The sequence below is a fragment of the Spirosoma endbachense genome (assembly GCF_010233585.1).
Lineage (GTDB): Bacteria > Bacteroidota > Bacteroidia > Cytophagales > Spirosomataceae > Spirosoma > Spirosoma endbachense.
The window spans coordinates 9,279,457-9,394,799 of record NZ_CP045997.1 but is presented as its reverse complement, the minus strand read 5'-3'; the positions used below and the strand labels follow the sequence as shown (position 1 = coordinate 9,394,799).

The 115,343-nt window shown below is 48.8% G+C and carries 90 protein-coding genes and 1 pseudogene (2 of these 91 only partly in view); 33 read left to right on the top strand and 58 right to left on the bottom strand.

The genetic code is table 11. The features are described 5' to 3' along the window. From GJR95_RS37785 to GJR95_RS37755, 7 genes are all read left to right on the top strand, one after another. Positions 1–223, top strand: the 3' portion of a protein-coding gene (locus GJR95_RS37785) for a hypothetical protein (protein ID WP_162390792.1). 47 nt of this gene lie to the left of the window's left edge; the window shows 223 of its 270 coding nt (coding positions 48–270); the start codon falls outside the window, past its left edge; the stop codon is at positions 221–223. A 217-nt stretch (positions 224–440) separates the two neighbouring features. After that, on the top strand, positions 441–926 hold the full coding sequence (locus tag GJR95_RS37780; protein WP_162390791.1) for an RNA polymerase sigma factor: 486 nt from the start codon (positions 441–443) through the stop codon (positions 924–926). Positions 927–929: 3 nt separating this feature from the next. After that, on the top strand, positions 930–1,562 hold the full coding sequence (locus GJR95_RS37775; RefSeq protein WP_162390790.1) for a hypothetical protein: 633 nt from the start codon (positions 930–932) through the stop codon (positions 1,560–1,562). A 50-nt stretch (positions 1,563–1,612) separates the two neighbouring features. Beyond that, positions 1,613–2,548, top strand: a complete 936-nt coding sequence (locus GJR95_RS37770) for a helix-turn-helix domain-containing protein (RefSeq protein WP_162390789.1) — start codon at positions 1,613–1,615, stop codon at positions 2,546–2,548. Between the two features lie 96 nt (positions 2,549–2,644). Beyond that, a complete protein-coding gene (locus GJR95_RS37765; protein ID WP_162390788.1) occupies positions 2,645–3,184 on the top strand; it encodes a tryptophan-rich sensory protein in 540 nt (179 codons plus the stop codon). Between the two features lie 106 nt (positions 3,185–3,290). After that, on the top strand, positions 3,291–3,890 hold the full coding sequence (locus GJR95_RS37760; protein ID WP_162390787.1) for a Crp/Fnr family transcriptional regulator: 600 nt from the start codon (positions 3,291–3,293) through the stop codon (positions 3,888–3,890). 86 nt (positions 3,891–3,976) lie between these two features. Then, positions 3,977–4,546, top strand: coding sequence for an SRPBCC family protein (locus tag GJR95_RS37755; RefSeq protein WP_162390786.1), 570 nt, complete (start codon positions 3,977–3,979; stop codon positions 4,544–4,546). Positions 4,547–4,740: 194 nt separating this feature from the next. Here the strand turns inward: GJR95_RS37755 and GJR95_RS37750 are convergent, their stop codons facing one another. Then, positions 4,741–5,139 carry a winged helix-turn-helix transcriptional regulator gene (locus GJR95_RS37750; RefSeq protein WP_162390785.1) on the bottom strand — a complete coding sequence of 133 codons (399 nt, stop codon included), beginning with the start codon at positions 5,137–5,139 and terminating at the stop codon, positions 4,741–4,743. 93 nt (positions 5,140–5,232) lie between these two features. On the opposite strand from GJR95_RS37750, the gene GJR95_RS37745 reads away from it, so the two are divergent. Together GJR95_RS37745 and GJR95_RS37740 are read left to right on the top strand one after the other, a co-directional pair. After that, complete coding sequence (locus GJR95_RS37745; protein WP_162390784.1) at positions 5,233–5,946, top strand: SDR family oxidoreductase; 714 nt, start codon at positions 5,233–5,235, stop codon at positions 5,944–5,946. A gap of 39 nt (positions 5,947–5,985) precedes the next feature. Then, a complete protein-coding gene (locus GJR95_RS37740) occupies positions 5,986–6,339 on the top strand; it encodes a nuclear transport factor 2 family protein (protein ID WP_162390783.1) in 354 nt (117 codons plus the stop codon). 66 nt (positions 6,340–6,405) lie between these two features. On the opposite strand, the gene GJR95_RS37735 is transcribed toward GJR95_RS37740, so the two are convergent. Beyond that, a complete protein-coding gene (locus tag GJR95_RS37735) occupies positions 6,406–6,678 on the bottom strand; it encodes a hypothetical protein (RefSeq protein ID WP_232540991.1) in 273 nt (90 codons plus the stop codon). A 99-nt stretch (positions 6,679–6,777) separates the two neighbouring features. Between GJR95_RS37735 and GJR95_RS37730 the strand changes: the two are divergent. The 3 genes and pseudogenes from GJR95_RS37730 to GJR95_RS42415 all read left to right on the top strand — a co-directional run. Then, a pseudogene (locus GJR95_RS37730) lies at positions 6,778–7,212 on the top strand (SDR family oxidoreductase); the annotation flags it as partial. A 104-nt stretch (positions 7,213–7,316) separates the two neighbouring features. Further along, positions 7,317–7,619 (top strand): helix-turn-helix domain-containing protein, encoded by a 303-nt coding sequence (locus GJR95_RS42420; protein ID WP_232540990.1) that lies wholly within the window; start codon positions 7,317–7,319, stop codon positions 7,617–7,619. Between the two features lie 29 nt (positions 7,620–7,648). Next, a complete protein-coding gene (locus tag GJR95_RS42415; protein WP_232540989.1) occupies positions 7,649–8,053 on the top strand; it encodes an IclR family transcriptional regulator domain-containing protein in 405 nt (134 codons plus the stop codon). 526 nt (positions 8,054–8,579) lie between these two features. On the opposite strand, the gene GJR95_RS37720 is transcribed toward GJR95_RS42415, so the two are convergent. Then, on the bottom strand, positions 8,580–9,452 hold the full coding sequence (locus GJR95_RS37720) for an AraC family transcriptional regulator (protein ID WP_162390782.1): 873 nt from the start codon (positions 9,450–9,452) through the stop codon (positions 8,580–8,582). A gap of 188 nt (positions 9,453–9,640) precedes the next feature. Here GJR95_RS37720 and GJR95_RS37715 point away from each other — a divergent pair, with 188 nt between their 5' ends. From GJR95_RS37715 to GJR95_RS37650, 14 genes are all read left to right on the top strand, one after another. Next, positions 9,641–10,390, top strand: coding sequence for a 3-keto-disaccharide hydrolase (locus tag GJR95_RS37715; RefSeq protein WP_162390781.1), 750 nt, complete (start codon positions 9,641–9,643; stop codon positions 10,388–10,390). Then, positions 10,368–11,756, top strand: a complete 1,389-nt coding sequence (locus tag GJR95_RS37710) for a Gfo/Idh/MocA family protein (protein WP_162390780.1) — start codon at positions 10,368–10,370, stop codon at positions 11,754–11,756. The genes GJR95_RS37715 and GJR95_RS37710 overlap by 23 nt, the downstream gene beginning before the upstream one ends. Before the next feature lie 9 nt (positions 11,757–11,765). Then, positions 11,766–12,695, top strand: coding sequence for a sugar phosphate isomerase/epimerase family protein (locus tag GJR95_RS37705; protein WP_232540988.1), 930 nt, complete (start codon positions 11,766–11,768; stop codon positions 12,693–12,695). Positions 12,696–12,805: 110 nt separating this feature from the next. After that, positions 12,806–13,753, top strand: a complete 948-nt coding sequence (locus GJR95_RS37700; protein WP_162390779.1) for a sugar phosphate isomerase/epimerase family protein — start codon at positions 12,806–12,808, stop codon at positions 13,751–13,753. Positions 13,754–13,776: 23 nt separating this feature from the next. Then, entirely contained in the window at positions 13,777–14,589 is an 813-nt protein-coding gene (locus GJR95_RS37695) for a phytanoyl-CoA dioxygenase family protein (protein ID WP_162390778.1), read from the top strand. Between the two features lie 2 nt (positions 14,590–14,591). Continuing rightward, positions 14,592–15,941 (top strand): MFS transporter, encoded by a 1,350-nt coding sequence (locus GJR95_RS37690; RefSeq protein WP_162390777.1) that lies wholly within the window; start codon positions 14,592–14,594, stop codon positions 15,939–15,941. Between the two features lie 155 nt (positions 15,942–16,096). After that, a complete protein-coding gene (locus GJR95_RS37685) occupies positions 16,097–19,141 on the top strand; it encodes a SusC/RagA family TonB-linked outer membrane protein (protein WP_232540987.1) in 3,045 nt (1,014 codons plus the stop codon). A 48-nt stretch (positions 19,142–19,189) separates the two neighbouring features. Further along, positions 19,190–20,836, top strand: a complete 1,647-nt coding sequence (locus GJR95_RS37680; protein ID WP_162390776.1) for a RagB/SusD family nutrient uptake outer membrane protein — start codon at positions 19,190–19,192, stop codon at positions 20,834–20,836. A 180-nt stretch (positions 20,837–21,016) separates the two neighbouring features. Continuing rightward, positions 21,017–22,048: a glycoside hydrolase family 5 protein gene (locus tag GJR95_RS37675; RefSeq protein WP_162390775.1), complete on the top strand. Its 1,032-nt coding sequence runs from the start codon at positions 21,017–21,019 to the stop codon at positions 22,046–22,048. Positions 22,049–22,285: 237 nt separating this feature from the next. Continuing rightward, a complete protein-coding gene (locus tag GJR95_RS37670) occupies positions 22,286–22,867 on the top strand; it encodes an RNA polymerase sigma factor (protein WP_162390774.1) in 582 nt (193 codons plus the stop codon). Positions 22,868–23,281: 414 nt separating this feature from the next. Further along, complete coding sequence (locus GJR95_RS37665; RefSeq protein WP_162390773.1) at positions 23,282–25,105, top strand: PQQ-dependent sugar dehydrogenase; 1,824 nt, start codon at positions 23,282–23,284, stop codon at positions 25,103–25,105. Between the two features lie 72 nt (positions 25,106–25,177). Then, positions 25,178–26,104 (top strand): sugar phosphate isomerase/epimerase family protein, encoded by a 927-nt coding sequence (locus GJR95_RS37660; RefSeq protein ID WP_162390772.1) that lies wholly within the window; start codon positions 25,178–25,180, stop codon positions 26,102–26,104. A gap of 21 nt (positions 26,105–26,125) precedes the next feature. Further along, the gene (gene hepB / locus GJR95_RS37655) at positions 26,126–28,531 is read left to right on the top strand and encodes a heparin/heparin-sulfate lyase HepB (protein WP_162390771.1); all 2,406 of its coding nucleotides are present in this window, start codon (positions 26,126–26,128) and stop codon (positions 28,529–28,531) included. Positions 28,532–28,563: 32 nt separating this feature from the next. Beyond that, positions 28,564–30,000 carry a glycoside hydrolase family protein gene (locus tag GJR95_RS37650; RefSeq protein ID WP_162390770.1) on the top strand — a complete coding sequence of 479 codons (1,437 nt, stop codon included), beginning with the start codon at positions 28,564–28,566 and terminating at the stop codon, positions 29,998–30,000. A gap of 436 nt (positions 30,001–30,436) precedes the next feature. On the opposite strand, the gene GJR95_RS37645 is transcribed toward GJR95_RS37650, so the two are convergent. From GJR95_RS37645 to GJR95_RS37565, 17 genes are all read right to left on the bottom strand, one after another. Beyond that, on the bottom strand, positions 30,437–32,710 hold the full coding sequence (locus GJR95_RS37645; RefSeq protein WP_162390769.1) for a GH36-type glycosyl hydrolase domain-containing protein: 2,274 nt from the start codon (positions 32,708–32,710) through the stop codon (positions 30,437–30,439). 146 nt (positions 32,711–32,856) lie between these two features. Then, the gene (locus tag GJR95_RS37640) at positions 32,857–33,264 is read right to left on the bottom strand and encodes an RNA polymerase sigma factor (protein WP_232540986.1); all 408 of its coding nucleotides are present in this window, start codon (positions 33,262–33,264) and stop codon (positions 32,857–32,859) included. 179 nt (positions 33,265–33,443) lie between these two features. Then, entirely contained in the window at positions 33,444–34,973 is a 1,530-nt protein-coding gene (locus GJR95_RS37635) for a GH39 family glycosyl hydrolase (RefSeq protein WP_162390768.1), read from the bottom strand. A 284-nt stretch (positions 34,974–35,257) separates the two neighbouring features. Continuing rightward, positions 35,258–36,574: a Gfo/Idh/MocA family protein gene (locus tag GJR95_RS37630; protein WP_162390767.1), complete on the bottom strand. Its 1,317-nt coding sequence runs from the start codon at positions 36,572–36,574 to the stop codon at positions 35,258–35,260. 23 nt (positions 36,575–36,597) lie between these two features. Next, positions 36,598–37,344 carry a 3-keto-disaccharide hydrolase gene (locus GJR95_RS37625; RefSeq protein ID WP_162390766.1) on the bottom strand — a complete coding sequence of 249 codons (747 nt, stop codon included), beginning with the start codon at positions 37,342–37,344 and terminating at the stop codon, positions 36,598–36,600. Between the two features lie 26 nt (positions 37,345–37,370). Further along, positions 37,371–38,300, bottom strand: a complete 930-nt coding sequence (locus GJR95_RS37620) for a nucleoside hydrolase (RefSeq protein WP_162390765.1) — start codon at positions 38,298–38,300, stop codon at positions 37,371–37,373. Between the two features lie 150 nt (positions 38,301–38,450). Beyond that, positions 38,451–42,143, bottom strand: a complete 3,693-nt coding sequence (locus GJR95_RS37615; RefSeq protein ID WP_162390764.1) for a cellulose binding domain-containing protein — start codon at positions 42,141–42,143, stop codon at positions 38,451–38,453. Between the two features lie 162 nt (positions 42,144–42,305). Next, positions 42,306–42,722, bottom strand: coding sequence for a sugar 3,4-ketoisomerase (locus GJR95_RS37610; protein ID WP_162390763.1), 417 nt, complete (start codon positions 42,720–42,722; stop codon positions 42,306–42,308). Positions 42,723–42,916: 194 nt separating this feature from the next. Beyond that, positions 42,917–44,647, bottom strand: coding sequence for a RagB/SusD family nutrient uptake outer membrane protein (locus GJR95_RS37605; RefSeq protein ID WP_162390762.1), 1,731 nt, complete (start codon positions 44,645–44,647; stop codon positions 42,917–42,919). 22 nt (positions 44,648–44,669) lie between these two features. Beyond that, positions 44,670–47,579, bottom strand: coding sequence for a SusC/RagA family TonB-linked outer membrane protein (locus GJR95_RS37600; RefSeq protein WP_162390761.1), 2,910 nt, complete (start codon positions 47,577–47,579; stop codon positions 44,670–44,672). An 80-nt stretch (positions 47,580–47,659) separates the two neighbouring features. Then, on the bottom strand, positions 47,660–49,489 hold the full coding sequence (locus GJR95_RS37595; protein ID WP_162390760.1) for a RagB/SusD family nutrient uptake outer membrane protein: 1,830 nt from the start codon (positions 49,487–49,489) through the stop codon (positions 47,660–47,662). Between the two features lie 11 nt (positions 49,490–49,500). Further along, positions 49,501–53,010 (bottom strand): SusC/RagA family TonB-linked outer membrane protein, encoded by a 3,510-nt coding sequence (locus GJR95_RS37590; RefSeq protein WP_162390759.1) that lies wholly within the window; start codon positions 53,008–53,010, stop codon positions 49,501–49,503. 282 nt (positions 53,011–53,292) lie between these two features. Then, positions 53,293–54,291, bottom strand: a complete 999-nt coding sequence (locus GJR95_RS37585; RefSeq protein WP_162390758.1) for a FecR family protein — start codon at positions 54,289–54,291, stop codon at positions 53,293–53,295. Between the two features lie 57 nt (positions 54,292–54,348). Next, entirely contained in the window at positions 54,349–54,984 is a 636-nt protein-coding gene (locus GJR95_RS37580) for an RNA polymerase sigma factor (RefSeq protein ID WP_162390757.1), read from the bottom strand. Positions 54,985–54,993: 9 nt separating this feature from the next. Beyond that, a complete protein-coding gene (locus GJR95_RS37575) occupies positions 54,994–56,400 on the bottom strand; it encodes a sugar porter family MFS transporter (protein ID WP_162390756.1) in 1,407 nt (468 codons plus the stop codon). Positions 56,401–56,452: 52 nt separating this feature from the next. Then, positions 56,453–57,304 (bottom strand): phytanoyl-CoA dioxygenase family protein, encoded by an 852-nt coding sequence (locus GJR95_RS37570; RefSeq protein ID WP_162390755.1) that lies wholly within the window; start codon positions 57,302–57,304, stop codon positions 56,453–56,455. Positions 57,305–57,326: 22 nt separating this feature from the next. After that, a complete protein-coding gene (locus GJR95_RS37565) occupies positions 57,327–59,474 on the bottom strand; it encodes an alpha-galactosidase (RefSeq protein WP_162390754.1) in 2,148 nt (715 codons plus the stop codon). Positions 59,475–59,636: 162 nt separating this feature from the next. Here GJR95_RS37565 and GJR95_RS37560 point away from each other — a divergent pair, with 162 nt between their 5' ends. Continuing rightward, complete coding sequence (locus GJR95_RS37560; protein ID WP_162390753.1) at positions 59,637–60,548, top strand: AraC family transcriptional regulator; 912 nt, start codon at positions 59,637–59,639, stop codon at positions 60,546–60,548. Between the two features lie 10 nt (positions 60,549–60,558). Here GJR95_RS37560 and GJR95_RS37555 read toward each other — a convergent pair whose 3' ends face one another. From GJR95_RS37555 to GJR95_RS37450, 22 genes are all read right to left on the bottom strand, one after another. Further along, positions 60,559–62,652: an alpha-galactosidase gene (locus GJR95_RS37555; protein WP_162390752.1), complete on the bottom strand. Its 2,094-nt coding sequence runs from the start codon at positions 62,650–62,652 to the stop codon at positions 60,559–60,561. An 85-nt stretch (positions 62,653–62,737) separates the two neighbouring features. Beyond that, positions 62,738–63,547 carry a sugar phosphate isomerase/epimerase family protein gene (locus tag GJR95_RS37550; RefSeq protein WP_162390751.1) on the bottom strand — a complete coding sequence of 270 codons (810 nt, stop codon included), beginning with the start codon at positions 63,545–63,547 and terminating at the stop codon, positions 62,738–62,740. A 42-nt stretch (positions 63,548–63,589) separates the two neighbouring features. Continuing rightward, on the bottom strand, positions 63,590–64,345 hold the full coding sequence (locus GJR95_RS37545; RefSeq protein WP_162390750.1) for a ThuA domain-containing protein: 756 nt from the start codon (positions 64,343–64,345) through the stop codon (positions 63,590–63,592). Between the two features lie 30 nt (positions 64,346–64,375). Continuing rightward, complete coding sequence (locus GJR95_RS37540; protein ID WP_162390749.1) at positions 64,376–65,218, bottom strand: sugar phosphate isomerase/epimerase family protein; 843 nt, start codon at positions 65,216–65,218, stop codon at positions 64,376–64,378. Positions 65,219–65,277: 59 nt separating this feature from the next. Next, positions 65,278–66,666 carry a choice-of-anchor Q domain-containing protein gene (locus GJR95_RS37535; RefSeq protein ID WP_162390748.1) on the bottom strand — a complete coding sequence of 463 codons (1,389 nt, stop codon included), beginning with the start codon at positions 66,664–66,666 and terminating at the stop codon, positions 65,278–65,280. A gap of 97 nt (positions 66,667–66,763) precedes the next feature. Next, positions 66,764–67,867, bottom strand: a complete 1,104-nt coding sequence (locus tag GJR95_RS37530; RefSeq protein WP_162390747.1) for a polysaccharide lyase domain-containing protein — start codon at positions 67,865–67,867, stop codon at positions 66,764–66,766. Between the two features lie 22 nt (positions 67,868–67,889). Continuing rightward, positions 67,890–69,356 carry a glycoside hydrolase family protein gene (locus tag GJR95_RS37525; RefSeq protein ID WP_162390746.1) on the bottom strand — a complete coding sequence of 489 codons (1,467 nt, stop codon included), beginning with the start codon at positions 69,354–69,356 and terminating at the stop codon, positions 67,890–67,892. 22 nt (positions 69,357–69,378) lie between these two features. Next, positions 69,379–71,541, bottom strand: coding sequence for a formylglycine-generating enzyme family protein (locus GJR95_RS42410; protein WP_162390745.1), 2,163 nt, complete (start codon positions 71,539–71,541; stop codon positions 69,379–69,381). Positions 71,542–71,575: 34 nt separating this feature from the next. Continuing rightward, complete coding sequence (locus GJR95_RS37515) at positions 71,576–73,072, bottom strand: glycoside hydrolase family 28 protein (RefSeq protein ID WP_162390744.1); 1,497 nt, start codon at positions 73,070–73,072, stop codon at positions 71,576–71,578. A 44-nt stretch (positions 73,073–73,116) separates the two neighbouring features. Next, complete coding sequence (locus GJR95_RS37510) at positions 73,117–74,499, bottom strand: right-handed parallel beta-helix repeat-containing protein (RefSeq protein ID WP_162390743.1); 1,383 nt, start codon at positions 74,497–74,499, stop codon at positions 73,117–73,119. A 38-nt stretch (positions 74,500–74,537) separates the two neighbouring features. Then, positions 74,538–75,986, bottom strand: a complete 1,449-nt coding sequence (locus tag GJR95_RS37505) for a DUF1501 domain-containing protein (RefSeq protein WP_162390742.1) — start codon at positions 75,984–75,986, stop codon at positions 74,538–74,540. Between the two features lie 6 nt (positions 75,987–75,992). Beyond that, positions 75,993–79,397, bottom strand: coding sequence for a DUF1553 domain-containing protein (locus tag GJR95_RS37500; RefSeq protein ID WP_162390741.1), 3,405 nt, complete (start codon positions 79,395–79,397; stop codon positions 75,993–75,995). Positions 79,398–79,416: 19 nt separating this feature from the next. After that, positions 79,417–80,508: an endo-1,4-beta-xylanase gene (locus GJR95_RS37495; RefSeq protein ID WP_162390740.1), complete on the bottom strand. Its 1,092-nt coding sequence runs from the start codon at positions 80,506–80,508 to the stop codon at positions 79,417–79,419. A 255-nt stretch (positions 80,509–80,763) separates the two neighbouring features. Then, the gene (locus GJR95_RS37490) at positions 80,764–82,479 is read right to left on the bottom strand and encodes a GMC oxidoreductase (RefSeq protein WP_162390739.1); all 1,716 of its coding nucleotides are present in this window, start codon (positions 82,477–82,479) and stop codon (positions 80,764–80,766) included. Between the two features lie 52 nt (positions 82,480–82,531). Next, on the bottom strand, positions 82,532–83,734 hold the full coding sequence (locus GJR95_RS37485; RefSeq protein WP_162390738.1) for a Gfo/Idh/MocA family protein: 1,203 nt from the start codon (positions 83,732–83,734) through the stop codon (positions 82,532–82,534). Positions 83,735–83,736: 2 nt separating this feature from the next. Beyond that, positions 83,737–85,155 carry a Gfo/Idh/MocA family protein gene (locus tag GJR95_RS37480; RefSeq protein ID WP_162390737.1) on the bottom strand — a complete coding sequence of 473 codons (1,419 nt, stop codon included), beginning with the start codon at positions 85,153–85,155 and terminating at the stop codon, positions 83,737–83,739. A 25-nt stretch (positions 85,156–85,180) separates the two neighbouring features. Next, positions 85,181–86,137 (bottom strand): phosphotriesterase family protein, encoded by a 957-nt coding sequence (locus GJR95_RS37475; RefSeq protein WP_162390736.1) that lies wholly within the window; start codon positions 86,135–86,137, stop codon positions 85,181–85,183. Positions 86,138–86,144: 7 nt separating this feature from the next. After that, the gene (locus tag GJR95_RS37470) at positions 86,145–87,563 is read right to left on the bottom strand and encodes an FAD-dependent oxidoreductase (RefSeq protein ID WP_162390735.1); all 1,419 of its coding nucleotides are present in this window, start codon (positions 87,561–87,563) and stop codon (positions 86,145–86,147) included. A 2-nt stretch (positions 87,564–87,565) separates the two neighbouring features. Next, on the bottom strand, positions 87,566–88,444 hold the full coding sequence (locus GJR95_RS37465; RefSeq protein WP_162390734.1) for a sugar phosphate isomerase/epimerase family protein: 879 nt from the start codon (positions 88,442–88,444) through the stop codon (positions 87,566–87,568). Then, entirely contained in the window at positions 88,444–89,271 is an 828-nt protein-coding gene (locus GJR95_RS37460; protein ID WP_162390733.1) for a sugar isomerase domain-containing protein, read from the bottom strand. The genes GJR95_RS37465 and GJR95_RS37460 overlap by 1 nt, the downstream gene beginning before the upstream one ends. 15 nt (positions 89,272–89,286) lie before the next feature. Then, positions 89,287–90,186, bottom strand: coding sequence for an ROK family protein (locus GJR95_RS37455; RefSeq protein WP_162390732.1), 900 nt, complete (start codon positions 90,184–90,186; stop codon positions 89,287–89,289). Positions 90,187–90,253: 67 nt separating this feature from the next. After that, positions 90,254–91,042, bottom strand: a complete 789-nt coding sequence (locus GJR95_RS37450) for an SDR family NAD(P)-dependent oxidoreductase (protein WP_162390731.1) — start codon at positions 91,040–91,042, stop codon at positions 90,254–90,256. A gap of 209 nt (positions 91,043–91,251) precedes the next feature. Here GJR95_RS37450 and GJR95_RS37445 point away from each other — a divergent pair, with 209 nt between their 5' ends. Further along, the gene (locus GJR95_RS37445) at positions 91,252–92,001 is read left to right on the top strand and encodes a GntR family transcriptional regulator (RefSeq protein WP_162390730.1); all 750 of its coding nucleotides are present in this window, start codon (positions 91,252–91,254) and stop codon (positions 91,999–92,001) included. Between the two features lie 84 nt (positions 92,002–92,085). On the opposite strand, the gene GJR95_RS37440 is transcribed toward GJR95_RS37445, so the two are convergent. The 11 genes from GJR95_RS37440 to GJR95_RS37390 form a co-directional block, all read right to left on the bottom strand. Then, positions 92,086–93,021: an SIS domain-containing protein gene (locus GJR95_RS37440; protein WP_162390729.1), complete on the bottom strand. Its 936-nt coding sequence runs from the start codon at positions 93,019–93,021 to the stop codon at positions 92,086–92,088. 6 nt (positions 93,022–93,027) lie between these two features. Then, entirely contained in the window at positions 93,028–93,963 is a 936-nt protein-coding gene (locus tag GJR95_RS37435) for a DMT family transporter (protein WP_162390728.1), read from the bottom strand. 39 nt (positions 93,964–94,002) lie between these two features. Further along, positions 94,003–94,941 (bottom strand): ROK family protein, encoded by a 939-nt coding sequence (locus GJR95_RS37430; RefSeq protein WP_162390727.1) that lies wholly within the window; start codon positions 94,939–94,941, stop codon positions 94,003–94,005. A gap of 216 nt (positions 94,942–95,157) precedes the next feature. Next, positions 95,158–97,719 carry an alpha-mannosidase gene (locus tag GJR95_RS37425; protein WP_162390726.1) on the bottom strand — a complete coding sequence of 854 codons (2,562 nt, stop codon included), beginning with the start codon at positions 97,717–97,719 and terminating at the stop codon, positions 95,158–95,160. Between the two features lie 51 nt (positions 97,720–97,770). After that, positions 97,771–99,219 carry a RagB/SusD family nutrient uptake outer membrane protein gene (locus tag GJR95_RS37420; RefSeq protein WP_162390725.1) on the bottom strand — a complete coding sequence of 483 codons (1,449 nt, stop codon included), beginning with the start codon at positions 99,217–99,219 and terminating at the stop codon, positions 97,771–97,773. A gap of 33 nt (positions 99,220–99,252) precedes the next feature. Further along, a complete protein-coding gene (locus tag GJR95_RS37415) occupies positions 99,253–102,813 on the bottom strand; it encodes a SusC/RagA family TonB-linked outer membrane protein (RefSeq protein WP_162390724.1) in 3,561 nt (1,186 codons plus the stop codon). 25 nt (positions 102,814–102,838) lie between these two features. After that, positions 102,839–103,858, bottom strand: a complete 1,020-nt coding sequence (locus GJR95_RS37410; protein ID WP_162390723.1) for a FecR family protein — start codon at positions 103,856–103,858, stop codon at positions 102,839–102,841. A gap of 68 nt (positions 103,859–103,926) precedes the next feature. Next, the gene (locus tag GJR95_RS37405) at positions 103,927–104,595 is read right to left on the bottom strand and encodes an RNA polymerase sigma-70 factor (protein WP_162390722.1); all 669 of its coding nucleotides are present in this window, start codon (positions 104,593–104,595) and stop codon (positions 103,927–103,929) included. Positions 104,596–104,862: 267 nt separating this feature from the next. Next, positions 104,863–107,187: an Ig-like domain-containing protein gene (locus GJR95_RS37400; RefSeq protein WP_162390721.1), complete on the bottom strand. Its 2,325-nt coding sequence runs from the start codon at positions 107,185–107,187 to the stop codon at positions 104,863–104,865. A 596-nt stretch (positions 107,188–107,783) separates the two neighbouring features. Further along, the gene (locus tag GJR95_RS37395; RefSeq protein ID WP_162390720.1) at positions 107,784–108,020 is read right to left on the bottom strand and encodes a hypothetical protein; all 237 of its coding nucleotides are present in this window, start codon (positions 108,018–108,020) and stop codon (positions 107,784–107,786) included. After that, on the bottom strand, positions 108,017–108,373 hold the full coding sequence (locus tag GJR95_RS37390; RefSeq protein WP_162390719.1) for a hypothetical protein: 357 nt from the start codon (positions 108,371–108,373) through the stop codon (positions 108,017–108,019). The genes GJR95_RS37395 and GJR95_RS37390 overlap by 4 nt, the downstream gene beginning before the upstream one ends. 5 nt (positions 108,374–108,378) lie before the next feature. On the opposite strand from GJR95_RS37390, the gene GJR95_RS37385 reads away from it, so the two are divergent. The 4 genes from GJR95_RS37385 (at position 108,379) to GJR95_RS37370 (ending at position 110,085) form a co-directional block, all read left to right on the top strand. Then, entirely contained in the window at positions 108,379–108,519 is a 141-nt protein-coding gene (locus GJR95_RS37385) for a UxaA family hydrolase (protein WP_232540985.1), read from the top strand. A gap of 87 nt (positions 108,520–108,606) precedes the next feature. Beyond that, on the top strand, positions 108,607–109,044 hold the full coding sequence (locus GJR95_RS42720) for a hypothetical protein (protein ID WP_317167029.1): 438 nt from the start codon (positions 108,607–108,609) through the stop codon (positions 109,042–109,044). A 146-nt stretch (positions 109,045–109,190) separates the two neighbouring features. Then, positions 109,191–109,604 carry an antitoxin Xre-like helix-turn-helix domain-containing protein gene (locus GJR95_RS37375; protein ID WP_162390718.1) on the top strand — a complete coding sequence of 138 codons (414 nt, stop codon included), beginning with the start codon at positions 109,191–109,193 and terminating at the stop codon, positions 109,602–109,604. A gap of 10 nt (positions 109,605–109,614) precedes the next feature. Continuing rightward, a complete protein-coding gene (locus tag GJR95_RS37370; protein WP_162390717.1) occupies positions 109,615–110,085 on the top strand; it encodes an RES family NAD+ phosphorylase in 471 nt (156 codons plus the stop codon). A gap of 260 nt (positions 110,086–110,345) precedes the next feature. On the opposite strand, the gene GJR95_RS37365 is transcribed toward GJR95_RS37370, so the two are convergent. Together GJR95_RS37365 and GJR95_RS37360 are read right to left on the bottom strand one after the other, a co-directional pair. Next, positions 110,346–110,489, bottom strand: coding sequence for a hypothetical protein (locus GJR95_RS37365; protein WP_162390716.1), 144 nt, complete (start codon positions 110,487–110,489; stop codon positions 110,346–110,348). A gap of 204 nt (positions 110,490–110,693) precedes the next feature. Next, positions 110,694–111,446, bottom strand: a complete 753-nt coding sequence (locus GJR95_RS37360) for a Fic family protein (RefSeq protein WP_162390715.1) — start codon at positions 111,444–111,446, stop codon at positions 110,694–110,696. 128 nt (positions 111,447–111,574) lie between these two features. Between GJR95_RS37360 and GJR95_RS37355 the strand changes: the two genes are divergently transcribed. Continuing rightward, entirely contained in the window at positions 111,575–112,972 is a 1,398-nt protein-coding gene (locus GJR95_RS37355) for a toprim domain-containing protein (RefSeq protein WP_162390714.1), read from the top strand. 184 nt (positions 112,973–113,156) lie between these two features. Here the strand turns inward: GJR95_RS37355 and GJR95_RS37350 are convergent, their stop codons facing one another. From GJR95_RS37350 to GJR95_RS37340, 3 genes are all read right to left on the bottom strand, one after another. Further along, positions 113,157–114,008, bottom strand: coding sequence for a ParB N-terminal domain-containing protein (locus GJR95_RS37350; RefSeq protein WP_162390713.1), 852 nt, complete (start codon positions 114,006–114,008; stop codon positions 113,157–113,159). 1 nt (position 114,009) lies between these two features. Beyond that, on the bottom strand, positions 114,010–114,954 hold the full coding sequence (locus tag GJR95_RS37345; RefSeq protein WP_162390712.1) for an AAA family ATPase: 945 nt from the start codon (positions 114,952–114,954) through the stop codon (positions 114,010–114,012). A gap of 236 nt (positions 114,955–115,190) precedes the next feature. Further along, on the bottom strand, positions 115,191–115,343 hold the 3' portion of the coding sequence (locus GJR95_RS37340; RefSeq protein ID WP_162390711.1) for a replication initiation protein. It continues 1,170 nt past the right edge of the window; only the last 153 of its 1,323 coding nucleotides appear in the window; the start codon falls outside the window, past its right edge; the stop codon is at positions 115,191–115,193.

Sequence of the window (115,343 nt, the reverse complement as noted above, 5' to 3'; positions counted from 1 at the left end):
CCGTATGATGTATGGGTCATTTGTGCTCATGAGCCTCTACCTCTATCTGACTGGCTCGTACCAGGATGCGATGAGCAACCTGGGAATTGCATTGATTTTTGACCCCTTCGATCAGGCAGTTCGCTGGGATAATCGCCCACGCTGGCAACGCGCCTGGCTGATTATTCACCTGATGATCCTGGCAGGCATTGGTTTAGTTTATTGGAAAACGGTCGGCGCTTAAATCGATTCTAAAAAAACGGGGTCTCCCTACCCTATTGGCTGACCGTTGCCTTGATTCGTTTTGGTAGTAGTTTACTGATACAGATACGCCAGGCTTTATCCAGGCAAGGCTAGAACTAATCCGCAGTAAGGATCAGCTTCAGCTTGGGTCATAAACAGTTTGACTAAACAAACGATCTTGCTTTTAGCGACTTAATTGTCCTTCGCCATTGCTCCTCATGTTGTCAGAGCAGGAATTTATCCGACAGATTCGCCAGCATCAGAAAATTATTCATAAAGTTTGTCACCTCTATGCGGACAAACCAGAAGATCGCGAAGATCTGTTTCAGGAAATCCTGCTAAATGCCTGGAAAGCTAACAGCAATTACCGACGGGAGGCTAAGTTCACGACCTGGCTCTATCAAATAGGCCTGAATACGGCTATCGCCTACTTGCGAAAAACAAAACGAAACCCAATGCAGGAGGGCCTTGAGGATGTCCTTCAACTTCCTGATTTGACGGATGACCCTACAGAACAGCAATTTAGTGCGCTTTATCAGGCCATTGGCCAGTTAGATAAAATTGACAAAGCGGTGGTCATGCTCTATCTCGATGAGTATGATTATACGGCTATCGGTCAATTGTTGGGGATTACGCCTAATTATGTAGCGGTAAAAATGAATCGGATCAAGCAGCAACTCAAACAAACCGTACAACAAAACTAACGGATGGAACTAGATGAGTTTAAAGCCTTTTACCAGGCTCATTTTGAGTTAGTTCCTGATAAGTCGGGACCTGATCTGGAGGAAATGCTTCGAACTAGATCGCATACGGCTATCGAGCGTATTTTACGAAACCTGTTACTGGAAGTTGGTTCGGCACTGGTATTCATGCTCGTATTGACCTTTGTAATGGTTACCTGGTCATCAACGGTTTTTCGGTGGGTGGGTGGCTGCCTGGTTATACTTGGTATAATCCAGATGGTTACGTTTATCCGGCAGTACCGTCAGCTTCGCAATCAGTTGAATTGGTCCTTAGGGTCCGTGAAACAGTATTTAGTGGCAATGGAAGCTATAATTAGTCGGTTTGTGCAGCTCTATTTTCGCTATTGTATGCGTTCCATTCCAGTGGGGATGGTGATAGGTGGTATGCTGGGGGCCTACGTCGGTGTTACTGGTGATACAAGCGACCCTGCCTTTTCAGCGTTGCCTGAACATCCCGGTGTTGGCTTTCTCATTACCTCGTTGGTACTCTCTGTTCTTTCGATAATTGGCACTTATTTTATGCTTAAGTGGTACATTCAGCGGTTGTACGGTCAGTACCTGGATGAACTCAAGGCCTGTATTACGCAGCTTGAGTAAGGCCCAAGTCCACTACATACCGGCCCTACAGCACCATCAAGCACCAATCCATGAACCAGCCCCCTATCCCGATCATTGACCCGGATACGTTTGTCGATCAATTCGTCGACGAGGATGCCCGGCAGCAGGCACGGCATCCCCATTCATGGTCCGACAGCCACTTTCCGGCCAACCGTTTTTTTACCCTGATGCGGATCGAGGATTTTGCTCGCCGGATTGCTTTCCCGATTCCAACCAACCGGAGTTTTCATTATGATTTTATGCTCCTGACCCGTGGGTCCATTCAGCGGACGTATGGTTTGGAGTCTTACACGATTGGTCCAGGTATGTTTTCAGTGTACCGGGCAGGTGATATTGTCTCAACGGATAGCTGCATGGCCGATGCCACCGGATTTTATGGTCTGTTCGATGCGGAATACGTATTGGCTACGCTTAAAAATCCTCATGCGTTAGCCGAACTAAGCTTTTTACAGTCTGATGCCAGCCCGGTATTGTCGCTTGACCCGGTAATTTTATCGGACTTGCTGGCACAATTGGCCCGAATTGAACGGGCACTTCTAAGCCAGCGTACGGATAGCCAGGCATACATCAGCTCGTTGTTCTATGCATTCTTACTGGATGTGCAACAGCAATATGGTCATCGTAAGCAGACTCGCCAGCTAACTTCGTCGGCGTTGCTTACGGCCCACTTCCGGCACTTACTGACCCGTCATATCCTGAGCAACCGCACCGTAAATGAATACGCAGACTTGTTGGCCGTAACCCCGAACCACCTCAACAAATGCATCAAAGAAGCCACCGGCAAGCCCGCCAGCGTATTGATTGCCGAGATGCTTCTCCTGGAAGCGAAGGTACTGCTTGGTCAACCGGGTTTGTCCATCTCGGAGATCGCTTACCGACTCAGTTTTGACGACCTATCGTATTTTGCCCGTTTCTTCAAAAAACATACTTGCCTCAATCCGACCCAATACCGTCAGCAGGCATAAATTGTGCGTCAATTGCCCCGATTTGTCCTAATCCTGTGCTGAATAGTGCCGCTACTTTTGTGCTGTCGCGTTGAAACAAGAGCGGCACCTTTAGTCATGAAATCGACATCATTTGTTGAGGTACACGGCGGTTCAGTGAATGGGTCAAGCACGGGAAGCAGACCCATCTATGTGTTGGTTTTCTTTTCAATCGGTACGTTAGGGATAGGCATGCTGACGGCCTATCTCAGCTTTTCGCTATTCCCATTCGATAATACCTACAGGTTACCAGCTATTTATCCACCCCAATGGATGTTTTGGGTGTTTTGGCTTGTGCTCTACCCCACTATGGGTTTAGCGGCCGGGTATGTCTGGCTTCAACGAAATACGTTTGACATCCGGGGAGCCATGATCTACTACGTGTCCATCTTGTTGACTAACGTTCTGTTTCTGCCCATTGCCAATGTGTCTAAGGGTAACCCAGCCATCATGACCTTTATGGATATAAATGGCGTGCTAACAGCAGTGCTCCTGGGCTGGCTGTTTTTACGTTATTCAAAACGAGCCTTTTACTATTTGCTACCCTTGATTATCTGGATGCCGGTAACGACCACGTTTAAGATTTTGCTGTGGCTGGCTAACTCGACGAACCCCTGAATGTATTGACGGTCTTTGTTGACGTCAATTTATCGGCAGCGGTCCAATTTTCACCTTCTAAGCCCGATCACCAGGAAAGTGATCGGGCTTTTTTGTAGTTTGTCCTATGGACAATCAGCAACTTCCCCCCGACCAGCGTTTGCGACACCAGATTGAGCAGTTTGTACCCTTAACCGAGGATGACTGGGGGTTGCTGGCTCCGCACCTAACGATTTCAACCCTTAAAAAACACGCCTTATTTGCTGAAGAAGGGTGCGTTTCGGTCGAGGTTGGCTTTGTGATCGAAGGTATGTTCCGCCAGTTCTACACGAAAGATGGCGAAGAACGGACGACCTACTTTTTCTTTGAAAATCACTTTCTCTCGGCCTATATCAGTTGCCTGACCGGCAAACCGTCGCTGATTACCATCGAGGCCCTGAGTGACAGTACGTATATTGGTTTTCCGTACGCCTTACTCAAAAACCTGTTCGACCAACGCATGGCCTGGCAGAAGTTCGGTCGACTCATGGCCGAATACCTGACCATTGGCCTAGAAGAGCGAATGGCGAGTCTGCTCCTGCTCAGCCCCGAAGAACGCTATCTTGATTTGCTGGAAGGCAGCAAAAAGAAAATTCTGGAACGGGTTCCCCAGCATTACATCGCCAATTATCTGGGTATTACACCCGTAAGCATGAGCCGAATACGAAACCGAATTCAGAAAAAATAAGGCCCAGGTAATTCCTTATCTTTTGTTAACGTTCCAGGCAAGCGGGCGGGTGCAATTTTGTATCATCAAGTTAACCATAACGCAAGATGAACACAATCGCTAAATCAACCATGCTGGCTGCCCTGATGAGCGTATCGGGCTTTGCCGCTATTACCTCAAACAAGGCTGCCCTGGCAGTAGCCTCCAACAAATCGGATAACCCATCAGCCAGCAAAACCATGAACGTACTAACAAACCCCAAAGCACCCGTAACGTGCAGTAAACGTATTATCATTAAAGCCAGCCCCGATAAAGTCTGGAACCTACTGGCCAACATCAACAACTGGGCGAGCTGGCAAACCGACATTACGAAACCATCACTCAACGGCCCCCTGCAACCCGGTACTACGTTCGACTGGAAAACAGGCGGGGCGGGTATTCACTCGACACTGCATACCGTTGACCCCAACAAAAGCCTCGGTTGGACGGGTAAAACATTTGGTATGTACGCGGTTCATAACTGGACACTGACCGAAGTGCCGGGCGGTACGCAGGTAGCAGTCGATGAATCAATGGAAGGACTTCTGGCCGGGCTGTTTAAATCATCGTTCAACAAGAATCTGGCAAAAGATATGCAGCATTGGCTGGAACTGCTCAAAGCAGAATCGGAGAAGTAATTGGTAGACCAGGCCAGCCAGTAGCTACTGGTTGACGGCGACTGAAACAAACTGGGCTTGTTGGCTGGTCTAACCTGTTTTGCCGATTAGACCAGCCAACTTTTCTTAACCAACCCGTAGCAAGTTACCGCGTATCTGTATACCCAGCTACCCCGACCAAATCAGCCGGAGGGTGGAGCAGCACAAGGCTTTGTTTAGCCCGAAGGCTGACTAGCAGCTTCAGCCTCGTAACGCTCCCGTACGCGTTGGGGCAGGTTATGAGCCAGGCCCCAATCATACACCTGAGCCAGCAGAGGAAGGAGCGACTGACCCAGTTCCGTCAGATAATACTCGGTGCGGGGGGGCACTTCGGCGAAGTTCGTTTTCCCGATGAAGCCATCCTGCTCCAATTCCTTCAGTTGCTGACCCAGCATTTTCTGAGAAAGCCCCGGCAGTTGGTTCCGCAACAATCCAAAGCGGTTTATGTCCTGGGCAATGTTCCAGATCAGGGCAATTTTCCACCGACCTCCCAGCAGGTGAAAAGTACTCAGAATGGGGCAGTTTGCTGTTAATTGCTTCGCGTTTTGGGTATTGGTAGACGTAGTTTTTCGCATCTCACTTTTTTGTTACAGACTCACTAATCCGTGACTACTTGAATGCCTTTTGCCAGGAATTGAATTTTGCACCGTCAATTCAACAATAAACCAATGGCATTCAGAAACAAGAACATCGTCATCATCGGAGGAAGTTCAGGCATCGGTTTCGCAACGGCTCAACTCGCCTACCAACAGGGGGCTACCGTCACTATCACTGGCACCTCTACGGCCACTGCTCAACAGGCGGCCCAACTTATCGGTAACGTAGCCGCTTACCCGCTCGACATTACCGACGAACATGCCGTTAATCGGTTCTTTAACCAACTCACTGCCATCGATCATGTATTAGTATCGGCGGGTGGTACCAAGTTAGGTAGCCTTTTCGAGGGCAGCGTAGCCGACCACGCTACACCCATCCAATTGCGGCTACTTGGTAACATCCACGTTGTTCGGGCGGCTACCCCCAAATTACGCTCTGGCGGTTCCTTTACTTTCACTGGTGGCCTTTCGACCGACCGCCCTGTGTCGGGAGCCTGGGTGTCGGGCATCGCCACGGCCGTAGCCGAGCAGATGGCCCGCGTACTAGCGCTGGATTTGGCACCCATCCGCTTCAATGCCATTTCGCCCGGCTATACCGACACCCCGATGTGGACTAACGTGCTGGGTGATAATCGGGAACAGGTGCTGGCTACTGTAGCGCATACCCTCCCTGTTAAACGCATTGCCCGGCCCGACGAAGTGGCCCAGGCAGTACTCTCTCTAATGCAGAACAAATCCGTCACGGGTGAGGTGATTCACGTGGATGGCGGAGCACGGTTAGTCTAATTTCAACCAATTTTTTCAAGTCAAAACAAACTAAAGTTCATGGCAACTGCAACCATTGAACAGGCCCTTAATGGGCTTGTCGACTTAGTAAATCAAGGTAAACCGACGGACGCCTTCGATACCTATTACCATCCCAATCTGGAAAAAACCGACCTCGACGGTGTAACCGTATCGGGCCTGGCCGAAAATTACCGCGTTGGCGAGGAACTGCTAAGCAAAATCACCGCGGTTCGGACGTTTGCTCATAGGGGTACCCTTGTGGTTGGGAACCGGAGTTTTGTGGTTTGGGAGCTGGATTTCGACCACGCTGACAATGGGCGGGTTAACGTGACGGAGGTAGCCATTCAGGACTGGCAGGACGGCAAAATAATCCGGGAGCGATATATTGCCTGACCGAAGTCGACCTTATTATGGATACGCCCCATCCTCGCGATGGGGCGTATCTGGTTAATCCCTGACTCAGGCTGCCACCGTTGGTTTGAAACCTTTTTCGACGACACTCCTGACGATCCCGTGGAACCAGCTTAGGGGTATTATCCGCCAGATAGCCAGCAACAAGGGCGACTGACCACCTACCGGGTAGCGGAGTCGGAACGAGCGGTCGTTGGCGGCTACGAAAATCGTTTGGGCTACCACCTCCAGACCTGGCGCATCGGCACCCGCTTTTTGGGAGTTGGCGAGCGTAACGGCACATACACCCATCTTTTTGGAGCAAATCCTGAGAGCGGTCATAGAAATCGGTTTTAATAGCACCGGGTTCAATGTTTTTCACGCGGATGTTGAACGGCCGCAACTCAAACGATAAAGCCTCGGTGAAGCCTTCAACGGCCCTGGGATACAGTAATCGACACCAACCTGAATGCGCCTTTTATTCTGACCCGTGAACTGGGCAAAAGCATGGTGGCGCGGGGGACAGGCAAAATCATTTTCACGGCTTCGTTGCTGACGTTTCAAGGTGGCATTACGGTGCCGGGGTATGCGGCCAGCAAAGGAGCCATTGGCAGTTTAGTGAAAGCCTTTGCCAACGAATGGGCGGGTAAGGGTGTGAATGTTAATGCCATTGCGCCCGGTTATATCGCCACTGACAATACCGAAGCCCTTCGGGAAGATGCCGACCGGAGCAAAAGCATTCTGGCTCGAATTCCAGCCGGACGATGGGGCCAGCCCGACGATTTCAAAGGGCCAACCGTGTTCCTGGCATCGTCAGCATCGGATTATGTTCAAGGTACTATCTTGACGGTCGATGGGGGCTGGATGGGTCGGTAGATTTTATCAATATAAGCTATGATATAGGGTGTATCAGTCAGCGTCACTTTTTGACGTACAGCTTATAAGTATATATCCTGTACCATTCGTCTTGTATAAAGAATATGGTTTTAGTTGTTGTCAAGGCCTTAGATATTCTGGAGTTTATAGCACGCGATTCAGCTCGTGCTTACTCGCTAACCGAAGTAGCCGAAGGAATGAATATGCACCAGGCTACCTGCGTGAACATTCTGCAGACGCTGGTTGAAAAGAATTACTTAGAACATCTGGGCCGGAAAAAAGGGGATCGGCTGGGACCTATGGCGTACAGCCTAACAAATAACCCTACCTACTACCAGGATTTACTGCTGGTCTCCAAAGAATTGATGGAGGATTTGACTACCGCCTTAATGAAACATCCATCTTAGGTATCATCCGCAATCAAAAGCGGTTTGTGGTGCATTTAGTCAATAGTGATCAGGACCTGCAGGTGCGGAGTCGAACGGAACGAAATATCTATGAAACGGCCTCGGGGAGGTTACTAATGGCCTATATGACAGAAAAAGAGCGGTCGAGTCTGATTCAAAGCATTGGTTACCTAACTCCCGACATTTGGGCTGGGGCTAACACTGCCGATGGGATCATAGCGCAGATGGACAAAATTCGCGCGGATGCGTTGTGTAATACCCGCTCCAAAAGCCATATCATCGGCTTAGCCGTGCCCATGCGTCGTCAACAGCAGGTAGTAGCCAGCCTAAGTGTATTTCTTCCTGAAATCCGGTTTAGTCAGGATCGGCAGCAGCAAATAGAGTTCGAGCTACGATTTACAGCTGAAAAAATTTCCCGTCGCCTATCTGAATAACGCTTCTTTTGGAGCACGTTTGGGTAGTTCAACGTAGTATCATTGTGCCAATGCACTTGCGTGTGATCAGTCCCCCAGCTCAAGATTAGCAAGCGTTTTTTTGAATTTGGTTCGCGTTTCTGGATACTATTGATAGCAGTCAGTTGATATTTATTAAATATTGTACTGTCGAAACGTAATGATTTTAAAAGGGCCGTACTGCTCCGTTTCCTTCAGGCAAAAAATAGTTCGATAAACCTTATTCAGGCTTCTGATACGGGTTGCGTCGCATTTACTATACACGACTTATTTGTTTATACCCGTACAGACCACCTCCTACTCAACCGACGGTTTTCGGTTAATAAATGGCAGTACAACCTATTTAATGAACTCGTTATTCCGCTATCAATGAATGGGTTACGTCAGAAACAACCGTCAACAAAATCGTCCACGAAAACCTCCAATTCATACTAGGCCGCGTGCACAGATTTAAATAGCTGTTTTAATCAATGAGCCACATACGAAAATTTTAGAGTCTTGTACCGATCTAGCGATTTGCCTGCTTTCTAAATTCAAATGGTGTTTGATGGCGCTGTTTTTTGAACGCCTGAATAAAGTGGGATACGTTCTCAAAACCTGCCTGATAGCAAACCTGAGTCACCGAATCCTCGCCTTTACTCAGTAGCTCACAGGCGTAGCGAATGCGCAGATCGGACAGGTATTGGGTCAGCGTTTTGCCGGTTTGTCCCTTGAAATAGCGACAAAAGGCGGCTTCGTTCATGTTGGCTAATTGAGCAACCTCCTCCAACGATACCGGAGAAGTAAAGTGCTCCATCAGGTAGCTGATCACGTTGCTAAGCCGTAGGTTTTGTTTGACCAATGAATGACTGGCTACATACCCCGGCGAAATAGGTTCGCAACTGTCAGTATGAACTCCCATTTCATAGAGGATGCTCAGTAGGGCCATTAACTGCGGAAATCCTTGTTTTTCGGTGAGTTCGACTAACTGAGCCGCAATTTTGCTAAAGAGGGGCTCCTTTAGTTTAAAGCCACCGGATGCTTTTTCGAATAGATGCTGAATGAGCCGGGTTTCGGATCGGTCGAAAAAATCGTTGCCCAGAAATCCCTCATTGAACCGGACCACGATGGCTTCGGCTACGGGTGGAGCCTCCGTTTTTTGATAATAAATCGCTTCGTTCCGCCAGTAATGTGGCAGGTTTTTGCCCAACAGCACAATCTCTCCCCCATCGAACCGATCGACACTGTGCCCGATGAAGCGGGTTCCCGCACTGGATACGACAAAATTAAGCTCCAGTTCAGGATGGAAATGCCAAGGGTTGGTAAAATACGGCAACCGCTCATGCCGCAAATCAAAGGAGCGGCTTTCATTTTGGGGAACTGTCAGCAGGTTGGGACGCATAGGCAGGTGCAGATTGGCTAATGGCTAAAAAGCCGCGGCCAGTCGGATGGTATAGGTAGCGTAATGTTCCAAAGTTTGCTTGAATAGCTAAAATAGTGCATTAAATGCAAAATAAGCAATATTTCTTGCAAAAAGCCTATTAGAATGTTGCAGGAACTTGTTGAAATTTTGCAAGAAAAGAATTGGGTATGAAATTTTTCTTCGCTCCATTGTTATTCCTCGCGCACATGACCGGCGCTCAGCCAGTGAATCAGCTCACGCAGGCGGAGCGTAAAGCCGGCTGGCAACTATTATTCGACGGAAAAACAACGACCGGATGGCGAGGAGCCTACCAGACAACGTTCCCCGCAACTGGCTGGAAGGTGGTCGATGGTGAACTACGGGGCGAACTCGTCAATGGAGCTGAATCAGGCGATGCCGGTGATATCGTCACCCTAAAAAAGTACCGGGATTTTGAACTTGTCTTCGACTGGAAATTAGGAGCGGGTGGTAATAGCGGAGTCAAGTACTTTATTGAAGAACGCCAGCCTAAACCGGATCGGGGTTCGCAGGCAGGCTACGAGTATCAGCTTATCGACGATGCCAACTACATCTATAATGGGAAACATCTCCCCCAGGACCTGAAAACCGCATCGATTTACGACGTAATCCCTGCCGAAAAGCCCAATGCCGGGGTTGTCGAATGGCACACCTCAAAAGTTGTTGTCAATCGAAACCGGATCGAACATTGGTTAGACGGCAAACAGGTGCTGGCGACGGATCGAACATCGGAAGCTTTTATAGCGGGGGTTGCCGACAGTAAATTCAGGGAGTATCCTGGGTTTGCCCAGATTCCCGAAGGGCATATCCTGCTCCAGGATCACGGCCACAGCGTTGCCTTTAAAAACATCAAAATCAGACCAATTACTCCGACTCATGGATCGCAGAAAATTCCTTAAAAACAGTTCGTTAGCCGCTGTCACAACGGTTGGCATTCCTACTCTGGTACCGGCTTCTGTGCTGGGTCGGGCCACGCTTGGTAAAAACCGGTCTACCGGCGGACTGCCGGCCCCTTCGGACCGAATCACCGTTGGGATGATTGGCACAGGGCGGCAGGGGTACGGGCAGAATCTTCAGGGTGCTAAAGTCTCCAACGTACCGGGCTTGCTGGATTTACCGGATGCCCAGGTCGTAGCGGTTTGCGACGTCGATTCCTGGCGGATGGAAGAAGCCCGAAAATTAGTGGATGGGCGATACGCAAAAAATTCGCCGACCGGTAAGTACAAAGGCTGCTCGACACACCTGGATTTTCGCGAAATCCTGAACCGAAAGGATATCGACGCCGTCATGATCTCTACACCGGATCACTGGCACGTACCGATGGGTATTCTGGCGGCCAAAGCCAAAAAGCACATCAGCTCCGAGAAGCCCTTGAGCTTAAGCGTGCATCAGGGCCGCGAGTTGGTCGAAGCTGTAAGAAAGGCTGGTGTGGTAAACCGAACCGACAGCGAGTTTCGCTCGATGCGCATTCATAATCAACCCGTTGAGCTCGTACGAAACGGTCGTATCGGGAAATTGCAGCGTATCGATATTGTGTTTCCGTCAGACCCTACGCCTGTGCCGATTCAAGCGGATATGCCTGTTCCGAAAGAGCTGAATTATGAAATGTGGCTGGGTCCGGCCCCGTACGTTCCGTACACGGATATGCGCGTACATACGCCCTTTGATCTGCTTAAACGTCCCAACTGGATGCGGGTCAGCACCTATGCGCAGGGGATGATTGCCAACTGGGGCGCTCACTATTTCGACATGGCGCAGTGGGCAAACAACACCGAACATACAGGACCGGTTGAAGTGGTGGGAAAGGGCGAATTTCCGAAAAGCCTCTGGAACACGATGATCAATTTTGAGGTAACCTACCGCTATGAAAATGGGGTGGTGCTGACCTGTAAGCAAACGCCCACCAGCAAACCCAGCATCAAGTATACCGGGTCGGACGGGTGGATTATGACCGAAGGCTATAACGGAACCGCCACTGCCAGCAAACCTGAATTGCTCACGCTCAAACCCGAAAAAGGGGAACTTGATTTTTCAGCCAATTTATCCGACAAGGGCGATTTTATTGCCTGTATTAAGGCCAACAAACCCACGATGGACCCCATCGAAGTTGGTCACCGGACAATCTCAATCTCGCAGATTGGCCTCATTGCCTGCCAGTTAGAAGAAAAGTTAACGTGGAACCCAGCGCAGGAACTCTTTGTGGGAAACAATCAGGCGAACGCCCTGCTGACCTCTCCCTTATCGCGTAATCCGTGGAACGTCTAACCAGCAACGATGATGATACTATATCCTTCCCGCCGACGCTTCCTCGAACAGTCTGGTGCGGTACTGGCCGGGCTTTTGCTGACGGATGGCTTTGCCGGTACCAGTGTTTATGCGATAAAACCGAAAATAAGTGCACACCTGTGGATTTATGCCAGTAACCATCCGCCCAATTGGGATGCCACGCCCGATTTAGAACGGGCATTTGCTGACTTGCAGGGAACGGGCGTGGATGGGGTCGAACTCATGGCGGTTAATCTAAAGCACGACGATGCGGTGGAACGAATCGGCAAACTCTCCGCGACATACAAACTACCCATTACCGGCACTTCTTATAGTGCTGACATGTGGAATGCCGCCAAACAGGAGGAAATCATAACGGACGTAACAACAGTTATTCAGCGCCTTAGTCAGCTTAAAGGCAAAAATCTGGGTTTATCGGTCGGCAACCGCGCCGGCGGACCGGCCAAACACCAGAAAACGGATGCCGAACTCGATGCACAGGCGGGTGTACTCAGAAAAATCGTCGCGATCTGTAAGCAGTACCAGGTTGAGCCTAACCTGCATAATCATACCTACGAGGTAGAAAATGGATTGCACGATTTAAAAGGTACGCTGGCCCGACTTCCCGATATCAGGTTAGGGCCCGACTTGAACTGGATGATTCGGGCGGGGGTCAATCCGGTTGATTTTATCAATACGTATGGGCAGCAGATCAGCTATTTCCACATCCGGGATCAGTACGCTGATGGCACCTGGACGGAATACGTGGGACAGGGAGTTACTGACTTTCCGGCAATTGCGGCCGCGTTGAAAGCAAAGAATTTTCAGGGGAACGCGGCCATTGAGTTGGCTTTCCCCGCAAATTATAAGCCGCAAAAACCGCTGAAGGAAGTTTGGCAACTAAGCCGGGCGAGTGTAAAGAAAGCCTTTGGCTGGTGAGCGTATTTTTGTCATCCCGACGCAGGAGGGATCTTCATTAGCAATAGTCTTTAAGATCCCTCCTGCGTCGGGATGACAAAAACACGCTCGAACAATCAAACAGGTTTACTATGACAAACCTAAAATATCATACAGTACTTACTGTCCTGATTCTCTGCCTTGTACTGCTATCTCAATTTAGTTACGCCCAGTCGCACGAAGTCAAAAGTCCATTCTTTGTCATGAACAATGGGCTTAGCGATACATCGGCCTACAAAACGCCGGAAGCACAGGTGGCCTTAGCTGCCAGCATGGGATTCGACGGGGTCGAGAAAAACCGGCTTACCAACTTCCCGGAATTCTATCAGGCCCTGAAAGCCAACAACCTGAAACTCTGCACAATCTATGTCGAGGTGAATCTGGATGATACAAAAACGCCTTTTGACCCCCGACTGGAAGAAACCTTTAAACTGATTCAGGGGACGCAGGCCATGCCGTGGCTGTTTATTACCAGTAAAAAGTACAAGCCTTCCTCGGTTTCAACCGATTCGATTGCCGTGCCGATTGTGCAGACGATTGCAGACATGGCGCAGCGGTATGGGTTGAAGGTAGCGCTCTATCACCACGTCTGGTTCTGGCTGGAAACGGTAGAACATGGCATTAGCCTGACGAAGAAAATTAACCGGCCCAACGTTGGCATTGCGTTCAATCTGGCTCATTATCTGGCAACTCAGTACGTAGCAGGCCAGAATCCGGTTGATAATTTTCTGGCCTGGGCGTCAAAGGCTAAACCGTATCTATTCGCGGTCAGTGTCAACGGGGCCGATTTCCCACCGCCCTCACCCGACCGGAGTACGATCTGGAATACGCTGATCCAGCCCCTGGGCGAAGGCAAATACGATACCTACAGGTTTCTCAAAACCTTCTGGGATATGGGTTTTCAGGGGCCGGTTGGGTTGCAATGTTACAATATCAAACAACCCAAAACAGTACACCTCAACCAATCAATTAAAACCTGGCAAGCGTATAAAAAACGGTACGCTTCTGCCCGGCACGGGGTCGCCCGTGCAGTCCGATAAAAAACAATAAATCGATATAGACTATGTTATCAGCCGAGCAACTTCAGGAATACAACGAGCAGGGCTACGTGGCCGTTCGTCAGCTTTTCACAAAGGAAGAAGCTGAGTTGCTTCTTCAAACCTCCACCAGCGATTCAGTCATTTCCGAAAAATCCTATGATTTACTGGACGCCAATGGATTTAAAACCCGGTTGGCCCTCTGGTATACCCCCGGCGACGACGTGTATGGCATGATGTCGCGCAGCCGACGGATGGTAACCGCCGTGGAGCAATTGCTTGGTGGCCCCGTGGCGCATTACCATTCCAAAGTGATGCAGAAAGCACCCCGTACGGGCGGTGCCTGGGAGTGGCATCAGGATTACGGCTACTGGTATAAGAACGGGTTTTTATTTCCTGATATGCTCAGTGTCATGATTGCCCTGACGCCGTCGACCATCGAAAACGGCTGCTTACAGGTGCTGCCGGGGTCGCATAAGATGGGCCGGGTAGAGCATTTGAATACAGGCGAACAGGTAGGAGCCGATCAGGCGAAGGTAGATGCCTATGCGAAATTACGGGAGGTTGTATACTGCGAATTAGCGCCAGGCGATGCCTTGTTTTTTCACTCCAATTTACTTCACAGCTCGGGACAGAATACGTCCGAGAATCCCCGCTGGTCGATTATCTCTGCCTATAACCGGATTGATAACCGCGCGTATTTGCCTGTTCAGGAATCAAGTTACACCCCCCTCGAGGTAGTGGATGACGACGCTATTTTACAGGCGGGGACGAAAGGCATTTCGGATACGGCCGATTTTCTGGATAAGTCGCAGCGCATCTACCAGCAAACGAATTGATTATGCGTATACACCCCAGCGTTAGGTGGCGAATTCTGACCCTGCTCTTTGCCGCAACAACCATCAACTACATTGATCGGAATGTGCTTTCGTTTACGATGATCGACGTAGGCTTCAAAAAAGAGATGATGGGCGTTGCCCAGGATGCACCTCTGACGCAGGCGGTCAGCAATGAATTCAAAATTCAAATGGGGTACGTTGATTCAGCCTTCAAGTTCACCTACGCCTTCGGCTTTCTGCTGATGGGCTGGCTAATCGACCGGATTGGCGCAAGGCGGGGGTTTAGTCTGGGTATTTTACTATGGAGTATGGCGGCATCGCTGCATGCACTGGCGGGTTCATTGGGTAGTCTGCGCTGGTTCAGAGCTTCGCTGGGTATTGGCGAGGCCGCTAATTTTCCGGCCGCTATTAAAACGGTGGCCGAATGGTTTCCACAGAAAGAACGCGCGCTGGCAACGGGTCTTTTCAATGCAGGGGCCAATGTGGGCATCATCGTTACGGCCCTGCTCGTACCCTTTCTGACGCTTCGATTCGGCTGGCGGGCCTCTTTTCTGGTAACGGGTAGTTTGGGGATACTTTTACTGCTAGCCTGGTGGAAATTTTATCATAAGCCCGAGAATCACCCGGCACTCAAGGACAGAGAACGCATTCACATACAGTCAGATAGAGACCAGCTATCAATCGACACCCAGAAAATTCCTTGGATTCAGTTACTAACGTTTCGGCAAACATGGGCCTTCGCCGTCGGCAAGTTTATGGCCGATCCCATCTGGTGGTTCTACCTGACCTGGTTACCCGATTTTTTTAACAGCAACGAGGCCCTGGATCAAAAGCTTGATCTGAAAACCATTGGTCTGCCGTTTCTGGTCATCTACATCGTATCGGATGTGGGGAGTGTGTTTTTTGGGTGGCTGTCGTCAACATTTCTGAATATGGGCTGGTCATTGAATCGTGCCCGAAAAACAACCCTGTTTATCTGTGCGCTTTGTGTGGTCCCCATCAGTCTGGCGTCGACCACGCATAGCATCTACGTAGCTGTCGCGCTGATTTCACTGGCTACGGCGGCCCATACGGGTTGGGCCGCTACCATGTACACCTTCGCGGCTGATCTGTTCCCGCGCTCGGCGGTGGCCTCGGTAACGGGCATTGGCGGCATGTCGGGTGCCCTGGGTGGTGTTTTACTGGCTGCCGTAGCGGGCCTTATTCGGGTGCGCTATGGGTACTTGCCGTTGTTCATCATTGCCAGTTCATCGTATTTGATTGGCTGGTGTCTGATCCACTGGATTCTGCCGACCATGAAGAAAGTGGAGTTGCCACCTGTGCTGGAAGTTAGCCACCCCCAGGATTATTAACCGAAATGCCTATGAAGCAAGCCTGACACCCGTTTACCCAAAAGAGCCGACACGTGGTACCAGCACTGTCGGCTCCGAATTTTCCCCTGCTGCTAAGCACCGATTCTCGTCGGTCAGGGAGCCTTTGTCTATTCCTAACAAAAACACCTAAAATTATGCTAAACTTTTTCCCCATCCAATGGTGGAAAGCCAGGCGGCTGCTGGCTTACACGGGCTGTCTGCTAACGCTTTTCAGCGTTGCTCAGGCCGGGAATACGAACTCCCGCAATACGCCACAGGCCAGGCCTACCCAGGAAATTATTACCGGAACCGTTACCGACGAGTCCGGGCAGGGTTTGCCGGGGGTCAGTATCGTTGTCAAAGGCACGGCAAAAGGTACCACTACCGATGCGCAGGGCAGTTACCGGATTGGTGTGCCCGACCCTAATGCTATTCTTGTATTTTCCTTTGTCGGCTATATAACAATCGAAGAAACGATAGGAAGCCGGTCAACAGTGAACCTTACCCTCAAAACCGATGATAAAACCTTAAATGAGGTGGTAGTGGTGGGCTATGGTACCCAGACCCGACGTAACGTTACGGGTTCGGTGGCTAAAGTCGATCTGAAACAAACCGAGAATTTGCCCAATACCAACATTTCGCAGGCGCTGCGGGGACGAGTAGCCGGGGTTCAGTTCATCGACAACGGGCGTCCGGGGCAGAGCGGGAGTATTCTGGTTCGGGGGCAACGTTCTATCACAGCTTCCAACGACCCGCTGATCATTCTCGACGGTATCTTTTTCAATGGTAATCTGGCCGACATCAACCCCAACGACATTGAGTCGATGGAGATTCTGAAAGATGCCAGTGCGGCTGCTATCTACGGTTCGCGGGCCGCCAACGGCGTTATTTTGGTCAACTCCCGGCGCGGAGCCACCGACAAACCGACCATTCGGTTCAGTACGTATGCGGGCGTATCGAACTGGAGTCACCGGTTGAAATTATTGAGTCCCGACCGCTACGTGCAGCGAATCCTGGATTTTCGGCAGCAGAATGGCCAAACGTCTGATCCGACGCAGGTGGCCAGTTACCTGCAAAATGTGGAAGCGGAAAATTACAAAAACGGGCAGACGGTCGACCCGTTCGATGAAATCTCCCAACAAGGGTCCATTCAATCCTATAATCTAAGTATTTCGGGCCGCTCCGAACGCACCAGCTACCTGTTTTCCGGGGCTCAGGTGTACGAAAAAGGACTGATTTACAACGACAATGCCAATCGAACTTCGATTCGGCTGAATCTGGAAAACACCATTCGCCCCTGGCTAAAAGTGGGGGTAAGCTCCCTCTACGCCCGACGGGATCTGTCCGGTCAAGAGGGTGATGTGCAGGCGGCTTTCTGGGTAAGCCCGTATGGCAAGCTCTATAATGATGCTGCTAAAACGGATGTGTACCCGTATCCCTCTGACGATCAGCTATCGGTTAACCCCATGCTGTATGCAAAACTGAATAAGAACGAAGAAATCAAGCATAACTTATTTGCCAATTTCTACGCCATCGTAGACGCCCCCTTTTTGCCGGAACTGAGCTACCGGGCCAATTTTTCGCCCAACTACCGCTGGGAGCACACCTACAACTCCTCGCCTATTTACCAGAAATATGGCATCAACAACCGGGGAACAGCCAGCAAGTATAACCGGGAAGATTACGACTGGGTACTGGAAAACATACTGACGTACACCAAACAAATCAACGACAAGCACAGCTTCGATGTAACGGCGCTGTATGGCCGCAACCACCGGGGCTACGAAGCGACTTATGCGAATGGAGCTACTTTTTTTACCGATGTGCTGAGCTGGAATAACCTCAATCTGGCCCAGATCCAGACGGACTCCTCCCGAAATCAAAGTCAGGAAGGTATATCCTCCATGCTTCGGCTGAATTACCGGTTTATGAACCGGTATTTACTCACAGTAACGGCCCGGCGGGATGGTACGTCGGTCTTTGGAGCGAATCACAAATACGGTACGTTTCCGTCAGCAGCTCTGGCCTGGGTAGCGTCGGATGAGCCGTTTATCAAATCACTCTCGTTCATCAATCTGCTGAAAGTTCGGCTCTCCTACGGTCTGGTCGGCAATCAGGCCATTGGGCCGTACCAGTCCCTGAGCCGGGCCAGCACCACGCCATACGTGTTTGGCGATGGAGGCTCAACCAGTACCGGCGTGTACACCTCCTCCATGCAAAACGCAGATCTGACCTGGGAAACGACCAAATCAACGAACCTAGCGATGGATTTTGAGTTGTTCAAAGGGCGGTTAGGCGGTACCATCGAGTACTATAATCTTGATACGAAAGATCTGCTTTTATACCGGCAATTACCCAGTCCTACGGGCTTTGCGGGTGTTACCACCAATCTGGGCGCTACTAACAACAAAGGATTCGAGTTGTCCATAAACTCGGTTAATCTTAGAAAGGGGAAATTCGAGTGGAGCAGTAATGTGCTCTTTTCCACGAATACGAACCGAATCACGCATTTGTACGGGAGCGATACGAACGGCGATGGTAAAGAGGATGACGATCTGGGCAACCGGTGGTTTATTGGCCAGCCCATAAGTGTCAATTATGATTATACGCTGGATGGTGTCTATCAGGTAGGTGATGAAATTCCGACGGGCTACAAAGCGGGCTTTTATCGAATAAAAGACATTAATGGAGATGGCAAGATTACACCGGCCGACCGGAGCGTACTCAGCCAGCAACAGCCTAAATACCGCTGGGGTGTTGGCAATACATTTCGCTATGGTAACCTGTCGTTGACGGTCTTCCTGAATGCCATGATGGGCTGGTCACAGTCGTTGCCGCTGCTGGAAACGAATGGACTCATAAACTATCCCAATCGGCCCGTCAATGGGCTCGATGCTGATTGGTGGACGGCTGAAAACAAGTCCAATACGCGGCCTGCGCTGACGTACACCAACCCACTTGGACACGACTTCTACCAGAGCCGGGATTTTGTTCGGATACAGGATGTGAACCTGACCTACCAGTTTCCCAGCGCATTGACCAAACGACTCAAGATCAGCAACCTGAGTGTGTATATCAGTGGTAAAAACCTTTATACATTCACAAACTGGCAGGGTATCGACCCGGAAAGTGGCTACAATACGCGGTTGTCTTACCCAACCGCCCGTTCGGTGACGGCGGGCCTGAACTTAAGTTTCTAAACGCGCCGACCAGCGTCTTTCTAATCTGGTCTTAACCAACATAATGCAATGAATTATCCCTCTATTTCGTCGCTCACCCATGCGTTTCAGCAGGGACTTGCGGTGCTGGTGCTGCTGGGCCTGACCTGCGCCTGCAAAGATGAGGTACTCAACGAAGTACCCAAAGATTTTTTGTCGCCCGAACTGGTATTAACCAATAAAACCGGCTTCGATACGTACATCACCTCGCTGCACGCGGGCCTTCGGGACGCTTATTTCTTTAATGATAATTCCGTCGATGGAACCAACATCTGGAATTTCCAGGTGGGAACGGATGTCGGCATGACGGGCGATCCGGCCCAAAATATGTTCAAGGATTACCAGATCTGGCAAACACCAACGCTGGCTGCCGTCAACCACCATTGGGAGTGGGCCTACCAGACTGTCATCCCTAGAGCGAATACAATTATCGATTACGCCAATCGCTCAACAGCCGTCTGGAAAGATGAAGCCGAGAAAAACGCAGCCATTGCCGAAGCCCGGTTTTTCCGGGGATACACCTATAACATACTGGCGAATCTTTATGGCGACGTACCCATTGTCGATAAAGTTGCGACGCGGCCCATCCTTGATTTCGTGCGTAAACCCCGCAAAGAAGTGTATGCCTTTGCCACCGCCGATTTAGAATTTGCCTCACAGTGGCTTCCCAAAAGTACGACTCTTGAGGGGCGCGTGGTGAAAGCAGCTGCCGATCATTTACTGGCCGAGCTTTACATCAGTCAGGGTGCCTATGACAAAGCCATTGCCAGTGCCTCAGCGGTCATTAACGATGGGCAGTATCAGCTGATGACGTCCCGGTTCGGCAAATACCTGTCTCAGCCGGGCGACGTCTTTTCCGATTTGTTCAAGGATAACAATCAGAACCGGAGTACATCGGGCAACAAAGAGACCATCTGGACGCTCCAGTTTGAGTTTCAGACGCCGGGCGGTATTTACAAACCGGGTGGCGGAAATGGCTTCCTGAGAGCCTGGGGCCCTCGTTACTTCGCCATTAAAGACCCCGATGGGAAAACGGCGATGGCCGTCTGCGATAGCTTGGGTCGGCCTGTAGGCTGGTTTCGGCCGACGAACTATTACAGCTATTCGCTCTGGTCGGATGCGTCGGATATTCGTAATTCGACGAACAATATCCGGCGGGAGTTTTACTACAATGAACCTACGTCTAAATACTTCCGACAGAAGGTGAACCGGACTACTTCGAAGGACCTCGACACGATGTGGTATTATTATCCCTTCATCCGAAAGATTGAAGGCGAAGCACTGTCCGGCATAACCTACGGGCGAACATTCAAAGAGCACTACCTGATGCGGCTCGCGGAGACGTACCTCTACCGGGCAGAAGCCTATTTGTTGAAAGGTGATAAGCAAAAAGCGGCCGATGACATCAACGTCGTGCGGAGTCGGGCCAAAGCCAAACCTGTGTTAGCTTCTGATGTGACGTTGGATTACATACTCGATGAACGGGCACGCGAACTGATGCTGGAGGAGTTGCGTCGGTTAACCTTGAGCCGGATGGGCAAATTAGTGGAGCGGGTGAAAAAGTACAATCCGGTTAGTGCCGCCACGATAAAACCTTTCCATGAGTTTTTTCCCATCCCGCAGAAATTCATCGACGCCAACCTGAATGCCAAAGTTGAGCAGAATCCGGGCTACTAACTATACCAAAGCTTTGCAGAAGATTAGGTTGTCCTTCTTCCGATTGCAATGCTGTCGGGAGAATTTAGAATAGTTGCCTACCTGAACAGGGTTGCGCACTACTTCAGTTTATTTAGTAGTCCGAAATCCGGGAAAATGACCCACCGCGCTGTTTAACTAAATACCACTCTATCGTTTGCCATGATCCGTTATCTCTATGGGTTGATCGCCATTTTGTTATCAACCATGCCCGGATATACTCAATCTATGAGCGCGGGTGTTTCGCCGTCCCGCTATGAGAAACTGAAGAAAGGGATCAATATCGACAACTGGCTGGTCCGAAATGCCAATGAGATTTTGGCCGGAACTCAATTTACAGAAGCAGACCTTAAGCTTATTAAACAGGCAGGGTTCAAACACGTTCGGTTTCCCATCCGCTCGCCCCTGATGAACGAGCTGCAGCCGGAGAAACTGAATCAGCGGGATATCGACAGCATAAAAAGCGTGCTGAATCGGATGCTCAACAATGGTCTGGCCGTCGTGTTTAACCCCGTTCATCCGGCGCGAGAATACTCGGCCAGACTGGAAGTAGATAGCGTCCTGCAAACTAAATTCGTGCGCTTCTGGACCGTACTGGCGAAAGAATTCAGCACATACGACCCGGAAACCGTATTTATTGAGCCGATCAATGAACCGTTTTTTAAACACCCGCCAACCTGGTTTACCTTTAATGAACGACTGCTGAAGGCAATCCGTCAGTCGGCACCCCGACACACATTGATCATATCACCCGTTAAAGGCAATATCGACGTGATCGACATGACTCCCCTTGCCGACAAGAACGTAGTGTATTCCACTCATTTCTACTCGCCTTTTGCCTTCACGCACCAGGGAGCGCCCTGGCTCAAGAATTTGCCCCTGGGTCAGCATTATCCCAGCGATAAATGGAATGCCGACTATTTGAAAACCGATTTTTTCAATCCCCTCATGGCCTGGGTTAATAAACAGGGCGTAAAGGTGTATATGGGTGAATACGGAGTTTTAAATACGGCAGACTATGCTGACAAACTGGCCTGGTTAACCGATGTTGGACAGATCGTTACTGAGTTGAATCTGGCCGCTGCTCTTTGGTCTTATAATCCCGGATTTTCAATTCTGGAGAGCCCTAAAGCGCCAACAGGTCAGCGAAACTTCGACAGCAAACTGCTGAAAACGTTTCAGCTATATGAATAGGATGACATACGTTAACGATTGGTTGAAATAGCATTACCAGTCTATCACTATAGGCAGTAGAATATTCTAAAATTTGCCCCTATCCGCATGATATTATATTAAATGCAAAATAGGCAACATTTTCTGCAAAAGACCCATTAGAATGGTGCTGGAACTTGTTGGAATTTTGCAAGAGAAGAACTGCATATGGAATTTACTTCGCTAAACAATACCCACCAAAAATTGCCGTAATAAGCTATGAACGCCCGCCTGTCGCCTTCCGAACACATTGCCCTCTGGAATAGCTTCAGACAGGGAGACCCAGTGGCCTTTGCCCAATTGTATGACTTGTTCGCGGCAGACTTATACCGCTATGGCTACAACCTGATTCGGAACAAACAATTGGTCGAGGATTGCCTGCACGAGTTGTTTCTCCACTTGCATGAGAACAAAGCCCGGCTTGGTGGTACAGACAACATCCGATTCTACCTCTACCGGGCGTTACGACGCCGGTTAGTAGATACAGCTACCCGATCGGGCAAATTAAACTCGAATGAGTATGTTTTTGATAATGCCGGGCTTTGGATTGACTCCTATGAGCAAGTCCTGATCGAGGAACAAGTTGCTGAACAGCAAAAGCTGGTGGTCCTCTATCACCTCAATCAGTTGCCAAGACGTCAGAAAGAGGTGCTCTATTTAGTGTACATGAACGAACTTACCTATCAACAAACGGCAGAGGTGATGGATGTTACGATCAAAACGGTATATAACTCCGTTAACGTGGCTCTGCAAACGCTGCGGGCGTATCTGTGCGAACCGCTTCCTTTTCAAAAGTCATAGTTTGCAGCGGTTACCGTGTACCCCACCAGTCTTCTGAGCTACTTCCGACTTTTCCTGATAAAGTTAGCCATTCCCTTATTGTCATGAAGAATTTACAGTTACGCATTTTAGTTACCTTGTTTTTGCGCTGTCAAAACTGTGTTTAGGCCAATCGGCCAGCCAGGTTGTCATTACCTCGCCCGACAAAGCCATTGTCGTCACGGTGAGTAATTCGGCTTCAACAGGAACTGGTCCCCGTTTGAAGTATCAAATAACAGCCTTTGGACAGACCGCTGTGGCACCTTCCCGGCTGATGGTATCGACCAACACTTCGCGGGGGACAACGCCTGGAAGATAGTGCGGGGTGCTCATCCGAAGTAAAAAATTACCCTAAATTGACTTCCGTATAAACTGGACTGTTAATCGAACTCATCAATGCCTTCGCGTTTCATCTGCTTCAAATCGCTTGTGTGTTTTTTCGTTATGCTGGCTAGTGTTGTTTGGGGCAGGTTCGCCATAGCACAAAAAACCGTTGGTCACCAACAAAAGCCGGGTGGCACGGAAAAAGTCGCTTTTTCAATTGACAAGGGAGTCCTGGAAAAAGGGCAATTGCTATTTCAGAATAACTGCTCACACTGCCATAACTTTTTGCAAAAAGGAATTGGACCAAACTTGGGGCAAGTTACTACTGAGGTGCCAGTGACCTGGCTAAAGCAGTTTATTCGGAATGCGCCGGGAAAGATTAGCCAGAAAGACAACCGGGCAATCCGGCTTCTCGCGGAGTATAAGCAGGTGATGCCCGCCTTCCCAATATTGACAGATACCGATTTAAACGCCTTACTGGCCTACCTTCAGGCCAATCAAAAAGCCCAATTACCTGCTTCTGGGAATAAAAGACGGGATGTTGGCCTGAGAAATCCGATTTTGACCAGCCCCGCCAAATCAGGTCTGCGGCTTCGACTGAGCGAAGTACTAACTGCGCCGTCAAGCGCAACGACTATTCCCAGGGCTCGAATCAACAAAATGGCCGTCTTGCCGGGTCAGCCAGGCCGGGTCACGCCAGACCGGGTATTTATTGAGGATTTACGGGGAATCCTTTATGAGCTGGCAGGCAAGGAACTACATGTTTTTATGGACCTTAGCAAAGAGCGTTCGGACTTTATTCATTCGCCGGGCTTGGGCTCAGGGTTCGGCAGTTTCGCCTTTCATCCGGAGATTTATCAGAACGGTCTTTTTTATACCACCCATACCGAAAAAGCAGGAACGGCTCCCGCCGATTTTGCCTACGCCGATTCGATTCCCGTCCGGTTGCAATGGGTGCTCACCGAATGGAAAATGAGTGATCCGACCAAAGCCGTTTTTTCTGGAAAAGGTCGTGAACTGATGCGCGTCAACTTCGTTTCGGCCATTCATGGACTTCAGGAAATCACCTTCAATTCACTGGCCCGGCCTGGAGACCCCGACTACGGGTTGTTGTATATTGGCATAGGCGATGGCGGGGCTACCGAAGATGGCTTTTACTTTTTGTGCAATGACAAAAGCCGAATCTGGGGTTCGGTCGTGCGAATTGACCCCAGAGGAAGCAATAGTGCAAACGGCCGGTATGGCATTCCACCTGGTAATCCCTACGCGCAGGACAAGGACCCGGCTACACTCGGGGAGCTATTCTGCCGGGGATTCCGCAACCCAAACCGCATTAGCTGGACACCCGATGGGAAGATGCTGATTGCGGACATTGGTCAGCACAATGCCGAAGAAATCAACCTTGGCGTTGCTGGAGGAGACTACGGCTGGCCGGAGCGGGAAGGTACGTTTCAGATGAATCCAAGGGGCGACATGAGTGTGGTGTATCCCCTACCTCCCGACGATTCAACGTCTGGGTATTTGTATCCGGTGGTACAATACGACCATGATGAAGGCAATGCCATTTCGGGCGGGTTTGTGTATGCCGGAACCGCGCTGCCCCTGCTTACCGGGAAATACGTATTTGGCGACATCGTTAACGGGCGGGTATTCTTTGTCAACAACAACGAACTAAAGCCCCGAACGCAGGCCCTCGTTCAGGAATTCGAGATAGAAGTAGACGGTGGGGCGGCCCAGCCTGGATTGGCACTCCGGCAGCTAACCACCTTTCAAAAATTATGTGGCAGCAAAAAAACAGACCTTCGATTTGGTATTGGCCAGAATCAGGACTTGTATCTGTTCACAAAAGCTGATGGTCGACTGTACCGGGTAACGGATTGTTACCAGCCTAAATAGCGCAAAATCAGCCGTAAATCTTCATTGGCAAGCCCCTTTCAAACGCTGCTTAAATCTACATTTATTTTCAGCATGACTCATCCAACCCGACGTTCGTTCCTGGCTTCCTCCTTTGGCATGGCCGCACTGGCTATTCCCGAATGGCCCTCTATTACCTTCGCGCCAAAACCTAAACTATCGTTTTCAACGCTGGGTTGCCCGGCCTGGTCGCTGGAAACCATCTTGAAAACAGCCGTCGACAATGGGTATCAGGGTGTAGAATTGCGCGGACTGGAGAAGGAAATGGACCTTACTAAACGCCCGGAATTTAGCACTCCCACCCGTGCTGCCGAGAGTCGGAAACGGTTTGCCGGGAAGGGTGTTCGGATTATTAACTTAGGCTCGTCGGCCCAACTGCACCATGCCGACCCGACAAAACGAAGCCAGCAGGTAGACGAAGCCCGGCGGTATATCGACCTGGCTCAGCAGCTTAATTGCCCATTTGTGCGGGTCTTCCCCGACCAGTTGCCACCCGACCAACCTCGTGAGCAAACATTGCAGCTCATCAGCCAGGGTCTGCTTGAATTGGGCGAGTACGCCAAACTCCGTTCCGTTACGGTGTTGCTCGAATCGCACGGCGAGTTGACCCGAAGCGATTTGTTACTCCGGATTCTGACGGCCGCCGAACATCCGAACGTCGGGCTGATCTGGGACGTATTCAATATGTGGACGGCCAGCGCTCCGGGAGATAGCCATGAGGATGTCGGCGAGGTATATAGTAAATTAAAAAAATACATTCGGCATACGCATATAAAAGATGGCCGAATTGAAAACGGGAAACACCGCTACGTGCTGGTTGGACAGGGAGAAGCTCCCTTACAGAAAGCGATTTCGGTCCTAGCCAAGAGCGGCTATCAGGGGTTCTACAGCTTTGAGTGGGAGAAACGGTGGCATCCTGAACTTGAAGAACCAGAACTGGCCATGGCGCAGTATCCCAAAGCCATGAAGGCGTATTTCTGAATCAATCACCTGTCGGTTAGCATGAAACACAATTTCTCTATTTTCGCAACGGTGATTCTGCTGTCCAATGTCGACCTAACGACAGTGAATGCAGCTACAAACCAACTTATAAGTGCACCCACTATCGGTGCTCAACAAACGTCCGATACCAATCAGATTGTCGCCATCACGTACCCACCACTGACCAAACGGGAAGGAGAAGGCCTGAAACTGCCCATCCCGCCTGCCCAGCATCCAAGACTTTACTTAAGGGCAGAGGACATCCCCGAACTGAAAAAGAAAGCGACAAGCCCTTTACTAAAGGATTGCTGGAAGAAAATTGTTTCTGCAGCCGCCCTCAGCACCGATGGCTACCTGCCTCTGACTGGTGAAACGCACAATAATAACGTAGCGGTCAGTAATGCCATTGAGGCCAAAGCGTTCTTATCGGTTTTAAATAATGACCAAAAACTCGGTCGGGCAGCGATTGATGCCCTCCTGCACTACTATGGTACCCTCAAAATCAATCCCAAACGACCTGACGTGACCCGTGAAATTGGCCGGGCTATTGTCACTGGATCAATGGTGTATGACTGGTGTTACCCGGTACTAACTCCCGCCGAGAAAACGATACTCATTGGCCGGATGGAAACGCTGGCTACCACCATGGAGATTGAGTGGCCAGCCATTAAAGGAAGCTCCCTGACCAGCCACACCGTAGAAGCGCAGTTATCCAGAGATATGCTGTCGTTAGCCATTGCTACCTATGACGAGAAACCAATTATCTACAACCGTGTTGTGGGCAGAATCTTCGCCGAATTTGTACCGGCCCGTGCTTTCTACTATCCGGCCGGTTATCACCATCAGGGGAGTGCGTATGGGGCCTATCGTTTTAACTGGGAGATGTACGCCACCTTTATTTTCGACCGGATGGGCTACCCCAATGTATACGGTAGAGCACAGCAAAAAGTACCCTATTATTTTATCTACAGTCGCCGACCCGATGGCCAATTGCTCCGAAACGGCGACGATTATAGTGAGCACTCGCATACGTTTGGCCAGTGGTGGCAACTGGGGCAGAGTGCTTTATTATTAGCAGGCAGCTATCACAACGATCCGATTGTTCTGGCCGAAGCCCTGAAAGAACGAACCGTAGGTGACAACCGGGATTATCTGTTTGAGTTTCTATTTTTTAACTGGGCGTCACTCCGCCCCAAAGCGGATGCGCCGGTTACCAAGGCCTCGCTTCCCTTAACCAATTATTTTGCGCCCCCGTTTGGAGCCATGATTGCCCGAACCGGCTGGCAGGACGGTTTAGCTTCACCGAGTGTGGTGGCAGAAATGAAAGTCCAGGCCTATAATTTCACTAATCACCAGCACCTGGATGCGGGCAGTTTCCAACTCTATTACAAAGGGCCATTAGCGGTTCAATCGGGTGTGTACCAGGGTAAAAACGGTACGTATGGTGATGAGCATTTTAAAAATTATGCCCAGCGGTCCATTGCGCACAACACCCTGTTAATCTATGACCCAGCCGAAAAATTTACCTGGCACAAACGAGCTATTCGCAATGATGGTGGCCAGCAGTTTCCCAACGAGGCCCATGAGCCTGAAAATCTGACAGAGCTATTGACTCAGGGATACAAAACCGGCGAAGTACAGGCCCATGCCGTGGGTCCCGATTCGCTCAGACCCGAATTTTCGTACTTAAAAGGGGAGCTGTCTGCTGCCTATTCAGCCAAGGTAAAAAGTGTCAGGCGGTCGTTTGTTTTCCTGAATTTTAACGACGCTACCATTCCGGCAGCCTTGCTAGTCTTTGATCATGTTACGGCAGCCGACTCAACGTTTAAAAAATACTGGTTGCTGCACAGTGTGGAAGAGCCTGTGATTAAGGGCGCTCAGGCTACTGTTAAACGAACAGGGCGAGGGTACAAAGGCAAGCTACTCAACACAACCTTACTGCCCACCCAAGACAATCTGACCATCGAAAAAGTGGGGGGAGAAGGCAGGGAATATGATGTCTTTGGCACCAATTACCCGCAACCGGTAGCCAATCCGTCCACCAGGGCCGCAGACAGTGCCGCCTGGCGAATTCAGGTATCGCCAAAAAAGGCAGCGCGGACTAATCTTTTTCTGAATGTAATGCAGCTGATGGATAGCAACGTAACCCCATCCACAGCCAGATTACCCCAGAAGCTGGAAACCGATCTTTTTACCGGGGCCAGACTTGGCGACAGGATTGTGTTGTTGAGCAAAACGGGAACGGCCATTGGAATCCCCTTCACGTTAAAAGTGACCGGCAAAGGCGTCTTTACCGTATTGATTACGGACGTGCAGACAGGTGATTGGCAGGTCCGCTCGAAAAGCACCAATAAAGTCATTAAAAACGATTCACAAGTCCTGTATTTCAGGGTGAGTGCCGGTGAGTATACCGTGTCAAAAAAATAATTCCGACCGTTCTACCCTATTCTTCTTATACGATGCCAAGGAATCGATTCGCCTTTATTGGGGTATGGCTGCTGATGCCGTGCACACTTTTTGCCCAATCACTTGATGTCTATCCCGCTCCCGCCGGGATTGCCCCTTCGCTGTACTTTTCGGTGCGGGCTAGGATAGGCCAACAACCCTGGCAACCCGTATTTATCCATCATTCCATCAATAGTCTTGATAGCTTAGGCGGATTGTCAATCGGCATCTTTTCCTTTGCAGGTCCGATAGAACTGGAAATTACCTCATCCAACCAACCTGGTTCGCTTGACAATGTGGAGGTTCGGCCCAAGCCCTATGGCATCACAACCCAACTGGCGGACGGGAAGATTTTTCTTCGACTATCCAAACCGGCCAATTTTGTCGTCGAAGTAAATCGGTCCGGCGGGGCGAGTGGTGCTCGTCAGGCATTATTGATTTCTGCCTGTCCCATCGAGCGCCACGCACCCAAAGCCACAGACAAAGGGGTAGTCTATTTCGGGCCGGGTGTACATAGAATTGGGGATGCCTACCCACTAAAAAGCAACACAACCTACTACCTGGCGGGAGGTGCTTACTTAAAAGGAGCCATGCGGGGCTTTGGAGCAGTTGAAAACGTACGAATTTGTGGGCGTGGCATACTGGATTCGGGCCATCAACCGTATCAGCATCCACTGAAAGGTCTTCGATCTAATATTCTGTTTGAAGACGGACGAAACGTGACCATCGAAGGTATCACGGCCATGCAGGCCGGTAATTATCAGGTCAAGTATCAGACCAAAGCACCCAATGACCATTTCGAGGTGGACAACCTGAAGTTAATTGGCTGGCACCAGAATACCGATGGCATCCACATCTCAGACATGGACTGGAAAGACCACCCCACGGTGGGAAACGCCCCCGGTTTGCGAGTGTCGGTAACGAATAGCTTTATTAATGCCAATGATGATGCCCTCCTGATCTGCGACGGCATCCAGCAATTTGAGGCCCGGAATTGTGTGATCTGGGATCGGGGTAACGGCGCTACGTTCTGCTTAAGCTGGGGCGGCCACCAGCCGGTTGATGGAGCACTGATCCAGGACTGCTACGTCATTCATAAGGAAGGCAAAAACCCGGTTTTTCGGGCCAACCACGCTGGTGAGGCCGATATAAAACAGGTCACGTTTAAAAATATTTATATCGAAGGCAATGTCCAGACGCTCATCGGCCTGCAAACGATGGATCACCGGTACGACCCCGATCCGGGCAAAGGCAACGTACATGCTATCACTTTTCAGCATATCGTATTGGAAGGAAACTGCACAGATAACTTCATTTTAGGCTACAATCCACAAAGCCGGGTCTACGATATTCACCTTAACCAGATAGTTGTCGGGGGCAAGCGCATTAAAAGTCTGGCCCAATTCCCCCTGCGCACGAATGCATACACGGGTCATGTTACGATTCGCTAGGTAGTAAATTAATTTTTGAATGAATCTTGCCGTATTCGCCGGACTCAGTTGACAGTTACGAAAATTGGGCTGTCCCAATACCACTGTCCCACCCCACTTTCGCACAGGAAAACGACCGATTATTTTAAGACAAGAAAAATTGGCAGCCTACTCTAAGCCAAGACACACTAACAAACTTTATGTTTCTGTACATTGCAATATGGTTCAATGGGAACTTGGCTGTAATGATCTTTATGGACATAAACGGCATTCTGAAATCGCTACAGCTAGTTAGCTCTTATTCAGGCATTTCAAACTGGCTTTTTACTTCTTGATTCCCTTTATGGATGCCCTTAACGACCCTATTTAAAAAATTATTGAGAATGGCCAACTGGATAAATCCATAGATCGACAAATGGCCCAATGAGCCTATATGATTTTACAGACAGATCGTTACTTACCGTTCTTTCAACTTAAAATAACAGAACAATGGCCAGGTGTGCGGGTGCGAGCAGTACCCCTGAAAGGCCCGTTTCCGATCTTGTGACGGTACCCAGAACGCGTATAATCCTTCGCGGTACAAGGTCGAGTTCACCTCGTCGGCTGCTGTCCAGTGGCCCACCCAATAATCAGGGTACTGCTCGGCGTAGGTATGAAACGAAAATTTTATCAATAACGACCAGGCTTCGGCTTTATCGAACGTAGCGACGCCAAGCAGCACGGGATATTCCAGCGAAAACCAGATACCCCCATCTTCGCCGTCGGCATTTCTGCCCCACAACGACCGCTCCCGGGTTCGGATGCCAATTTTCTCGGGAGCCAGCACCTTGCTTTTTACATACTCGTAAATTTCCCGTTTACGCGACGTCGGTAAGCCCGGACTCTGCAACAGATACCCCTGTGGTTCGAGGCAAACGTTGTCGAGGCCGAACCTGAGTTTAGGGCTTAAGTAAGCACGGGCCGAAAATTTCCGGTCGCCCAAATCCTTCAAATAGCTTTGCTCCACGGTTGTCCTATACTCCGTCAGGGCGCTGATGAAGGAGGACGCGTCTGCATTAGTCGCTTTTTCCAGGGCTGCAATCAGCTTCGGGAAGATGGCTAACACCATCGCTGAATTCAGGTGCGATTCAGCGGAGCCGACATAGATGTTCGGTGAGTGATCGTGAAAAAAACTATCGCTCCAGTCAGAGTTCAGCATCCTGACCAACCCGTTTGGGCCGAGACCTACCTCGTCGCGCAGGTAGGTAAACTGTTTTTTCAGATGGGTAAGTACTGTCGCTTTCCGGTCTGCTTCGGCTGGATAGTACGCAACCTCTTCATTCAGAAACTGATAATCGCTGGTAATCAACAGGTATTCGGCAAGGGTGTTGAAGAAAAATAATTGTTCGTCGCTTTCTTTATAAATCGACGGGGCTGAATAGCCAAAACCGGCGTTGCCCCGTTTGATTTCACCGTCGGCTTCCGAATGTTTGATCACGTAACGTAGCGTCGATTTGGCCAGTGCAGGATTCGTGTAGCAGGCGGGCATCGCGGCCTGCAAGTGATCGCGGTTCGAAATATTATCTCCGAAATAATAGCTGTACACCGTTCCCTGCGGGATAAATGTTTCCTTATAATACGCACTGTATTTGGCCGAAGCTTCCATCATGTGGGCGTTCCACAGCATCTCCCGTTTGAGTATTTCGTTCGTTTCGGTGGAAAAGTCAGGTAGTTTCGCTTTCCACTGCTGCGCAAACAAACCCTCCGACGAGTCGGCCAGGTTTGCCCCGGCCAACAGATCGTTTACCTGAGCCTGTACATCGGCAAGCTGGTTCGTCGTTGTCAAGCCGATCACCAGATTGAACATGGCCGTTTGCCCCGGTTTCAGCGCCGTTGTAACGATAGTCGACAGCGTGTCGCCGGACGCTGTTACGGTGGAGTGATAGTCGCTGCGAGTCTGCCTCGCGTACATAAATACCGATGGCGGATCGACCTCATACGGAAAGCGCTCAGCCGGGGTTGGTACGACCTGAAACGTATTGGATCTTGCGGTCAGGTCCGCCAGCGCGATTTGGTGACTGTCGTCCAGACTGATTGTAGGGTTATACAAAAAGGGGCGTTTAGCCGGGTCGGTGTACTGGGTGCCGTTTGGCACAAAATTGACCAGCATCCGCTCGATATACGCTACATCCTGCGGTCGTTTTCCGTTGTTTTTCAGCGTAACGGTCACGACAAACGAGGGATTTCCGGTATTTATGGTGGACGATGGTTTGACCGAAATAACTCGACTACAGCTTACCTGATTATCCAGCGAATAATCGTAGCGGGCAAAGCCAGCACCAAACGATTTCTGGACCAGGGCCGGATTAGCCGCCAGGGACTTAACCCCAATCAGGTTTATTTTTTTTGTGGCTCCCTTGTCGTTTTTGAACAAAATACTGGCTTCGTTCCAGCCGTAATTGGTTTGGGCTGCGGCATTCATTCGGGCCCATACCCGCTCGGAGGTTATAAGTTGGTAGGTTCCACTCGCGTGAGTCAGTAAGGCCAGTCGGTAGTTGCCCAGCAAAAAATAGGGATCTTCCGGCAGATTGGCATCCTTGCCGTTGTTATCCGTCGCTTTAAACGGTAAAGCCCCCGTATAGTGATATATGGGCAGCCCCTTTTCCGACAGAGCCCAGTTGCCAATCGGTTGGGTATGGGCTGTTTGTAGACATACTAAACACCCGGCTATAACCAGAAGCACTAATTTCATGAAGTAAACTGTTCTTTACCAGTCAAACAGAGAATCCTTCCTTATTCCCTTTTTCCGTCAATCCTATGTCTGGAAAATTCCCGGAATTCCCATTAGGTGCTGAAAATTTTTCCGAATCATCTACCAGTTAGAATCAGGTAGGTAGGTTATTTTAACGAGTCCCGCATATAAACCCGTAAACTCGTCAGCGCTACGTTGACGGTATTGTAAACCGTTTTCAGGGTAATATCCATCACCTCAGCGGCTTGCAGATACGTCAGTCCGTTCATGTAAACCAGGTAAAGAATCTCTTTCTGGCGCTTCGGCAATTTGTTTAACTCCGCAATCAGGATCTGTTTCTGATGATCAAGCAGTTGCTTCTCAATCAATAGACTCTCATAGGGTTGAATCTGAAACTGAGCCTCATCAAACAGATACTCGTCCGAATCAAGCTTATTCATCCGGCCAACGGTGTCTAACAGGCGTCGGCGTAAGGCCTGGTAGAGGTAAAACTGAAAAGCATCTTGTAGCGCCCAGCCGGTCCCGATTTTGCTAAATGTGCAGGAACAACTCATGTAGACAGTCTTCCACCAAAGGCTTATGCGGATCAGGTTGTAGCCTTATCGATACAGATCAGCGGCAAACAATGCATAGAGTGTAGCGAATGCGTCCCGATCGCCACTGCGGAAGGCGTTCCAGAGCTGAACATGCCCGGCGGGCGTGAGTTGAGTGGCCATAGCTAACGGGAATACGATTACTGAAATTTCACCAGACTTTTGTCGGCAATCAGGATAGGCGCGTCGTAGATTGGAATATCGGTGAAGGTGTAGATGGCCCCCGTTTTTTTCCACTGACTGGCCGGAATTTCATATACGCCACCCGTTATGATATCCACATAAACTGGCGTATCGATATTGGCATTGGCAAACGAGAAGGACAGGTTACGGGTTGCGTTCGATTCGACAGGAATATAATCGTTCGCCCAGATCGTAAATACCTGCTTTTTTGTGTCTTTGTGCTGGTAGGCATAAACCGCCAGACTCCGGTCGGTACTGGGCGAATAAGTCATTTCCGCCTTGTTTTCAGGCACGAAAGCCCGGTTGTAAGTATGCTCCAGCTTTTTGATACGTTGCAACGAATGATCGAAGATGGCAGTAACGTTCTGAATAGCGTAGTAGGCAATTTTGGGCCGGATAGCCTTTTTCGTAGAATCAGATTTAATGATTCCCTTGTAATTGAGCCGATTGATTGGCCCATTGGTGTACGCCATTTCGATAATGCCGAACACGCTCGTTTCAATGTCGTGGCCCAGGTCGCCCAGCATCCGGCGAGTGTCCCATTTAGCCTGCGTCAACTCACTCCACTCGTAGTCACCCAGCGCACCCCGACCAAAACCCGGACTCGACGGTGCCCCGTTTTCGCCCTGACGTAGCGGAATGTCCGGTGCGTATTTGTCCAGAACGGCGCGTAACTGCATCACTTTGGGGTAATGTGAATCGGGGTTGTAGGTGTAGTCGTGATAGGTAAAATTGTTAAACAGGTTGATCTTCTTTTTCTCGGCCAGCACCCTAAAATACCGGTCGGCATAGTCCAGACTGATATGCCCCAGGGCCAGTCCCGATACCTTCGCTTCAGGTTGGATCCGTTTGATAATGTCGATAGTACGAATATTCAGCGCAGCGGCTTTTTCGGGCGTATTTTCCTGATTGTCGCCAAAATTGGGTTCGTTCCAGATTTCCCAGTCGACCACCTTGCTTTTGTATCGCGTCACCAACGCGTCTACCCACTTATCCCAGGCTTCCAGCGCTTCCTTCGACGTAGGCACTCCGGCTCCCAGGTTTGATCCTCCCCCATTTGGGTAATTATGATTTCCGTATGACGTTTGAAGCCAGGGTTTTAAACCCCGTTTGTGGGCATCGTCGATGATGTGGTCGAGCCATGCCCAGTCATATTGACCGGGGCGGCCTTCCGCCTTAATTTTCTCAGTTTTGTCCCAACCCGCCTGCATCCGTAACCGTTTGATTCCCAGCGGAACTAGATATTCTTTGTACTGATCGTAATCGGTAAAGTCGCGATCCATCGTCTCGCAACCGATTAGCCAGTTAGACGATTTGATTTCGCTGGTTGAACGGGGTTTTATGCTACCCAGGTACGGTAATGTTATGTTGAAGGACGTTTTTACCCGGCCCTTACCCGTGTCGATATTCTGGGCAATTACCGTGTCTTTCGGAGCAACGAGCAGGCAGAGAGTGGCAAATGCAATGTTCAAGGAATTACTTTTCATTTTTCAAATCAGATAACTAACTTATAATCAATAGAATAATAACTCCTTTTACCATGGCACCGGCGAACAATGAGGGATCTCTATTATCCTTACGCTTGAGATCCCTCATTCTTCGCTGGTGCCATGGTAAAACCGGACAAGGTTAGCCCTCACCGCTACCGGCTTTCAAATACACTGCCAGGTATGGCTACAATACGAAGATTTCCGATTGTATTTGCGGGCGTCAATAGCCGGATAACAATACGGCTCAGGCCTGGATTTGCTGAATCCTGCCAGAAAATAATTTACGAAACCCGCATTTCCCAGCCTTTTTCATACTCCCGTTTCCAGAGTTGCGTAGCGGCTTTGTTGTCCTTAATGTGTCCATTAGTCGTGTCACAATGCAGTGTTGAGCCGGTACGTTGGGAAATATTGGCCAGGTGGCAAAGCAGCACACTCTTATGGCCCTCTTCAATCGGCGCTGTTAGTTTCGTATTCTCCCGGATGGTTTCCACGAAATTGGTAAAGTGCGTCAGTTCCAGATCGCCGGTTGCGCTAATAGTGTTGTTAGGGTCGAGTTTTGTGCTGGGTTTGATTTCCTTGACGAGCTTGTTTTTATCGTCATAAATCTGGTAATCGCCACCTCCTTTATTGACTAGTGTCCCTTTGTCGCCATAAATAATAAAGCCCCGACCGCTCCCATCAATCGGGTATGAACTGCAGCTGCGTCCTTCCCAGGTGATGGCTTTCCCGTTGTCAAACTCAAACGTAGCCACTTGCGTATCTGGTGTCTGCCAGTCATCTTTATAGGCATACCGCCCACCTGACGATGTTACTTTCGAGGGGAAATCGACGCCCATAAACCATCGGCAGCAGTCAATTTCATGGTTGCCATTGTTGCAGGCTTCACCCGTACCCCAGTTCCAGAACCAGTGCCAATTATAATGCACCAAATTGTCGCGGTAATCCTGGCGCGGAGCGGGGCCTTGCCAGAGGTTAAAATCCAATGTCGAGGGCACGGCTACTTTCTTGCCGATCCCAATGGATTTGCGGGAATTGGTGTACCAGGCTTTGGCAAAATACGGGTTACCAATTGCTCCAGCTCGCACTTCCTGTACGGCTTCGATCAGCGTTGGAAACGACCGGCGCTGGCTACCGACCTGAATGAGTTTGCCGTATTTATCGCGGGCCTGAACCAGCATTTCACTTTCGTAGGGATTCTGACCGCAGGGTTTTTCTACGTACACATGCTTGCCGTTGGCAACACCTAGCAGAGCCGCTGGAGCGTGCCAATGGTCAGGGGCGGCAATTAGTAGCGCATCGAAATCTTTTTTAGTGACTAGCTCGCGAATGTCCTTGATGATGGCGGGTTGACGGCTGGCGTCTTTAACGGCGTCCAGACCGTTTTTGATGGCTTTGTCTTCCACATCGCAGAGATAGGCGACCTCCACGTTCGGTAGTTTGGAAAACGATTTGGCATGATAGGCACCCCGGCTGTTGACGCCCATTACGGCTACGACAGCTTTATTGCTTGGCGCGTTTTTACCATATATGGGGAAGTTCAAAATAGTGGTACTTGCCGTAGCCACAGCCGTATGCTTAATAAATTTCCGACGATCCATAGGATTGAGTTTTTACGAAAAAATTAGTTGATCTCTCTGATTTTAATACTGCGGAAGTTCACGGCATTGCCGTGGTCCTGCAACATGATCCGCCCTTTGGGCGCTTCACCAAAGTTGGCAAAGCCTTTGTATTTACTGTTGGCAACTAACCCCCGAAAGGCGGGTGAACCACGGTCGTACTCAAGGACTTTTACTCCGTTCAGGTAATGCTCGACATGGTTGTTGGCATATACAACAATCCGGCCCGTATTCCACTGACCTGGTGGGTTCTCACCCCCCGTCTGCTTATTGGCTTTTATCAGGTCATAGAGCGACGCCTGCGTCCGGTTGCCATCACGGCCCTGTTTGGCGTCGGGGTGTAGTTTATCGTCCAGAATCTGATATTCCAGCCCAATAATCGACCCTTTTTCGCATTCGGAACGGGTCACGAAATACTTCAGCCCACTGTTACCGCCAGGCGCTAAGTTGAACTCGAAGCTTAAATCAAACGCGCTGAACTGGTCTTTCGTCACGATGTCGCCCCCAACGATATGTTCATGTCCACCCCTTTCCGCCACCCCGATTGTACCATCTTTTAAAGTCCAGCCTGTTACTGGAAAATTATCGGTATAGGCACTTTTCCAGCCTGCCGGGCTAACTCCATCGAACAGTAGTTTCCAGCCGTTTTGTTTTTCAACATCAGTTAGTATATTGGGTGACTCCTGTGCCGTTGCCAGATTAGCCAAACCAGCCAGCATGTATACTGTTGTCAAGAGTAATTGTCTTGTCATAAAGTTTAGAATTAGCGGTCTACTTATCAATTCCCCAATTGCCTGACAACACGCCAAAAATCATCCGATAATGCTTTTACGTCGAGTTTGCGATAGGTTTTTATGAGCCGCTTTGTGTTTTCAGGGGGCGTTGATACCTCCACGACTGTTGCGTTTTGGGGCCGTAAATAAGCCTCTACCAAAGCCAGGTCCCAGAGCGTACGCACATTATCCTGTGGATTTGTTTCCTGCCAGCGCTGTTTAAGAAGTCGCTGGGTCAGAACTTTATCATCGATTCTCTGATAGATTGTATCCCGAGCGAAACGAAATGGCAAAGCGGCATCAATAGGCATTAAGGTGAGATCTACCTTAGGATTATCCAGCAAATAGTCGAAAGCATTCAGGTCGTTCCGGATATTAAATTCATTTTTACTCCATGCGTTGGTCTGGCTATAGTACTTTGCACCCAACGCGAACCACCTGATCTGGGGAAGAATTGAGGAATCAAGGAGTATGGCTGAGGCTATATTGGTCAATGCTCCCAGGCAGATCACATCCAGCGTTTCACCTTGTTTTAACATTTTGACTGTGCGGATCAGCTTGGTTGTGACATCCGATGGTCGGGGTTCATTACCACCCCACGCCCGTCCGATCTGGCGATCGGCACCGAGCGGATGGGGAATGGACTCTTTATGCATTGCCCGCAGAATTTCTTCGTTGAGATGCTGACTGATCGCTACGGTTTTAATTCCCTTCGTTAAGTATTGATTCCACTTGTCAAAAGCAATCAGATCGGCATTGTTGAAATGAGCTGAGCTTAGTCCTACTACGTCAATGGAAGGCTCAGCCAGTAACCGCACAATGGCATATACATCATCGGTTTCATTACCGGTGTCAGCGTCGAGCCATACTTTTTGCTTCTGCGCGAAGCCAGTTGTGCAACAAAGCAGGAGTAACCAACTAAAAAATTGTATCATACTGTGTTCAGTTTGAGTAGACCCGGCAGCGCTACCCAACTTATGCCTTCATCCTGCCAGCCGACAAAATGAAGGTAAGGGTTATTGTAGGGAAGCAGACCCGAGTTGTTCGCTTTCCAAAACAACGAACAACTCGGGTTTCGCCGGTTTCTACGGTTTTACTACTTTAATCGTCTGATTCTCCGTCAATGTGCTAATCCGGAGCAACAGTACTCCAGCCGCAGTCTGACCAACCGGCAATCGGATATGCTCCGACGAACCAGCCTGCTCGACCCGATGATTTGTAATCAGTTGACCTCCCTTGTCGATTAGTTCAGCGCGCAGGGTCTGACCTTCAACACCCGTTACTTTGATGCTTACTACATCTCCCTGTATCGGGTTGCCCAGCACCACCACTCGTAATCCTGATGGCTCCGCCCCTACCCGAGCCCCAGTCGGACCCGGCTCCTGCCCATATACCAGCGAACCGTTTATATAAGCTGTGATGTGGGTGTTCTCCGCCAGTGCAGCAACCGGTTTGTATGAGTAATCGTTTGCTTCGTTAAAGTTCGACCAGTCTGATTTGTTGATTCGCTGCTGAATTAGCCCCGTTGAGCTTAAGGGATTCAACTGGCCTAATGTCGGGGCGAAGCTCAGCTCCAGATATGTATCGGTGCCAGCCCGATTCTCCTTGACAAACTTGCTTTTGACTGGAGCGCCAGCCGTGTTCCCATTGCCCAATTCGGCATAATCCAGATTGTATATCAATGAGTTGGTTCCTTCGGCGCTGAACCAGTAGCGAACCGTTACCTGGCTGTAATCGACCGGCGAATTACCTTCATTGACTACTTTCAGATACGTGCTGATTTGGTTCGTAGTCTGGCTACTGTTCTTATTCTCCGAATAGACCTTCAAGGACGTAACTGGGGCGATAGAAACTGGTTCAACGCCCCCGACCAGCTCTCCATTTTTATAGATCGTGATCCGGTCGGTTTTTGTATAGGTATCATTCGGAGCAAACGAGTAATCGTTTGTTTCAGTCAGATTCGTCCAGTTTTGCTTGCCGATGCCAGTCTGAATTTCTCCGGAATTACTGCCTGCGCCCAGCGTTCCTGCTGAGGCATCGAAGCTGTATTCGATATAGCCAAAGGCCCCCTGACGCGGTTGAGCCAATGGCACATACGTCATACGGACTTTGCTGGTACCCAGTTGTGCCCAATACACTGACAGATTGGTCAGGGGTGAAAAGTCTTCTACCGTTAGCCAGTACCGGATGGTAATGTCGCTGTAGGGCACGGCAATCGTACCCTCATTATTGAGTTTCAGATACGGCCGAATGACATTATTAGCTGGCTGGTTATTGTCCCCATCCCGATAGGATACGCTTAGTGTGGCGGGGGGTGCTTTCACGCTAACGGTGATGCTGGTGACCGGGCTGACACAAACACCGACTTTACAGGTTACCGAGTAGACGAATTCACCAACTGCTGAGGTTGAAACGACCAGCGAACTACTGCCGTCCGCACCGTTCCAGTTAAGGGTACCGGCACAGTTGGAGACTGTGAGGGTGACATTACTGGTTCCCTGCGTGGCCGACACGCTGCTAACATCGGGCGCGTCAGGCGCAATCAAACTCCCCGATACTTCGATTGTAGCCGATGTGGAACAACCCTCGGCAGAGGTGACGAGCACTGAATAGGTGCCTGCCTGAGATACCGTAGCCGTGTTTCCTGAACCAATCTGGGCGGCCCCGCTGCTGAAGCTATACGTAACGTTCGCACCAGACATAGCGGTCAACGTAACGGTTGGCGTGGTGCAATTAAGGCTGCCGTTGGCCGTCAAGCCCACCGTTTGGGCGGTATTTACAGTTAAGCTAAACGCATTGGATGTCAAACTATTGAAACCCGAAATAACGACCAGGTAGTTACCCTGATCGGCAGTCGTCACAGCTGAGATCGACAGTGTAGCGGTTGTGGCGGAGGCTACACCGGTCAAAGCTACTCCGTCTTTGTACCACTGATAACTCTGGACTTGCCCAGCAATTGAAACCGAAGCGCTGACGCTGGTACCTGTGCAAACAGCTGAATTACTGGCAGGTTGCTGGGTGATAAGGATGGGCGTTCCCTGAAATTCGTAGGCACCGATGTCCACTCCCGCTCCCTGCGGACGAGCTACGCCAAGAAGGTCTTTAACCGCAAACTGGCCCGGAGTCGAATTACCGGCGTCGATGGCAGGACTAGTGCCGGCAAGCTGAAAATTACTGGTTGCAACATCCACAAATTGCGGATTGACCCCTGTCAGGCTTTGAGGACCCGCAAAGAACGGGGTATCTGTACCACCGACTGTCAGATTATTGCTCTGAAGCAGATTGGGCGAGTTGACAGGAGCGCCAGTGGCTTTGTCAGAACGGCTGTAGAAAATATTGTTGTAGATGCGAACGGAAGAAGAGTACCGCATAGCAAACTCAGACGTAATTTCGGGACTGGCCGCATTCTGGTAAAACGTGTTGTTGCGAATGGTAGCATTATCGCTATAATTGATATTGACTCCTCGTCCCCCATTCTGGTAGCAGATATTATTTTCGATCAGAAATTTACCGTTATAGGCTCCATTTGGATTTGTTGTCCCAAACTGGTTATTGTTATTATCGAGAATAATACCGTTTCCATCGGTAATACCCCTGCAAACCCCGGCAGCAATCCACTTAACCAACAGTCTGTTACCATAACAGATATTATTACGGATGATCATCTTGGGCGTATCGGTATTATCATCATAGTTCCAGCTATTGAGAAAGCTAATACCACTGGTGCCAAAGATGGTATACCATGAATTATTGTAAACCGTGTTATTCTCGACCGTAACATAATCGCTCTCGATGGCCGAGATACCTGCGCCTCCACAGTCATGAATAATATTGTTGGTCAGAACGATGTGATGTGGCCGGGCATTACCTCCGGTCCGTCCACTGACACTGATGCCGTTTCCGTTGAACGCCGGATTGACCGTGCCAGTTGGATTGTCGCAGCTACCGGGTTGGGTAGTTGCGAGTGGTAATGTTACGTTGGCGTTGTTACCTACGATCTCAAAACCCTGAATTTTAATATAGGCAGCCCCGGCCACTAAATTAAAACCCTGATAACCGTTGAATGAAAGCTTAGGTTTATCATTCTGATAGTTGGTAAAAACTATCCAGTTAGTTGGTGTCCCGGTGCGCCGGATAACCACTACATCACTTCCTGCTGTGTTGGTGTAGGTCCCATCCATTACAAAAATAGTATCGCCTGGGGCGGCCGCATCAATGCCCCGTTGAATCGTGTTGAAAGGGGCCGCCAACGTTCCGGCAGTTCCCGGATTCGCCCCAGCCTGTACATAATATTTTTTGTTGCTCGCCGTGTTGGGCGCATACACATCGACCCGATTATAGCCCGTACCTCCCTGAACGGCGGTAGCTCCGGTAGAGTTAGTAACTTTCAGACTCAGTTCATTATAGGATATCTGCCCGTCTGGAATAGTCCAAGTGTAGGAAAACGGAGCGGTCAAATCTTCTCCTAACTTAACGGTTACTTTGCTGTTTCCCGGACCAGTAAAGGTGGCCAGAAAAAACTCGACTTTAGTAACCGTCGTACTGGCGGGCGTGGATGTTGTGGCCTGAATATTCACCGGCGTTCCGGTAATAAATGACGTTCTGAACGCAGGAAAACTCATACTCACCGAGAGCGACTGCCCGACACTGAGGGTCGAAACGCCAATTGACAAAATTAAGATGGCTAATAAGGTTTGGTAAACAGAAAATAGCGAAGTACTCGCCTTCACCATTTTCAGCCGAACAAGCGTAAACGTGTCAGAAAAATACAATTTCATTATTGAGTGTTTTAACTGTTAGAAAAAGATTGAGCAAGGAATTTTTATGGGTATGAACTAGCTTATTTAATGCCTACCTGACCGGATTTGATCAGAAAGGCTATCGGGGCAGACAGCCAGACAGAAAACAGATGAAAAATGGAAAGGGAACAAACCGCTGTGTTAGACTATGCCGGCGCTTACTGAGTCTTTTTGTAGCGCTTTGATCGGATCAGCGGAATGACACTCGTAGATGTAATCCTTCTCGTCATAGTATTCATTGGAAATGACCAGCACGATCGCTAGATCCTGAAAATTTTCCAGAAGGTGCCAGTCATCGGGTTCGAGAATCAGGCATAGATTAGGTTTATCAAGTGAATAGCATTGGGTTTGTTTAGCCGTTTCAACCCGAACATCCACCCGTCCCTGAATGCAGACCAGCGCCTGCCAGGCTCTCTGGTGTCGATGACCTCCCCGCATGGCTCCATCCGCGTTGGCGATATAATAAATGCGTTTCAGCGATCCGGGAAGAATTTGTTCAAAGACCGTTAATTCACCACGTTCACATAAATGTTGCTTTAAAAACAGGAGATGAGCCATTTTTAGGCATATAAGAAAGTGCTTCCTCAAGTGAGGAAGCGTTTACGAAACCAACCTATGATACAAACTTGTCTAACTCAGAAGAAGTGATACCCTCTGCCAGGAGTCAAAGCCGGGAATTACGGAACGATCTTAGCCTTTTGTTTTAGAACCGTATTGCCGAAATACGACATACGTCCAGCCCATGTAGTTTCTTACCAGAGCGGATTTTGCGCCAATCCGCCTGCTATATTGATATCGGTTTGGGGAATGGGATACAGATACATTTTTGGCGTAAATACCCGATTTTCAACGGTTACGGGCTTATAGGTAAACGTACCATCCGCATTTCGGGTAATATCTACTCCCCGAAGGGGCGCGTTAAAGTAGGTAGGAGCCTGCATCCATCGGCGAACGTCCCAGAAACGGTGATCTTCGAAGGCAAATTCGACTCGCTTTTCATTCCGTATCTTCTCCCGTACATCCGCCTGTGATAAGCCAGCCGGTAAAAGCGGCATAGCGACCCCGGTTCGGCTCCTGACCCGGTCATAATATGCCTTGATATCGGCGTTTCCCGGACTCCATTCATTTAACGCTTCAGCGTAGTTGAGGTAGATTTCGGGATATCGGAAAAGAATCCAGCTGTGTACACCTGTGTTTCCATTGATCAGATTCAGGCTTTCAATCTGATATTTTCGGAGATAATACCCGGTTTTGGAGGCAAACGCAATCGGTTTGGCATCAAGCCCTCCCGTCCATAACTGAACATTGCGGGCTGGTGTACCGAATGGCGTATTATTAACCGCAATGGTGAATCCTAAGCGAGGATCCCGGTTCGCGTAGGGATCAGCTGCCATAGCCGGGTTATTCCAGTCGAATCTGGCTGCTGTTGTCGCATTCACTTTAACCTCGTAGGCATCCACTAAATCCTGAGAAGGCGTATTGCCACTCTGCCCTAAACTGAAGCCGATTGGCGAATTATTTTTTTCAAATGCATTGCTGGCCGCATTACTTCGGGTGAAGATGATTTCGGTGTTGTTGAACGTATTGAAAAGGGCTTTATAAGCACCAAGTGTAGGTAATGCGGCTGCGTCAATCACCGCTTTAGCGGCATCAGAAGCTGCTTTCCACCGTGCAACTCGATCACCTGCCGGTAACGAAATCAGTTCAGGTTTGCCATACCCACCCGCCCAGGCGGGTGTATTGAATAAATCACTGGCCGCATATAGGAGAACCCGGCTTTTGAGCGATAGTGCGGTCAGTTTTGTTACCCTGCCCAAATCGGTGGCAGCAACATAAGGCAACGTAGATGTATTGAGAGGCAACTGGGAAGCCGCTGAATCACACTCAGCCGTTATGAACTGGAGACATTCGTTCAGGCTATTCCGTTGTGTTTTCGAGAAATCTTCTTCCAGTGATAGCGCTTTGTTGATGAGCGGTACGCCACCATACCGTTTCACCAGTTCAAAATAATAATAGGCTCGCAGGAATCGGGCTTCGTAGGTCCACCGTTTTATGGCCGCCAGGTTTGTTTGATACACCTGCTGGGCCGACGGCGACGGGTCGAGTTTCCAGGGATCGAGGTTGATCTTGCCCGTCGATACCAGAAATTGATTTACTTTTCGAATACTACGATAATACGTACCCCAAACCAGGTCTGGGTTATTGACGGCATTCCAGCTACCCGTATTGAAACTTTGAATCACGTTCGTCTCGGCCGTAAATTCAGATTCATCCGTGGCAGAAGCCATCATGGCAGCACCCCCAATATAAACGGTGCCATCCGGAATGTCCGAGTAAATAGCATTCAGTAAGGCCTGTACATTCCCAAACGATTGCTCAATCTCTTTTTGCCCAATCGTGGTGACGAAGTCACGGTTAAGGTCCTGGCAGGCGGTTACTGCCAGCGCAGTCAGGACAGTTAAAATATAGATCTGTTTTTTCATTCGTCAGCTTCTTAAAAATGAATTATAACTGGACTTTCACGCCTGCCGTAATGGTCCTGGTAACCGGATAGCCGGTTAAGGATTCAGAATCGCCGTAGGGAACCCGGTCGAGGGAGAACAGATTCGTACCGTTGACAAAGAACCGGACTGTTTTGAGTCTTATCTTATCCGATAGACCCGCCGGTAGCGAATAGCCAATTTCCGCACTACGCAGCTTGATAAAGCTTCCATCGCGTTGCCAGAATGAAGAAAACTGATAGTTGTTGAGGTTATCTTTTGACGACAAGCGTGGATAGTCGGCGGTGGCAGCCGTCTGTGGAGTCCATCGATTCAGGGCGATGGCAGCGACCTGACCATTGCCCTGGAATGCCTGAAAATAATTTCCCCCTAAGTAAACTGTATTACCCGTAACCGCCTGAAAGACCAGATCGGCATCAAATCCTTTATACCGGAAACCCGTATGCAAGCCAAATGATAGCGTTGGCAAACCGGGATTACCAATAGCCATTCGGTCATTGGCGTCGATGATGCCATCGGGTTTGCCATCGGGCCCGCCAATATCCTGGTATTTAATGTCGCCCGCTCTAATCAGTTCGCTCAACACACCGGGAACGCTCTTGGGGTCGGCCTGTCGTTTGGCGATGTCCTCCTCACTATAAAAACCAATAGCTTTGAGACCAAAAGGCTGGCCGATTGCGGCCCCCGTATTATATAACTGGGGGTTCAACTGAATTGCCTCCGCATTGAAGACCACTTTATTCCTGAAATAGGACAGGTTGCTTTCGACAAAGAATTGGAAATCCTTTTTTTGCGTGGCATTGTATCGCAGGGATACATCAAATCCTTTGTTAGTCGATTTACCCTGGTTCAGGCTCGGGGTAACAATCCCCGAAAATAAGGGGGTCGTACTCGCCGAAGCAACGATAATGTCATACCGATCCCGATTGAATACATCGACCGAAAGGTCTAAATTTTTGAAGAGAGTGGCATCAACGCCAATATTCAGTGATTTTTCTTTTTCCCAGGTTACGTTGGGATTGGCAATAACGTTTTCGGCTAACCCACCAACGGCTGTATTGCCCGTACCAAAAAAGTAGCCGCCCCCGCCAAAGGTCGCGGTATAGGCATACCGGGTCGACAAGCCCTGCGATACAATGTTATCATTGCCGACAAGCCCATAAGAACCCCTTACCTTCAGGTAATCAATCGCTTTGTTTTTAGTTAGGAATTTCTCATTGGAAAGAACCCAGCCAACTGACGCAGCCGGGAAAAATCCATACCGGTTACCAGGGCCGAAATTATTACTTCCCATATACCCAGCCGAGAATTCAGCGATGTACTTGTTATCATACGCATACGTAAATCGACCGGCTCCGCTATTATGCTTATAAGGATCAGTTGAGTTGGCCGTAGGTGTAGTAGGGTCGGATGCCGGGCCAAAAACCGTAACATTATCGGTATTGACCATTAACAGGCCCGAAATATCACTCTTACCAACCGTCCGTTTGTAGTTGAGGAATCCCTGAAAAATCAGATTCCGGTATTGATCCAGTGTTTCCTCCGTACCCGCCAGTGAGGTCAGCTGCCCAACAGCAGGGCTATATAGTACGTCTCCATTGGGCCCGCTTGACACAGAAAATCGCGGGTATTGCTTGGATTTATACGACCCTGATTTAAAATAGTTATTAATCGAAACGGCAACCGAAGCACTCAGCCCTTTAACAAGCATATCCAATTGCTCTGTTAACTTTAGCGACGACAATACAGTACGGGCATTGTTCTGATAAAATCCGGTTGACAGCAGATTAGCCACCGGGTTTGTGTATAACGCATTACCCCCATAACTACCGTTTGGGTTATAAACCGGAAAGGCGTTCGGAGGCAACTGCGCCAACAGGCCAAAGGTCGACCCGGTTGTGTAGTTATTTGGGTTGTTGGTCTGTTCGAATGCCCCGGCAATTTTAAATTCGGCAGAAAGCCGGTCGGTTAGGTTTACATCCAGATTGGTCCGAAAGTTATATTTGGCGTATTTTGAATTGGAGCTTTCTTCATTCATATCGCCGAATTTTTTGAACAAACCCTGGCTGTTGATCGCATTCAGCGTGACGAAGTACCGAACGAATTTATCGCCCCCACCAAAGGTCAGGTTGTAACTGGAGACGGGTGCCGTTGGCCGCAACACCTGATCATACCAGTTTACATCTGGATGAAAAACAGGGTCAGATCCGGTTTTATACGCGTCCAGATCAACAGTCGAGTAGCGAGCTGGCAAGCCGTCGTTGGTGAGAGCTTCGTTATACAGCGTAGCATAATTATAGGCGTTTAAAAATTTCGGTACGTATTGCGCCTGATTGAATCCCTGTTTGGTGGTAAAGGAAATTCTCAACGGGCCTTCTTTACCCACTTTGGTTGTCACTAACACGACCCCATTGGCCCCGCGAGCCCCGTAAATGGCCGTGGCCGAAGCATCTTTTAGAACCGTAATCGTTTCAATTTCTTCGGGTACCAGCTGCATAAATGAATTGGCTGGACCCGATCCATTGCTGATGTAGCCATCGATAACATAAAGTGGGGCATTGCCAGCCGCACCGAACGTATTTAAACCCCGAACAAAGAGACTGGGTGTAGAAGCCCCCGGCTCCGACCCGCCCTGTGCAACGGATAAACCAGCCAGACGCCCATAGAGGGTGTTACCGAGATTAAGCGAAAAGTTTTTTTCAAGATCCGCCCCATACACGGTTGAAATAGCGCTTGTGATCTGTTGCTTAACCTGGGTGCCGTAGCCAATAGGTTTGAACGCCGACATTGGCAAAACCGTGACGCTATCGAGGGCAGACAGTTGACTTGTCCCCTTTTGTGCCTGTACGTTTTTACTCAGCAACAGGGTTAGAAGGAAGACAGGGAAAAAGTTTAGTGTATAGTATCGTTTCATTGTGGCGAAGGAAGTTGGTTAATAGGGTATAGTAAGGAATGCCGCCCTGCGGGTTTGCCGCCCAGCGTCAAATTCCAAGCTTACCAACCGGGGTTCTGGACTAAATTCCCTTTAAGCACTTCTGTCAATGGGAAAGGATGCAGGTACATGTTCTTGTTGAATGTCCTTGTCTCAAATGTGTAGGGCTTCCAGGAATATTTGTAGTTAGGCGCCGTACCCGTCCGGGTAATTTGCAACCCATCCATATTCCCCTTCATAATGCCTTCTTCCTCAGCAATTAACCAGCGTTTGACATCCCAAAAACGGTGATCGTCATTAAGCATTTCAATGGCAATTTCATTACGAACCCGCTGCCTGAATTGCTCTTTGGTAAGTCCCTGCGGCAGATTAGGCATACCGGAACGGGTTCGAATGGTATTGACAGCATCATAGGCTGCCTGTACAGGACCCGCGGCTTCATTTAGGGCTTCGGCGTAGTTGAGGTACAATTCGTTGACCCGAAACAGTACATCGTTCATGACAAAATTGGCACTGGTCGCATTGCGGGGTATGTATTTCCGCAACCATAGCCCGCCCTTACAGTTCACATAGTCTTTACCACCGTTGTAGATCTGGGCAATTGGATCGCGGGCCGTATAATAGCCGTTGGTATAGATCACCGACTGCTTGAACCGTGGGTCCAACTCGGCATATTTTGCCATCAAGTCCGTTCCGCCGGCAGCGTCCCAGGTTTGAGGAGTACCGTCGAGTTTTTCGTACTTCTTCAGAAAATTCAACGGCATACTAATGCCACTCCAGAATGAACCAAAACAGGATGCGTTCCAGAAGGTCAGGGGTGCATTCCCTATGTTCGTAATACCATTGGCATTATTAGCACCACCCTGATACATGAATATCAACTCTTTGTTATTGGTGGTTTCCCAGGATACCCGGTAATTGCCCAGTGGCCCTACGGTGCCATTATCCAGTTCTTTTGGATTTCGGTTCGCGGGGTCGTCAATAAGCCCATAGCCATTGGCCAAGGCATAATCGAGGGCTACTTTAGCGGCATCGGCAGCTACCTGCCAACGGGTCTGGTCAAAATTACCATAGCAGATCAGGGCATTGTCGGCCGCATTGGCCATAGGCAGTACAGGTGTTGCGGTATTATATTGCGGACTGGCGGCATACAATAACACTTCGGCTTTGATGGCCAGTGCTACCAATGCAGTTACCCGACCTGTCTGCGAAGCCGAATAAACGGCCGGTAGGTTGGGGACCGATTCGTCGATATCCTTGACAACAAACTTTACACAATCACTAAAGGAGCTTCGGGGTACTACTGCTTTTTCACCGGGCTCATACACTTGATCGACAATAGGAACACCCCCATAGCGTTTGAGCATTTCCAGATAATTTAGAGCCCGTAAGGACTTAACTTCAGCAATAACCTGCTTTTTATAGGCCTCATCGGCATCGGGCACTTCATTGATCCGTTTCAGAACAAGATTGATCTGGCGCAAGGCTATCCACCGAATATAATACCGGAAGTCTTCCAGGTTAACAATCGTGGCAGGCAGTACGGTACCCTCATTCCATCGGTTACTATGCACAAAAGATGCTTCCGATGCATCGCCTTCATCGCTGATACTGGAGCTGGGATGAATACAGTCGGTGGTGTTTACGCCCGAGAATGGAATGTAGTAACTGGCGGGCGTTGTAACGGCTTCGCCTTGAATCCGGTATCGGAAATTCGAATGGACGCCATACCGGTAAATCGTCGTGATAAAAGTCTCCAGATTGGCTTTGTTCAGAAAGGCATTGTCTTCTGTCAAATCCACGCCAGGCGCTTTATCTAAAAAGTTTTTATTACAGGAGGTCGTAATAAAACAGCAAACGAGTATAGTAATGAAGGATACTATTTTTTTCATGACGGCGGTAATTAGAAGCTCAGGTTTATACCGGTATTGATGGTTCTGACAAGTGGGTAAGGCTCTGTGTTGGTATCTCCTGTTGCCGTATTTTCGGGGTCAATACCCGGATACATGTGTTTCCATGTATACAGGTTATTGGCGTTTACATAGATGCGGCACGCGCTGATATGCAGCTTTTTGAGCAGTCCTTCGGTCAATCTGTAGCCTATTTCAGCATTTTTTATCCGCACATAGCTGGCATCTGCCAGCCAGTAAGAAGACCCTTCCCCATTCGGATTGCTGTTGACCGAAAACCGTGGAAACTGGATAGGTAATCCAGCGTCGTAGCGTTCCTGCGTCCAGCTTTCGTTCATGTAGTTGGGTGACCCCTCGGGCGGTGCCTGACCGTAGCCAGTTCCTCGCTGGAAACGTGTGTAATAATGCGATACGTTACCAACACCCTGAAACAGCACCGACAAATCGAATCCTTTGAATGTGAGCCCAATCGAAGCGCCAAATGTTTTCTCAGGCAAATTGGAATAGCCAATCGGGACAGCATCAAAGTTGTTGATGACCCCATCCCCGTTATAATCTTTGTACTTTATATCTCCGGGTTGAACTTTGTTATTCTGATAGGAGTAGACAGGTCGATTTGAGGCATTAACCTCTTCCCAGGTATTGTAAAGACCTTCGGCAATCAGTCCGAAGTTTTGGCCTAAACGCTGCCCGGTACGGTTCTGATACGGATACTGATTGGGTACTTCGTCACGGAAGAGTACTTTATTGCGGGCAAAACTAAAATTAGCAGAAATACGGTACCCCAAACTTCCAACCTTATCGGTATACGTAATGTCGCCTTCATAGCCCTTGTTCTCCATTTTACCCAGGTTACTGGCGGGCTGCGACAAGCCTACGATGGACGATATAGTTTGGGGCGTTGCGAGAATATCACTGCGGTTTTCATTAAATACATCAGCGGTGAATTTGATTTTGTCTTTCCACATCCACAACTCCAGACCGATGTTTTGCTTGACGGCCCGTTCCCAGGTTACATCCGGGTTTCCGGTGGCCCCTTCCCGGATGCCGGCGAAACCACTATAGGTTGACCCAACATTTCCGAAATAATAGATATTTGCCACGGATGAATAGCTGGTTTCCCGGTACAGAAAACGGGTTCCCCCAATGTTATCATTGCCAACCTCGCCGTAAGAACCCCTAACCTTAAGGAACGTCACAAAGCCCGCTTTCGGGAAAAACGGCTCCTGGGAAGCTACCCAACCCAGTGAATAGGCCGGAAAAAAGCCAAACCGTTTGCCCGGAGCAAAGTTTTCGGTTCCATTATAGCCCACATTTACTTCGGCTAAATAACGTCCCTTATAGTCGTAGGTGGCTCGGCCAACAAAACTCTGATAACCCTTAGGGACTAAAAAAGCCAGGGACGGATCAAAGGTTTTCTGCTGGTTGTAAAGTAATAATCCCGTTACGTTATGTGCGCCAAAATTTCGCTTATAGTCAATCCCCGCTTCTGCCGTAATTCGCCGGTTATACGTTCCAGTCTGGTTAAAGCCAAACTGGGCTTCCGTCGTCGACGGCACATAGTTGATCGTTCCGTCAGGAAGTTTTACGGCTAAATATGTAATGAGCGTTTTGGTATTGACGATCTGTTGATCATTGTAGGTTTGCATGGCCACGTTTCCGTGAACAGACAAGCCGTCAATCAACGAGCCAAGATCATAATCCAGTCGAAAATTCCCATTCAGGTAGTTCCGATAAGACCGTTTGAGACCACCGGCCAGATTTGGGTACAGTAAACTGGCGTAGGGGTTATTTTGTGACCCTGTAAGAATATTAACAACTTTGCCATCAACAACACCGGGCGTACTCAGGGGGCTTGCACGGGCAATATCGCCCACGACACGCTCGGTACTGCTACCATTATTGCCGCTCCTTGCCTCCGTTTGCGACGACAAATCGAGTGTCATTCTCAATCGGCTTGTGACATCGAAATTGAAATTAGACCGGAGGTTATAGCGTTGAAAAAGCGACTGTGGGGAAAAAGCGTCAACTACATCCTTGGTATCTTTAAACAACCCTTCCTGGCTGAAGTAGCCCGCCGAAACAAAATACCGCACCTTGTTTTGCCCTCCACTGATGTTAACATTATGCTGTGATTGTTTCGACACTTTCTTAAACATCACGTCGAACCAGTTGACGTTTGGATGAAATACCGGATCCTGCCCATTCCGATAGAGTTCAATATCCTGGTCCGTGTACTTTGGTACATAAACAGTACCTGTTACATAAGCATCTGCCTTGATCGCATCATTGAAGTGAGTGGCGTAATCGCCACTGTTCATCATCTGTCGTAAGTCGGTAAATGAGTTGAACCCCTGATTAAAGGTGTAACTTACTTTAGGGGGCCCAACCTTACCCCGCTTGGTCGTAATAATCAGTACACCGTTCGCTCCCCGGATGCCATATACAGCCGTCGACGACGCATCTTTTAGGATCGTTACCGATTCGATTTCATTGGGATCAATATTATTGTAGTTATCGACCTGAATGCCATCGACCAGCGTCAATGGATCGGTGCTACCCGAAAACGTACCAACCCCTCTAATTCTGATTTTCGACCCGTCGTTACCCGGTTCACCACCAGATTGAGTAGCAAACAGTCCCGGCAAGCGACCCACCAGCGAGTTACTGATATTGGCTACCGGCGACTGGATCAGTTCTTTGGTTCCAATGGTTGAAATGGCCCCCGTAGCATTGATCTTCTTCTGAGTACCAAAACCAACCACGACAACCTCGTTCAATTCCTTGAGATCATTCTTAAGGGCAACATTGACCTGGGTTCGGTTTCCTACCGTAATTTCCTGTTTTTCAAACCCTACGAAGCTAAAGACCAGCACTGCATTTTCATTGGGTACAGCAATAGAATAAGCTCCGTTAGCATCCGTATTGGTCCCTTTGGTAGCTCCTTTGAGCACGATGCTGGCACCAGGAATGGGCTCGCCCTTTTCGCTTTCGGTCACTTTACCCTTTATAAGAATATCGGCGGGTTTGGTTGTTGAAAACGACTGCATATTCACTCTTGACGCCAGCGTATTCATAGCCAGCACTTTATCGGTTTCTGGCTCGGGTAGCTGGTTTATCGATGTCTTTAAAAGCTCGGTTTCGGCCGGTTGATTTTTAGGTGACTTCCGGGGTAGTATCGTATAGCCGCCCCCTTTGAGTTTACGAAAACGCAGGTTAGCCGGCGTAAGCACCCGTTCGAGAATCTGCTCCAGTTTATCATTTTCGTTGACTGGCCCGGAAAACGTTTTGTTTTCCAATAGTTCTTTCTGATAAACGAAAGTGGTTCTGTAGGTTAATTCCAGCTTTTTAAGAAGCCCGATGATACTAGTCGCACTTTCCTGTGAGCTTCCTCCATCCTGTGGCCTGTATACAGAGGCAAATGTCAATTGGGCTGTTCCCTCCTGAATCCCGAAAAAGCAGGATAACCAGAAGATGGTATAAATGAGGATACGTCTTTTCATAGTAAAAACCGGATCGTGTGATTGACTAGGCTGTAGTTGGTAGTCAAACAGGCGAGGGTGCCACTTTTCCCGCTATTTCTATGAATATTTTCCTTTAATTTTTAAATCTTCTTATCACCTGGCTGACATTTCATTCCTATTGTAGCATTCGTTAAAGAACGGAGCGGACTACCGTTACAGCACAGGGAACAAAAATATTTAGGTCGCCAATCTAAATATTTTTGTGTTCCAGTTGCTGCAATGGTAGTCCGCTCTGTAGTTAATTGATTGTGTTAACTCTGCTTACCTGAATATGTAAACATCTCCCTCTTTTTTCACATCGACGTCAAGAATGATTGATAAATTGTCGATACAATCCTCGGCGACTTCGGTGCCTAGTTTACCGGTAAGTTTCTTGTCTACCAATTGGGTATCTTCCAGTTTGATCCTGACGCCAAAGGTATCTTCCAGACTATTTATAATTTCTGGCAGACTTTTGCCGTCCAATATGATATAAGAAGCCTTCCAGGCATCATAGAGGTCAGGCTGCACGCGTTTCAGTTGAATCTGGCGGCTTTTTGGTGATACCGTGGCCATATCACCGGGTTTCATAACGACCATCGACTGATTATCCGTGCTTAGCTGTACCTTACCTTCTTCTAAAACAATATGGGTCTGGTCGCGCCGGGTGTTTACGTTAAACTCGGTTCCCAGTACTTCGATCTGTGCCTCCGGCGTATGAACAATGAATTTGGCACCCTTCCGTTTGGCAATATCGAAATAAGCCTCGCCTTCCAGCCATACTTCCCGAACAGGTCTATCGGCCATATTATCAGCTACTTTAAGCACAGAATTGGCATTGAGTGTAACTACTGACCCATCCGTCAACTTGATCTCCTGTATTTTCCCATAAGCCGTCTGATAGGTCAGTGACGAATTTGCCTGATAGGCCCGCCAGCCCAGGCCGATCGACATTACCAGCAAGATGACAGCAGCCGCAGCCCAGTAGGGTCGCTGATACCAAGGTACGATCCGGACAGTGGCGGTTTCGCTTTCAAGTTTTTCAATATCGTTCCAGATACGTTGTTTAAGCCGGGCCAGGTCTTGTTGAGAAGGATCAATTTCGCGAAAACGAATTGTTTTAACGTAGTCGATAGCAGTCTCTATATCGGCCACTTTATGCGGATATTCGACCATAAAGGATTGCCAATACCGATTCGATTCATCGGTGGGACTCAATACCCAGTGAATAAAATTAGGGTCTTTACAAAAGTCTTCTACAGTAAAATCGGAATTCGGCATCGGATAGGCGTCATGGTCGTACTCGTTAAACAGCCCACAATTTATTTTTTCCCGGCTTTATCCCAATAAAATCTTTACGAAGTAAATCAGAATTGATCCTGGCAGACTCCACAAAGCGCCCCCCTGCTCGAAGGACGTACGTACATACGCCCGCAACGTTGTTAAGGCCACATTCACTGTATTGTAAACACTCTTCATCGTTATATCCATCACCTCTGCCGCCTGCTGGTAGCTCAGCCCTTTCATGAATACCAGGTATAGAATTTCTTTCTGGCGTTTGGGTAACTTATTCAACTGCGCAATCACCAAGAGTTTCTGCTGCTCGATGAGTTGCTCTTCAACGAGCGTCTGTTCGTAGGGCTGAATGAGGAATTCTGCGTTGTCAAACAAATACTCGTCCGAGTCCAGCTTATTCAATCGGCCAACTGTATCGAGTAACCGTCTGCGCAATGCCCGGAATAAATAAAACCGAATATTATCGGTAGGTCCCAGGCGAGTCCGGTTTTCATGGATATGTAAAAATAACTCATGAAGACAGTCTTCAACCAGCTGCCGATTTCGGATCAGGTTATAGCCATACCGGTAGAGATCAGCCGAAAACAACTCATAGAGCTGTGAAAAAGCATCCTGACTTCCATTACGAAAGTCATTCCACAAGCGAATATGTTCGGCGGGTGTTAGTTGAGGTGTCATATTCGCTGATTAATGTTGGGTTAGCTGCTTTTCAATTTCTTCCAGTGATTTCCCTTTCGTTTCCGGCATTCGTACCTGAATAAACAGAAAGTAAACGAAACATAAAACTGCGTGAAAACCAAAAGTTAACGGCAATCCCCAGTATTGCTTCAAGATCGGGAAGGAGGCCGTTGTGAAGAAATTGGCGATCCACAGAGACAGAGTTGCCAGGGCCATCGCATAACCCCGGATACGGTTCGGAAAGATTTCCGAGAGAGAAACCCAGGTAACAGGGCCCAGCGTTGCCGAATAAATGGCAATGAAGGCTAGCAGGAAAATAAGTACCCAAGTACCAGGCAATTGCCAGTAAAAAGCTGCCGATAATGCCAGGGCATCTATACAAAGTAAAATCGAACCGTATTGCAGTAGTTTCTTTCTGCCGATTTTATCGATGGTACCGATGGCGATGAAGGTAAAAATGAAGTTGATAACACCAATAATGATTGACTGTAAAAAAGCCGAATCCTGCGCCATACCCGCCTGTCGAAATAAATCCGGCGCGTAGGAAAACAGAGAGTTTTGACCAACTGCCTGCGAAAAAACGGCTACTACAATGCCAATGGAGACGATCGGCCACAAGTCTTTCCGAAACAGATCACGGAGCGATTGGCGGTTGGCTGATCCGTCCGCCGGGGCGTTTCCGGTTTCCTGCGAGAAACTACCTTTGATTTGACTGGCTTCAATCGCTGCATACATACGACCACCAATCCGTGTTAAAACAGCCTCGGCTTCGTCGGTACGCTGTTTCCGAATGAGCCATCGCGGACTTTCAGCCACAAAAAACAAACCCAGGAAAAACAGAATCGACGGTACCGACTGCGACGAGAACATCCATCGCCAGTTATTTACACCGGTATTCAGCAGCAGGTAATTGGAGAGGTAAGCAAGTAGGATGCCAATCACAATCGAAAGCTGATAGAACGACACCATACGTCCCCGCATAGGCGCGGGCGAAATCTCGGCTACGTACATCGGGCAGACCAAAGCCGCAGCACCCACGGCTACTCCGCTCAGCATCCGGAATGTTACGAACAGGGGAAAGCTTCCAGCCCAGCCCGTGCCCGCACCAGTCAGGGCAAACAATACAGCGCAGCCCATCAGGAGCTTCTTCCGGCCCAGCGCATCGCTCAGTTTGCCACCAATCAATGCGCCAATGGCCGCACCCAGATTAATACAGCCCACGGCCCAACCCGTCTGAAACTCATTCAGTTGAAAGTGTTTCGTAAAAAAAGGGACGGTACCGGAGATGATCACCAGATCAAAACCGAACAACACGCCCCCTAAAGCAGCAATCGCACTGATGAGATAGACGTAACTGCGATTGACCGCTACGTCGACCCCGCTGACTTCTGGTAGTGCCTGAATAATAACTGCCATGATCTGATCGGTAAAGATTTAGGAAGGTAAGCTACTCTGAAATGACCAACAGCTACTTCAGCGATACGTCGGCTTCTTTGCTCAAAAAGCCAGCACCCTCTTCAAGCAGCCCAGCCGCATCCCAGGTTAACAGCGCATCATTCGGGACCACCTCGATGGGTGTGATACTCGCTGACGAAGACGACGATTCGTTGTAGCCAAGATTCGATTGACGGTTGTAGCACGAAATCATCGACCAGCGTGGCTTATCGGATAAATTAGCCTCTGACCGGTGAAGAATGTTGCTGTGAAAAAACAGGACATCACCTGCTTTTAGCTCCACAAATACGCGGTCCATCGTTTTCAACGCCAGATCGACATAACGTTGCGAAGCGCCCACTTGTTCGCCCGCAAACCCGTGTTCGACGCGACCCATTTTGTGCGAACCTTTGATCACCTGCAAACAGCCATTTTCCTGATTGGCATCCGTAATGGCGACCATGACCGACATCATCTGATCGGGCAACAGAAATTCGTTTTTATACCAGTAACCGTAATCCTGATGCCACTCCCAGGCCCCTCCTACCCGTGGCTCTTTCTGCATTAGTTTGGAGTGAAAATGACAAACTGCGTCTTCGCTGCCATCGGCTTTTCTATCGAGCAATTTGTCCACCGATTCTACGAGTTGATGGCTTCGGGTGAGCAGGCCATACACATCAACGCCGGGTTTATACCAGAGCGACAACTTACTTCGTTTGCCCGAGCTATCATTGATATTGATAGCATGTTTACTGATGGCACTATCTTCAATAGCTACGTGGTAGAGTTTTTCAACTTCGTCGGCATTTAGAAAGCCTCTGACAATCAGGTAACCATCCTGATTATACTGCTGAATTTGATGGGATGTTAACGATTCGTTTGTCATGTTGATTAACAGTATAAGTATATCAATTCGAACTAATCTCAAAAAGCTCTCCGTCATACATACCCGTCAGGGTCACGGGAAAGCCCGACGTTTGCAGGGCCTGTCCAGTCAGAGCGATCACTACTTTCCCATCTATTGATTTGACCTGGTACTGCTTTACCGGATCGAGATGTTGAATAGTGATCATCCGCTTTGTTTCGATGGCGCCGTGTTTAAAAACTCCGATAATGCCGCCCTTCTTCGTTTCAGTGTTGATGCGCTGGAAACCATCCCACATGCCTTCCATTGGCTCCCCGAATCCGGCAAGGTCCTGACGGTAGGTCATTATTTGATGTTTGTTTTCCATTGACTGTAGCCAATCAGCATAGGCCCGGTATTTTTTCAGGTCAGGAGCGGCTAATTTTCGGGGATCGCCCAGCATGATGGGTAAAGCCCCGGCTAATGATTTGATGTGCATTTCCCAACCGGCATCCTGCATTTCGGGATTGCCGATGACCAGTGCCGTGGCGGGTATTGCGGGAGAGCGCCACCAGGCCATGTTCCTGACGCGCAGATCGACATTGGCGTCTGGTGGTCCGTAGAAATTCGACAGCCAGTCTCCCTCAGCATGTTTCAGCATGGCGTAATCAACTAGTTGCAACCCACCCATCGTCTCGAACGTACAATCGATAAACAGATTGGGTTTGGCCGCATGCAGCTCATCAAACAGTTTCCAGACCTCCTCATAGTTAGTGGATAACGACTCATTATGGTCTTTATGCCCCCTATGATGGGTAGCATAACAACCCGTTACCTTGTTCCCAAACCGGTATGTGCTGGTGACCACCGTGAAATCTAGCTTTAAGTATTCAAGGCCATAATCGAGCGCTAGCTTTAGCAATATGTCTTTGATGTAGCCGCGCCATTCAGTGCCGAAGCAGGCCGTGCGCATGTTCAGGTCATCCTCATGGAGATTGGCCGGTTGCTGATTTTCGTCAAGAACGAACCAATCCGGGTGTGCTTTGTAGACTTTGCTGTCTGGTGAGGCACTGCCCACGCTAACCCACATGCCAGGCTTCATTCCCAACGCCTTGATATAGTCGAAAACAGGTTTCAGACCATTGGGGAATTTTTTGGTATCGATAATCCAGTCACCATAATTGTCCGCCCAGCCATCGTCAATGATAAATTCTTTCATACCGGCATCAGCAGCAGCTTTTGCCAGTTCCATGACCAGCTTCTCATTAATATTTTTGCGAAAAGGTACCCAGGTATTATAGACAAATGTGGGCTTTTTCTCCAATTCGGAAAGGCGTATGCCCATATGTTTCCGCACAAATTCAGGGACTGCGGTGTTCAGTATTTCATCCGGGTCTTTGTGGTTGTTGTACACCATCGTAAATACCTGCGGGGTCGTAAACGACTCGTCTTTCGCGATGTATTTGCGGAAAGGGAACCTACCATTCTTGTGCGTCAGGCCGCACAGAATGGTAGGTTCATCCCAGAAAATCGATGTATGTTTAACAACTCCGGCGGCCTCGTTCCCAATTACAATTCCCTGCAGCCAATCACTATTGTGAACGGTCAGTAAGGCATCCTGAAAGTTGCCATCATAAGGACCAATCGACCGCCTTCTGCCGTAATCATGGAAAATCCAGCTAAACGTAGTGGCGTTGTAATTCGTTACGACAAACTTTTCTACATCGACTGATTCCAGCCGAACCGGCTCGTTGGTTAGGTTTTTTAGCGTTAAGCTTTTGCGGATAACGGGCAGGTTGGGATACAGTAAAAAATTCAGGGTGAGTTCGACTTTTCCGTCTTTGCTTTGCAGGGTCACAGCAGCACCATTACCTTGTTTGGTATCGGTAATTTTCTGAACCGTCACCAGTTTCCAGTCGCTGGAACCACTATACACGTTATCGTTTATTTCAAATTGAAAGTCCGGATTCGTTTTCTGGAAATACTTAAAATCACCCGCAACGGGTTTGTACTCGGTAGTCAGAAAATGACCGCCTGATGACGGTAGGTTGATGGTTCGCTGGACGATTCCGTTGTTCAATACAAGTTCCGAATTCGTCCATCTGGCAAAATTTATGGCCTGCGCCTGCACGACAGTGGCGGCCACCGAAACCGCGAGTATAACGCCCGTCATCAGACAATTCAGTAAAGTGTAGTACAGGGATCTCTTCATAAAAAGACGTTCAATGCCAAGAAGTGATGTATAAACCCGAGGTATCTAATTGCATTTAACGCTAACAAAATTCAGTTTTTCCAAGAAGACGCAGATGAAGTATTTTAGCCTAAACATGGATTATTCTATCTTTATAGCGTTTTATCGATTAAGCACAATCAGATGAGCCCACTAACCCGTAAAAGCCGAGGATTTGCCGGGGAGCGAATCATTGAGGTTCCCAAAGAGACCGTCGACAAATGTTCGTCGATGGCTCTGATTAGCAGTTTGTATATTACCCGGATGGGTTTTTACCCGAAGGCTCTTTATCATTACTATCAACGCCCGGTTGGCATATCGCAGGTGATTTTCCTTTATTGCACTGATGGACAGGGTTGGCTTCAGCTGGCGAAAGACCGGATCATCATTCAGGCGGGAGAAGTTTTTGCCATTACTCCCGAAACACCGCATTCCTATGGCGCTGATACCGAAAACCCCTGGACAATCTACTGGTTTCACTTTAGTGGTACGCAATGTCACGACGTAGTACGCGCAATTATGGAAGAACGCAGCAATAGCCCTCATACCGTCCGGGTGCCTTATTCAGATGACCGTATCGCCCTGTTCGACCAGATGTTCGATACGTTTCTGAAAGGGTATAGCACCTCGAATCTGCTGTTTGCGAACCTGACCATCCCGTATTTTCTGTCTTCGTTTATTCTTCCGGAAAACTTTCAGAAGGAAATCGTTTCTAGTGGAACCATTACCCCAACAAACAGGGCAATTCTATACATGCAGAATAACCTCTCTTCCTCCGTTACACTGGACAATATTGCCCAATCGGTTAACCTGTCTACCTCATTCTTCTCCCGAAAATTCAGGCAGGATACCGGCTACGCGCCCATTGAGTACTTTAACCACCTTCGTATTCAGCGGGCTTGCCAGCTCCTTCACTTCAGCGATTTTCGGATCAATGAAGTAGCGTCTCAACTGGGCATCGATGATCCGTTCTACTTTTCGAGGCTGTTCAAAAAGCAGATGGGCGTTTCCCCCGCTGAGTATCGAAAGAGTGAAGGTATTCAACGGAGGATGTAAGTGACAGCATTTACTTCAACACCTTGTAACGATACAGACCAAAGCTGTTTGCCGTTGGCAATGAAACCGTAAATCTGCCTTCTTTTGATACCACTCCATCAAGGGCTTTTCCGGCTCCAGCCATCGGCTGGAAACTGACCCGTTTGCCAGCCGGTAGCCAGGTGCGAATTTCTTCCTGAGGATTGACTGTATCTTCCCGAAAAAGCAGCAGATAACCTTCGGTATCGCTTACAACCGACTGAAAGCCGGTCCAGCTTTTTCCACTGGGTTCGTCGCCGATTGGAAGGATGTGCCCTGCATGGATTTGCGTCTGGTTTGTTCGGTAAGTCTGGATCAGCTTAGCCGTCTGGAAGGCTTCGGCTGGTAAACCTGTTGCCTCGAACCAGGCCAGCGGCTGCGCCATCATTGTTACGGCAAACAAATAATCGAACGAATAATTGGCCGGAGCAAAGCGGTCGCCGGGCGGGTACTTGTCAGCATTTCGCCATTTGTTCAGAAACTCGATTTGCAGATTCTGGGATGGTATGTATTTCGACAGATTCCAGAGGTTACGCAACGTCCAGTAGGGATAATAGTTGGTCCAGTCGGTATAGCGGTTTTCCAGAAATAGGTTGCCATATTCATTCATAAAATGATACCCATTGCGTCGGCCCGCCGTGACGTCCATGTTGAAAATCACCTCGTAGTTAGTAGCCGCCATCACCGTATCGAGGAATTTCCGGAAGTTAACTTCGGCGGTTTTATCGTGAATCTGAACGAGGTCGATTTTAAACGTTCGGATGCCGTATTGCTTATAAAGTCCAATGAGCGTCTGGGCATCTTTGTCCCAGTGCTTAAAACTGCTATCGACACTGGGACTGAACCACAAACCCAACTCGATATTCAGCTTTTTGGCGGCATCGATAACGGGTTTCAGGCCATTAGGAAACCGATCCGGATCGGGCGTCCAATACTTTGGATTTTTCCAGATGGCCTCGCTGCTACCGCCCGGCGTTGCCGAATTCATCGACTTGCCCAGCTCCCAGCCGTCGTCGATCTGAAAACGGGTGATACCCAACTGGGCCGCTTTCTGCAATTCGGTTATGATAAACTGCTCTCTGATTTTCGAGTCTCGGTTGCGGTCTCCCCAGGTATTCATCATGATCATGTCGTCGCGGTCGGCCCGACGGGGACGGTTGGCATCCTGATAGCTACGTAGCGTACGCACCCCATCCAGTTCCGACGTACCACTCAAGCCGAGCGTGTAGCCGTAGCCCCGCACCCAGTCCGTTTCCGATATGTCTGTTGGCAGTATACCAGCGCCAACGGTTTGAACGCTGCCATTTTTAACCAGAAAATCGAAACCGGGATTGGCCAGTTGAATGATGGAAACGGGCGATTCTTTCAACACAAATACTGAAAAACCGGAAAGCCCATCGGTCAGCCATAAGAGATTTCCCTTCAGAAAACCCGGCTGACGGTACAGGTTGTAGGGGACTTCGGTAACTAGTGTATTGTTACGGTCGGTCATGTCGGCAAATTCGACGGCCCGCCCTCGCCAGTGATTGCCCGCCAGTGCCAGTTTATCCATCGCCGGAACGGTAGCGGTACGCTTGTTGAGATCGGCCTGCGACTCGATGTTCTTAAAATCCAGCCCGACAGCCGCCTGGTCAGCCGCCTGTTGCCATTCGGGCGAGGCTTTACCACGCAGATAAAACGTGCAGCTTAACGTGGCTATACCAGGATAAATCCGGAATACCCGCCGAACGTCCAGCGTGCCGAGCCGGGTGGTTACGCTAACTTCCAGATGGTCGCTCTGGTTTGGCAATCGCTGAATCTGCTTTGTTATCAGCTCACCGTTGCCTGATGGGGTCAAGTGGCCAGGAAAGGCACAGTCTGGATCTTTGCTGACCCATTCCCAGGTTTGTTTCCGTTTTTTATCGGTCAGATTCAGGGTAATCAACTGGCCATTGTTCCAGCGAAATCGCCGGGCAATCAGGTCGTTTTCAAGTACTAAGGTATCATTGCTCAAACTGGCCCGGCAGCTTTGTAACGATTGTGCATTTACCCGATCTGAGAGATATAGACAAAAAGGGAAAGCGATTAAAACTAAGATGTGCTTCATAAAATGGGGGTCGCTCGTTGTTTGACTTGCCAGGATTTTTGGCAGCGTTAACAGATTTACCTTAAATCCTGTCAAAAAACGTAGCCTATTCGGCATATCGATTCTTTAACAGGTTCATCATGAATACGTTGATCTCCCATTGATTGCCAAGGGGCAACTGGGTGTACGGCATTACGGGCATGTAGGTGGCCGGCCCGAATTCGGTGGTAATGGTTAGCTGAGTGCCGTTTGTCCGGTGCTTTTCAACGATTTTATCCCACCAGCCCAAGTGGGTGTTGAGCGTAACTTCCCATTCCGGTGCGCGGGGATCATTGACCTGAGGACCTTCGGGATGCCCAACCCGGCTGTGAATATGGTCGGCGCGGGAAATAGCCAGCGCCACGGCTTCGGTCTGATTTTCGAGCATCGATTCATGGACGTTGCACCAGTGGGAAATATCTAGGCAGATGCAAAGGTCGGGGAGTTTGGTCAAATAATCCTGCGCAATATGAGCCGCAAACAGCGACTTGCCCCGGTGCGTTTCGTGGATGATTTTCACGCCCGAATCTTCCGAAATCCGGGAAGCCACATCAAAGAGGTGTTTATTCTGATCGAATGTAAAGAAATCCTTACCAGTCTGGCAGTTAATAAAAACCGGTTGAGCCGCAATCAGGTTTCGGAGGTATTTTTCGTAGTTCTGGCTGTGTTCGTCCAGATCGCTCTCGAACGATTGCCAGTATTGGCCAATCAACGCAAGCTCATACTCTTTAAGCGTAGCCACAATTTTCTGACTCTCCTTGGCTTCCAGTGGCAAAGCCATTTCCACCCCATCGTAGCCAGCGGCTTTCACATTCTGACAGAACGTAGTAAATGGTAATGTATTACCCCATTGAGGGGCGTAAAATTTAAGCGGCATAACAGTCCTTTAAGAGGATTTCTTTTGAGTTGTCGATACCAATTACTGGTTATAGAGTATCGCGTTTGCAATGAGTTGAGTGTATATAGGGTTTTCGAAATCACTGACCGCGTGACCCGGCTGACTATAGAATAACCAGCCTTTTCCTGCGGGTTTATACCAGGCCGACCGATCCTGTGTCCATACCTTTCCGGAAGCATCTGCGAATTTGAACCCCAGTAGAATCGTTCGGTTTCCCAACAGCTGATGGTTTAGAAACCCCTCTGTTTTCGGCAACATAAAGCCCGGCAGTTGTTTTTCTTTTTGCTCACCCTCCCGCGTGTATGCAATCGTGGATGCATAGGTAATCTTGTGTGTCGTAATGAAGTGTTGCGGAGCCAGATTCACTACGGCCATGTCTACATCGCCTACGTATTTGTAACCACCTTCCGTTACGTTCGTTTTGAGCAGGTCGATACCCAGAAACGAAAACCACTCTTTGTTCTTTCGTTTTGCCGAGCTAATGGAATGATGCAGACAAAGTAACTTACCACCGTTTTGGGCGTAACGAATAAATGCCCGTTCGGGTATGGAGTCCAGGTCTTTATGGATGTAAACAATAACTGCCCGAAAAGTAGCCATTGTTTTGGGCATGTCGTTCTGTGTCACAATTCTGGCCGTCAGTCCTTCCTGCTGTTGAATTCCCCTGGCCAGCACCTCCATAGCTGGAATTTCGTCGGCAACGATCAATACATCCTGAGCGGCAACCCGCCCTATAGCAATCATTAACCCAAAAAGTAACGCAAACAGATGTTTCATAGCTAGACCGTAGAATGCCAGACGTATTCGTCACTTCAACTGGTTTAGATAAGCGATGGTCTGTGGCACCTGCGTTGCATAACTCGGGCTTTCGTCTTCAATATAATAATGTTGAATAGACGACTGCTGGGCGGCTTTCAGGATGGCAGGCAAATTGAGCTGACCGGTTCCCAGCGCTACGTCGTTCTCGACCGGCGTCCCTCCCGACAAATTGCCGACAACCCCTTTGCGCAGATCTTTCAGATGCATGAGTTTGAAGCGGTTCGGGTATTTTTTGATCAGCGCTGCAGGGTCGACGCCGGGAAAAAATGTCCAGAGTATATCCATTTCGAAACTAACATAGTCGGGGTTTGTATTCTGCACAATGTAATCGAACAGGGTGCCACTTTCATACGTCTCAAATTCGTAGCCGTGGTTATGGTAGCAGAATGTCAGCCCAAACTGGTCTTTTAACTGCTTTCCAAAGTTATTGAAATCGGTAACCGTTTGCTTGGCCAGATCGAGCGTAAACGGTCCTTTGTGTGGCACCCAAGCCACCCGGACGTACTGAGCACCAAGGGTTTTGGCGTTCTGACCTACTTCGGCCAGTTTGTTTTGCAGATCGGGATATCCCACTCCAAACGAAGAGCATTTCATGCCGCGTTCATCAAGGAGTTTGCGTAGTTCAGCAGCTGTTTTGCCGAACAGGTTAGAAAACTCCATGTTGGTAATACCCAATGCCTTGATGGTGTCGAGCGTGGCCGGTACGTTTTTGGCAAAACTGTTCCGGTAGGTATACGACACCATGCCGGGCGTTTGGGGGAACACCTTTTTCTGCGCCTGAGCGGAACCAAAGCTCAATAGAATAGCGAAAACCAGTAGGGATTTTTTCATGATTAAGTTCTTAAACCTATACGGTTTTTGAAACCTTGTAGGTTTAGTTTATTTAGTTCTTATTGTTCAAATGCACCCCGGTCCCGTCCGGCATTTTTGGGGCGGGCCTTACCCAGAATATCGTTGGACAGAGGAACGTCATTACTACCCGAATTAACGGCCCGACTGCTTTTCGCCAGTCGAAAATCACCCTTTGTTGGATCGGGCTGAATATTGATAAAGCTGGGTTCCGCAACGATGTCGTTAGCCCCCGCAAAAACAGTCTGCGCAGCTGGGTATACGTTATAATCCCAACGGACGCTGGTGTTTCGATTGTTAGAAGTTACGGCACCACCCGGTCTGGGCACAATGATGTTATTGAGGATAACTACATCTTCCGACCGATTAGCAAACAACTCCTGATACCCGACAATCCCGCCATTCCAGTACGTTGTGTTGTTAATAATGTCGACGTGTTTCGTGCGGAAGGTATGAATCCCCGACCCACCATTGAACGTACTGACATTATTGGCAATCAGCGCTCGCCCTGTCCATTCTGGCCGCTTTGGCTTTTCCGGCACTAGTGTACCGGCAACAGTATTTGGAGCAACTATCGTCTGGCTTGTGGCTGGCTTTACAACCGCATCGGCATTGGGATTAGTAGCGCCCTGCCCCTGTTCCTGATCAGTCACATCCAGTAGAATACCATTACCGTCGCTCAGTTTGCCGATTTTCTCCCAGGCAACCAGCGTTTTATTGTTCCAGACAAAATTGCGCTGGATAACGATATGGTAACCTGGCGCATCATCGTGTGCCCAGTTGTTCAGCGTTGTTATTCCCGAGCCACCGTATCGCATAAACCAGGCGTTTTCAAAAACTTTACAATCCTCAACTGTCAAATAGTCGATCTCGATACCGACAATGCCACCACCTGCACACTTACCAACTATGCAGTTGCGAATGACCAGGTGGTGTGGTTTTTCGTCCGGCTTTTTACCCCGTCCATTGAAGAAAATCCCGTTGGTATTATAGTAAGGATCAGGCGTTGTTTTTTTACCATCTTCCTGCGCTTTCAGCAGCACAATTGAATCATTGTTGCCAATGACACTTAGTCCGTCAATCACGTTGTAGGAGCCAGTAATCTGAATACCGGCCCAACCGACCGGATGAATTTCAGGATGATGACCCGGACGTGCTTTCCAGGTAATCCAGGCCGCCGACGTACCGGAGCGCGTGATAGACAGGACCGCGCTACCATTTCCTTTATCAGCGTTGGTATACGTACCGTTGCTAATAAGCACTACATCGCCAGGTTGCACCAGATCAGCAGCTTTTTGCAGATTCCGCAAAGCGGTTTCGGGTGTTTTACCATCGTTTGCGTCGTTTCCCGTACCGGAAACATGCCAAATTGCGGCAGAAACAAAGGTGTTGATTGCGAATAAGATAGAAAAAAGAAGGGTTGTTTTCATAAATTTTCACTACGTATAGTTTTGTTATTCAGATAGATAGCGACTTACTAAATTTCGATCCAACGTTATCAGATAAACGGGCTTCCCGGATTTCTCGTTAGCGGGACACACTGATCTGCTCCCCACTAGCCCCGGCAAAACCAAGCTGGGCACCATCGAGCAGGAAGTAGGTATTGTTGTGGTGGATAAAGTTGCCGTGACGCGCTACTTTTTCGGTGGCTTCACCGCCTAAAACGACCAGATTATCGCTAAAAATCAGCGAATTGATCGTACTATCGCCTTTCCCGATCCCCAATATATTATTCCATCTGGTACCTTTTCTGGAGATGATCGTATTGTGTTCCATCCTGAAATTATGAATGTCACTCCGGAACTTTCCGGTGAGGTGAAAAGTCCATTCGCCATTCTCTACGGAGACATTATGAGACACAAGAATGTCGCGTGCTGACCCACCGCCTATTTCCAAAAAGCCGTTACAGTCTTCAGCATAGTTGTGATGCACATAGGTGCTGTCGCCATTGGTATAGACTTCAAAAAAGCCACCGTCGGAGCCATAATCATAACATTGGGCACGGCAACGTACTGCCCGGTTGTAGGCGATTTCATTGTTTGGGGCAAAGACCCAGTAGGCTACGGCTCCATAGTCATCATCTCCCCCCTGTGTGTTTTTAACCATTATCAGATCGTGGGCGTAGTTTTGCGAAATGAGGTTATAACTGCCATGGATCATAACCCCACCCCCACAGTTTTCGATTTCACAGTTTCGGATGATGTTATGATCGGCTCCTTTCGCCAGATAGATCCCAGCGAGGTGGGCATCTTTGGCAACAAACCCGTCAACAATAATCCACTTTCCGGTGATATTAATGGCCTTTGCCATGTTACCCGGATGCCTAAACATGGGCTTTGCTCCCTCACCCATCGCCCGAAAAACGATAGGCTTTTGGTCCGTTCCGCTATCGTTAATATCCAGTCCGGTGTCCCAGCCTGAACCACCCATAAAGTTGATGGTGTCGCCAGGCATAAAGTCTTTAGCCTGAACAGGGGCAAGAGATTGCCATGGGTTGACCGTCTCGGTACCGGAGTTAGCATCATTGCCTGAGACACTATTGATAAAATACTGCTTGGCAGCAACCTGATTTTCTATTGATAGGACAGCCAAAGCCGCACTGAGCCAGAAATAGATATGTACGTTTTTCATGCTATTATGTTTTTCTGCTGTGTCAACGTGCTTGTGCCGCTGGCTGCCAGGTCGGTTGTTCGATATGTGAACTTCCTGCTCTAAGTGGAATATCGGCCTCAGAACTCACCCGCTTTCCATTCAGGATGACATTGTCAAAAATTATGTTACCAGACCTGTTTTTGATGAGCGAGGGTATGGGTTCGCCAATCATCGTAATGTCTTTCAGGGTCAATCCACTGAATTGGGCCTCAGGGTTTTGTAATCCAAAAATTGCCGCCGGTTCTTCAAACCGAATTTTCTCAAACCAGTAGTTGCTATGCTTCGCCTGGCCTTTGCTATTGGGGCTAACCATACAAAACAGGGACCAGGGTGCATACCACTCACTTTTGCTGATGTGAATGACGTCTGTATTTTTCATGGTGATAGCACGGGTTGTTAGCGCCTGACCATTAAACCCGATACGGAATACATTTGCCAGCGTGGTCCATAGCACGCAGTTTTCGATGGTAATGTTACTGACTTCACCTTCCGTATTTTTTGTGGTTGCCCACATATCCTTACTGCTCTCTGGTGTGAACAAAGCAAAGCAATCGTCCATTGACCGGATGAAACTGTTCATTACTCTAGTACGTCCACCACCGTACCAGTCAATACCATCACCATTGATATTCTGCGGATTGACGGCGATGACTTTGATGTTATCGAAAACAGCGTCGAAGGTCGTATGCGTTTGCAACGACCAGGTTCGACTTCGCCCAACGAATGTAACGCCCCGAACAGTCAGGCCCTGCACGTTATGGGTCGTGAGTGGATGCCAGTTTTTCTGATTTTTCCAGCCGTCGTCGTGATCTTCTGATTGCGGACCGTAATAGACCACTGTTCCGCGCCCCAGAATGCTTACATTTTTTGCATCCCAGATGTTGATACTGCCGAACAATACTGCCCCAGCATCCAGAAACAGCGTTTGCCCGCTCTGGAGATCAATGTGCTGATTATGAATACCGGCCTTTAAGTGAATGACGTTTTTATCTGTCAACTTGATGACGTTGACATCAGGTCGGTTGGCAAACAATAGCAGCACATCGTCTTTGAAATTACTGGTTCCGGCGCGTTCTATCGAATACTGCCCAGCATCAGTAAGTGAAAAGTTAATTGTTGCGCCAGCGAGGTTCGGCTTGATATTTTTGGACAGTGGCCGAACCGTAACCCCGCCCCGCCAATATCCTTTCGCCCCGACCTGCGTGGCTTCTTTGTTGGAGGTTTGGCCCGCATATTTATCGCTGTCGACCTTGGGCGACACCGTTACGCTGGCTAAGCCCCTAAAGTCGAAGCTGGCAAAGTAGACGTTCAGTCCGGCATGAAAAACCGGCACTGCCTGGCCGTTTATGGTTACGACGTAGTAATCCGACGCAAATTCTTCGGGAACAGGATGCGGTGTTATGGTTTGCGAAAACCCCTGGGCAATTGCCAGGGCAACCATTATCGTGCTGTATAGTATATTTTTCATTGTTCGGTTTTACGCTTTTCTCTTATTGGCTATCCACTACGCATCTAAACCCCACCGTTGCACAGCGATCCAGACCCGCCCATGTCAGTAAATATTTAGCGCCAAAGCTGGTATCCTGAGCCCCCTGATCGGCGTACCACTCCGAAGCCCGATTGACGTACCAGGCTCCCCCACGCAAAATGCAGAAGCGATTGTAGCCGTCGGTTCGCTCACTTTCGGTCAGTTGCCATACATTGCCGCTCATGTCATACAACCCCTGTTTCGTCCGGCCTTTGTCAAACCGGTTGACGGGTGTAGCTCCTGTCCATTGTCCCGTATTCACAACCGTCGAATCGAAGGCATTGCCCCAGGGGTAGCGAGTCTGGGCGGGTCCATTTTGAGCAGCCCATTGCCATTCGGCTTCGGTTGGTAGTCGTTTCCCAGCCCATTTAGCGTAGGCACGGGCGTCGTCCAACGCTACCCACACTACCGGGTGATTCTCCTGACCAACGGGCGGAGCGTTGTTGACCCAGTGTCTGAGGAAGTTTTCGCGATGCCGAGGTTGATACTGGCTTGCTTTTAAAAACTGAGCAAATTGCGCGTTTGTCACCAGGGTTTCATCCATGGCAAACGGCCTGAGCTTTACGGTCACTTCGCCCGTTGTTATTTCGTTGCGAGCCTGGCTGTAGGCGTAGTCCACAAAATTGCGAATTGGGTAAAAACCACACTCCCGCTGTCGGAAACTGAACATCATATGCACCGAATCTCGTGAAACGGGTATGGATTCCATGCCTTTAGGTAATTTGTTTTTTGCGTAGGCCGGGGTAGTGATTCCCGGCTTCAGACGGGGCTTGGCCAGATGAAAGGCAGTGCTATAGTTAGCCCGTTTGTGGGTGTCGGCCTGTTTTTTCAGAAAAGCAATGAGGTCATCGGTCAGATCCGATTCGGCGACGGCCAGAATACAACCGATGTCTTTGGGGCCGTAGTCAGCGTACAAACTCACCTTCCCGTTGGCACGGCCTGGTTTAAGTTCTTTCCCCGCTATCAGGTCGAAATAGCGAACGCCCGGTACGTCGTCCTGCTCAAAAAGTTTACCCGTTGTCCATTGTTCCTGCCGATTGACTAGCGTCCATAGTATGCTTTTGCCCAGTTGCCAGCGGCTCGCGAACACCCGGTTGAGTTGAATCGGGAACAGGGGTGTCCAACTGCCTTCCGTGAAAAATTGGGTATAGCGCCGTTGAATGGGCAACATGGCTCGCAACAGCGATCGATCACGGGGATTGACTTCATTTACGGTACCGAATACGTTTTCCCAAATCACGATTCCGCAGCCGTTGATCCATGCATTTTGGAGAAGTGTCGATTGTTCGTGGCTGAAGCGCGAAAGCCGGTAAATCATGTGCCGCTGTTCCAGCCATCGGTTGCGCACCAGCAAGGGCACTTCACCAAACTCAAGGTTTTTGTATTTCTCATTCCAGCCCACCTCCAGCCACGATTGATGCACCTGATTCAACACATCAGGACGAATCGGTATTTCGGACTGAAACACAGCTCCGGCGTTGGCCTTCTGCATTTTTTGAAAAAAGCCGTCGAAATTTGAAATCGTATCCAGATATACCCCGTCGGCACCCGTTTCAGTCAGTAAATCAAGCAGTTCGTCTTCATCAGTTTTGCCCTGGTTCCGGGCAATATTGTCCCAGGGATTGTAGGCAATCATCAGTTTTTTTCCGAGCTGATGCAATTCATTGCATACCTGTTTAAGACCCGCAACACCCCCCGGCAGATTTCGATAAAACGAGTATTGAGTCCGGTTATCGAAGCCCAGCTGTGGGTACGTCGGCCATAAAACCACTACGTCAACACCGCCGTAGCTGTCTTCGTATTTTCTGAGGCAATTCCGGATGGCATACGTCCCGTTTTTATCATAAAGGGTTGTTTCGCTGGCCATCAGGAAAAACGTAGAATAGGCACTGGATGCCCATTTGTACTCGCTTTTCTGATAATTCTCTCCGTTAAAGTTCAGGAATCTTCTAGTTGAATCTTTCCAGGCCCGTAGTTCGGAACGCCACGCATCCCATTTTTCGGGCGATGTTGGCGTTTCAATCAGTTGGTAGTACTTTTCAGCAAGGGCATTTCTGTTTTGCCCGAACGCATTTCCCGTCCAGCAACACAAGAGCCAACTACAGACTAGTCCCTTTCTGAGCATACTGATTTTGTTATAACTTTTCTGACAGAATTTATCAATTCATTACTTCAATTCGCTCGCTGTTCTTCTCTGTAAGCATCGCGTCCATTTTCTCCAGTTTCTTATCGCCGATAACCACGTTTCTTAATTTTAAACCTCGCACATCGTCTACATAGAAAGCAGGCCTGGCATCGGGTTCACCATAGGTAACTACCACATCATCAATGGTTAACCCATTCACATGCCTGATATAAAAAGCACTTGCCGGGAGCTTTGTCCCGAATGTCAGCCTGTTTTCCGGATACCCTTTTACATCTTCGCGAACGATTGCCGGAAACGTCCTGAGTGAATCCGCAGCAACGCCTTTGGGGATCGTAATTCGAATATTGGAGAGTCGGATATCTTCGGCTGGACTTTCTTCCAAACCGGCAAGAATTGAGGGAATGATGCTCCGGGTCTCGGCTCTGATGTTCTGAATATTGATGTGCCGCATTACGGACGTCTTTTTATCCGGATTCAGAAACCGCTTGCCTACCCGGATAAAAATCGGACTTAATACATCCGTCATGATAATGTCAGAGATATTGATGTTCTCAACGATCCCCCCATCGACACCCAGAATGACAATGCCCGTGTTGACACTCGTTTCTTCGGGCCTATGCACGATACTGACAGTCATTGGCCAGTGCCGATACCCGTTTACCGACCCTTTCCTGATGACACAATTGGTGACGGTAATATTTCGGAAGCCACTTCGTGAACCGGTACCGAATTTGATCCCATTGCAGATGCTCGACAGCACACAATTGGTGACTGTTATGTTTTCGCAGAATTTATCGAGGTATTCGCTTTTAAAGCAGAGTGCATCATCCTCTGAGTCGATGCGGCAGTTGGAAATGATAACATCTTTCCCATCGATGTCCAACCCGTCGCAATTCCAGTTCACCCAACTTCGGAGGTAGATTTTATTGATGGTGACTCGCTCACAACCTGATATTGAAACGGTTACCTGCGCTGAGTTGAGGATGCTGATACCTTCCAGCAGCACATCCCGACAGCCGATAAAAAAAATGTTTTTGGGCTTACCGTCCTTATTCAGCCCCAGTTGAAACGCCTTCCCTTCGCCGGGTCCTTTCAGCGTACCCAGCCCAATAATTCCTGTATGAGTTGCCCTGTCGGTAATAACCAGGGCTTTCATTTTCTCGACATAGAGACCATTGTGGGTGATAGTACCGTACTTTTTTGCGGATAAAATGGTATGTTCCGGATAATCGGCCGGGTTGTAGCTCCCCTGTAGTACTGACCCGGCCGACAGATGCAGAAAAACATTAGATTTCAGGAAGATCGTTCCTGTATAATACGTACCGGCAGGCACCAGAACCTCACCTCCACCCTTGCCAGCACATTGATCAATAGCTGATTGAATGGCTTTCGTATTTAGAAAAGTAGTATCGGTTCTGGCGCCAAAATCACGAATATCATACTGCTGACCGAATACCTGGTAACTAAACAGGAAGGCAACTGACAGAATCAATACGTTGTGATTTTTCATCGTAAAAACATGACCGTTTGTAGCGTGTGAGGAAAAAAAATAAGTTATTGAACTTCATAAGCACCGCAATCGACCGAACCACCTTTTGGGCGAGCGACACCTTTTATATCGTTCGCAGAAAAAAGAAGCTTCGTCCCCGCATCAATGGCCGGGCTTCCATTTTTCACAGAAAAATTTGCCAATGTCAGATCAGTCGCCAGGTTGACAAACTGAGGGTCAACAACTTTATCATTCGCTCCCTTCACGGCTGTCGCGCCATTGAAATAGACGTTATAATCGTAGATGACATTCGTGTTTTTGTTGTTTGAATTACACTTTCCCCCCGGCTTTGAATAGACGATGTTATTCATGATTTTCACATCACTACACGTGTTCGCATACAGGTCTGCATAATCGACCATGACCTGGGCATTGTTATAGGTCGTGTTATTGATGATGTCGACATGGGCGGCCTCAAAGGCATGAATGCCCGACCCACCATTATTAAAACTGATGTTGTTCTCCACCAACGTTCGTCCTTTGTATGGCTTATCGGTAGCCGTTGAGCCATAGGGTCGCAGGTTAACATCGATGATAATTCCGTTGCCATCCGAAAGTCGGGCGGGTGTAAGACCAATCCAGGGAATAGTGGTCTTATTGTTGGAGCAGCTATTATTCCGAACAATATTTTTATACCCCGTATTGGCATCGCTGTCGAAGGGGGTCAGAATACTAATGCCGCTCCCTCCATACATCATATACCAGGCGTTGTTGTAGATCGTATTTCCCTCAAACGTGACGTAATCTGCCTGAATAGCGCTTAACCCACCTCCCGGGAAATCATGTATTTTACAATTTCGGATCACTACGTGGTGCGGAAATTTGGAATCCGTTCGCGGACCTCCGATAGAAATACCGTTCATATTGTAAGTCGCATACAGGTCATTATTCGTCCCCCCAGCCTGCTTATCGGTATACGAAGCCAGGGCACCCGCATGCGTAAGATTTTGATTATTGCCCTGAAATTCAATACCCTCCAGCACGAGATACGATCCATTGATGCTGACAGCATTCCAGAGACTTCCTGAAAAAGCAAATTTCGGCGTATGACCCGGATACGCTTTGTAGACAATGAATTTATCTGCCGTGCCCGATTTTAGGAGTTGAATCGTGGTAGCTGGCACATACGTCCCATTCATGACAAAAACAGTGTCGCCGGGGAGCGCGGCATTCTGTCCGGCATTGATTGTTTTGAATGGCGACGACATGGATAATCCCGAGTTGGCATCAGACCCTAACGCATCAGAAACGTAATACCGCTTCGCCGACGCACTAACGGTTGGTGGCTTAGTGACGACAAGATCATCGACTGCTTTTTGATCGCAGCCGAAAAGGACGTTAGTCGATAACAGGAGGCCTAACTGCATTAATTTGAATCTGATTTTCATGGAAAAATGGGTAACATGGATTCGTTAACGGTGTATGACTATGCCAGAATGGGTTTTACGACCTTACCCGCTACGTCGGTCAGGCGATACCGGCGCCCCTGAAATTTGAAGGTCAATTGCTCGTGATCGATGCCCAGCAGGTGCAGAATAGAGGCCTGCAAATCGTGCACATGAACCGGGTCTTTAACGATGTTGTAACTAAATTCATCGGTTTGCCCGAGCGAAAATCCTTTTTTGATCCCACCACCCGCCAACCACACCGTGAAGCAGCGCGGATGGTGGTCACGGCCATAATTATCTTTGGTGAGTTTACCCTGCGAGTAGTTGGTACGGCCAAATTCGCCCCCCCAGATCACGAGCGTGTCGTCGAGCAAACCGCGCTGTTTCAGATCCTGAATTAATGCCGCCGACGCCTGATCGACAGACGAGGCCATTGTTTTAATGTCTTTGGGTAGGTTAAAATGCTGATCCCAGCCCTGGTGATAGAGCTGAATAAATCGAACGTCTTTCTCAGCTAACTTACGGGCCAACAGACAGTTGGCAGCAAACGTGCCGGGCGTTCGACTATCGGGACCATAGAGATCGAAGATGTAGTCGGGCTCACTGGCAATATCGAGGGTTTCAGGTACCGATGCCTGCATTCGATAGGCCATTTCGTACTGTTGTACCCGGTTATTGATTTCGGGGTCGAGCACGTGTTTGTACTGATCCTGGCTCAGTTTAGCCAGCGTATTGAGCATGTTCCGACGCGACGTTTTGTCGATGCCCGTTGGGTTGTTGAGGTAAAAAATCGGGTCGGGACCCGACCGAAAAATGACGCCCTGATGCGTGGAGGGCAGAAAACCATTACTCCACAGCTTGGCGTAGAGGGGCTGATCGCCCGAGCGGCCTTTTGAGAGTAGCACGACAAACGCGGGCATATTTTTATTTTCTGACCCCAGTCCGTAACTCATCCATGACCCCATCGACGGCCGCCCCCCGATCTGATTACCGGTCTGGATGAAGGTCACCGCCGGATCGTGGTTGATGTGCTCGGTATACATCGACTTGATGAAACTGACATCATCCACAATCTTTGTATGGTGCGGCAGCAGTTCGCTCACCCACGCCCGGCTCTTTCCATGCTGCGCAAATTTGAACAGCGAAGCCGCCAGCGGAAACGAGCTTTGCCCTGCTGACATTCCCGTTAGCCGTTGTCCATTCCGCACTGATTCGGGTAAATTCTGGCCCCACATGGCTTCGAGTTTCGGCTTGTAATCAAACGTTTCCAGTTGCGAGGGAGCCCCACTCTGAAACAGGTAAATAACGCGCTTGATTTTGGGCGGGAAATGTGGAGAACCTACGCCCTTCGGCTGTTCAGACGAAGCGAGTGCCTGCCTGGGTAAGAGCGACGCCAGCGCAGCCGCACCAACGCCCAACCCTGCCACACCCAGAAAATTCCGGCGGCTAAACTGATCAACTAGCTGATCCTGTAGGTCGGTATTCATGATTTTTCAGCGTTTAACGAGGGCTTCGTCGTAATTCAATACTGTAGTGGCTACCACGGTGTAAGCTGCTACGTCGACTGGATTCAGCGATTGATCACGGGGGTATTCACCCGTTTGCAGCAATGCTTCGGCTCGTTTCGGACTTTTCAGAAACCCGTTTCGTTCGGTATCATACAATTGCTGAAGCAAAACCTGTTCGGTAGGCCTTGGGGGCCGGGACAAAGCAGCCTGAAAAAAGTAAGTGATACGCTGAGACAGCGATGGGGTATGTTTCATAGTTCGTTCGGCGAGCACGCGGGCAGCTTCCACAAACTGCGGATCATTGAGCGTTACCAGTGCCTGCAAGGGCGTTGCGGTCTTCTGCCGACGTACCGTACACAAGGCCCGGTCGGGTGCATCGAAGTTAAGCATCATGGGCGGGGGCGATGTACGTTTCCAGATCGTGTACATACTCCGGCGGTACAGGCTATCACCATGCTGCTGTCGGTAGGTAACGGTATTTCGGGTGGCCATTGCCTCCCAGATGCCCGCTGGCTGATACGGATACACGCTCGGGCCACCAATCTCACGCACCAGCAAGCCGCTGGCAGCCAATACATTATCACGCACCTGTTCGGCCGTGTAGCGGTAACTCGATCCACGGGCCAACCCTTTGTTGTCGGGGTCTGCTTCTAGCTGTTCTTTAGTCGCATGGGATGACTGGCGGTACGTTGCCGACAGTACCATCCGCCGAATGAACACTTTTACATCCCAGCCATTTACGCCATCCTGCCGGAACTGAACGGCCAGCCAATCCAGCAGTTCGGGGTGAGAGGGCAATTCGCCCTGATTACCAAAGTCTTCCTGCGTTTTCACCAGTCCATTGCCAAAATACTGCTGCCAGAAACGGTTGACCATAACCCGCGCAAACAAAGGATTCGACTCGTTGAGAAGCCACTTAGCCAGCCCCAGCCGGTTGCGGGGATAATCGGGGGGCAACTCGCCCAGCTTGTGGGGCGTTTGAGCCGTAACTTCCTCACCAGGAGCATCAAAAACACCCCGTTTCAGAATGAAGGTTTTCCGGCGCTGAGGTGCGGGCAGTTCCTGCATGGTCATTACCTCCGGTATGTCGGTCAATAGGTTTACTTCTTCCCCCCGCCAATCTGTAAGCTGACGAGTATAATTGGCAAAAGTCGAATCAACCGTTAGGGCATAATGTTCCTGCAATTGTTGCTGAAGGGTCGAATGCCTGCTCCGTCGAAGGGATTGAGCGGATATGGCCAGCACTCCAGCAACGACACCAGTCGATTTAGGCCCACCCTGGAACCGCAGCGACTGCACTTCCAGGTCCGAAAGCTGGCGGTTGTAGATGCGTAATTCGTCGACTGCAACCTGGCGAATGGTTTTTTCCCGCTGCTCATTCCCGATCTCAAAAACAGGTAGTTGCGATGATTTATTGGTGCCGAACGGACCGTGCAGCAGGCTTTTGGTCAGGTTATCGGTAATGAGTTCGCAAGGGGCCTGACTACCGTTGATGAACAGTCGGATGCCATTGGCTTTGCCATTCCCATTGTAGGTAAGGGTCAGATGCTGCCACGAGTTGATAGGCAGTTTCTGCCGGGTTCGAAGTTCAATGCAATTGGCGGGCCACACGTAGCTAAACAGCACCCGAAGCGTACGATCGGGGTTGAGGCTTACCGAATAACCCCGATACCCTTCGTTTTCGTAGTTCGACCGGCGAAAAATAGCCCCTTGTACCCCCGCTTGCTTGACGTTCGTCCAGATACTGACCGAGAATGGCTGATTACGCTCAAAATTGAGCCCTTTACTGAATCGTTTACCGGGCTCCTGTAGTTTACCATTTACCCGATCAACACCCGACAAGGCAATCCCAATGCCACAATCACCCTGCAACAGGAGTCCTTTACCCACTTTTCCAGTGGTTGGCAGTGGTTTCCGCTCCTTATCTCCGCTGACAAACGCATCGAAGCCGGGGTTTGCTGTGTTGGTATACGTATCGTTACTGTCAGCATCGAAAGGCAGATGAACCAGCAACCCCTGATTTAACGTCAGGACGGGTTTGGGATTCGTGGCCCAGTTCGCGAACGATCGATGGTAATTTTCAGGATTTAGTTTGGGTTCAATGGCCTTGATCTTAGTCTGAATATAGCGGAGCTTTTTTTCAATTTCAGCCGTCGGCAGCATTACCGATGGGCAGGCTTCTCCGTTATGCGTGATCTGCCCCGTCTCCTTATTCTGGTTGAAAAACGCGAATAGCGAATAGTAATCTTTGGCCGAAATAGGGTCGTATTTATGGTCGTGGCAGCGGCAGCACTCCATCGTCAGGCCCAGCATGGCTTTACCGAACGTATTAGTCCGGTCGGCAACGTATTCGATGCGGTATTCTTCGGGAACAATGCCATTTTCACCACTCTGGGCATGTTGCCGATTGAAGGAGGTAGCCACCAGCCGGTCGCGCAGAACAGCGGGTGTAGCGGGTCCGGGCAGCAGATCACCCGCCAGTTGTTCGGTCACAAATTCATTGAACGACTTATTCTGATTAAATGCCCGAATGACCCAGTCGCGATATGGATAGGCATTCCGCATCGGGTCGTCCTGATACCCCTGTGAATCGGCAAAACGGGCCAGATCCAGCCAGCTAATGGCCTGTTGCTCACCAAAGTGTGGAGAAGTAAGCAGTTTATCAACGACTCGCTCATAGGCATCGGGTCGGGTATCGCGGCAGAACTGCATGACCTCGGCAGGTGCTGGCGGCAGGCCTGTCAGATCCATGTATACCCGCCGGAGCAGCGTTGTTTTATCCGCTTCGGGCGAGGGTTTCAGCCCCAACTGATTCATTTTGGAGAGCGTGAACCGATCAATATCGTTTCGAACCCAGCGTGTCTGGCTGTCGTCAGCAAGGCCCCAGCGCGCTAAAAAACTGGCCCCAACAGTGGGTACGGCAGGTTTTTCAATGGGCGATAGCGACCAGTGCTCCTTGTATTTCGCGCCCTGCTCAACCCACTTGATGAGAATCGCCTTTTCTTCATTGGTAAGCGTCAGGTTCGATTTGGGAGTGGGCATTACCTCGTCGGGATCATGACTCAGAATCCGCCTGATGAGTTCGCTACCGCCGATATCGCCGGGGTCAATGGCAACAGTTCTGCTTTTGAGTAGCTGCGTAGCGCCTTCGAAGCTGGCCAGTTGCAAACCAGCCTCGATTTTGTTCTTATCGGGACCGTGGCATTTAAAACACCGATCTGACAAAATAGGCTTTACATGCAGGTTATAATCAACCGTTTCGGGTAGTTTATCCGCAAAGGCACCAACCTCCTTCGGTATCTCAACTGAATCAGAACATGAGCCCAGCGCAAACCCGGTGAGTAAACAACCGAGAATACGAACGAGATTAGATAGGCTGCTGTTTTTCATACAATCGCTAACAAGAGATTCATTTCAGGCCATCCAGAAAGCCCTGATACGCTCTCTTTTTTCCGAAATTCGCATCGAATGGTAGCGCGGCATCAAGGCATTGGCAAAATCCTGGGATCCAGGATGTTCCATCATCGACGCCCCACAGCGTAATCCCAAACTGCTGACTGGCGGGTACGATTTTTTTGTAAGTGCTTACGACGAATTTGTACTTCTGATACTGTTTCTCGAGCAGTTCAGGTGTTTCGGCAAAGTCTTTTTTCTTACCCGGATTCATGGCAATATCCAGTTCGGAAATATGAATCAGCAGCCCCGTTTCGGCGGATTTACGAATCGCATTTTCAATGCCTTCATTTGGCGTGTCGATACTGATGTGCATTTGAAGACCGAGTCCGTGGATCGGAATACCACGCCGTTTGAAATCGTTGGCCATGTTCACAATGGCAGACAGTTTAGCGGGACGCGTTTCCTGTCCGTAATCGTTGTAAAACAGACGGGCGTTTGGGTCAGCCTTGTGCGCATACTGAAACATCCGAGCTACGTAGTCATCGCCCAGAATTTTACCGACATTGAACAGCGTTTTGCCTACTGTATTGAGCGAATCTTTGCGGATAGCCCCCCGATTATTATCAACCGCTTCGTTTACTACGTCCCAGGAAGCTACCTTCCCTTTGAAGTGCGTTCCGACAGTCTGGATGTAGGTTTGCAGCGTCGACTCCAGATCCGTCGAATCACGGATCTGTTTGAGCCAGTTAGGGCTGGTGTCGATATACCACACGAGCGTATGACCATGAACCCTTTTCTTTTGCGAACGGGCAAATTCAATCAACTGATCGGCTACATCAACGTTATAAATGCCTTTTTGCGGACTAATCCGACTGGGTTTCATGGCGACATCGGCTGTAATGCTAGTGGCTTCCTGAATGACCGTTTGCCGGTATGGGGCATTACTCTTGATGCTGGCCGGACTGACGGCAAACCCAATTGGGAATGGAGCCGCTTCGGCGAGTGTCTGCGATGGTGCATCCGGAGCAACCAGAATGCAGTGCGCTCCATTATCAACAAGTTGTATCAAACCAGCAAGGCCAGCTAAAGTGAACAGGAATTTCATTATGATTACAGGATCAAGGATTGTCGGTAGTATCGGATAGTTGCTAAACAGAGTACCCCACGCTTTTTCCCGGCTTTCCGACCAATAAATCTTCAGGATTCCAACTACACTTGACTCAGCACTGCAAATCGGTTTGAAAACCACAATCAATAGGGCTGTTTACCTATTAAATAGTAGCAGGTCTTTCGCTTCGAGCCGCGTTATCGCAACAGCTCGAAGCGAAAGACCCATTTAGGTTAGTCTACTATTTGTTTACTACAAGGCCCCTGCTTTCAGTCGACGAACGGCATAATCGGCAGCGCGGGCCGTTAGGGCCATGTAGGTTAACGACGGATTCTGGCAGGCCGACGAGGCCATGCTCGCACCGTCCGTCACAAACACGTTTTTGACGGTATGTATCTGGTTCCATTTGTTTAGCACCGACGTTTTCGGGTCATGCCCCATGCGAGCGGTCCCCATTTCGTGAATGGCTAAACCCGGAGCCTGGTGGTTATCAAACGCAGCTGTTATCCGAATGCCCGCAGCCTCCATCATCGCTTTGGCCTGTTCGATAGCATCCAACGTCATCTTGTCTTCGTTTTCGCCCCAACTACAATCGATGTCGAGGGTTGGCATACCCCACTGATCTTTGCTGGCCTTATTCAGTTTAACATGATTTTCGTAACGAGGCAGCATTTCACCCATGGCCGTCATACTGAACGACCATTCGCCGGGGCGCGTCAGGGCTTCTTTGTAGTCAGCGCCAAAACCCGCCACCGAATTACCCCGCTCCCAACCGGCCCGCCCTCCGCCACAGGCGTAGGCATACCCGCGCACAAAATCACTCTGTTTATCATTGAGTACATTCCGGAATCTCGGTACATAGGTTCCGGTTGGGCGACGGCCGTAGTAGTAGTTATCATTCAGTTCCCTGCCTTCGTAGATACCGGTAACCCGACCCCGGTAGTTATGATCCATCAGGTAATGACCCAGCGCCCCGCTATCGTTACCCAACCCATTTGGAAACCGATTTGAGGTTGAATTGAGCAGAATCAGCGTCGAATTGAGCGTGGCCGCATTCACGAAAATGATCCGGGCGTAATAGTCGGTCATCTCTTTCGTGTTCGTATCGATCACTCGAACGCCCGTTGCCTTGCCCTTTTGCTCATCGTAAATGATCGAATGAACTACCGAGAAAGGGCGTATGGTCAGCTTGCCCGTTTTGGCTGCTACGGGCAACGTTGCAGAATTGCTGCTGAAATAGGCGCCATACAAACAACCCCGCCCACACCAATTGCGCGACTGACAATCAGCCCGACCCAGTGCCAGATGAACTGGCTGCGCTTTGCTTAGATTGGCCGTGCGGCTGATGATCAGGTGACGATCCGCGTACTCTTTTTTCCAGGCATCCCGCACGCTTTTTTCGATGCAGTTCATCTCAAAAGGCGGCAGAAATTCTCCATCGGGCAAAGTCGACAGGCCATCTTTATTCCCGCTGATACCGGCAAACTTTTCGACGTAGCTATACCAGGGAGCCAGATCAGCATAGCGAATTGGCCAGTCGACACCGTGACCGTCTTTCTGGTTATCTTCAAAATTAAACGGCGCCCAACGCTGCGTCCAGCGCGCCCAGCTCAGCGATTTACCGCCTACCTGATACCCACGAATCCAGTCGAAGGGTTTGGTTTGCTGATAGGGATGTTCGGTATCCCGAATGAAAAATTGCCCGGAATACTCATTGAAGGCATAACCTACTTTGGCCTGTGTAGGACTTTTTTCCAGCACATCGAGCGGATACCGACCCCGGTGCGTCATTTCCCAGGGGCTCGACATGGTGGTTGGATAATCTTTCACATGCTCGACCGGTCGGCCACGCTCCAGCACGAGCGTCCGTAACCCTTTTTGCGTTAACTCTTTAGCAGCCCATCCGCCACTAATGCCTGAGCCGATAACAATAGCGTCATACTGGTTCGCTTTTCCGATGAAATTCATGTGATTCGGGTTTAAGACAAGTTTCTTTCTGACAGAATGGATGGGCTACAAATCAGTTCACGGTATGCAGGTCTTTCTCCACGATTTTTCCGCTCACTTTATTTTTCAGAATCACTTTATGGCGTCCGTCGTGGGTGATCTCTTCCTTGATCAGGTAAAAATCAGCGTCGAAGTCCGTCAGCGTTTTTTCCGGCGACAACCCCTCCTGCCCGCGCCAGATGGGGAGCTTTACTGATTCCCACTGCTTCGACTCCGCCGAGCGATAAGCCGCGTCCAGCACGGCATTTACAATATAGCCATCGTAGAAGGTTTCGGCGGGTTGCCGCCCTTCTTCACACGATTTGAACATATCCGTAAACATGTGATTGTAGCCCAGATCATTGACCTCATCGCCAACTGGAAAGAGCCAACCCGAGTTGGATTCGGCCTTTTCTGCTACGTAATCAGCACCTTTTCCTGAACTATACATCTCGAAACCAGTACGAAGAAAGTTGTTGATCCAGATCGTCCCTTCAGTGCCCATGACCTCATCGCGCAGGTCCATACCACCCCGGAATACCCAACTGACCTCGAACTGTCCGATGGCTCCGTTTTCGTACTTCACCAGCGCAATGGCGTGGTCTTCGGCGTCGATGGGCTTCACCTGTGTGGCTGCCCAGCACATCACCTCGACCGGCCGAACATCTTTCCCGATAAAACTCCGGGCGATTTCGACACAGTGGCAACCCAGATCGAGCATGCAACCGCCCCCGGCCTGCTCTTTGTCCCAGAACCAGTTCGAGTGCGGACCAGGGTGTGCTTCGCGGGATTTCGCCCACAGGATTCGCCCCAATGCCCCACTTTTAACGCTTTCCAGTGCTTTCAGGAACTTGGGTGAGTAACACAGGTCTTCGAGATAACCCCCGAAAATACCGGCATCTTCAACGGCCTGCATCATCTGTAGCGCTTCATCGGCATTACGCCCCAGGGGCTTGGTGCAGACTACGTTCTTTTTGTACTTCGCGCAAAGCAATACAGCCTGATGATGGAGATTGTTGGGCAGGGCAATACAGACCATCGTTACGTCGGGGTGGGCGATGACTTCTTCCATCTCCGTCGACCAGATGGCGCAACTGTAGTCGGTGGCAAACTTTCGGGCGGTTTCTTCCCGACGGGCATAGATAGCAATGACCCGATCGCGGCTCCGTTGCCCGTGGAGTGATTCGGCATAGAAGCGGCCAATGAAGCCGCCCCCAAGCATGGCAATTCGTTGCATATTTACGTGGTTTTAATCAGGTTCATGCCCACTGGGTCCCAGTTGATCACCTTCCGTTGATCGGCGCTTAAGTTTGCAGCCAGCGACGGAGCAGCCGCCCGCAAGCCAAATTCAGCGTCTTCTTTTACCAGGGATGGGTTGTTTTCCCGAATGGCCTTGAAGAAAACGATCATGTGATCGAGTCGGTCGTCGTAACCATCGGGCGTATTGAACGTAATGGCAGGTTCGTTTTTGATTTCGCGGGTAAACTGACCAGCCGGATATTTCTGATCGTACTGTCGAATAAACTCCTCCTGCATGGCCTGCGGATAGGTAAACAGGGCATCATACCCTTTACTGTACATGGGAGCCGTAGGGCGTTTGAGCTGGTTCAACACAAACGAATTCCAGCCAATATCGATCACGCCCTCTGTCCCGACCAACCGTGTATGAATGTTACCACCCGCACCCGTAGCCAGATTGACGCGGGTCGTAAACTGGAATGACGGATTTTTGTCGGTTTTCGGATAGTCCATAATGGCCGTAACCAGATCGTAAGCATCCCGGCCATCTTTCCAGTAATTCAGGTCGCCAAGCGCAAAAATCCGGGTCGGCCCCTGCGATCCCGTAATGGTGTGCAGACCGGTAATGAGGTGGACAAACAAATCACCGGCAACCCCTGTTCCATAGTCTTTGTAGTTTCGCCAACGGAAAAAACGTTCGGCCTGGAACGGGCGTTTGGGGGCATCGCCAAGAAACCGATCCCAATCCAACTCCTTCTGGTCGATGCTTGGCGGCATCGTATATTGCCAGGCTCCTAACGCATCCGTCCGATCCAGAAATGTTTCTACGGATGTCAGTTCACCAATATCACCCGCTTCGTATCGTTTCTTCGCTTCCAGCACAGCCGCGCTACTTGCCCGCTGGCTGCCAACCTGAAAGACTTTTCCTGATTTTTTGTGCGCATCGATCACCGCTTTCCCTTCGTCGATGTGATGGATCATAGGCTTTTCGCAGTAAACATGCTTGCCCGCCCTGAGTGCCTCAATCGAGATACGGTCATGCCAGTGATCGGGCACGCAAATCAGAACGGCGTCTACGTCTTTTCTGGTCAGCACTTCCCGATAGTCGCGGGTGGTTATGATGTCGTTCCCCCAAACCTCTTTCGCCCGAACCAGTCTCGGATCGTAAAGATCAGCCACTGCAACGACCTTCGTGCCGGGCACTTTTAGCGCACAGTTGAGGTCGTAATGGCCGATGATACCCGCGCCAATGAGGCCAATGTTAATCGTATCGGCTGCTGAGCGGGGTTTTAATGGGGTAATCAAATGAGCGGAACCGGAATGCCTACTTAATTTCCCAGCGTTCACCAGTGTTTCACTGCCTGCCAACAGTGCGGTGGTGCCGCTCAACTGGCGGAGGAATCTTCGTCTTGAATTCATAGTAAAAGGAGTTAGGATTAGTTGATTACTGCGGTTGCCTAAAACTGTAAAGCGCGGCCGGGTTGTCGATCATCAACCGGTTCCAGTAATCGCCGAGGCCGCGTTGGGCCAGTTCGTCACGGAAGGTCGTTAGCAGATATGTTAAGCCTGGCGAGCCACCGTATGATTGCCAGTACGTATGTCGGGCGGCATCCATCCCGGCCGTAATCTGCTCCGGAAAATCGGGGAGCAGAGCTTCTAACAGTTGGTAAGTCCGGTTTTCTTCTCCTTTTTTCCACCGGAAAGCACTGTCAAATTCAACCCGGACGCCCGTTTTTAACAGCTCCCGATGATACGTTAGGTCCTGACAGCGATCCATATGTGAGAGGACAACGTGGCTCAGATCAGCCCCAAGTTTGGCGAACAGATCGGCCTGAGCCAATCCGTGACGACCAGCATTGGTATGGGTCAGAATTGGCACCCCCGTTTCGCGGTGGGTATTGACAACGGACCTGAAAATTAGCTCCTGGTGCGCACTTACCGGGTCGTCGCCGGTTGCCAGCTTTATCATTCCGGCTTTGTGCGGAGTTCGCTCTACCACCGGACCGTTGTAATCATAGCGATCAATGCCCTCCTCAACATCGGCGATGAACAGCCGCGTTAACTGATCTTCTGAATACTGATACCGCCAGTGGGTTCGAGGATAATACATTTCCAGATGAATACCCGTTGGCACGACGATTTGAATCCCTGTCCGACGCGATACTTCGGCCAGTTTCACTACGTTCCGACCGCAGTTGGCGGGCATCGTATCGACCATTGTCCGCCCGCCAGCTGCGTATACCTGAGCCAACTCTGCCGATACCTTATCGATATCGTTCAGCAGGAAATCCGGATTCGCCTGTGTCGGAAAGCTTTCCTCGATAATGAGATGTTCGTGTGCATACGTAGTGCCAGCCTGAGCAGGCGAAATGTCACCCAAAACGGTTCGAATAAATGACATGGATGAATCAGGTTAAGGCTGAGTTTCGGTGCGTAATCTGTTCGGCAGAGGATGGGAAATTGGCCTTCCAGCCATATCTTGACGTATCGGCTAGGGTATCGGGAACGTCCAGAATGGCACCCAGCTCGTACATATCCTGTTGCAATTGCTTAACTGTCAGACTATTGGCTGCTTCGTCACTACGTAACGATTGCACAGCCGCTAGTCCGGCTGCCTGCCCCATCGACATGGTTTGCGCCATCGACCGGCACGACGCATGGGCATCATGCGTGGCCGAAAAACACCGGCCTACGACCCAAACCGACTGGCTTCCTTTCGGAACGATCGTGCCGTAGGGAACCCCATACACGCCCGAACCGGGAATATATTCCCAATACGTTTCATCGGCTCCGCTGGCATCGTGTCGGTGGTCTTCGATGGGTGCTCCGCAGAGAAAAATACGGTTGTCTGGTAACAGTCCGGACAGACATTCTTCTTTCGTTAGTCGATGTTCACCGTAGACGCGCCGGGTTTCCCGAACGCCAATCTGATGCGACAAACCAATGATATTGGCGTTTTGATAACCAGGAACATCATCCCGGAAAAAGTCTTCATAGACAAAGGCCTGCCTTCGTCCTTCGATCTCCGCTTTTGTTAGTTCATCGGCATGCAGCGCCGATAGTCCGGCTACTTTCACGGCAACGGTCGAGATACATTTTGGGGCATTCATTTCGTGGGCTGAGCCTTCTTTGCGGGGTAGTGGATGCCGCCCGCTGGCAACAGCCTCCTGCATTTTCAGAGCCAGCATCTTTTTGCCGCCCGCCCGCTCGTACTCGTCCAGTTCGACGTTGCTCATCCGGAACGTAGTCGTCAGGCTTTGTGCAAGTTCGTTCTCTCCAGCAATTTCATAGGCAAATCCCGCCAGATGGCAGAAATCAGCATCACCTGATGCGTCGATCACCCGGCGGGCAATCACTTTTTGAAAGCCGCCTTTATTCCAGAAAATACAGACATACCGTTCTCCTTCCGTAGCTATATCGATCAGCGTTGTGTGCAGCAGATACCGGATACTGTGTTGCTGAATCATTTGATCCCAGACGAGTTTCAGGCGTTCGGGATTGTAGTTTACACCTGTTCCAGCTCCATACGTATTAGGCCGAAGAAATACCGCACCAACTTTATCAAGTTCGTTGACAATACGGTCGGGCCAGCCGCCAACGATTTTGCGCGATGTAGCGCCGGGGGTAAAAAAGCCATAGAACGTATCGAGCATCTGGGTAGACGTACCACCCGGAAACCCATAGCGCTCGACTAGCATTACCGAAAGGCAATGATCATGGGTAGCAGCAGACAGGGCCGCCACGCAACCCGCCGAACCAGCACCGATAACCAATATATCGGTTTCGGCCAGTAACGGAATAGGAAGATGATTGAAAATGGTAGTCATTTTTATATGCCGAACTGTTTTTTCACAACCTGACGACTCATCTTTAAACTGTCGCGAATGGGACGAGTTGGCTTGAAGCCGTAAGGGAAGGCGGGTTCGACGGTGATGTCGCCCGAAAAGTTGCTTTTTTTCAACTGGCGGGCAATCGCCCCAAAATCCATGATGCCTTCTCCTAGTGCTTCTGACCAGACGCCCGTCCAGAGGTGGTCGCGCAGGTGCATGTAGACGATTTTATCGGCATAGGTTTTCAGAAAGGTGGGCACATCCACCTTTGCCTGAAACAGCCAGTCGAGGTCAGGGCCGAGCTTATGATCGGGTACTCCTTGCAGCGTATTGGTCAGGTCATAAAGTCCATCGGTGACCTCATACGTATGATTATGCAGGTTCGGAACTACTTTGTATTGCTTACTGATGGCCTGAATCTTTTTCAGCGTGTCTGCCTGCACGTCAAACTCCTCAGGGGTCTTTTTGCGTTTGGCATCACCAACCGAAAGGCCCAATACCCGACCTTTCAGTTTCGAGAGTCGCTCGATGACTTTACCGGCATCATCAATTATTTCGGCTTGTTTCTCTCTGTTCCACATAGCTCCACTATAGGAAGCCCCGATCACGGAAACTCCCGTTTTTTGAATTAGATCGCCAATTTTCGCAACCGCATCGTCATGCCGCAAATTGATATCCATCAGTTCGATTGCATCAAAACCAGCGTAGTTGACGTCGGAAAAGACCTGATCGAGAATGGGAAAGCAATCGTAGTTTGGCTGGTCTGACGAAAATACCCAAACGTGGGTACCCAACGTAGGCTTAGGGACAGCTATTGGCCAGCCCTGTACTACGGCAACCGAGCCCATCGCCGTTCCTAAGAATGCACGACGGTTCATTATAGCCGTTGTGGAATTAGGGTATCTGCCTGTTCACTAACGTAGGACGGTATACCGACATTTTGGTACAGTTTGGCCAGCCTGTGGGCATGCTCGTCGTAAGCACTTTCAAATAACGTAACGGCTCTTTCGGAACCAACTACGTTGGCTGCCGACAACACGTTTGGTGGCTGTCCGGCCTCAGTAAGAAGTCGGGCCAGTTCGGCTTTAATGCAGTTTACAACCACAGCTCCACCCACAGTCGAGCCCGGTGCTACCGGTGTATCCAGGCCCGGAACCGTGATCATCGCATCGCCAACGGGAGCACCTGTGTCCATCACCAGGTCGGCAAAATCGCTTAACTTTTTGCCGTCGGGCCGCTTACTAGTGCTTTTATCGGCATGTTGTTTAGAAATTAATGCGACGACTTTTACACCCTGTTGCTGAAACAATTCAGCCATTTCGATGGGTACTACGTTACAGCCGCTAGACGAAATGATCAGGGCAGAATCCAGATTAGAGAGGTCGTAGTTGCGTAGAATTCGCGGGGCCAGCCCCGGTACATTTTCCAGAAACATGGCCTGGCGCTGGCCATTGGCCCCAACCACGAGGTTATGAAACGAAAGCGAGAGCTCGACAATAGGATTGAAACCCGCAAACGAACCATAACGCGGCCACATCTCCTCGACCATAATCCGGCTGTGTCCACTGCCAAACAGATGCACCATGCGCCCGGCCAGAATAGTTCGGCTAAACCAGGTAGCCGCTTGCTGAATAGTTTCCGTCTGCGCTTCGATAGTATCCAGTAACGCCCGGCTCTTCTGAATATACTGTGCTGTTAAATTCATATCGTTTTAGTTCGATTAGTCGTTCAGGAAGGCCGCAGCGCCGATAGCGCCAGCCCAGTCTTCATAATAAGCCTTACGTAGGGTGGTCTTTTTGTCCGCCGGACGCCACTCAAACAGATCAAAAAAAGTTCGAAGCGGGTCCAGCAACGCCCGGTCAGCCTGCATGATGCCACCACCCAGTACGATGATTTCCGGCGAAAATGCATTGGCTAGCGAAGCCAGTGATACGGCCAGTTGCCGGATCGAGGTTAGCCATACCTGGGTGGCCAGTGGTTCACCCTGTCGGTACCCATCGACCAGTTCGTGCGTGGTTTTGTAACGCCCAAACGACCGCCGGCCCACCGTTACGTTCCCGATGGCATCTTCCAGACTACCGGGTATATTGGTAATATCGGGATGGACGCTATCAGCATTCACGGTGATGTGTCCGAGGTGCCCCGCCATCTGAAAAAATCCCTGGTATAGATGCCCATTGAGCAATAAGCCGCCACCTACTCCCGTACCCAGGGTAAGCATCAGACCGTGCTGCACATTTTTCAGGGCACCAAACCGGGCTTCGGCCATCAGGGCTGCATGAGCATCATTCAGTACTCGAACCGGTTTACCCAGATAGGCCGACCAGTCGAATCCTTCCAGACCTTTCAACCGACCGGGCATGCAGGCAATAGCTGTATTATCGGGGGTTGGCAAACCCGGAGCCGATAAACCAATGCCCCGAATTGATTCGTTTGTCTGCTGGTTAAGCGACAGAGCCGTATCGGCTATGGCTTGTTTCCAGTTGCTACTTTCGCTATCGCCGGTTGGACCGTCGCCGGTAGGCGAAATTAACTGATGAAGAATTACTCCGGTCGCAGAGTCGATCAATACGCCTTTAATGCGCGTTCCCCCCAGATCAATGCCTATTGCCTGACTCAATTTGCGTATTGGTTATTAGTTAATTCACTAGTAATCCATTTATTGTAGGTCACTGATTATCAACGCGCTACAACTGTCCTTCGCTTATGCTCCAACCGCCATCGACTGACATGGTCTGCCCGGTTGTGAACTGAGATGCGTCGGAGAGAAAGTAGACTGCGGCCCCGTCAAGGTCGCCGGGTTGACCAATTCGCCCACCATCCAGCGGTTGTTTGGTTTGGATAAACGATAAAATAGTATCATCCTGAGCAGCCCGTTGCGCCATAGGCGTTTCGACCAGGGCCGGGGCCAGTACATTGAAACGTATATTATTCGGCGCGTAATAAGCCGCGATCGACCGGGTAAAACCAATAATTGCCGATTTAGTGGCGGCATAAGCATGGGTTGCGAAATAGGCAGGCGACGGTGAATAGCCCAAAACCGAGCCCATATTCAGAATCGTGCCTCCGGTTCCCTGTTCTAGAAATGCCTGGACAGCCGCTTGGTTGGAAAGCATGAGTGAGGTTAGATTCAGGGAAAAAGTATAATTCCAACCGTCGAGACTCAGCTCATGAAGCGGACCATCACCCTGGCGACGTCCGCTGCCACCCGCAACGTGATAGAGTCCATCGAATCCGCCGAACGCTTCCTGGCAGCATTCGATAGCGGTGCGTGCCGTGGCTGGATCAGTGGCGTCACCGTTGATAGCAATGCCTTTACCAGCCAATTGGGCTTCAGCCAGCCGCCCATTCCCGACATCCCGCCCGACTACGATAACCGATGCCCCTTCTTCGACGAAGGCCTTGGCCGCCGATAACCCCAAGCCGGTTGTTCCGCCAATGATAACAATTCGTTTCTGCGCTAACCACTGCCTCATCGCCTTCAATTCGTTGCTTTCTTTTCTACTGGATCGAAGGTATAAACAATAGATACAAAATCAAATAACTTATTATAATAAGTTATTTTTTATTTTTATAAGTCGTTCTTTTTCAGTAATATAAATATTTTTTAAAATAAGGCATTATGATAAGATAAAGTAATATTTACGATAAGATTTACCCCTGATGTATTATCTTTATTGGTGATATGACAGATCAGCCCAACCGAATTCCACAATACCAGTATTTATATGAAATGCTCAGGCAGGATATTATCCGGGGCGTATTCAAAGCCGGAGATCTATTGCCTTCCGAAAGCGTGCTTCAGCAGCAGTACCGGTTAACGCAGCCAACGATCCGGCAAGCCTTGTCGCTACTCGTTCAGGAAGGCTATATTCGGAAACATCAGGGGAAAGGCAGTATTGTGCAGGCAATCCCGATTGGGTTGGGTGTCATGTCGCTGAAAACACACGCGGTGAGTGCCGAGGAGAAAACGGCAACTTTGGAGGAGCTTTCGCCCGAGCTGATCACAACGACGATTCTAACCAAACCTTACCTGTGCGGATTCCCCAATGAGTTGTTGTTTTATCCGACCGATGAAGCGTCAGACGCTACGTACTATTGTCTGGATCGGCTTCGCTCTGTCAACGGCACACCTGTGTTTTACGAAAAGTTGATTTTGCCGAATCGGTATCTACCCAATTTTCCGCGTCAGCGGATGGCGAATCGCTCTTTCTTTGATTTACTACGGACAAAATACGGGTTAGTCGTTACGGGGGGAGAGCAAAAAATTCAGGCCTTGGCCGCCGATTTGTCCATTGCCAGACAACTCCAGGTTGAAGAGGGTAGTCCGGTATTACGATTGGAAAAACGAATTGACACGAACAAAAGTGACTTCAGCTTTTTCTCCCTGCTATTCGCCCGAACGGACCAGTTCTTATTACAGGGGCGATTCTGATATTTTTCAAACACTAGTACCCGTAGTTTTCAGCCTTTTTTCTTTTACCTCCGTAAATCGCCGGCCCTCGGTGTTTAACAGGCATCAATTCGCTTCGGTGACTTTCCCCCCGACTACAAACGTCTCGCCGATGTTCAGTTTTTCGGCTAGAAAATACGCCATGAAGTTGAACGGAATAATGTTGTGGAGAATGGAGAAATTTTCGTCCGATGGACTGCCGATCGGCTCCAGAGCCTCAACCGTGAACACATGTGCACCCGCCTTAGCAATCATGTCCGACAGACGTTTTGTACGCTCATAGGCTTCCCCTTTCGCCAGTATCTGAATAACGATACTGTTTTTAGCGGTTTCTTTCGGGCCATGGTCGTATTGCGCCATGGGTAACCCGTGAAAATTAAGTTTGGTGCTTTCGCACAAAATTAGGGCGGCTTCATGAGCCGTTGCTATATTGGGGCCGCTGCCCGTGACGTACATGCCGTGAATTTCATGCTGGTTCAGCACCGCGAATACGTCGTTGGCCAGTTGCTCGCCAAGTTCGCGATAGTGATCAAACTTATAAGCAATCAGCGCAACAGATGCTTCAGGTAAGAAGCCAAAGCCTTTAAACAACGCCACCAACGTATTAACGTAGGTTTTGGAGGACGAATAATGCTCTTCCCCTGCCAGAATCGGCAAGACGTGAGCCACATTCGGTGCAGTGCACAAATCGCTGTCGGTATAATTAGAAACCGCTACGTACTGGTCGAACAGGTCGCGGCACCAGAGGGCCTCACTACTCCGTCCCGACTGTGATAAGATGACGGCCAGTGGGGATTTCTTGCCTTTCGACAAATAATAAACATACTCCGAAGCTAATTCGGGAAAAATAGGCAGGCCCATGTACTTAAACGCCAGCGGAGCAAAATACGAAGATCCCATACCTAAGTAGGGAACATGCAACGGCAACAGTTCGATCGAACTATTTAAAACATCGTTTGCTCGGGCAGGTATTTCTAAAATCTCGTCCAGGATTGGGTTCATGGAGGTTTATATAATTACAGAGTTCGGTTCTGTTTTAGGTTTCTCAAATGACAGAGTCAATGCGCCGATAATCGCCAGCACAATACCCAGTGACTCAATTATGGAAAGACTTTCGTCCAAGAAAAGGATTGCGAACACAATCGTAAAAACAGGTTGCAAAGCCCCGGCAATCGTAGTCACTTTGGAGGCTTTTCCTTCGGCGCTGTAAGCTGCAAAACTCGCTAGTACCCCTAAGCCGTTGAGCATCCCGGCTAGGGAACCCAGCACCAGCGTTTTTGTAGACATCGCGAACCCTGCCCAGCCAAACACAAAAAATACGAGGGCGATCAGTACGGACGAGACAATAAAACTCATATACGACCATTCGGCTGAAATATAGTTAGTTGTCTCTTTTTGGGCGGCACTAAACACCCCCCAGAAAAATAACGCCACCAGCGAATACAGCAGCCACCGACGGTCGGCCCCGGGCTTGAGGCCGATGGTCTCAAAGAAAGCATCCGGATTGTCAAATAACAGCGACTCTCCCGACAACATCACCACGGCGGGTAAGGCCAGTAAAATACCAATTGCATTGATCCAATTGAGTTTTTCCTTAAAGACCAGAAGCGCAATACCAATGGTAACGAGCGGATATAGATTCGTTACCGGAATCACGATAGCTGCCAGGCCGCCAGCGCTAAAAGCCTTATAAACAGCCACATTACCCGTTACAGCCAGAATGCCCGCCATCAGTCCCCAGCCAATTCCTTTACGGTTCGGCTTTACAATACTGACTTTCTTGAGCAACAACGGCAGGGTCAGGAGCATCCCGATGCTAAACAGGAGATGGTTTGAGAATGGACTTACCTCATCCGAAATCAGCTTGGCCACCACGCCCCAAGTTCCCCAGAAAAAAGCGGCCGCTATCGAATACAGAATCCAGGCTTCAGGTTTATTTCTCATGGAATTTTCGCGTGGTGTCGGCTACTCGCCGACACCACATTAGTTTGCTTTAAATAAGGCTGCACTTCCTAGAATACCTGCCTGTTCTTCCAATTCGGAGATAGTAATTATGGTTTTATAGGCTTTAAATGGGTTTAACAGATTGAAGTCATGCAGTTTTCCAATATCGTTTTTGCCGAACGCAGCCCGCAGTCCCTTTGCAATGCCACCACCCAATACAATCACGTTTGGCGCATAGAGGTTGACGTAATTGTCGATGCCGGTTTTCAAATACCCGATATATTCCTCTACAATTGATATAGCATCGGGGTTTCCGGTTTGTTTCTGGTTAAAAATCGTTTCAGCTGTTGCTGCTAAATCCGGGTATTTCTGCGACCACCCGATACTGGTTGCGATTCGCCCGATACCTACTCCTGAAACGAGTGATTCGAGACAGCCCGTTTTACCACAATAACACACAAAATCGTTGGTGGTAATGGTCATATGGCCGCCCATGTGCGCAAAGGGCAATGGCCCATCCAGCTTACCGTCAATGGTAAAGCCCAGACCCAGACCTGTCCCCAGGGTGAGTGCCAAAACACGACTGAAATCCTTCCCCTGACCGTAAATCGCTTCGCCAAGGGCCACCACCCGCGCATCATTGTCCAACCGGCAAGGTAACCCATGTTGTTGTTGCATTTTTTTTGCCAGCGGATAATCTTCCATGAATTCCAGAAAACCATAAGTCGAATCGACGGTTCCATCGGCAAACACGAAGCCCGGCACACCCATACCAACACCCGACAGATACGCCTGTTCAACTGCGATTTTGGCCTTAAACTGATCAATAGCATCCCCAAGTAACGCCAGAAACTGGTCTCCGTCCTTGGTTTCGGTTGGGGTAATAATCATAGCCTCCACATGGCCGGTATCCAGATTCACTAAACCAATTTTGGTTCGTGTTCCACCAATATCAATGCCGATCGCGAGCGTTTTCACAAGTTGAGGCTGATCTATCAAGTTAAACGGATCTGTCAGTATTTCTTTGGTTTTCCCAATTAAGTCCACTAGTGGGGGACTTGCAAGGCGAACGATATAATATCCACTCTTGGTAACACCGTTCAGGTTAACGTAGCAAATTTGATCGCGTCAGCATTCCATTGGGGAGCTTATTAAATCGCTTCTACTGCCTCCCAAAAGCGAGCGAGCATTCCCTTAAAAAAACAACCTGAACGTGTGCAATCGATTATGTCCTAAAACCGTATTGAGTTTGCCTTTTTCGAGCGGTATCTTCTGGTCGTCGGTTTCAATATGAGTCGTACTAAACCCCTTTTCGATGAGGTTATTACCCGAAATAGTTACAGACTTGTTTTTATCCGCTACATTCCAGACACGCATCACAACGCCTTTGTCAATGCCTTCTTCGGCAGGCTTTAACGCCCAGATCACAGCATCAGGATCTGAAAACGAGAAGAGTGAAAACTGTTTTCCATCATACCCAGAACCCCCTCGCACAGTCTGTGCGATTAACGGATTTTGGTGTTCTAACGAAAATCGCATGGCTTCACTCGATTTAAAACGGCCTGTATGAGGTTTCAGGGCGAAGAAATGCTCGAAATAGGAATCACCATCCTGATTAATCATACCTAGGGCATGATCGATCTGGCCAGCCGCCAGTATGTTTAGTTGGGGGGTACTGTCATCCAGCTTCGTATTGCTGCTCTTGCCTACTTTCATAAAATAAGCATCGCGGTTAGAGAGAAACATACCGTTACCAGCATCCGACATATCGGCAAAATGATTCATCGCCAGCCAGTCAAACCGACTCGCCGTATCGGCATAATTTCCACCTTTTGTTTTCGATTTAACATGCAAAATAGCCCCCGCTTCCTCGTGCCACGTATCGGGTTTTTCTAGATTCAACGAAAAAGAATACGTAACGGGTTTGGCATCCAGATTTTGGGTGATGTAGTTCTCCAGTTCAATCCGATCGCTATTGTTAAACAGCGTCAATTTTGTCGTGTGTTTGATCGGCTTGTAGGTTGATGCCACCAGCGTAGCCGATACCGACCCCTTATTTTCTATTCTGATTTTTTCGCCCTCATTACCTACCCCAGACCCTAAATCATTGATATATAATTTATCAATTGCCTTTACGCACTCTCGGTTAGTTGATTTATCGACCAAACTCGTGATCACGCCCTGGGCTGTGAACTTCAGTTTGTAAAATCTATTCTCAATTGTACTATCGGTTACGACAAGGTTAGTTGGAAAAACAGTTGGGTTAATGTTTTTCTGTATATCGAATACTTTATAGCCTACCGAAGGAATATTGGACGCTAGAATACGGAGATACGATTTCCCTTTTTTCGTAATTACTTGAAAAGGAATCTCTTTAGCCTCTGTTTTATCAATAACCCGGATGGCTGTAGGGCCGCTGTATGGATAATCGCTGTAATCGGTTCGGGTCCAGTTCAAGGGATTGAATACATAAAATGACTCCGTAGCGCTTTTGGGTTTTGCAATTAATTGACCCAGTCGTTTCACCGATCTATTGTACAATGTATCCACATAGCTTATAAAGGTAGTAGCCGTTTTCTTTTGCCAATCAGCTCGTTGTTTGCGGGTAATATGTGGCCCATCGGCGGTCCAGTCGTGTTCAAAATACATCCCGCATGCCAACCAGGCCTTCTCCTTTTGGGCAGCTAAATCGGTCGCGAAGGTTTTATCTTTCAAGGCGACCAGTGTATAGAGCGCTTCGGCCGTTCTTAACTTTTCAACAGCTCGCTTTACAGCTGCAGATACTTCAGCCAGCGAGGCAAAACTATTGCCCCATTCGGTACTGCCATAGGAGATGGTTTCAGTTGGTAACGAAGCGCCGTATTGCTTTTCAAAATCGTTAAAGAAATCGATTTCGTTGGAGACAATGACCTGATAGGCTGAATCTGTTTTTTCCCTGGCTATTTTCGGAAAATTAGGGGTAAGTGTTTTCAGATCGTCGCCCCCTTTGCCAAAAGCTGCTGCGATATTGTATGGGTAAACCGGATCATTCATCAACGCCTTGCAGTCAAGAACCGCATTGGCCTGGTGCGCGGCTTCCAGGTACGTACCCAGATTATAGCGGTACTCTTTCCGATTGGTGATCATGGATGGATTGACCGAATACCACTTCATCAATACTTTTTGGTCGTCCAGGCCTTTGTACCAGTACATTTGATGTTTATGCCGATCGAGGCCTGTTACTTTCGTGGCACAGGCGCAAACCCCTTTCCAGGAATACTTTGCCCCCGAACCGGCCCACAACGACGATAAGCCCAGGGGCAACACCTGATCTTCCATATTCAGAACCAGAGACAAGTCCAGGCCGTATTTTCGTTTCAACGAACCGGCGTAATACATATCCCGCAAGGTGGCTTCGGCGGGTGCAGCCCCCAACAACACAATCATTGAGTTTAATGGTACCGTAATCTTCCCGTCTTTAATCTGTTTGATAAGTTTATTAAACTGTTCTGGGCTACGGGTTTCCCGGTAATTATACACCCAATACGAGCCATCGCAATTCCATTTGCTTTGCAGGTTATAAGGCAGGTGAGCTGTTGAATCATTGAGTTTAATGTAATAATCCAGCATTTCGGAAAATGCCTTTTTATAGGTCTCTTCATCGCCAGTCCACATAAAATCCGTATGGTCGTCGTTGGCGAGGTATATTTTTTTTGGCTGCGCCTGAAGAGCGAATGCGAAGGTTATTAAAGAGAGGATAAGAATAACTATTTTCATATCAGGTTGAAACGTTTAGACTATGTATTCCGGTCGCACCACCAGCTCCACTCAATATCCTGGATTCTGTGTAAACGCTGCATTCAGGCTTATTTCCCGGAAAGGGATCGGAAAAAGTTTTCGTTCGGGCGCGACGCTCATATTTTTAAGTGCCACATCGAGCGTGCTGTATTTGGCTTTAAAGGCCTGCATCGTAGCTACATCTTTCCCCCAGCGAATCAGATCATGCCAGCGGTGGCCTTCAAAGCATAACTCGAGTCGACGCTCTTTCTCGACAGACAACTGTGTATCGGCTGCCGAAAGGCCGCTCAGATTAGCCAGCCCAGCCCGCTTTCGGATGACATTTATCTGCGCCAGGGCTTCCGTTGTTTTACCGGTTTGATTAAGAGCCTCAGCATATAGCAGGACAACATCGGCATAGCGCAAAACCGGCCAGTCGTTTTCGCCTTCATTGAGCTGGGTAATTTTATAGACAAACTTTTTGGACCAATAGTAAATCAGGGCATTCCCGCCAAATTTATACACCCCAAGAAACGCGTCCCTACGAAGATCACCAGCCTCGAAGGCGTCATACAAGTCCTGCGTACCAATGTTGGTACCACCCGCTGTAACGCCTACAAATTGGGTGCCCGAGTTGCCCGGTGCAAACACATAGGCATAGGAGTTACCTTCTCCAAATCCACTGCTAACGTACTGGACTCCAAAAACAATTTCATCGTTGTTGTCTTTACCCACACCAAACACGTCGGCCAGATTGGGTAGAATCCGGTAAATGCCGCTGTTCACTACCTCAGCCAGTTTGGCGGCTGCTTCTGCGTATTTTTTCTCCTGTACATATACTTTTCCAAGTAACGATTTAGCGGCCCCGGACGTAGCCCGGCCCACGTTAGTCCCTGTATATTTGGCGGGTAGTATTTTTTCAGCATCCAGCAAATCTTTTTCAATCTGGGCGTACACCTCAGCCGCCGTGTTTCGGGTATAGGTATAGGCTTCAGCCTCCGACGTAATTTCTTTCAGGATGATCGGTACGCCATCGAATAAACGAACCAGGTTAAAATACATCAGCGCCCGTAGAAATTTGGCTTCGCCGATGTACTGGTTTTTAAGGGTTGCATCCATCGTAACGGATTCAATGCGGGCCAGAATCACGTTGGCCCCCGCAATGGTCCGATAGGCATCGTTCCAGGCCGTAGAAACTCCGGCCGAGGTTGATCGCCAGGTTAATTTGTCGTATTCGCCGGAACCCGATTCACTTTCGGGAAATGACTGTGTATTGTCAGAAGGCAGTTCGGTATACTGCCAGAAGCTATTATAAATGCCTCGCAGGTTTCCATAGGTACCCGTGAGCGCCGAGCGAATATCGGCTTCGGTTTTGTAGTACTGCTGAACCGGAATCACATCCTGAGGGGTCAGATCAACGAATTTTTCGTCACAGCCGCTTACCAGCAAAAATAGTCCGGTAAACCGAGCATATAAATAGATCGTGTATTGTGTTTTCATATTGGTGAGCGTTTTAAAACGCGGGAAATAGGTTTAGAAACCAATGTTTAAACCAACCGTGACTGTCCGGTTCGCGGGATATGTACCCTGATCGACACCTGGTTGATACGCTGAATCGCCATTCAGGCTGGCTTCAGGGTTATACCAGGGGTACTTTGTAAACGTAAACAGATTCTGACCCGTGGAAAACACCCGTGCCGATTGGAGTTTTATCCGTTTCAGGACGGCCGTCGGGATGGTATAGCCTAGCGTTACATTCCTAATCCGTAAGAAAGAGCCACTGAATACAACCCTGTCGGTCAAATTATTACCCATCGTTACCCCACCCGCACCCGCCATATGAAATTGAGCATCCTGATTGGGATTTGCCGGGTCAAACATGTTCTGATAAAAGAGTTTCAGACTACCATAGTCCACATTACCCGCCGGATGTCGAATATTTCCGTTGATCAGGTTGGCCCCCTGCACGCCCTGGATCAGCACACTCAGGTCAAAACCCTGATACCGGAACGTATTGGTAAGACCATAGATAAAATTGGGAAGTCCTTTTCCAATGACGGTTTTATCCGTTTCATCCACTTTGCCGTCGCCATTCTGGTCTTTAATGATCCAGTCACCCACCTTGTTTCCCGATACCCATTGTGGATATTTCGTCAGATCATCGACGGTTTTGAAAATGCCCTGTACCTTATAACCATACATGTAGCCCAGCGGATCGCCCACTTTAATCTGGAAGACATTATTCCAGCCACCCACGGCCGCCTGTGGAGGCAGTGATTGAGGGCCTCCCAGATCGAGCACGTTGGTGCGGTTGGCCGACAGGTTGGCGTCTATCGTCCAGGCAACCGGCCCTAGTTTCAGGTTCGCTTTCCCGGAGATCTCGATACCCCGATTCTGAAGTTTACCCAGATTGGTTCGGAAGGTGTTGGCGTAGCCGACGATACCGGGCAAATCTTTTTGGAAAAGCATTCCCTTCGTAATTCGGTTGTACACATCAATCGCCAGCGAAAATTTGTCGTTCAGAAAGCCGACTTCAAGACCCAGATCGGTTTGCTGGTTACGCTCCCAGGTGAGGTCGTAATTGGCGAATCCCGACTGTGCCGCCCCAAATGTTCGTTGGCCGCCAAAACTATAGTTCCGGCCAACAATTGAATTGACCCAGTTAAAGCTACCAATGTTGGCATTACCTGTCTCGCCAAAACTAGCCCTGATTTTCAACTCATTAACCGTAGACTTGATGGCCTGTATGAATGGTTCTTCCGATAATCGCCAGGCGGCCGAGAAGGAAGGGAACGTAGCGAAGCGGTTGTTCGGACCGAACCTTGACGAAGCATCCCGGCGTAAAGCCGCAGACAGAATGTACTTGCTTTTATAATCGTAGGTCAACCGGCCACCATAGGACAAAAACGCATTCTGATCGTACTGCAACTCACCGATTCGGTCGGGAGAGGCCAGTGGATTGGGGAGTAAATCGGTCGTGAACGTACCGGTACGGCCGCTCGTTGCCGTAAACTTCGACGCAAATTTCTGAAGCGAATACAAGGCCAGCACCGAGAAATGATGATCTCTCCCCAGAGTTTTGCTGTAGGTCGCCGTATTTTCCCATAACCAGTCGAGGCCAAGCTGCTGAGTTTCGCGGGCAAAAATCTGTCCCAGGACGGGGTTCGTCGCGTTGGCACGCGGGGCCAGTTGGTTAGCCAGCGTGGACGGTACATAGGCGTACTGGTCTTCCAGGTTTAGCGTCGAGCCCAACGACGATTTGATGCGCACATCTTTAATCGGCTCGTATTCCAGAAAGCCACTCCCAAAGAGCCTATAATTGCGAACCCGGTTTTTATTGAGTTCGACAATAGCCAGCGGACTAAACAAGTTATCGGCCACAAACGAAGAGCCATCATTGTTCATTACGGCATCGAAATTCTGCCCAAAGTCCCCATTGGCGGTATAAAGCGGAACAATAGGCGGCATTAGCGTGGCTGATGTGACGGTATTAGGCAACGACCGACCACCCGAAAGCTCACTGCTGGAAGCATTGTTGTAGGGGCCACCCGCTGGTTGCCGGTACTGCTGTGAATAAGACGGAGCCAGCGAAACACCGATACGTAGTTTTGGACTCAAATCTGCATCCAGATTGAAGCGCAGATTATAGCGGTCATATGAAGTGCCCTTCATTGTTCCCTGCTGGGAAAAATAAGCCCCGGAAACAGCATAGCGAACCTTGTCGGAGCCACCCGACGCCGATAGCTGGTATTCAGAAATTGGGGCTTGCCGAAATATCGCATCCTGCCAATCGGTATCCGGCAGACTTTTGGGGTTGGTATCGAAAACGGATGGATAGGCCTGATTGGTAACGCGGGCAACGTATTTGATATACTCAATGTAGTCATCCCGCTGGAGGACATCTACTTTTTTGGCAATCTGCTGCATCCCCGTGTAGGCAGAAAATGAAAAGGCCGTTTTGCCTGCCTTCCCTCGTTTGGTTGTTACAATGACGACGCCATTACCGGCGCGGGAACCGTAAATCGCGGCTGAAGCAGCATCCTTTAAAATCTCGATGGATTCAATATCGGATGGATTGATAAGATTGAACTGACTCGGCTCCTGCAAGGGATAGCCGTCCACGACGTAGAGTGGATTGCTGTTGGTGCCGAGCGACCCGATCCCCCGAATTCGAATGGTAGGAGCCTCGCCCGGAAAACCGCCCCTACCCGATTGCACCTGCACCCCCGAAGACAAACCCGCCAAGGCTTCACCGGGTGTACCCACTGGCTGATTGGCAATTGATTTACCCTCCACTTTGGTAATGGCCGTCGAAATCGTTTTACGCGACTGAGAGCCATAGCCAATGACCAGCACTTCGCTCAACGATTTGGTGTCGGGTTTCAGGCTGATGTTGAGGGTGGTACGACTTCCAACTGTTACTTCCAGTGGCAGATATCCCACAAAACTAAACACCAACACAGCCCCTGCGTCCGGAACGGCCATCGAATAATTACCGTCACCGTCAGTGGTAGTGCCCTTCTGCGAGTTTTTCAGGACCACACTTACGCCCGGTAGTATTTCCCCTTTATCGCTGTCCATAACCCGCCCGCGAACAGTAATGTCCTGTTGCGTATTATTTATGACTACGTCTGGTTTGGTTCTGGTATCCTCTACTGTTTTTTGGACAAATTGCGAGGTAATTGAACCAGAGGCTTCTGGAAATCGAGCCTCGGAGACCCCTCCTTTCTGACTTTTGCTTAAGATTAAATAGGTTCCATCTTTTAACTTTTTGTACGTCAAGCCGCTCGACCGAAGTAGGTTCGACAGGCTTTTTTCAAGCGATTGCTGAAATTTCACCTCATCGGCGGATACCGAAAGTAAATCAATTGACTGATCACCATAGATGATATCAACCTTATAATGCTCTTTCAGGGCTTTTAAGGCATCTTTAAGCCGAACCATCTGCGAACCGATTGCTACCGCTTGTTTATCGGTAATCGACCGCTGATTAGTAAAGGCAAACGCAGGTTGAGCGAAGCCAGCACAGGCACCTGACGAGCTTAGTAAAAGCACAGCAAACACTCGCCAACTTGAGTAAAGTTGTTTTTTCATAAAAAAAGAAGGTTGAAATGAATGACTATGGTTTACGTTGAGAAATCACCATGCGGTTATCCTGACGGGTACTTTGCAGACCTAAAACGTCGTCGACTACTTCTGCTAACTGGTCGGCGTTATCAGCTGTAAATGAGCCTGACAATGTTAGCGACAACAAGGATTTATCAGCCACCTGTGCCGTTATGCCATAATTCTCCGCCAGTAGGTAAATAATTTCCTGTAGGGTGGTTCCATCGAAAGTATAGCGATGCCCACGCCATGCTGTATGCATTTCGGGTTGAGCGGTTGTTGTAAGCTGGGCATGATTCTGACTATCAAGGGTTATTAAATCACCCGGCTTCATCATCATTTTCTGGATAACAGGTCCAACCTGAATAGTCAACTGAACTTTGCCTTTACTTAAAACGATTTTTGCTTTTCGCTCACGGGCAAATACCGAAAATTCGGTCCCCAGCACAACCACGTTAAATTTTCGGTTGGTTTGAACAACAAACGGTTGATGCGTAGCAGTATGCTTTACGGAAAAGGAAGCTTCACCCAGTAAAAAAACCTGCCTGTTGATTTTCGTAAAACCCCAGCGCGGCAACCGAAGCGATGAATTTGCATTCAGGGTAACTTGACTACCATCAGGCAACGTAACCGATTTTGTTTCCCCAAATGCAGTGCTATACGTTTGATAATACCAAGCCTCTTTTTTTAGGTAGCCAATGGTTAGTATGAATAGCAAAAAAGAAGCGGCAATCGACCAATGAAACCAGTTGGTGGTGTATGATACCCGATCGATTTTTTTCGTACTGATCGTTACAGGTTGGGCAACGTCTTTAGCGTCAATCTGTTCAACAAAACGGTGATAGTTCGTAATAGCCCCCTCCACATTGGCACTGTATTCAGGATGAGTTACTTCATATTCTTCCAGCCAGGCATAAAACTGCTCTTCGTTTTCTTCAACAAGCACCCATTCATCAATTAGTTGTTTTTGTAAGGCAGAAGCCTTACCTGACAAATAATCGACGACGAGTTCTTTAGTTATGGTTGACTTCATGGCGTTACTAGAATTGATACCCTTCTCTACAGGGATTGACGACTGAGTTGGTAAATACGTGTGGATAGTTAGTTAGTCAGCATAAATACAAACACCAGCAGCCATTTTTCTTTCAGCAAGGACCGGATGAATTTATTGGCACGGTAGAGTTGTACTTCAACGGTTTTGACGGACAGGGTCAATTCATCCGCAATTTCCTGATACCGTTTCCCCTCAAAGCGATTCATCAAATAAATCCGGCGTCGATCAACGGGTAACGAATTTATAGCTTGTTGCACAACCTGATAGAGTTCATCAAATTGACTCATAGCGTCAGGTTGCTGGCTTTCGGCCGTGGCAACATCGTGCCATACACCCAGTGGCTCCTGCCGGCTTAACTCCCATTTTAGGAAGTTATAAGCCCGATTTCGAACAGCGCGGAAGAGATAAAAGCGGTACGAAGTGGCGATATTGGTAAAAACCCGATCCTTATAAACCGTATAAAAAACATCCGAAACCAGGTCTTCCGCAATGGCTTGTCCGCCCACAAATTTTATTGCGTGACTGCATAGCGGCTGAAAATACCGTCGGTATAACAGCTCAACCCCTTTCTGATAATCCAGCTCCAGTGCTTTTTTAATAAATAGTTCATCATTCAGTAGAGGGACTGGTGGCTCACCTTTCCCTTCATCGACGGCTCGTTCGATAATGAGTCGTTGAGATGTATCACCGTCAGATTGACTGTTCAACTGAATCATGTTCTTAGGAAGTAGACCGCTGTTCGTATACCTAGCAAGACAAGCTGGCTGGAGATTTCACTTACGGGGTTTCAATTTATTTTGATAAATAAGACCGCTAAAGCAAATAACTACGGGCATCACGCATCAAGAAGCCTGCTGATCAACTCTTCAGTTAAAGTTGTTGTGATCAGCAGGCTGAGGATAAAGTAAAAAGTAGTCAACAGGAAAGTTACCTCGGGCAGGAATGAATTTTGCCCCAAGCCCGGACCTGACAAGGAAACAAGTTCAGGGAATAAGTACACGTTTGGATTGGGAAACTATATCTGTCTTTACTGTCACTATGTAAGTCCCCGTTGCCAAATGCTTAAGGGGACGCACCAAAATATGACCTGAATCGGGCGTTTCAATCTTTACTGAAACTAACCTGCCATCAGCAGTTACCAGCTGAATGGTTGGTACTGTTTGATAACTCATTGCAATCACAATTAGCTGACTTTCAACTGGATTTGGGCTAATGGTGAAATAGCCTTCCGATTCTGTTAGCTCCGTGCTGCCCTCTGCCGACAATCGGGCACCTGGAGTCGTAACATCTGTATAGACATACCCAGACGGCCCACTGGCGTTTTTTGAAGCCAGCCGATACCGGTATGATGTTCCCTTAAGAATCTGGTTGTCTGTAGCCGTGGTAGCATTTACCCCCGGACTTACCACTGTCGTGTAACTGCCGTTAGGCAATACTCTTTTTTCGAGTACAAACCCCGTTTCATTTGTGGCATTGTCGATCCAGGTGAACGTGACCTGGGTTGGCTGAAGGTTGGATTGTGTGAAATTCGACGGTATGGCGGGTACATTCGCTTCAAAGGCGCCTATATCGACTACGCCCCCTTTCGGCCTGGTCACCCCCGCAATGTCATCCACAGCATATTGCCCTGACGTACTATTACCTACGTTCAGGGCCGGGCTGGCGGGATTCAATCGAAAATCGGCGGTTGCGGTTAGGGTGGGGTTCACAAATTGGGGATTGGCCCCATAGATGTCATGGGGCCCACGGCCCGGAATCGTCGTCGAGTTATTGGGAGTGTTATAATAAAGATTGTAATCATAATTTACTGCCGAATTATTATTGGTCGTATTAGCGCGCTCATTCAGAATGGTATAAATGATGTTATTGAAGATATTGATATCTGTGGAATAGCTGGCATAGAGTTCGCCAACCGGTTCTGCACTCTGCGAGTTCTGGTAAGCTGTGTTATTGAACAGATCAACGTGCTGGCTTTTAAAGCTATGAATGCCTGAGCCCCCATTATTCCAGACTACGTTGTTACTCACCAATGTACGGCCTGTATACGCATAATCTTTGTTCGAGTCGATGATGATACCATTGCCATCCGTAATGGCACAGGGGGCGGCAATCCAGTTCACATACAGGTGGTTACCATACGACTTGTTCTTGCGAATAAAATTTCGATACCCTGTATTCGAGTCGATATTCCGGCTGGTCAGTATCGAAATGCCGCTGCTTCCGTAAATCGTATCCCACGAGTTGTCATAGACTGTATTCTCATCAATGGTAATGTAGTCGCACTCAATCGCGGAGATACCCCCTCCCCCACAATCGAAGACTTCATTGCCAACAAATTTAATGTGATGCGGAAAAGCCGCGCTTTCTCTCCGGCGTCCAGACGCAGACAGGCCGTTACCATTGAACTTGCCTTCGGGAGTACCCGTGAGGTTATTGCAACCGCCTGGCTGATTCTGCGCTTGGGCGATCGTAATATTATCGTTATTCCCCTGTATTCGTAAATCGTTGATTTCTATATAAGAAGCACCATCTACCAGGCTAAAAGCATTCCATCCGTCGAATGTAATCAGCGGGTCGTTTCCCGGCGCGTGGGTATAGATAATGGGATACCCATTTCGTCCAGTTCGCCGAATCACCACCGTATTGTTGAAATAAGTCGTCGAATTGATAGGATTCAGCAGGTAGACTTTATCACCGGGCAGGGTCAGATCGGCGGCTTGCTGAATTGTCAGAAAGGGCGACGATTGTGTACCCGTTCCACTGGCAGCGGCTCCTGGCTGCACGTAGTATATCTTGTTACTTGTGATCGTAGTGGGGTGAAACGTTACCGTAGCGGTATTACTGGAGGGTACAGTTGCCCCACCCGCAATCACCTTCGCACTAATTTGGTATGTACCCGGGGTGCTAGTAGCCGTCCAGGTGAAGCTATAGGGGACATTTTCGCCTTTAAAGTTATTATTCACTGTATCGACCGTACCCTCGCCCAGTTTGTTAGTCCCCGAGTAGAATTCAACCTTAGAAATTGTATTTTTCCCCTCCGCATCGAAAGCAGTAGCCCGCAGGGTAATGGTCGTATTCACCATAAAAGCGGCCTTGTTTCCCGGTGTATTCAGCCGGACAGTCGGATTGGTAGCGAAGCCGAGCTGAGATACAAGTAAAACCACCACAAGGGCCAATGAAGCAATTCGTCTGTAGACTTTTCGGAAAGGCAAACCAGATTCGACTAGCACACTGACTTCCAGAACGTTGGTAACGTGATCTGCCCGTTGTAACCAACGAACTTGCGTGATTGCAGGGAAAAGTTTCATACGAATTGTGAAAAGGTTTAGTATTTTTTAAGAATAAACGTGAAATTCAGAGTGAACCCTAGTCGACTCAATAAGTGAATGACCAATGTTCTATCTTTACAGGCCAAACAGACTAGGATATTGTTTTTCCCGTTTTATTTATGATTATTTTCCCATAAAAATGATTTTTTATAAATTATAAGTTATCAAATTAAAGATTTTCGGATAGTAATTTAAAAGGTGTTGATGTGTTCTATAGTGTAATGCCAGATGAATAACTTGGTCGTGAATTGATGAAACATATCCGTTTTAGAATAGGATAAGGCCTTCCACACATAACGGCTTAGTCATTGACGCAAGGTATTGTTCCAGTGTTCCATATGGTTTGTTTGCCCCGACGTTGATCAGTTGTTTTTCGGCCCAGACCTGGTTTGAAGCACAATTGAGGAGCTTCGTACCCCAGCATAACCGTGGTTCCCTTGCCAAGCCTGTGTTCGGGAACCGAGGGTTGGCCAGTGGTAAAACGATGTACTATCAGGCATGGGTAGGTTGCAGACTGGCAATCATACCAACACTGATATGGGATCGAGCTGGTAGGTTCGGTTCGCGCCTGATCCCTAATACTCCCGGATCGTGACGCTGGTTAGTTGCTTAATTGGCGTTTTTGTACTGATGTGCAGCTGGGCCGTAAACGCAACACAATACCCAGCGGGCACATCCAGTACCAACCGCCCACCCTGCTTAACACAGGCGATCAACATCGTCAGCAATTCAGTACTGAGGCTGATTTGCGTGGGCACGTACACGACCGTATAGCGAGCACCCAGTATTTTCGACAGGTCACTGGTTGTCACGTACTCAAATGGCAAGTTGGCGTTGGTGAGCGACCGATGATGTGCATGGAAAGGTTTTTAAACTCCTCATGGCTCGATTCGTTCATGGCAGCCCAGACGGCTTCATTGTGCCAGTCGTAGAGTACGCCCACACCCGTTTCTTTATGATCAGTCCAAAGCTCATCGCGGTAGCGATTGGCCGCCTGTCTGATTTGCTCTATCCGAATCGCTCTTGGCGTTACCTGATTATGGTGGTCCAGTAGGGCATATTCCTGCTTCCCAGCCTGCGCTCTAGGCATTCCGGGCCCAAGTACCCCAACCCCGAAATCCAGCCGCAAGCTTACTGAACAAAAACTGGGTGATCGTTCTTTCATCTACTATGAAGTCGACACCTCCGTGTCTTCGACTGAATTGCGGTGGTCCTTCGACAGGCAACATTAAAGATGGTCTCATAACCGATGCCATCAAATCAGCCGAAGCAGCAAAAAAGGAGGATCAGCCCCCATTACCGACGTATTGAACTATACCGAAATCGCCAAAGATTCTAGTCTGCATCTAGTTTGTACACCCGGCTTATTGAATAATAGCTAAAGTCGTTGTTTTTGGTATGAACCATCAGACGGTTCCAGCTAAATTGCTTGGCCTCGGTTTGCAGGTAATCGATCAGTTTTCGGGATCGACTTGGGTGTCGTTTTTAATGCGAAAGACTACGGAGTTCATACTCAGTTTCTCGGCCAGTTCAACCATCGCAATTTCCACGGCCATTATGCCCGTGGCTTCACCCTTTGCGCGGCTGGAATTCCCCTCGGCAAGGTCGAGCAACGCCAGCCGCAGCTGTATGAACCGATTGGCCCCAGCCTACAGCAGCCTGATCGAGGCCGTCGACGATTCAGTTAGTCCGCCAGGCAGATTCTCCTCCTATTCAACTGACCGTTTTCGTCCAAAAAAAGGGTATTTATCATCATTAACTGAACTTGTCGTAATTAGCGATCAAGTCCGTTCAGAAAAACGTCCGATTCGGAATAAGTCAGAAAAAATCCTGTAGCCTTATAAGCTAGCTAAATTGATGATTGACATTAAATCTGGAAAGTTCCTATTAACGGCATAAGCATGACCTCAGGCAATAGGTAAGGAAACTACTTGTTATGATGACTTGTTTCACTTACGTTTGTGACTTAATTCATCTTTCGCATGGCAACTCCAGTTCACCAAGCTGCAAGCTCTAGTCGTTCTTCGCCCTTTGGGGTGATTAATTCTTCCCGCCAGGGAGTCCTGCGTTCTCAAGTTGATGAGGTGGCTGCCCTAGTCGGATTAACCGATCGGGAAATGGCGTATGCCCTTAATATGACACCCCGTAATTTACACCGGCTTAAGGATGAGCAACGCTTTAGCGTAGATGCCTCCGAGCGCCTGCTTTTACTGAAGAATCTATTAATACATGCCCTGCATACATTTGAGGGACGCAAAGTAACTGTTTTGCAATGGCTACGAACACCCATTCGGGAATTGGCCAGCCAAGCCCCTCTTCAATTACTCGACACGGTGACTGGCTTTGGTTTAGCCGATGATGTGTTGGGTCGCTTAGATTATGGTTTGCCAGCCTGATTAAGCCCTTATGAGCCTTCTTTATCGCATCATCCGGGACAAATATCGGCAGGAACCCCTATCGGCGGTGGGGAGTCGGTTATTCGGTGGCCGCTGGAATCCCAAAGGTGTCGGTGTGTTGTACGCTACATCAACACCTGAGTTGGGCTTAGTCGAAACGTTAGCCCACGCGCCAGCAGTTCGCTATGAGGACTTACCTACTTATTGGGTGTTTTCTTTAGAAGTGCCCGATGACATCCGTTATTATAAGCGGGATGAATTACCTGATTATTGGCAAGACGAAACCTACGAGCGAACCCAAACTTGGTTGAAAGACTGGTTAGCAGTACCCGACCAGTTAGGGGTTGCTGTACCCTCTGTGTTAGTACCCCTATCTTATAATGTGCTTTTGCACCCGGCACACCGTTTATTTGAAAAGATTCAAATTGTGGGCCAAGAAATTCAGCCTGTTGACCGACGGCTTTGGCGCTTGCCAACTTAGCGTTGCTTGCTCGTTCTCTTGTTTCCCTCCTACCCAATCACCGTTCAGTTAAACGTCCCATTGATTTCAAGCAAAAAAGGACCTTAACCGGCCCTTTTTCTTTTCCTTGAACTGGTGAATCAACAGTAAATCCTGTTATTTTTACCCCTTTCCAATCCTTTTAGATACTGGCTTAATTGGTCTTTCCGCTCCTGGAATTCACTATATTCGAGGGCAAAGAGCCGACAATTGGACGCGTATTTCTGTCGAAGTATGCCCAGTTACGCACTTATTTGAAACAGGTTTTTAACGACTAGTGGCTTCTGATCAGTAAGGACATTAACCCGAATTTGTTCATCTTCCTGGGTAATAAAGAACTCGTCGCCAATGCTATCAATCAGGTAAACCACGTACGTAATCTGCATTTCATAAGCACATTGATGACATACTTCGAATCTTCAGCGGTAAGTTGCCGGTGCCCAAGCTTTTTTTAAGTAGATCGTTGCGGGTTGGCTTAAAATTAAATCATCCGTAACTTGACTGACCGGATGGTTGCCTTTGTGTAGGACGGTTCTATAGTTTTTAGCAGCGTGAATGATTTGTTCTTCAGCGGTTCCAAATGGCATAACCTAATGCTGTTCAATACATTCCTGTATAAGTCTCACTAGTTGGCTATGCATAAAACTCACAATGGGAGTTGGTGATTTCTGTCGCCAACTGGCATCTAACGAATTTAGATAAGGGATTCGGCTATCAACATGAACTAAACTTAGTGGTAGTTGATGAAACTGCTGAATGTAATTCATAAGTAACCGAGCCACCATACCGTTGCCCGCCCCAAAGGGATGAAGCGTTAAGAGTTGAAAGTGAGCTGTAAATGATAGATCGTATATCTGTCGGGGTGTTCTCAACTGTGTAATGGTTGTATTAACTTCCTTCAATAGATTATCCAATGCCCTAGGCAGTTTATGAAAATCAACTAGTATCCGCCTTCCCACCGTTTTATCATCAATCCGAAGTTCTCCTTGGCTGGTGTCATACTGACTCAATAAAGAGTAAATAGGACCGCCCGTATGGCACATCAGCGTGGAGGCTACACCCTGAATAATGGTGCGGTTTAAAGGAATGTGCTCATTCGCTATAGTTAATACTTGCTGAAGGGCATTATGATGATCGACAATCCCCAACTGATCAGCTAGTGACTTGTCGGTAAGTCTGATTCCTTTTTGAAGTAAATTCTGAATTTCGAGTAGTGTTAATGTTCCCCCTTCAATACCAATTGAATGATAAGTCTGTAGAATCCCTGATACGTCGTTGGCTTTAGTAGCTGTTACTTTACTAAACTGCTCAACCAATTGAGGCAGGGTAAGGCTAGTATTCATACGGATTCATTAATAAATATGAATGCGGAAAGATACTTGATCAACAAAGGTTTGAAGCATTCATTTGCAAGGAAGGGGCTTTTCTACCTGATTTACTGTAATATTACTTTGGAAAGTAATTCTTAGAAATGACAAAATTTGACGAGCTAAAGAAACGATTCCCGAATCTGATTCCCGTTCAGGAACTGCGGTCAAACGTGTCTATCGTCGAACTGGCCATTCACTATGGCTACTTACCGAAGCTGCATAAAGGCAAGACACGTCCTGTTCTGGAACATGTTGTCTACAACGATGTAATCCTCATCAAGAATGCACAGGATGCCAGTCAACAGGTCTATCAGCGTCTTGGCAACTTCGCCGATTCTGGGACGATTATTAATTTCATTCGCAATAGATTATCAACTGTCTTTTCTAGCTTTAACAAATCCGGTGAGGATGAATTTAGAAATATTGTAAGTGTTCTTTACGATTATTTACGCGTTGACCCAAGTCAAGTTAATCTAAACAGACAAGCGACCGACCAGCTAGTTGAGAGGAAGCCTAAGTCAGTCTTTTCCTTAGACTTATTTGAACTTAGGCCACTGGAAAAAGACAACTATTTAAAAACTCGTCATATCAGTTTAAAAACTATTAATAGCCCTGAGTTTATTGATAAAATCGCTACCCAAATCACGTATTTTGATCCACAAAAACATCAAATAGTAGACTTTACGACCATAAAAGACAATCCTCAGCACAAGTACATTCTGTTTTCAAATGTTGCCTTTCCGTATTACGATGGCGTATCAACGGAAGTGACTGGTTTAGAGATTCGTAATGATAATGTGAAACTGCACGCACCGGGTAGCGATAAGACATCTAGCGTCTTTGTATCGAATCTGCCCCCGAAAGCGGAGCAATTTTTTATTCTGGAAAGCGCCATTGATGCTCTTTCACATAAGCAGTTACGGAATCTACGCGGAGATACTAAATTTAACTCGGTGTATTTTTCAACAGGTGGCCATCTTACATCCGAGCAGGTCAACACCATAACCAAGTATATCGACACAAGCGCTAAAGTATACACCTGGAAAATTAACCTAGCGTTTGATAATGATGTAAAAGGCTTTGCGTATGATCTGCAATTCATTCAACAATTATTGGCCACTAAATTCCCGATTCGTTCTGTATCTGTGGGAAAATATAAGATTGGCTTGGCATTACCTACTCATGAAACCTATAGAGCCTTCCGAGAAGATTTACTTAATCGTATTAAAGCCTATAATGAAATGATTTTGGGCCAATCGTCCATATCACTTAACGCCAATGCAACCGAGTTAACTGATTTGTTAATTTCTATTGACCAAACCACAGATCAACTAGTGCTCAGTCTTCCCGAAGCTAATTTACCTCTCTCCTATTTCACCAAAAGCTTATTAGAGCTAAGTGGGCTTAACAAACGAATTTGTATTAACAAATCGACTTCAAAAGACTTCAACCAGGATCTACAACAGGAAATTCTAACAACTTCTGGTCTAGGGAATTGATCATTTTGAGTTTGCGTGAAGGCTTCACAACATCTTACTCCCCTATTCGTTTTTGAATTGATCCTTATGCAAAATAGCCCAAAGTGACAAGCTGTCACTTTGGGCTATTTTGCTTTTTCTTTCAATGTGTGTCAACTATAAAATTAGTTATATTATCTGATTTTACAAGCAAAGTGACAGCTTGTCACTTTGCTTGTAAAATGGCAAGTAATTCATTGGTTTTCTGTAGGATACGTTCGCAAGATTTACGAGAAAGTGTTCCAGCAGCTAATTCTCGAATCGCAGTTTCAAGTTTTTTTATGCGGTCCTCCCCTACTGTTTTTTGACTTGTTTTAACTGATAAGTTCGCATCGTCTACTATTGCATTGGATTCAACTGAATTAGATTTGGCTATCGCTTCAATAGCTGATCGAGCGATCTTTTTCTTTCCCGATAGAATCTCCTGTTTTTGCTCAGGGTTTAGCTTGTTTAAACCTGCGGCAAAATCCCCATCCCGCTTAATGGTACGACTACTAACACCATACTCTTCCCCAAGCGCAATAGAAACATCAACTATAGGAGTAGTTGATACTTTATTTCCACCCCGAACAGTCTTTTGTTGTAGATACCGTAAACCCCTTAGGTAAGCGATTTGCTCAGTTGAAAGATTGCGTCTTCCTAACTGAAAATCGATCATGTAATCCTTGGCCTCGTCTAAGCTGGTAAATCGAAGCAGGTTAATCCGGTAATCCAATTTATGCTCCTGACTGATTCGGTACCGATTGTGCCCGTCAATAAGGATGTAAACCGGCCGATTTTCCTCATCAAAGTTTACTACTGTGGATGTCGTTTCCCAAACGGTCAACGGATCTTTTACCCCGTGTTTGAGTATATTTTGCTGAAGTTGACTATATTCCTCCTCAGCGAGGGGCGGAATTAAATCGCGAAGCTGGTCAAGGACCTGAATCTGGCTCTTTATATTTTCCTCGGTCGATAAAAGGGATGTCGGTAGGGTAGAGGTCTTCTCGCGCATCGAACTCATGAAGTCCTTTTTCATATCAGATTGTCATTATTTCAGTGGCAAGATGGTGGTACTGTTGCCAGGAGACCGACTTGTTTGAGTACGTATATAAATCTTCCTTGGCAACCTGGGATTGCTTAATGACCGTGGATACCTCAATGATCGCTTCGTAAATGGGAAAATTTCGGTAGGTATCCCGAATATGAGTCATCATGCTTTTATGAATACTCTGATTCTTATGCACCATCGTAAACACAATTCCTTTCACTGACAAAGTAGGATTAATGTATTTGCGAACCTCAGCTATTCGATTAAACAGGCTTTCTACGCCGTGGTAGGCACTGGCCTCGGGTTGAATCGGCACTACGCAATAATTCGATGCTACGAGCGAGCAGGTTGTACAAATTCCCAAGCTAGGCGGGCAATCAATGAGAATATAATCAAACTTGTCCCGTTCATCTTCCAGTTTTAAAGCTAATCGCCGGTCTGCTCCAATAGAATTAGCTAATTCGGATTCCCGATACGCCATTCGTATGTCGGAAGGGGAAAGAAATAAACTAGGGGAAATTTCAACCATAGGTAGGTCTGTCCCTGTTAGTAAGGCATCAATTACTTGTTCATCCGGGCTATGGATACCAAAGCACTGGGATAAATTCCCCTGTGAATCCATATCAACGAGTAACACCCGATTTCCAAGTAAACTTAAGGCTTTACCCACGTTGATAGTCGTTGTCGTTTTACCCACTCCGCCTTTGTGATTCACAATCGAAATCACTTTGGCTTTATCAAAAAGGGCTTCTGAATAGCCATACTTTCGTACCGCTTCGTCTAAAGCAGGCAAGTGTTTCGCCGGGATGTCTTTTTGATCGGATAGGGCTTTGTGTAGCGTCTTGGATGGAATACCCGCTTCCTTTTCAATCTGAGACAGATTTAAGGCGGGTTTAGAACGCAGGAACCGAACTAGTTTTTCCTGGTTAATCATGGGCTTAAGGATAAAATTTTATCTTTTGTAAAAGTATAAAGAACTTTTTTTATCCAAAGCAAAATGTGAAACTTTTCTTTCTATGTACGTCCAATTATTTAAATGATTGCAAAATAGACTATTATCTAAAATAATCTCAGAATTTACATCGGATTTGCAAAGACTGATAACCCTTAGTGCCAACATCAAAACAGCCGGAATAGGAGGGAGGCCATTTTGGGGGCGTATAGAAACTATTATTCTAAATCCTTAAATACTAATGGCTGAAGGCGTTCGATGGCTTGAAAAAATGGGCCGTACATGACTGGATTTTGAGCATTCTCGAAAAGGGATAGCGTATTGTTATAAAATCTTCCAAACATGCCTGATTGCATATGTTGGCGAACCGA

Bases quoted from the DNA above. Each gene is read 5' to 3' on its own strand.
- GJR95_RS37780 (WP_162390791.1), top strand. From the start codon at position 441: ATGTTGTCAGAGCAGGAATTTATCCGACAGATTCGCCAGCATCAGAAA.
- GJR95_RS37775 (WP_162390790.1), top strand. From the start codon at position 930: ATGGAACTAGATGAGTTTAAAGCCTTTTACCAGGCTCATTTTGAGTTA.
- GJR95_RS37770 (WP_162390789.1), top strand. From the start codon at position 1,613: ATGAACCAGCCCCCTATCCCGATCATTGACCCGGATACGTTTGTCGAT.
- GJR95_RS37765 (WP_162390788.1), top strand. From the start codon at position 2,645: ATGAAATCGACATCATTTGTTGAGGTACACGGCGGTTCAGTGAATGGG.
- GJR95_RS37760 (WP_162390787.1), top strand. From the start codon at position 3,291: ATGGACAATCAGCAACTTCCCCCCGACCAGCGTTTGCGACACCAGATT.
- GJR95_RS37755 (WP_162390786.1), top strand. From the start codon at position 3,977: ATGAACACAATCGCTAAATCAACCATGCTGGCTGCCCTGATGAGCGTA.
- GJR95_RS37750 (WP_162390785.1), bottom strand. From the start codon at position 5,139: ATGCGAAAAACTACGTCTACCAATACCCAAAACGCGAAGCAATTAACA.
- GJR95_RS37745 (WP_162390784.1), top strand. From the start codon at position 5,233: ATGGCATTCAGAAACAAGAACATCGTCATCATCGGAGGAAGTTCAGGC.
- GJR95_RS37740 (WP_162390783.1), top strand. From the start codon at position 5,986: ATGGCAACTGCAACCATTGAACAGGCCCTTAATGGGCTTGTCGACTTA.
- GJR95_RS37735 (WP_232540991.1), bottom strand. From the start codon at position 6,678: ATGACCGCTCTCAGGATTTGCTCCAAAAAGATGGGTGTATGTGCCGTT.
- GJR95_RS42420 (WP_232540990.1), top strand. From the start codon at position 7,317: ATGGTTTTAGTTGTTGTCAAGGCCTTAGATATTCTGGAGTTTATAGCA.
- GJR95_RS37720 (WP_162390782.1), bottom strand. From the start codon at position 9,452: ATGCGTCCCAACCTGCTGACAGTTCCCCAAAATGAAAGCCGCTCCTTT.
- GJR95_RS37715 (WP_162390781.1), top strand. From the start codon at position 9,641: ATGAAATTTTTCTTCGCTCCATTGTTATTCCTCGCGCACATGACCGGC.
- GJR95_RS37710 (WP_162390780.1), top strand. From the start codon at position 10,368: ATGGATCGCAGAAAATTCCTTAAAAACAGTTCGTTAGCCGCTGTCACA.
- GJR95_RS37705 (WP_232540988.1), top strand. From the start codon at position 11,766: ATGATGATACTATATCCTTCCCGCCGACGCTTCCTCGAACAGTCTGGT.
- GJR95_RS37700 (WP_162390779.1), top strand. From the start codon at position 12,806: ATGACAAACCTAAAATATCATACAGTACTTACTGTCCTGATTCTCTGC.
- GJR95_RS37695 (WP_162390778.1), top strand. From the start codon at position 13,777: ATGTTATCAGCCGAGCAACTTCAGGAATACAACGAGCAGGGCTACGTG.
- GJR95_RS37690 (WP_162390777.1), top strand. From the start codon at position 14,592: ATGCGTATACACCCCAGCGTTAGGTGGCGAATTCTGACCCTGCTCTTT.
- GJR95_RS37685 (WP_232540987.1), top strand. From the start codon at position 16,097: ATGCTAAACTTTTTCCCCATCCAATGGTGGAAAGCCAGGCGGCTGCTG.
- GJR95_RS37680 (WP_162390776.1), top strand. From the start codon at position 19,190: ATGAATTATCCCTCTATTTCGTCGCTCACCCATGCGTTTCAGCAGGGA.
- GJR95_RS37675 (WP_162390775.1), top strand. From the start codon at position 21,017: ATGATCCGTTATCTCTATGGGTTGATCGCCATTTTGTTATCAACCATG.
- GJR95_RS37670 (WP_162390774.1), top strand. From the start codon at position 22,286: ATGAACGCCCGCCTGTCGCCTTCCGAACACATTGCCCTCTGGAATAGC.
- GJR95_RS37665 (WP_162390773.1), top strand. From the start codon at position 23,282: ATGCCTTCGCGTTTCATCTGCTTCAAATCGCTTGTGTGTTTTTTCGTT.
- GJR95_RS37660 (WP_162390772.1), top strand. From the start codon at position 25,178: ATGACTCATCCAACCCGACGTTCGTTCCTGGCTTCCTCCTTTGGCATG.
- hepB (WP_162390771.1), top strand. From the start codon at position 26,126: ATGAAACACAATTTCTCTATTTTCGCAACGGTGATTCTGCTGTCCAAT.
- GJR95_RS37650 (WP_162390770.1), top strand. From the start codon at position 28,564: ATGCCAAGGAATCGATTCGCCTTTATTGGGGTATGGCTGCTGATGCCG.
- GJR95_RS37645 (WP_162390769.1), bottom strand. From the start codon at position 32,710: ATGAAATTAGTGCTTCTGGTTATAGCCGGGTGTTTAGTATGTCTACAA.
- GJR95_RS37640 (WP_232540986.1), bottom strand. From the start codon at position 33,264: ATGAGTTGTTCCTGCACATTTAGCAAAATCGGGACCGGCTGGGCGCTA.
- GJR95_RS37635 (WP_162390768.1), bottom strand. From the start codon at position 34,973: ATGAAAAGTAATTCCTTGAACATTGCATTTGCCACTCTCTGCCTGCTC.
- GJR95_RS37630 (WP_162390767.1), bottom strand. From the start codon at position 36,574: ATGGATCGTCGGAAATTTATTAAGCATACGGCTGTGGCTACGGCAAGT.
- GJR95_RS37625 (WP_162390766.1), bottom strand. From the start codon at position 37,344: ATGACAAGACAATTACTCTTGACAACAGTATACATGCTGGCTGGTTTG.
- GJR95_RS37620 (WP_162390765.1), bottom strand. From the start codon at position 38,300: ATGATACAATTTTTTAGTTGGTTACTCCTGCTTTGTTGCACAACTGGC.
- GJR95_RS37615 (WP_162390764.1), bottom strand. From the start codon at position 42,143: ATGAAATTGTATTTTTCTGACACGTTTACGCTTGTTCGGCTGAAAATG.
- GJR95_RS37610 (WP_162390763.1), bottom strand. From the start codon at position 42,722: ATGGCTCATCTCCTGTTTTTAAAGCAACATTTATGTGAACGTGGTGAA.
- GJR95_RS37605 (WP_162390762.1), bottom strand. From the start codon at position 44,647: ATGAAAAAACAGATCTATATTTTAACTGTCCTGACTGCGCTGGCAGTA.
- GJR95_RS37600 (WP_162390761.1), bottom strand. From the start codon at position 47,579: ATGAAACGATACTATACACTAAACTTTTTCCCTGTCTTCCTTCTAACC.
- GJR95_RS37595 (WP_162390760.1), bottom strand. From the start codon at position 49,489: ATGAAAAAAATAGTATCCTTCATTACTATACTCGTTTGCTGTTTTATT.
- GJR95_RS37590 (WP_162390759.1), bottom strand. From the start codon at position 53,010: ATGAAAAGACGTATCCTCATTTATACCATCTTCTGGTTATCCTGCTTT.
- GJR95_RS37585 (WP_162390758.1), bottom strand. From the start codon at position 54,291: ATGCCGAATTCCGATTTTACTGTAGAAGACTTTTGTAAAGACCCTAAT.
- GJR95_RS37580 (WP_162390757.1), bottom strand. From the start codon at position 54,984: ATGACACCTCAACTAACACCCGCCGAACATATTCGCTTGTGGAATGAC.
- GJR95_RS37575 (WP_162390756.1), bottom strand. From the start codon at position 56,400: ATGGCAGTTATTATTCAGGCACTACCAGAAGTCAGCGGGGTCGACGTA.
- GJR95_RS37570 (WP_162390755.1), bottom strand. From the start codon at position 57,304: ATGACAAACGAATCGTTAACATCCCATCAAATTCAGCAGTATAATCAG.
- GJR95_RS37565 (WP_162390754.1), bottom strand. From the start codon at position 59,474: ATGAAGAGATCCCTGTACTACACTTTACTGAATTGTCTGATGACGGGC.
- GJR95_RS37560 (WP_162390753.1), top strand. From the start codon at position 59,637: ATGAGCCCACTAACCCGTAAAAGCCGAGGATTTGCCGGGGAGCGAATC.
- GJR95_RS37555 (WP_162390752.1), bottom strand. From the start codon at position 62,652: ATGAAGCACATCTTAGTTTTAATCGCTTTCCCTTTTTGTCTATATCTC.
- GJR95_RS37550 (WP_162390751.1), bottom strand. From the start codon at position 63,547: ATGCCGCTTAAATTTTACGCCCCTCAATGGGGTAATACATTACCATTT.
- GJR95_RS37545 (WP_162390750.1), bottom strand. From the start codon at position 64,345: ATGAAACATCTGTTTGCGTTACTTTTTGGGTTAATGATTGCTATAGGG.
- GJR95_RS37540 (WP_162390749.1), bottom strand. From the start codon at position 65,218: ATGAAAAAATCCCTACTGGTTTTCGCTATTCTATTGAGCTTTGGTTCC.
- GJR95_RS37535 (WP_162390748.1), bottom strand. From the start codon at position 66,666: ATGAAAACAACCCTTCTTTTTTCTATCTTATTCGCAATCAACACCTTT.
- GJR95_RS37530 (WP_162390747.1), bottom strand. From the start codon at position 67,867: ATGAAAAACGTACATATCTATTTCTGGCTCAGTGCGGCTTTGGCTGTC.
- GJR95_RS37525 (WP_162390746.1), bottom strand. From the start codon at position 69,356: ATGAAAAATATACTATACAGCACGATAATGGTTGCCCTGGCAATTGCC.
- GJR95_RS42410 (WP_162390745.1), bottom strand. From the start codon at position 71,541: ATGCTCAGAAAGGGACTAGTCTGTAGTTGGCTCTTGTGTTGCTGGACG.
- GJR95_RS37515 (WP_162390744.1), bottom strand. From the start codon at position 73,072: ATGAAAAATCACAACGTATTGATTCTGTCAGTTGCCTTCCTGTTTAGT.
- GJR95_RS37510 (WP_162390743.1), bottom strand. From the start codon at position 74,499: ATGAAAATCAGATTCAAATTAATGCAGTTAGGCCTCCTGTTATCGACT.
- GJR95_RS37505 (WP_162390742.1), bottom strand. From the start codon at position 75,986: ATGAATACCGACCTACAGGATCAGCTAGTTGATCAGTTTAGCCGCCGG.
- GJR95_RS37500 (WP_162390741.1), bottom strand. From the start codon at position 79,397: ATGAAAAACAGCAGCCTATCTAATCTCGTTCGTATTCTCGGTTGTTTA.
- GJR95_RS37495 (WP_162390740.1), bottom strand. From the start codon at position 80,508: ATGAAATTCCTGTTCACTTTAGCTGGCCTTGCTGGTTTGATACAACTT.
- GJR95_RS37490 (WP_162390739.1), bottom strand. From the start codon at position 82,479: ATGAATTTCATCGGAAAAGCGAACCAGTATGACGCTATTGTTATCGGC.
- GJR95_RS37485 (WP_162390738.1), bottom strand. From the start codon at position 83,734: ATGCAACGAATTGCCATGCTTGGGGGCGGCTTCATTGGCCGCTTCTAT.
- GJR95_RS37480 (WP_162390737.1), bottom strand. From the start codon at position 85,155: ATGAATTCAAGACGAAGATTCCTCCGCCAGTTGAGCGGCACCACCGCA.
- GJR95_RS37475 (WP_162390736.1), bottom strand. From the start codon at position 86,137: ATGTCATTTATTCGAACCGTTTTGGGTGACATTTCGCCTGCTCAGGCT.
- GJR95_RS37470 (WP_162390735.1), bottom strand. From the start codon at position 87,563: ATGACTACCATTTTCAATCATCTTCCTATTCCGTTACTGGCCGAAACC.
- GJR95_RS37465 (WP_162390734.1), bottom strand. From the start codon at position 88,444: ATGAACCGTCGTGCATTCTTAGGAACGGCGATGGGCTCGGTTGCCGTA.
- GJR95_RS37460 (WP_162390733.1), bottom strand. From the start codon at position 89,271: ATGAATTTAACAGCACAGTATATTCAGAAGAGCCGGGCGTTACTGGAT.
- GJR95_RS37450 (WP_162390731.1), bottom strand. From the start codon at position 91,042: ATGAGGCAGTGGTTAGCGCAGAAACGAATTGTTATCATTGGCGGAACA.
- GJR95_RS37445 (WP_162390730.1), top strand. From the start codon at position 91,252: ATGACAGATCAGCCCAACCGAATTCCACAATACCAGTATTTATATGAA.
- GJR95_RS37440 (WP_162390729.1), bottom strand. From the start codon at position 93,021: ATGAACCCAATCCTGGACGAGATTTTAGAAATACCTGCCCGAGCAAAC.
- GJR95_RS37435 (WP_162390728.1), bottom strand. From the start codon at position 93,963: ATGAGAAATAAACCTGAAGCCTGGATTCTGTATTCGATAGCGGCCGCT.
- GJR95_RS37425 (WP_162390726.1), bottom strand. From the start codon at position 97,719: ATGAAAATAGTTATTCTTATCCTCTCTTTAATAACCTTCGCATTCGCT.
- GJR95_RS37420 (WP_162390725.1), bottom strand. From the start codon at position 99,219: ATGAAAACACAATACACGATCTATTTATATGCTCGGTTTACCGGACTA.
- GJR95_RS37415 (WP_162390724.1), bottom strand. From the start codon at position 102,813: ATGAAAAAACAACTTTACTCAAGTTGGCGAGTGTTTGCTGTGCTTTTA.
- GJR95_RS37410 (WP_162390723.1), bottom strand. From the start codon at position 103,858: ATGAAGTCAACCATAACTAAAGAACTCGTCGTCGATTATTTGTCAGGT.
- GJR95_RS37405 (WP_162390722.1), bottom strand. From the start codon at position 104,595: ATGATTCAGTTGAACAGTCAATCTGACGGTGATACATCTCAACGACTC.
- GJR95_RS37400 (WP_162390721.1), bottom strand. From the start codon at position 107,187: ATGAAACTTTTCCCTGCAATCACGCAAGTTCGTTGGTTACAACGGGCA.
- GJR95_RS37390 (WP_162390719.1), bottom strand. From the start codon at position 108,373: ATGAAAGAACGATCACCCAGTTTTTGTTCAGTAAGCTTGCGGCTGGAT.
- GJR95_RS37385 (WP_232540985.1), top strand. From the start codon at position 108,379: ATGAAGTCGACACCTCCGTGTCTTCGACTGAATTGCGGTGGTCCTTCG.
- GJR95_RS42720 (WP_317167029.1), top strand. From the start codon at position 108,607: ATGAACCATCAGACGGTTCCAGCTAAATTGCTTGGCCTCGGTTTGCAG.
- GJR95_RS37375 (WP_162390718.1), top strand. From the start codon at position 109,191: ATGGCAACTCCAGTTCACCAAGCTGCAAGCTCTAGTCGTTCTTCGCCC.
- GJR95_RS37370 (WP_162390717.1), top strand. From the start codon at position 109,615: ATGAGCCTTCTTTATCGCATCATCCGGGACAAATATCGGCAGGAACCC.
- GJR95_RS37365 (WP_162390716.1), bottom strand. From the start codon at position 110,489: ATGCAGATTACGTACGTGGTTTACCTGATTGATAGCATTGGCGACGAG.
- GJR95_RS37360 (WP_162390715.1), bottom strand. From the start codon at position 111,446: ATGAATACTAGCCTTACCCTGCCTCAATTGGTTGAGCAGTTTAGTAAA.
- GJR95_RS37355 (WP_162390714.1), top strand. From the start codon at position 111,575: ATGACAAAATTTGACGAGCTAAAGAAACGATTCCCGAATCTGATTCCC.
- GJR95_RS37350 (WP_162390713.1), bottom strand. From the start codon at position 114,008: ATGAAAAAGGACTTCATGAGTTCGATGCGCGAGAAGACCTCTACCCTA.
- GJR95_RS37345 (WP_162390712.1), bottom strand. From the start codon at position 114,954: ATGATTAACCAGGAAAAACTAGTTCGGTTCCTGCGTTCTAAACCCGCC.